At 72.3% G+C, this 115,343-nt stretch carries 84 protein-coding genes, 1 tRNA gene and 2 pseudogenes; 48 read left to right on the top strand and 39 right to left on the bottom strand.

The window, feature by feature from the left end:
- Positions 1 to 313: 313 nt before the first annotated feature.
- Complete coding sequence (locus tag ACFYTE_RS20075) at positions 314 to 1,255, bottom strand: EamA family transporter (protein ID WP_388711862.1); 942 nt, start codon at positions 1,253 to 1,255, stop codon at positions 314 to 316.
- Between the two features lie 132 nt (positions 1,256 to 1,387).
- Between ACFYTE_RS20075 and ACFYTE_RS20070 the strand changes: the two genes are divergently transcribed.
- Positions 1,388 to 1,891, top strand: coding sequence for a MarR family winged helix-turn-helix transcriptional regulator (locus ACFYTE_RS20070; RefSeq protein WP_388711859.1), 504 nt, complete (start codon positions 1,388 to 1,390; stop codon positions 1,889 to 1,891).
- A 350-nt stretch (positions 1,892 to 2,241) separates the two neighbouring features.
- Here the strand turns inward: ACFYTE_RS20070 and ACFYTE_RS20065 are convergent, their stop codons facing one another.
- The 4 genes from ACFYTE_RS20065 to ACFYTE_RS20050 form a co-directional block, all read right to left on the bottom strand.
- Positions 2,242 to 2,493 (bottom strand): hypothetical protein, encoded by a 252-nt coding sequence (locus tag ACFYTE_RS20065; protein ID WP_388712266.1) that lies wholly within the window; start codon positions 2,491 to 2,493, stop codon positions 2,242 to 2,244.
- Positions 2,494 to 2,558: 65 nt separating this feature from the next.
- On the bottom strand, positions 2,559 to 4,637 hold the full coding sequence (gene malQ, locus ACFYTE_RS20060; RefSeq protein ID WP_388711856.1) for a 4-alpha-glucanotransferase: 2,079 nt from the start codon (positions 4,635 to 4,637) through the stop codon (positions 2,559 to 2,561).
- A complete protein-coding gene (locus ACFYTE_RS20055; protein WP_388711852.1) occupies positions 4,638 to 4,883 on the bottom strand; it encodes a hypothetical protein in 246 nt (81 codons plus the stop codon).
- A 170-nt stretch (positions 4,884 to 5,053) separates the two neighbouring features.
- Positions 5,054 to 5,590: an HNH endonuclease gene (locus ACFYTE_RS20050; protein WP_388711850.1), complete on the bottom strand. Its 537-nt coding sequence runs from the start codon at positions 5,588 to 5,590 to the stop codon at positions 5,054 to 5,056.
- Positions 5,591 to 5,931: 341 nt separating this feature from the next.
- On the opposite strand from ACFYTE_RS20050, the gene ACFYTE_RS20045 reads away from it, so the two are divergent.
- From ACFYTE_RS20045 to ACFYTE_RS19975, 15 genes are all read left to right on the top strand, one after another.
- Positions 5,932 to 7,026 (top strand): mechanosensitive ion channel family protein, encoded by a 1,095-nt coding sequence (locus tag ACFYTE_RS20045; RefSeq protein WP_388712263.1) that lies wholly within the window; start codon positions 5,932 to 5,934, stop codon positions 7,024 to 7,026.
- 230 nt (positions 7,027 to 7,256) lie between these two features.
- The gene (locus ACFYTE_RS20040) at positions 7,257 to 7,793 is read left to right on the top strand and encodes a Uma2 family endonuclease (protein ID WP_388711847.1); all 537 of its coding nucleotides are present in this window, start codon (positions 7,257 to 7,259) and stop codon (positions 7,791 to 7,793) included.
- Between the two features lie 135 nt (positions 7,794 to 7,928).
- Entirely contained in the window at positions 7,929 to 9,140 is a 1,212-nt protein-coding gene (locus ACFYTE_RS20035) for an ROK family transcriptional regulator (RefSeq protein WP_388711845.1), read from the top strand.
- Positions 9,141 to 9,240: 100 nt separating this feature from the next.
- The gene (locus ACFYTE_RS20030; protein WP_388711842.1) at positions 9,241 to 10,584 is read left to right on the top strand and encodes an ABC transporter substrate-binding protein; all 1,344 of its coding nucleotides are present in this window, start codon (positions 9,241 to 9,243) and stop codon (positions 10,582 to 10,584) included.
- 17 nt (positions 10,585 to 10,601) lie between these two features.
- Positions 10,602 to 11,543 carry a carbohydrate ABC transporter permease gene (locus tag ACFYTE_RS20025; protein ID WP_388711839.1) on the top strand — a complete coding sequence of 314 codons (942 nt, stop codon included), beginning with the start codon at positions 10,602 to 10,604 and terminating at the stop codon, positions 11,541 to 11,543.
- A gap of 2 nt (positions 11,544 to 11,545) precedes the next feature.
- Positions 11,546 to 12,439 carry a carbohydrate ABC transporter permease gene (locus ACFYTE_RS20020; protein ID WP_388711836.1) on the top strand — a complete coding sequence of 298 codons (894 nt, stop codon included), beginning with the start codon at positions 11,546 to 11,548 and terminating at the stop codon, positions 12,437 to 12,439.
- Positions 12,440 to 12,443: 4 nt separating this feature from the next.
- Positions 12,444 to 13,709, top strand: coding sequence for a 6-phospho-beta-glucosidase (locus ACFYTE_RS20015; RefSeq protein ID WP_388711833.1), 1,266 nt, complete (start codon positions 12,444 to 12,446; stop codon positions 13,707 to 13,709).
- A complete protein-coding gene (locus tag ACFYTE_RS20010; protein WP_388711830.1) occupies positions 13,700 to 14,689 on the top strand; it encodes an N-acetylglucosamine kinase in 990 nt (329 codons plus the stop codon). The genes ACFYTE_RS20015 and ACFYTE_RS20010 overlap by 10 nt, the downstream gene beginning before the upstream one ends.
- 396 nt (positions 14,690 to 15,085) lie before the next feature.
- Positions 15,086 to 16,528, top strand: coding sequence for a hypothetical protein (locus ACFYTE_RS20005; RefSeq protein WP_388711828.1), 1,443 nt, complete (start codon positions 15,086 to 15,088; stop codon positions 16,526 to 16,528).
- Positions 16,529 to 16,541: 13 nt separating this feature from the next.
- The gene (locus ACFYTE_RS20000; protein ID WP_388711826.1) at positions 16,542 to 17,585 is read left to right on the top strand and encodes a glutamate ABC transporter substrate-binding protein; all 1,044 of its coding nucleotides are present in this window, start codon (positions 16,542 to 16,544) and stop codon (positions 17,583 to 17,585) included.
- A 123-nt stretch (positions 17,586 to 17,708) separates the two neighbouring features.
- On the top strand, positions 17,709 to 19,040 hold the full coding sequence (locus tag ACFYTE_RS19995) for a hypothetical protein (protein WP_388711823.1): 1,332 nt from the start codon (positions 17,709 to 17,711) through the stop codon (positions 19,038 to 19,040).
- Positions 19,037 to 21,739, top strand: coding sequence for a tetratricopeptide repeat protein (locus tag ACFYTE_RS19990; RefSeq protein WP_388711820.1), 2,703 nt, complete (start codon positions 19,037 to 19,039; stop codon positions 21,737 to 21,739). The genes ACFYTE_RS19995 and ACFYTE_RS19990 overlap by 4 nt, the downstream gene beginning before the upstream one ends.
- Positions 21,740 to 21,742: 3 nt before the next feature.
- Positions 21,743 to 23,092, top strand: coding sequence for a PP2C family serine/threonine-protein phosphatase (locus tag ACFYTE_RS19985; protein ID WP_388711815.1), 1,350 nt, complete (start codon positions 21,743 to 21,745; stop codon positions 23,090 to 23,092).
- 99 nt (positions 23,093 to 23,191) lie between these two features.
- Positions 23,192 to 24,538 (top strand): VWA domain-containing protein, encoded by a 1,347-nt coding sequence (locus ACFYTE_RS19980; RefSeq protein ID WP_388711812.1) that lies wholly within the window; start codon positions 23,192 to 23,194, stop codon positions 24,536 to 24,538.
- 48 nt (positions 24,539 to 24,586) lie between these two features.
- Positions 24,587 to 25,912 (top strand): FHA domain-containing protein, encoded by a 1,326-nt coding sequence (locus ACFYTE_RS19975; protein ID WP_388711809.1) that lies wholly within the window; start codon positions 24,587 to 24,589, stop codon positions 25,910 to 25,912.
- A 47-nt stretch (positions 25,913 to 25,959) separates the two neighbouring features.
- Here ACFYTE_RS19975 and ACFYTE_RS19970 read toward each other — a convergent pair whose 3' ends face one another.
- Positions 25,960 to 26,955, bottom strand: a complete 996-nt coding sequence (locus tag ACFYTE_RS19970) for a methyltransferase domain-containing protein (RefSeq protein ID WP_388711806.1) — start codon at positions 26,953 to 26,955, stop codon at positions 25,960 to 25,962.
- Positions 26,956 to 27,030: 75 nt separating this feature from the next.
- Here ACFYTE_RS19970 and ACFYTE_RS19965 point away from each other — a divergent pair, with 75 nt between their 5' ends.
- The 4 genes from ACFYTE_RS19965 (at position 27,031) to ACFYTE_RS19950 (ending at position 35,064) form a co-directional block, all read left to right on the top strand.
- Positions 27,031 to 27,444, top strand: a complete 414-nt coding sequence (locus tag ACFYTE_RS19965) for a globin (RefSeq protein ID WP_388711803.1) — start codon at positions 27,031 to 27,033, stop codon at positions 27,442 to 27,444.
- 454 nt (positions 27,445 to 27,898) lie between these two features.
- The gene (locus ACFYTE_RS19960) at positions 27,899 to 31,189 is read left to right on the top strand and encodes an FtsX-like permease family protein (RefSeq protein WP_388711800.1); all 3,291 of its coding nucleotides are present in this window, start codon (positions 27,899 to 27,901) and stop codon (positions 31,187 to 31,189) included.
- Between the two features lies 1 nt (position 31,190).
- Positions 31,191 to 34,073 (top strand): FtsX-like permease family protein, encoded by a 2,883-nt coding sequence (locus ACFYTE_RS19955; protein WP_388711797.1) that lies wholly within the window; start codon positions 31,191 to 31,193, stop codon positions 34,071 to 34,073.
- A gap of 34 nt (positions 34,074 to 34,107) precedes the next feature.
- Positions 34,108 to 35,064 carry an ABC transporter ATP-binding protein gene (locus ACFYTE_RS19950; RefSeq protein WP_388711794.1) on the top strand — a complete coding sequence of 319 codons (957 nt, stop codon included), beginning with the start codon at positions 34,108 to 34,110 and terminating at the stop codon, positions 35,062 to 35,064.
- Between the two features lie 121 nt (positions 35,065 to 35,185).
- On the opposite strand, the gene ACFYTE_RS19945 is transcribed toward ACFYTE_RS19950, so the two are convergent.
- The 7 genes from ACFYTE_RS19945 to ACFYTE_RS19915 form a co-directional block, all read right to left on the bottom strand.
- The gene (locus ACFYTE_RS19945) at positions 35,186 to 35,860 is read right to left on the bottom strand and encodes a hypothetical protein (protein ID WP_388711791.1); all 675 of its coding nucleotides are present in this window, start codon (positions 35,858 to 35,860) and stop codon (positions 35,186 to 35,188) included.
- Positions 35,857 to 36,315: an acyl-CoA thioesterase gene (locus ACFYTE_RS19940; protein WP_388711788.1), complete on the bottom strand. Its 459-nt coding sequence runs from the start codon at positions 36,313 to 36,315 to the stop codon at positions 35,857 to 35,859. The genes ACFYTE_RS19945 and ACFYTE_RS19940 overlap by 4 nt, the downstream gene beginning before the upstream one ends.
- Positions 36,316 to 36,317: 2 nt before the next feature.
- Positions 36,318 to 37,982: an energy-dependent translational throttle protein EttA gene (ettA, locus tag ACFYTE_RS19935; RefSeq protein WP_388711785.1), complete on the bottom strand. Its 1,665-nt coding sequence runs from the start codon at positions 37,980 to 37,982 to the stop codon at positions 36,318 to 36,320.
- Between the two features lie 325 nt (positions 37,983 to 38,307).
- On the bottom strand, positions 38,308 to 39,678 hold the full coding sequence (locus ACFYTE_RS19930; protein WP_388711781.1) for a Cys-Gln thioester bond-forming surface protein: 1,371 nt from the start codon (positions 39,676 to 39,678) through the stop codon (positions 38,308 to 38,310).
- Positions 39,679 to 40,013: 335 nt separating this feature from the next.
- Complete coding sequence (locus tag ACFYTE_RS19925) at positions 40,014 to 40,481, bottom strand: single-stranded DNA-binding protein (RefSeq protein ID WP_388712260.1); 468 nt, start codon at positions 40,479 to 40,481, stop codon at positions 40,014 to 40,016.
- A gap of 1,033 nt (positions 40,482 to 41,514) precedes the next feature.
- Complete coding sequence (locus tag ACFYTE_RS19920) at positions 41,515 to 43,701, bottom strand: GTPase (protein ID WP_388711778.1); 2,187 nt, start codon at positions 43,699 to 43,701, stop codon at positions 41,515 to 41,517.
- Between the two features lie 3 nt (positions 43,702 to 43,704).
- On the bottom strand, positions 43,705 to 45,312 hold the full coding sequence (locus ACFYTE_RS19915) for a dynamin family protein (protein ID WP_388711775.1): 1,608 nt from the start codon (positions 45,310 to 45,312) through the stop codon (positions 43,705 to 43,707).
- 320 nt (positions 45,313 to 45,632) lie between these two features.
- Here ACFYTE_RS19915 and ACFYTE_RS19910 point away from each other — a divergent pair.
- The 3 genes from ACFYTE_RS19910 to ACFYTE_RS19900 all read left to right on the top strand — a co-directional run bounded on the left by ACFYTE_RS19910 (position 45,633) and on the right by ACFYTE_RS19900 (position 48,885).
- Positions 45,633 to 45,705 (top strand) — tRNA-Arg (locus ACFYTE_RS19910).
- A gap of 482 nt (positions 45,706 to 46,187) precedes the next feature.
- Positions 46,188 to 46,454 carry a hypothetical protein gene (locus ACFYTE_RS19905; RefSeq protein WP_388711773.1) on the top strand — a complete coding sequence of 89 codons (267 nt, stop codon included), beginning with the start codon at positions 46,188 to 46,190 and terminating at the stop codon, positions 46,452 to 46,454.
- Between the two features lie 289 nt (positions 46,455 to 46,743).
- The gene (locus ACFYTE_RS19900) at positions 46,744 to 48,885 is read left to right on the top strand and encodes an ATP-binding protein (protein ID WP_388711770.1); all 2,142 of its coding nucleotides are present in this window, start codon (positions 46,744 to 46,746) and stop codon (positions 48,883 to 48,885) included.
- Here ACFYTE_RS19900 and ACFYTE_RS19895 read toward each other — a convergent pair.
- Together ACFYTE_RS19895 and ACFYTE_RS19890 are read right to left on the bottom strand one after the other, a co-directional pair.
- On the bottom strand, positions 48,795 to 49,271 hold the full coding sequence (locus ACFYTE_RS19895; RefSeq protein WP_388711767.1) for a hypothetical protein: 477 nt from the start codon (positions 49,269 to 49,271) through the stop codon (positions 48,795 to 48,797). The two genes, ACFYTE_RS19900 and ACFYTE_RS19895, sit on opposite strands and share 91 nt — an antisense overlap.
- 566 nt (positions 49,272 to 49,837) lie before the next feature.
- A complete protein-coding gene (locus ACFYTE_RS19890) occupies positions 49,838 to 51,094 on the bottom strand; it encodes a hypothetical protein (RefSeq protein WP_388711765.1) in 1,257 nt (418 codons plus the stop codon).
- 351 nt (positions 51,095 to 51,445) lie between these two features.
- Here ACFYTE_RS19890 and ACFYTE_RS19885 point away from each other — a divergent pair, with 351 nt between their 5' ends.
- The 3 genes from ACFYTE_RS19885 (at position 51,446) to ACFYTE_RS19875 (ending at position 56,764) form a co-directional block, all read left to right on the top strand.
- Positions 51,446 to 54,634: a tetratricopeptide repeat protein gene (locus ACFYTE_RS19885; protein ID WP_388711762.1), complete on the top strand. Its 3,189-nt coding sequence runs from the start codon at positions 51,446 to 51,448 to the stop codon at positions 54,632 to 54,634.
- A 549-nt stretch (positions 54,635 to 55,183) separates the two neighbouring features.
- The gene (locus tag ACFYTE_RS19880; protein WP_388711759.1) at positions 55,184 to 55,717 is read left to right on the top strand and encodes a TerD family protein; all 534 of its coding nucleotides are present in this window, start codon (positions 55,184 to 55,186) and stop codon (positions 55,715 to 55,717) included.
- An 87-nt stretch (positions 55,718 to 55,804) separates the two neighbouring features.
- Complete coding sequence (locus tag ACFYTE_RS19875; RefSeq protein WP_388711756.1) at positions 55,805 to 56,764, top strand: D-2-hydroxyacid dehydrogenase family protein; 960 nt, start codon at positions 55,805 to 55,807, stop codon at positions 56,762 to 56,764.
- Positions 56,765 to 57,297: 533 nt separating this feature from the next.
- Here the strand turns inward: ACFYTE_RS19875 and ACFYTE_RS19870 are convergent.
- Complete coding sequence (locus tag ACFYTE_RS19870) at positions 57,298 to 57,798, bottom strand: DUF5949 family protein (protein ID WP_388711753.1); 501 nt, start codon at positions 57,796 to 57,798, stop codon at positions 57,298 to 57,300.
- A 185-nt stretch (positions 57,799 to 57,983) separates the two neighbouring features.
- Positions 57,984 to 58,274: a hypothetical protein gene (locus ACFYTE_RS19865; RefSeq protein WP_388711750.1), complete on the bottom strand. Its 291-nt coding sequence runs from the start codon at positions 58,272 to 58,274 to the stop codon at positions 57,984 to 57,986.
- Positions 58,275 to 58,660: 386 nt separating this feature from the next.
- Between ACFYTE_RS19865 and ACFYTE_RS19860 the strand changes: the two genes are divergently transcribed.
- The 3 genes from ACFYTE_RS19860 to ACFYTE_RS19850 all read left to right on the top strand — a co-directional run bounded on the left by ACFYTE_RS19860 (position 58,661) and on the right by ACFYTE_RS19850 (position 62,937).
- Positions 58,661 to 60,082, top strand: a complete 1,422-nt coding sequence (locus ACFYTE_RS19860; protein ID WP_388711748.1) for a DUF2079 domain-containing protein — start codon at positions 58,661 to 58,663, stop codon at positions 60,080 to 60,082.
- 63 nt (positions 60,083 to 60,145) lie between these two features.
- Positions 60,146 to 61,282 (top strand): glycosyltransferase, encoded by a 1,137-nt coding sequence (locus ACFYTE_RS19855; protein WP_388711746.1) that lies wholly within the window; start codon positions 60,146 to 60,148, stop codon positions 61,280 to 61,282.
- Positions 61,283 to 61,923: 641 nt separating this feature from the next.
- Positions 61,924 to 62,937, top strand: a complete 1,014-nt coding sequence (locus tag ACFYTE_RS19850) for an SH3 domain-containing protein (RefSeq protein ID WP_388711743.1) — start codon at positions 61,924 to 61,926, stop codon at positions 62,935 to 62,937.
- Between the two features lie 342 nt (positions 62,938 to 63,279).
- Here ACFYTE_RS19850 and ACFYTE_RS19845 read toward each other — a convergent pair whose 3' ends face one another.
- From ACFYTE_RS19845 to ACFYTE_RS19835, 3 genes are all read right to left on the bottom strand, one after another.
- Positions 63,280 to 63,954: a chaplin gene (locus tag ACFYTE_RS19845; protein ID WP_388711740.1), complete on the bottom strand. Its 675-nt coding sequence runs from the start codon at positions 63,952 to 63,954 to the stop codon at positions 63,280 to 63,282.
- Between the two features lie 121 nt (positions 63,955 to 64,075).
- Positions 64,076 to 64,303, bottom strand: a complete 228-nt coding sequence (locus ACFYTE_RS19840) for a chaplin (RefSeq protein WP_388712257.1) — start codon at positions 64,301 to 64,303, stop codon at positions 64,076 to 64,078.
- 294 nt (positions 64,304 to 64,597) lie between these two features.
- Positions 64,598 to 65,008, bottom strand: coding sequence for a rodlin (locus tag ACFYTE_RS19835; protein ID WP_388711737.1), 411 nt, complete (start codon positions 65,006 to 65,008; stop codon positions 64,598 to 64,600).
- 263 nt (positions 65,009 to 65,271) lie between these two features.
- Here ACFYTE_RS19835 and ACFYTE_RS19830 point away from each other — a divergent pair, with 263 nt between their 5' ends.
- The 3 genes from ACFYTE_RS19830 (at position 65,272) to ACFYTE_RS19820 (ending at position 69,832) form a co-directional block, all read left to right on the top strand.
- Complete coding sequence (locus tag ACFYTE_RS19830) at positions 65,272 to 65,682, top strand: rodlin (protein WP_388711734.1); 411 nt, start codon at positions 65,272 to 65,274, stop codon at positions 65,680 to 65,682.
- 263 nt (positions 65,683 to 65,945) lie between these two features.
- The gene (locus tag ACFYTE_RS19825; RefSeq protein ID WP_388711731.1) at positions 65,946 to 66,353 is read left to right on the top strand and encodes a rodlin; all 408 of its coding nucleotides are present in this window, start codon (positions 65,946 to 65,948) and stop codon (positions 66,351 to 66,353) included.
- Positions 66,354 to 66,673: 320 nt separating this feature from the next.
- A complete protein-coding gene (locus ACFYTE_RS19820; RefSeq protein ID WP_388711729.1) occupies positions 66,674 to 69,832 on the top strand; it encodes a glycoside hydrolase family 2 TIM barrel-domain containing protein in 3,159 nt (1,052 codons plus the stop codon).
- A 19-nt stretch (positions 69,833 to 69,851) separates the two neighbouring features.
- Here ACFYTE_RS19820 and ACFYTE_RS19815 read toward each other — a convergent pair whose 3' ends face one another.
- From ACFYTE_RS19815 to iolC, 9 genes are all read right to left on the bottom strand, one after another.
- Positions 69,852 to 71,402 (bottom strand): von Willebrand factor type A domain-containing protein, encoded by a 1,551-nt coding sequence (locus ACFYTE_RS19815; protein WP_388711726.1) that lies wholly within the window; start codon positions 71,400 to 71,402, stop codon positions 69,852 to 69,854.
- A gap of 153 nt (positions 71,403 to 71,555) precedes the next feature.
- Complete coding sequence (locus tag ACFYTE_RS19810; RefSeq protein ID WP_388711724.1) at positions 71,556 to 72,419, bottom strand: ABC transporter permease; 864 nt, start codon at positions 72,417 to 72,419, stop codon at positions 71,556 to 71,558.
- Positions 72,416 to 75,334 (bottom strand): CocE/NonD family hydrolase, encoded by a 2,919-nt coding sequence (locus tag ACFYTE_RS19805; protein WP_388711721.1) that lies wholly within the window; start codon positions 75,332 to 75,334, stop codon positions 72,416 to 72,418. The genes ACFYTE_RS19810 and ACFYTE_RS19805 overlap by 4 nt, the downstream gene beginning before the upstream one ends.
- 130 nt (positions 75,335 to 75,464) lie before the next feature.
- Positions 75,465 to 76,865, bottom strand: a complete 1,401-nt coding sequence (locus ACFYTE_RS19800; protein WP_388711718.1) for an APC family permease — start codon at positions 76,863 to 76,865, stop codon at positions 75,465 to 75,467.
- Between the two features lie 310 nt (positions 76,866 to 77,175).
- A complete protein-coding gene (gene mmsA, locus ACFYTE_RS19795) occupies positions 77,176 to 78,678 on the bottom strand; it encodes a CoA-acylating methylmalonate-semialdehyde dehydrogenase (RefSeq protein ID WP_388711715.1) in 1,503 nt (500 codons plus the stop codon).
- 14 nt (positions 78,679 to 78,692) lie between these two features.
- Entirely contained in the window at positions 78,693 to 80,576 is a 1,884-nt protein-coding gene (gene iolD / locus ACFYTE_RS19790; protein WP_388711712.1) for a 3D-(3,5/4)-trihydroxycyclohexane-1,2-dione acylhydrolase (decyclizing), read from the bottom strand.
- Entirely contained in the window at positions 80,573 to 81,397 is an 825-nt protein-coding gene (gene iolB, locus ACFYTE_RS19785) for a 5-deoxy-glucuronate isomerase (protein WP_388711710.1), read from the bottom strand. The genes iolD and iolB overlap by 4 nt, the downstream gene beginning before the upstream one ends.
- A gap of 7 nt (positions 81,398 to 81,404) precedes the next feature.
- Complete coding sequence (locus ACFYTE_RS19780; RefSeq protein ID WP_388712255.1) at positions 81,405 to 82,289, bottom strand: deoxyribose-phosphate aldolase; 885 nt, start codon at positions 82,287 to 82,289, stop codon at positions 81,405 to 81,407.
- 83 nt (positions 82,290 to 82,372) lie between these two features.
- Positions 82,373 to 83,323 (bottom strand): 5-dehydro-2-deoxygluconokinase, encoded by a 951-nt coding sequence (gene iolC, locus ACFYTE_RS19775; RefSeq protein ID WP_388711707.1) that lies wholly within the window; start codon positions 83,321 to 83,323, stop codon positions 82,373 to 82,375.
- Positions 83,324 to 83,451: 128 nt separating this feature from the next.
- On the opposite strand from iolC, the gene ACFYTE_RS19770 reads away from it, so the two are divergent.
- Positions 83,452 to 84,378, top strand: coding sequence for a sugar phosphate isomerase/epimerase family protein (locus tag ACFYTE_RS19770; protein WP_388711704.1), 927 nt, complete (start codon positions 83,452 to 83,454; stop codon positions 84,376 to 84,378).
- A 301-nt stretch (positions 84,379 to 84,679) separates the two neighbouring features.
- Positions 84,680 to 84,880, top strand: coding sequence for an AlpA family transcriptional regulator (locus tag ACFYTE_RS19765; protein ID WP_121888636.1), 201 nt, complete (start codon positions 84,680 to 84,682; stop codon positions 84,878 to 84,880).
- Positions 84,881 to 84,968: 88 nt separating this feature from the next.
- On the opposite strand, the gene ACFYTE_RS19760 is transcribed toward ACFYTE_RS19765, so the two are convergent.
- Complete coding sequence (locus ACFYTE_RS19760; RefSeq protein WP_388711701.1) at positions 84,969 to 86,009, bottom strand: zinc-dependent alcohol dehydrogenase family protein; 1,041 nt, start codon at positions 86,007 to 86,009, stop codon at positions 84,969 to 84,971.
- 353 nt (positions 86,010 to 86,362) lie between these two features.
- Here ACFYTE_RS19760 and ACFYTE_RS19755 point away from each other — a divergent pair, with 353 nt between their 5' ends.
- The 3 genes from ACFYTE_RS19755 (at position 86,363) to ACFYTE_RS19745 (ending at position 89,397) form a co-directional block, all read left to right on the top strand.
- Entirely contained in the window at positions 86,363 to 86,626 is a 264-nt protein-coding gene (locus ACFYTE_RS19755; RefSeq protein ID WP_388711698.1) for a hypothetical protein, read from the top strand.
- A 116-nt stretch (positions 86,627 to 86,742) separates the two neighbouring features.
- Entirely contained in the window at positions 86,743 to 86,982 is a 240-nt protein-coding gene (locus tag ACFYTE_RS19750) for a heavy-metal-associated domain-containing protein (protein WP_388711695.1), read from the top strand.
- A gap of 114 nt (positions 86,983 to 87,096) precedes the next feature.
- Entirely contained in the window at positions 87,097 to 89,397 is a 2,301-nt protein-coding gene (locus ACFYTE_RS19745) for a heavy metal translocating P-type ATPase (RefSeq protein ID WP_388711692.1), read from the top strand.
- Between the two features lie 652 nt (positions 89,398 to 90,049).
- Here the strand turns inward: ACFYTE_RS19745 and ACFYTE_RS19740 are convergent.
- From ACFYTE_RS19740 to ACFYTE_RS19720, 5 genes and pseudogenes are all read right to left on the bottom strand, one after another.
- Complete coding sequence (locus tag ACFYTE_RS19740; protein ID WP_388711689.1) at positions 90,050 to 91,339, bottom strand: citrate synthase; 1,290 nt, start codon at positions 91,337 to 91,339, stop codon at positions 90,050 to 90,052.
- 197 nt (positions 91,340 to 91,536) lie between these two features.
- A complete protein-coding gene (locus tag ACFYTE_RS19735) occupies positions 91,537 to 93,789 on the bottom strand; it encodes an ATP-dependent RecD-like DNA helicase (protein ID WP_388711686.1) in 2,253 nt (750 codons plus the stop codon).
- A gap of 95 nt (positions 93,790 to 93,884) precedes the next feature.
- Positions 93,885 to 94,316, bottom strand: a complete 432-nt coding sequence (locus ACFYTE_RS19730) for a hypothetical protein (RefSeq protein WP_388711683.1) — start codon at positions 94,314 to 94,316, stop codon at positions 93,885 to 93,887.
- 316 nt (positions 94,317 to 94,632) lie between these two features.
- Positions 94,633 to 94,827, bottom strand: a complete 195-nt coding sequence (locus ACFYTE_RS19725) for a DUF397 domain-containing protein (RefSeq protein ID WP_388711680.1) — start codon at positions 94,825 to 94,827, stop codon at positions 94,633 to 94,635.
- A gap of 8 nt (positions 94,828 to 94,835) precedes the next feature.
- Positions 94,836 to 95,612, bottom strand: a pseudogene (locus ACFYTE_RS19720) (DUF5753 domain-containing protein); the annotation flags it as partial.
- 82 nt (positions 95,613 to 95,694) lie between these two features.
- On the opposite strand from ACFYTE_RS19720, the pseudogene ACFYTE_RS19715 reads away from it, so the two are divergent.
- From ACFYTE_RS19715 to rbsD, 7 genes and pseudogenes are all read left to right on the top strand, one after another.
- Positions 95,695 to 95,988 (top strand): annotated as a pseudogene (locus ACFYTE_RS19715) (ATP-binding protein); the annotation flags it as partial.
- A gap of 172 nt (positions 95,989 to 96,160) precedes the next feature.
- Positions 96,161 to 97,057, top strand: coding sequence for a hypothetical protein (locus tag ACFYTE_RS19710; RefSeq protein ID WP_388711678.1), 897 nt, complete (start codon positions 96,161 to 96,163; stop codon positions 97,055 to 97,057).
- Between the two features lie 1,374 nt (positions 97,058 to 98,431).
- Positions 98,432 to 99,466: a LacI family DNA-binding transcriptional regulator gene (locus ACFYTE_RS19705; RefSeq protein WP_388711674.1), complete on the top strand. Its 1,035-nt coding sequence runs from the start codon at positions 98,432 to 98,434 to the stop codon at positions 99,464 to 99,466.
- Positions 99,463 to 100,992, top strand: a complete 1,530-nt coding sequence (locus tag ACFYTE_RS19700; protein WP_388711670.1) for a sugar ABC transporter ATP-binding protein — start codon at positions 99,463 to 99,465, stop codon at positions 100,990 to 100,992. The genes ACFYTE_RS19705 and ACFYTE_RS19700 overlap by 4 nt, the downstream gene beginning before the upstream one ends.
- On the top strand, positions 100,982 to 102,934 hold the full coding sequence (locus ACFYTE_RS19695; protein ID WP_388711667.1) for a substrate-binding domain-containing protein: 1,953 nt from the start codon (positions 100,982 to 100,984) through the stop codon (positions 102,932 to 102,934). The genes ACFYTE_RS19700 and ACFYTE_RS19695 overlap by 11 nt, the downstream gene beginning before the upstream one ends.
- Positions 102,935 to 102,982: 48 nt before the next feature.
- Entirely contained in the window at positions 102,983 to 103,885 is a 903-nt protein-coding gene (locus tag ACFYTE_RS19690) for a ribokinase (protein WP_388711664.1), read from the top strand.
- The gene (gene rbsD / locus ACFYTE_RS19685; protein WP_388711661.1) at positions 103,882 to 104,271 is read left to right on the top strand and encodes a D-ribose pyranase; all 390 of its coding nucleotides are present in this window, start codon (positions 103,882 to 103,884) and stop codon (positions 104,269 to 104,271) included. Before ACFYTE_RS19690 ends, rbsD begins: the two co-directional genes overlap by 4 nt.
- 138 nt (positions 104,272 to 104,409) lie before the next feature.
- On the opposite strand, the gene ACFYTE_RS19680 is transcribed toward rbsD, so the two are convergent.
- The 3 genes from ACFYTE_RS19680 to ACFYTE_RS19670 are packed head-to-tail and all read right to left on the bottom strand — an operon-like array spanning position 104,410 to position 107,554.
- On the bottom strand, positions 104,410 to 105,258 hold the full coding sequence (locus ACFYTE_RS19680; protein ID WP_388711658.1) for a sugar phosphate isomerase/epimerase family protein: 849 nt from the start codon (positions 105,256 to 105,258) through the stop codon (positions 104,410 to 104,412).
- Positions 105,255 to 106,406, bottom strand: coding sequence for a dihydrodipicolinate synthase family protein (locus ACFYTE_RS19675; RefSeq protein WP_388711655.1), 1,152 nt, complete (start codon positions 106,404 to 106,406; stop codon positions 105,255 to 105,257). The genes ACFYTE_RS19680 and ACFYTE_RS19675 overlap by 4 nt, the downstream gene beginning before the upstream one ends.
- Positions 106,403 to 107,554, bottom strand: coding sequence for a Gfo/Idh/MocA family protein (locus tag ACFYTE_RS19670; RefSeq protein WP_388711652.1), 1,152 nt, complete (start codon positions 107,552 to 107,554; stop codon positions 106,403 to 106,405). Before ACFYTE_RS19670 ends, ACFYTE_RS19675 begins: the two co-directional genes overlap by 4 nt.
- A gap of 334 nt (positions 107,555 to 107,888) precedes the next feature.
- On the opposite strand from ACFYTE_RS19670, the gene ACFYTE_RS19665 reads away from it, so the two are divergent.
- The 4 genes from ACFYTE_RS19665 (at position 107,889) to ACFYTE_RS19650 (ending at position 113,495) form a co-directional block, all read left to right on the top strand.
- Positions 107,889 to 108,953 carry a LacI family DNA-binding transcriptional regulator gene (locus ACFYTE_RS19665; RefSeq protein ID WP_388711649.1) on the top strand — a complete coding sequence of 355 codons (1,065 nt, stop codon included), beginning with the start codon at positions 107,889 to 107,891 and terminating at the stop codon, positions 108,951 to 108,953.
- A gap of 809 nt (positions 108,954 to 109,762) precedes the next feature.
- On the top strand, positions 109,763 to 110,713 hold the full coding sequence (locus ACFYTE_RS19660) for a GNAT family N-acetyltransferase (protein WP_388711646.1): 951 nt from the start codon (positions 109,763 to 109,765) through the stop codon (positions 110,711 to 110,713).
- A gap of 18 nt (positions 110,714 to 110,731) precedes the next feature.
- Complete coding sequence (locus ACFYTE_RS19655; protein ID WP_388711643.1) at positions 110,732 to 111,529, top strand: sugar phosphate isomerase/epimerase family protein; 798 nt, start codon at positions 110,732 to 110,734, stop codon at positions 111,527 to 111,529.
- Between the two features lie 139 nt (positions 111,530 to 111,668).
- Complete coding sequence (locus ACFYTE_RS19650) at positions 111,669 to 113,495, top strand: glycoside hydrolase family 3 protein (protein ID WP_388711640.1); 1,827 nt, start codon at positions 111,669 to 111,671, stop codon at positions 113,493 to 113,495.
- 128 nt (positions 113,496 to 113,623) lie between these two features.
- On the opposite strand, the gene ACFYTE_RS19645 is transcribed toward ACFYTE_RS19650, so the two are convergent.
- Entirely contained in the window at positions 113,624 to 115,060 is a 1,437-nt protein-coding gene (locus ACFYTE_RS19645) for a S28 family serine protease (RefSeq protein ID WP_388711637.1), read from the bottom strand.
- Between the last annotated feature and the right edge of the window lie 283 nt (positions 115,061 to 115,343).

Genomic DNA, 115,343 nt, shown 5'->3' with positions numbered 1-115,343 from the left:
CGCTCCCGGCCCGGCGGTCGGGGCCGCCGACGGTTCTGACCGTGTACGTGCTCCTGCGAGGGGAGCCGGAGAAGGACACTCCGCGCGGCTCTCTCGGCCCCCGGCCGGCGCGTTCTCGGCGCTTCAGAGCCGCCCCGGCCGCGACCCGAAGGGGCCGTCCCGGGGCACCCTCCCGGGCCATGCGCGACCCGCTCCCGGCTCGCCGCCCTCCCGCTCCCGGCCCGGCGCGGCACGTCCTCGGCTGTTCTGCGGCGGTGGTTCGGGCGGGCTCGGCTGTTGAGGGAGGCCGCTCGCTCGACGGCGCCGGCCGGTCCTACCGTTGCGGTCTCGAAGCCGCCGCGTCCAGCGGGTCCCTCCGGCCGCTGCCTTCGGTGGATGCGAACGGTCGACGCCTCGGTGGGCGTGTGCCCGTCTGGCCGGCCACCGTTGCCGTGAACGCCAGGGCCATTCCCGCCAGTTGGACCGGGGTCAGGGCCTCGTCCAGGGCCGCCCAGCCGATGACCGCCGCGGTGAGGGGGGACAGCGGGCCGAGGAAGGTGACCTGGGTGGCGGTGAGCCGACCGATGCCGCGGAACCACAGCCAGTAGGCGACCGCCGTGTTGGCCAGGGCGAGGTAGACGTAGCCGCCGACCGCCGGGCCGTCGAGCGCGGGCGGCGCGCCCTCGACGAGGAGCGCGACGGGCGCGATGAGCAGTCCGCCCGCGGTGAGCTGCCAGCCGGTGAGGGCGAGCGAGCCGACGCCCTCGGGGCGGCCCCAGCGCTTGGTCAGGACGGTGCCGGTGGACATCGAGGCGGCGGAGGCGAGCGCCGCGAGCACGCCGACGGGGTCGAGGGCGCCGACCGCCCGCAGCACGACCAGGCTGACACCGACGGCGGCGGCGACCCCGGTGAGCAGCGTGCGCATGGTGGGCCGCTGCCCCAGCAGGGGTGCGGACAGGGCGACGACGAACAGCGGGCCCACGGAGCCGACGACGGCGGCAAGGCCCCCCGGCAGCCGGTAAGCCGACAGGAACAGCAGCGGGAAGAACGCGCCGATGTTGAGGGCCCCGAGTACGGCCGCCTTCCACCACCACGCGCCATGGGGTCGCACCCGGGCGAGCGCGAGCAGGAGGAGACCCGCGGGCAGCGCCCGCATCAGGCCGGTGAACAGCGGCCGGTCGGGCGGCAGGAACTCCGTGGTGACGACGTAGGTGGTACCCCAGGAGACGGGGGCGAGGGCGGTGAGCGCTATGAGCGCCGGGCGGCTGGCGGGCATGGGGTGGCACCCTTCGGGCGAGGACGGACGGCTGACGACGACACGAGTGGCTTGGCGCTAAGTAGCTTAGCTCTAAGCCACTTAGCGTCAAGCCACCTTGCGGTCGACCGGGGCCCGGCCGATAATCCCGTAATGACTGCGCAGCGCAATGACCCCGTCGACGCGATCATCGACCAGTGGGCGCGGGTGCGGCCCGACCTCGACACCGCGGGGATGGAGGTCTTCGGCCGGATCTTCCGCCTCTCCCGCGCCATGGGCGACCGGATGGAGAAGGCGTACGCGCGGTTCGGGATCTCGCGCGGCGAGTTCGACGTGCTGGCCACCCTGCGCCGCACCGGCGAGCCCTACACCCTCTCGCCCCGCCGGCTCTCGGCCACCCTCATGCTCACCACCGGCGGGATGACCGGCCGGCTGGACAAACTGGAGCGGGCCGGGCTGCTGCGCCGCTCCCCCGACCCGCACGACCGGCGTGGCCTACAGGTGACGCTCACGGACAAGGGGCTGCGGCTGATCGACGAGGCGGTCGGCGCGGGCCTGGCGGAACAGACGAACGCCCTGTCCGCCCTCGACCCCGAACGGGCCGGTCAACTGGCCGACCTACTACGCGAACTGAGCGCTCCGCTGGGAGGGCCGTGATGGTACGTCGTCAGCCGCGGCGCCGTCGTGGCTGGGCGCGCACGCGCGGCGGAGGTGCGTCGTCAGCCGCGGCGCCGTCGTGGCTGGGCGCGTCGTTCCCCGCGCCCCTTTGGGGCGCACATCAGCTGATCGCGCCTGCGTAGAGCACCCCGCTGAAAGGGCCGTGATGGTACGTCGTCGGCTGCGGCGCCGTCGTGGCTGGGCGCGCCGTTCCCCGCGCCCCTTTGGGGCGCACTTCAGCTGATCGTGCCTGCGCAGAGCGCCCCGCGGGGAGGGCCGTGATGGTGCGGCGCCGTCGTGGCTGGGCGCGCCGGTCCCCGCGCCCCTTCGGGGGCGCGGGGTGGGGTGGGTCAGGCCTTTGCCTTGGTTTTTGTTACTCGGTGCTTCGACTTGTCCAGGACCATGACCAGCCCTGCGATGACCGCGAACAGCACGAGCGGGGCCAGCACGTAGAGGCCCAGCGTCTCGATGACGCTCAGGCCCGTGCCGGGGTCATCGCCGTCGTCGCGGGCGAGCGCGAGCGCGGGGGACGACATGAGCAGCATCATCAGCGTCGTACCGGCGGCCAGGGCGCCGGCGCGCAGGGCGTTCTTCTTGTCCACGGTGTCCACGGTGCAAAAGTAGCGAACGCCCGAACATGACCCGCGCCCGGGGTGCCGTAGCCGGTTCATGCGCCGGTGCGCAGGGTCTCCAGCAGGGCGTGCAGCCGGGGTGAGGCGGTCAGTTCCTCCAGGGTCACCGGGCGGCCGTCCGCGTCCGCGATGGGTAACCGCCAGTTCGGGTACTGGTCCCAGGTGCCCGGGACGTTCTGCGGGCGGCGGTCGCCGATGCCGTCCGGGAGCCAGACGCCGACCAGGCGGGCCGGGGTGCGCAGCAGGAAGCGGTGGACCGCCTGGATCCGTGCCTCCTCGGCGGCCGGCGAGCGGTCGCCCGACGTCCCCTGGAGCAGCCCGAGGCGGGCGAGCAGGTCCAGCCACTCCCCCGTGTCCGCGGCGGCGGCCGCCCGTTCCTGCGCCGCCGGGCGGGTCAGCAGGCCGAGGCGGTCGCGGAGTGCGACGTGCTCGCCGGTGAGCCGGGCGGCCGTGGGCGGCAGATCGTGGGTGGTGGCGGTGGCCAGGCAGTCGGCGCGCCAGCGGTCGGGCGGAAGGGGACGTCCGTCGCCCGTCCAGTCCCGTTCGAACCACAGCACCGACGTGCCGAGCAGGCCGTGCCGCTGAAGCGTCTCGCGCACGCCGGGCTCCACGGTGCCCAGGTCCTCGCCGATCACCACGGCCCCGGCCCGGGACGCCTCCAGGGCGAGCAGCGCAAGCATCGCCTCGGCGTCGTGACGAACGTAGGTGCCCTGCGTCGGCGGCTCGCCCTGCGGCACCCACCACAGCCGGAACAGGCCCATCACATGGTCGATGCGGACCGCGCCCGCGTAACGGAACAGGGCGCGCAGCAGCTGACGGTAGGGGGCGTGGCCGGAGCGGGCAAGGCGGTCCGGGCGCCAGGGCGGCAGGCCCCAGTCCTGGCCGAGGGCGTTGAAGGCGTCCGGCGGGGCGCCCACCGACATCCCGTCGGCGAAGTACTCCTGCTGGGCCCAGGCGTCGGCGCCCCGGGGGTGCACGCCGACCGCGAGGTCGTGCACGATCCCGACCGGCATGCCCGCCTCGCGGGCGGCGCGCTGGGCGGCGCCGAGCTGGGTGTCGGTGAGCCAGGCCAGCCAGCAGTGGAGGTCGACGCGGTCCATCAGGTCGGTGCGGGCCCGGGCGGTGCCGGACGAACGGGGGTCGCGCAGTTCGGGCGGCCAGGTGTGCCAGTCGGAGCCGTGCACCTCGGCGAGCGCGCACCAGGTGGCGTGGTCCTCCAGGGCGCGGCCCTCCCGGGCGAGGAAGTCGGCGTAGGCGGCCCGCCGGCCCGGCGCCAGGGGCACCTCCCGGACCAGTTCCAGTGCCTCGCGTTTGAGCTGCCGGACCGCGTCCCGGTCGATGAGCGCGCCCTGGTGCAGCACGGCGGCGCGCAGCCGGGCGGCCCGGTCGAGGAGTCCGCGGACGCGGTCGCGGTCCTCGACGTACGCGAACTCGGGTACGTCCTCCACCCGCAGGTGTACCGGGTCCGGGAAGCGACGGGAGGACGGCCGGTACGGGGAGGGGTCGGTCGGGCTGCCGGGTACGGCCGCGTGCAACGGGTTGACCTGCACGAATCCTGCGCCGGCCGTGCGTCCTGCCCAGCCGGCCAGCTCGCCCAGGTCCCCGAGGTCGCCCATGCCCCAGGACCGCCGGGACAGCAGCGAGTACAGCTGGACGAGGAGTCCGTAGGACCGTCCTGCGGGGGTGGGCAGCCGGACGGGGGCGACGATCAGATGGGCCTCGGTGGTACGGCCGTCGGGGGCGGCGGCGGTCACCCGGTGGACGCCGGCCGGCAGCCGGCCGGCGGTGGTGCCGGTCTCGCCCTGCTCGGTGTCGACGCGCAGCCGGGTGCCGGGCGGCAGGGCGTCCAGGGGACTCGGCGTGCCGGCCCAGTGCACGACCGTCGGCGGCAGCAGCCGGGTGCGCAGCTCGCGCTCACGGTCGGCGAGGGCGGCCCGGACCGCCCGCCCGGTGCCGGCATCGACGTCGAGCGCGGCCAGGGCGGCGACCACGGCGGAGGCGGAGGCGGCGACCGTACGGTCCGGGGCGGGGCGGTAGGAGGTGGCGACTCCATGCAGCTCGGCGAGCCGGCACAGCTCCTCGTCGAAAGCGGCGGCCGGCCCGGGCTCGGCCATCTACCGCACCGGGCCGATCGGGTCGGCGACCGCGTCGGACTCGCTGGTCAGCGCGGCCCCGTCGGTCAGGGGCGGCTCGCTGGTCAGGGGCTCGGCGTCGGGCAGCGGTGGCTCGCTGGTCAGCGGGGTCTCGGCGTGCGCGCCCTCCGCGCTGAACACGCAGGACTGGACGGCGTCGGGCTCGGCGGACGGCCCGGGCACGGGTTTGCAGGGGGCCGGGAGCGAGAGGTGAGCCGGTGCGGGCACGGCGTTCTCCTTGTCGGCTACGACGGTTTCGGCGGACAACGCCAGCCCTACCCAGCCGACGGGACGGCACTCTCCACGGCGGGTGGAGCAGGTGCCCCGGGGGAGCCGAGGGCACGCCCGGGGCCCCGTGGCCGGTGGTCGGCCACGGGGGTATGCGAAGGCCCGGATCCTCAGGCGGAAATGCCGTCGATCCGGGCCAAGGCGTCGTCCGCGCCGTACGGCTGCAAGTAGGGCAGCCAGCGCGGGTCCCTATGGCCGGTGCCGATGATGCGCCAGGCCAGGCCGGAGGGCGGAGCCGGTTTGTGGCGCAGCCGCCAGCCGATCTCGACCAGGTGACGGTCGGCCTTCACGTGGTTGCAGCGGCGGCAGGAGGCCACCACGTTGTCCCAGACGTGCTTGCCCCCGCGGCTGCGCGGGATGACGTGGTCGACGCTGGTTGCGACGCCACCGCAGTACATGCACCGGCCCCCGTCCCGGGCGAACAGCGCCCGACGGGTCAGAGGAACGGGCCCCCGGTAGGGAACCCGCACGAATCGCTTGAGCCGGACCACGCTGGGTGCGGGGACTGTGACGGTTGCGCTGTGCATGAAGGCGCCGGACTCCTCCAGGCAGACTGCCTTGTTTTCGAGGACGAGCACGAGCGCGCGGCGGAGCGGTACGACGCCGAGCGGCTCGTACGACGCGTTGAGGACCAGGACATGCGGCACGGATGCCTCCTTGTACGCCGGCGACGCGTGGCTCGCGCCGGGACGATCTGCAGCCAGTCTCCCCTCATGCCTGGTGAAAGCGCCACCATGTGCCGGTAACGGGCTGGGAGTGTTTTCGACCACACCTGGATTCATCCCCCGGATCACGGCCTGTTCAAGCCCGCGTGAGCCCGGTCTCTCCCGCGTACGCCGCACGGCGCACACACGATGCCCCGTTAGTGTGTTGGTTCTGCCCGTCCGGTGAGCATCCCGTGATCTCGGCGGTCTCGGCGACCCGCACCGCCCGGACCGCCCCGGACCGCCGGGCCGGGGGCAGACCGCTGCACCTGGAGGTACCCGCCGTGTCCTTGTCCGCCGCCCTGACGGCCGCCGCCCCGTCGCCGTCGCCGTCTCCCTCGGAGTCGACGGCCCCGACGGTGCCCACGCTCCAGGACGCCCAGGAGAGCGCGACCAACGCCGCCAGCTGGATCGAGCAGAACTGGTCGACGTGGCTCGCCATCGGGCTCAGGGTGCTGCTGATCCTGGTGGTGGCGGCGGTGCTGCGCGTGGTGGTGCGACGCGCGATCACCAAGCTGATCGACCGCATGAGCCGGACGGTCCAGGCGGTCGACGGGACGGCGCTGAGCGGGCTGCTGGTCAACGCCGAGCGCCGCCGCCAGCGCTCGCAGGCGATCGGCTCGGTGCTCAGGTCGGTGGCGTCGTTCCTGATCCTCGGCACGGCGGCCCTGATGGTCCTTTCCACGTTCCAGATCAATCTGGCCCCGCTGCTCGCCTCGGCCGGTGTCGCGGGTGTGGCGATCGGTTTCGGCGCCCGCAACCTGGTGACGGACTTCCTCTCCGGTGTCTTCATGATCCTGGAGGACCAGTACGGGGTCGGCGACCAGATCGACGCGGGCGTCGCCACCGGTGAGGTCATCGAGGTCGGCCTGCGGGTGACCAAGCTGCGCGGCGCCGACGGCGAGATCTGGTACGTCCGCAACGGCGAGGTCAAGCGCATCGGCAACCTCTCGCAGGGCTGGGCGACGGCCGGGGTGGACGTGACGGTGCGGCCCACCGAGGACCTGGAGCGGCTGAAGGCCACGCTCGCCGAGGTCGCCGAGCGGATGGGTAAGGAGGAGCCCTGGAACGAACTGCTCTGGGGCCCGATCGAGGTGCTCGGCCTGGACAGCGTCCTGGTCGACTCGATGACGATCCGGCTCTCCGCCAAGACGATGCCGGGCAAGTCGCTGGCCGTCGAGCGTGAGCTGCGCTGGCGCATCAAGCGGGCGTTCGACGCGGCGGACATCCGGATCGTGGGCGGGGAGCCCGTGACGGCGGAGCCCGCGGCACCCGACCCGACGGCGTCCGTCGCGGCCCCGTCGGCGTTCGGCAACGCCGGGTCCCCCCAGTCCGAGGCGGCGACCCCGATCGTCCCCCCGCGCGCCCCGACGAAGTAGGCGACCGGAGGCGGATCGGTTCAGCACACTCGTTCGAGTGACGGTGCCCGCCATTCCCGCACCGCACGTCGTGCCGGCCGTGCATTGTCCTGCCGGGGCACCCGGCAGAGGCTTAGCCTGGCACCAGCGCGACAAGGAGAACCAGCGATGAGCGCCGAACCGATGATGGAGCCGGTCATGACGCAGGTGGACCCATCGACCTGTTGAGTGCGATCGAAGAGGCGTCACGGGTGCCGATTCGACCGGAGTACGTCGAGGGGACGGTCATCGTGCCGCCGCAGCCGAACGACAACCACAACCACGGCACCTTCGAGCTGTGCTATCAGCTCCGTGTGGCCGGATTCGACCTCGTGGGCATGGGCAACGGTTCTCGCGCCGCACACAAGGACGGCAGCACGATGGCACTGGTCGTTCCGGACTTCTATGTGCGCCGGCGCAAGGCATCCGAACTCGACGAGTCCTATCGCAAGGCCCACAAGGGCTGGTACCCCATGGACATGCTCGCTCTCGTCGGCGAGGTGACGTCGAGCAACCACTGGGCGGACACCAGTCCGAAGCTGCGCGCCTACGCCGCCGCGGGTGTTCCGGTCTACGTCCTGATCCACCGGGACACCGCCATGGCCCACTGCCTCAGCGGCCCGGTTCTCCCGGGCGAGAACCCGGCCAAGGCGTACTACAGCGAGGAGGACAAGGTCGACCTGGGCTCGCCCCTTCCCCTCCCGGCCCCCTACCCCGCGCTGGACACCACCCCGTTCCTCAAGGACTGACCCTCTCTTGACGCCTCCTTCCCGGGGCGCTTACGTTTCCAGCCGACAGGAAACTTTCCTAACAGTGATCTTGGGTGGACATGACACCGGGGCCGCTGGAAGGCTGGGCAGGGGGAAGGGCAGGTGTCGAGACAGATGGCAGGATCCGCCGGCACGCCGGGCACTCCGCGCGTCCTGCGCGCCATGAACGATCGCACCGCGCTGGACCTGCTGCTGGAGCACGGCCCGCTGTCCCGCACCCGGATCGGCAAGCTCACCGGCCTGTCCAAGCCGACCGCCTCGCAGCTGCTGGCCCGTCTGGAGGCGGCCGGGCTGGTGCGGGCCACCGGCACCAGCGAGGGCCGCCCGGGCCCCAACGCCCAGCTCTACGCGGTCAACCCGACCGCCGCGCACGCCGCCGGACTCGACGTCGCCCCCGGCCGCATCCGCGCCGCCGTCGCCGACATCACCGGACGCACCGTCGGCGCATACGAACTGCCCACCCCCGGCAGACGCCCGGCACAACCCGTCGTACGCCAGGTGACCGACGCGCTGGACGGCGCGGTGAAGGCCGCCGGACTGGCCCGCGCCGATCTGCACCGCCTGGTCATCGGCACGCCGGGCGCCTTCGACCCGGGCACCGGCCGGCTGCGCTACGCCTCCCACCTGCCCGGCTGGCACGCCCCGGCACTGCTGGAGGAACTGGCCGCGGCGCTGCCGATGCCGGTCGAGTACGAGAACGACGTCAACCTCGTCGCCATCGCCGAGCAGCGGCTCGGCGCGGCCCGCGGGCACGGCGACTTCGTACTCCTGTGGAACCAGGAGGGCCTGGGCGCCGCCCTGGTCCTCGGCGGCCGGCTGCACCGCGGCTGGACCGGCGGCGCCGGTGAGGTCGGCTTCCTGCCGGTGCCGGGCACGCCCCTGGTGCGCCAGGTCACCAAGGCCAACAGCGGCGGCTACCAGGAACTCGCCGGCTCCCAGGCCCTGCCCCGGCTGGCCCGGGAGCTGGGCATCACGGATGTGCCGAGCGGGCCGTACGCGGAGGTCGCCGCCCGGCTCGTGGCCCGTGCCGCCGATCACGCCGGCGGCCCCCACCGGGAGCTGCTGCGGACGTACGCCACCCGGCTCGCCACCGGTCTCGCCTCGCTCGTCGCCGTCCTCGACCCCGAACTCGTCGTCCTCAGCGGCACCTCCCTCACCTCCGGCGGCGAGGTGCTGCGCGCCCTCGTGCAGGCCGAGTTGGCGGAGCTGGCCGCGCCCCGCCCGCGCCTCGTCGTCGGCGACGTCCAGGAACACCCCGTGCTGCGCGGCGCGTTGGAGAGCGCCCTCGCCACCACCCGCGACGAGGTCTTCGACACCTCGCGCTGAGCCCCGCACCGCCCTTCCGGCCCACCGCCCTCAGCACCGCACCCGCAGCACCGCACAGCACCGCCCCTTCCCTCACCGCCCGCCCCAGGGAGACCCCGCCATGCCCCGAGCCATACCCGGAGTGGTCCGAAACACGGCTTTCGCCCTCACCGCCTCGCTGGCGCTGCTCGCCACGGCCTGTACCGGCCAGACCGGTTCGGGCGCCGACGACGACGCCTCGAAGGAGACCAGCATCAACTTCTGGCACGCCTGGAGCGCGCCGAGCGAGGTGCGTGCGGTCACCTCCCTGATCGCGGGCTTCGAGAAGGCCCACCCCACCATCCACGTCAACGTCGTCGGCAACATGACCGACGACAAGATCAACCAGGCGCTGCGCACCGGCGGCGACGAGGCGCCCGATGTGATCTCCTCCTTCACCACCAACAACGTCGGCAAGTTCTGCTCGTCCGGCGCGCTGGTCGATCTGAACCCGTTCTTCGAGAAGTCGGGCATCGACCCGGAGACGACGTTCCCGAAGGCGATGAACGAGTACACCCAGTACGACGGCAACCGCTGCACGGTGCCGCTGCTGGGCGACGCGTACGGGCTCTACTACAACAAGACCGCGTTCGAGAAGGCCGGCATCACCAGGCCGCCGAAGACCTGGACCGAGTTCCAGAAGGACGCCGAGAAGCTGACGATCCCCCGGGGCGACGGCTACCGGCAACTCGGTTTCATGCCGAACTACCACGGCTGGGAATCCACCACCGAGCACTACTTCGCGCAGTTCTCGCCGACGTACTTCGACTCCGACGGCAAGTCGAACCTCGCCGAGGACCCCGCCTTCCAGGCCGGGTTCGAGCTGCAGAAGCGGCTCGTCGACGCACTCGGCGGATTCCAGAAGCTGGAGAAGTTCCGCGCCACGCTCGGCGACGAGTGGGGTCCCAAACACCCCTTCCACACCGGCCAGGTGGCCATGCAACTCGACGGCGAGTGGCGGCTCGGCATGGCCGAGGAGGCGGATCCGGACTTCGAGATCGGCGTCGCGCCGCTGCCCGTCCCCGACGACCAGGCGGACCAGTACGGCAAGGGCTACATCACCGGCACCATCGCGGGCATCGCCGCCACCAGCGAGAAGCAGAACGCGGCCTGGGAGTTGGTGAAGTACCTGACCACCGACACGGACGCGGTGGTGGACTTCGCCAACGCCATCCACAACGTGCCCTCCACGCTGGCCGCCCTCAAGTCGCCGAAGCTGACATACGACCCGCGGTTCAAGACGTTCCTGGACATCGCGGCGAACCCGCACTCCACCACGACACCCCCCTCCGTCAACGGCGGCGTGTACCTCGTGACGATCCAGCAGTTCGGGTACGCGTACGAGAGCGGCAGGGTCACCGATCTGAAGGCGGGCCTGAGGAAGACGGCCGCGCAGATCGACACGGACATCGAGCAGGCGAAGTAGCACGGGGTTCCTCGGACATGAGCACCGTGACCCTCGCGTCCAAGCGCCGCCGTGCGGCGCTTCGCACGCTCGCTTTCATGTCGCCGTGGCTGATCGGCTTCGCGGTCTTCTTCGCGTACCCGCTGATCTCGACGGTCTACTTCTCGTTCATGCACTACGACGGTTTCCGACCGCCGACGTGGAGCGGCACGAAGAACTGGACCTATGTCTTCGAGCACTACCCGCTGTTCTGGCCCGCCCTGCGCAACACCCTGTGGCTGGTGGTCGTCATGGTCGGCCTCCGGGTGGTGTTCGGCCTCGGCGTCGGGATGCTCATCACCCGGATCAAGACGGGCACGGGCGTCTTCCGCACCCTGTTCTATCTGCCCTACCTCGCCCCGCCGGTGGCCGCGACGATGGCCTTCGCCTTTCTGCTCAACCCCGGCACCGGACCGGTCGACGCACTGCTGGAGAAGGCCGGTCTCCCGGCCCCGGGCTGGTTCAACGACCCCGCCTGGTCCAAGCCGGCGCTGACCCTGCTGGCCCTGTGGGGGGTCGGCGACCTGATGGTCATCTTCATGGCCGCGCTGCTCGACGTGCCGACGGAGCAGTACGAGGCGGCCGAGCTGGACGGGGCGTCGGCGTGGCAGCGTTTCCGGTACGTCACCCTGCCGAACATCTCCCCGATCGTGATGTTCGCCGTGGTCACGGGCGTGATCCAGACAATGCAGTACTACACGCAGCCGCTGATCGCCGGGAAGGTCGCCTCGGGCGTGATCCAGGGCGCGGGCACCCAGTTCGAACCCGGCTATCCGGAGAAGTCCACGCTCACCCTCCCCCAACTCGTCTACAACCTCGGCTTCCAGCGCTTCGACTACGGCTCCGCGTGTGTGATCGCCCTCGTCCTCTTCGCCCTGTCGATGGCGTTCACCGCGTTGCTGATGCGGCGCCGGGGCGGCCTCATCCAGGCAGGTGACTGACCATGACCCAGGTACCGGCCCCACCGCTGAAGACGCCCGCGCCCCTCTCCCCCGCCCGGCGCGCCGCGCGGCGCCGGGCGCTGCTGGAGTGGATCGGCGTCCACTGCCTCGGCGTGGCCGCCGCGCTGTTCTTCACACTGCCCTTCGTGTTCGTCCTGCTGACGTCCCTGATGAGCGACAGCCAGGCGCTGAGCCGGGACCTGATCCCGCACCCCTGGGAGTGGGGCAACTACCGAACGGTGTTCGCCACGCCCGGCTTCCTGACCTGGTGGAAGAACACGCTGGTCTACGCCGGCCTGGGCACGGTGCTGACGGTCCTCTCCTCACTCCCGGTGGCGTACGCGCTCGCCAAGTTCCGCTTCCGGGGCCGCAATCTGTCACTGATGCTGGTGATCTCGATGATGATGCTGCCACCGCAGGTCATCATCATCCCGATGTATCTGTTCTGGGCGAAGCAGCTCGATCTGTCCGGCACCCTGTGGCCGCTGATCATCCCGATGGCGTTCGGTGACGCGTTCTCCGTCTTCCTGCTGCGCCAGTTCCTGATGACCATTCCCGACGAGTATCTGGACGCGGCGAAGGTGGACGGCTGCGGCGAGCTGCGGACGCTGCTGCGGGTCGTGCTGCCGATGGCGAAGCCGGGCATCGCGGCCGTCGCCCTGTTCCAGTTCTTCTACGCCTGGAACGACTACTTCGGCCCGCAGATCTACGCGTCCGAGAACCCCGGCGCCTGGACCCTGAGCTACGGCCTTGAGTCCTTCAAGGGCGCCCACCACACCGACTGGAACCTCACCATGGCCGCGACCATCCTGGTCATGGCCCCCGTGATCCTCGTGTTCTTCTTCGCCCAGCGGGCGTTCGTCGAGGGCGTCACGCTCACCGGAGTGAAGGGTTGATGGCATGAAACTCACCGTGGTCGGCGGAGGCTCGACCTACACGCCCGAACTGATCGACGGATTCGCACGGTTGAGGGACACCTTGCCCGTCGCGGAGCTGGTCCTGGTCGACCCGGCCGCCGAACGCCTTGAGCTGGTCGGCGGGCTGGCCCGGCGTATCTTCGCCAAGCAGCGGCACCCCGGCCGGATCGTCACCACCGCCGACCTGGACGCGGGCGTCGCGGGCGCCGACGCCGTGCTGCTCCAGCTGCGCGTCGGCGGCCAGGCCGCCCGGCAGCAGGACGAGACCTGGCCCCTTGAGTGCGGCTGCGTCGGCCAGGAGACGACCGGCGCCGGCGGTCTCGCCAAGGCGCTGCGCACCGTGCCGGTCGTCCTCGACATCGCCGAACGCGTCCGCCGCACCAACCCGGACGCCTGGATCATCGACTTCACCAACCCGGTCGGCATCGTCACCCGCGCCCTGCTCCAGGCCGGGCACCGGGCGGTCGGGCTGTGCAACGTGGCGATCGGCCTCCAGCGGAAGTTCGCGGCCCTGCTCGGCACCGCCCCGCAGGACCTGCACCTCGACCATGTGGGCCTCAACCACCTCACCTGGGAGACCGGAGTACGGCTCGGCGGACCCGAGGGCGAGGACGTGCTGCCGCAGCTGCTCGCGCGGCACGGCGCCACCGTCGCCGCCGATCTGCGCCTGCCCCGGCCCCTGCTGGACCGCCTCGGCGTGGTCCCGTCGTACTACCTGCGCTACTACTACGCGCACGACGCGGTGGTACGGGAGCTGCGCACCAAGCCCTCCCGGGCGGCCGAGGTCGCCGCGATGGAACGGCAGTTGCTGGAGATGTACGGCGATCCGGCCCTGGACGAGAAGCCGGCGCTGCTCGCCAAGCGCGGCGGCGCCTACTACTCGGAGGCCGCGGTGGACCTGGCGGCGGCGCTGCTGGGCGGCGCGGGCAGCCCGTACCAGGTGGTGAACACCCACAACCGGGGCACGCTGCCCTTCCTGCCGGACGACGCGGTGATCGAGGTGCAGGCGGCGGTCGGACCGAAGGGGCCCGTGCCGCTGCCGGTGCCGCCGCTCGACCCGCTGTACGCGGGGCTGGTGGCGAACGTGACGGCGTACGAGGAGCTGGCCCTGCGGGCGGCGCTGCACGGCGGCCGTGAGCGGGTGTTCGCGGCGCTGCTGGCGCACCCCCTGATCGGCCAGTACGCGTACGCCGACGACCTCACCGACCGTCTGATCGCGCACAACCGGGAGCATCTCGCGTGGGCCTGAACGCAAGCGTCCTCGCCATCGACGCGGGCAACAGCAAGACCGACGTGGCGGTGGTGGCGGCGGACGGGACCGTCCTCGCCACCGCACGCGGCGGCGGCTTCCGGCCGCCCGCGGTGGGCGTGAGCACGGCCGTCGACACGATCGCCGACGCGGTCGCGCGGGCCTACGCCGCCGCGGGCGTCACCTCCGTCGCGCATGTCTCCGCGTGTCTGGCGAACGCCGATCTGCCCGTGGAGGAGGAGCAGTTGACCGCCGCGCTGCACGCGCGCGCGTGGGGCGGCACGGTGGCGGTGCGCAACGACACCTTCGCGATCCTGCGGGCGGGCGTGGCCGAGCCCCGCGGCGTCGCGGTGGTCTGCGGCGCGGGCATCAACTGCGTCGGCATGCGGCCCGACGGCCGCACCGCCCGCTTCCCGGCGATCGGCCGCATCTCCGGTGACTGGGGCGGTGGTTGGGCGCTCGCCGAGGAGGCGCTGTGGCACGCGGCACGCGCCGAGGACGGGCGCGGCGCGCCGACCCGGCTGGCCCGGACCCTGCCCGCCCACTTCGGCCTGGACTCCATGTACGCGCTCATCGAGGCGCTGCACCTGGAACACGTCGAGTACGGCCGCCGGCACGAGCTGACGCCGGTGATGTTCGCGACGGCGGCGGAGGGGGACACCGTCGCCCGGTCGATCGTGGACCGGCTGGCCGACGAGGTGGTGACCATGGCGACGGTGGCGCTGACCCGGCTGGACCTGCTGGACGAGGAGGTTCCGGTGCTGCTCGGCGGCGGAGTCCTCACCGCCGGCCACGCCCGGCTCGACACCGGCGTCAGGGACCGGCTGGCGGCACGCGCACCGAAGGCGGTGCCCCGGGTGGTGACGGCGAGCCCGGTACTGGGAGCGGCCCTCCTGGGCCTGGACCACCTGAACGCATCTCCCGAGGCCCAGGACCGCACAAAGGCCCACTGGCAACGCCCCCAGCTCCCGACCCCCTGATGCGGCACGCCAAGGCGGACAGCGGGGGTGGCATCCCGCCGTGGCCGACCGCGGCGCCGTCGGGCTGAGCACGCCGTTCCCCGCGCCCCTTCGGGGCGGCTGCCGGGGGCCGGACGAAGCCGCGCCGCACATGCACGGCAAGGGGCGGTGAACAGCCCTCCCTCCGGCGTCGGCGGCCCCCACCGGGAACCCTCGGCGGCTCCGGGCTCGGTGGGTGCGGGGGTGGGGAACCGAACTGGTTCCCGGGGCGTATTCATGGGCAAGGGGTGGTGAAGAACTCGGCGTCATGGCCGGAGGCAACCGCTGGGGTTCGATCAAGATCCAGTGAAGGCCGGTGCGAATGTCGGTCCCTGCGGCGATACTTGGCGGCGACGGATGACCATGGGGGAGGTCGAGGTGACACACCCGCCGGAGAACAGCGCGGCGCCACCGGGAGCGGGCCCGGCCACGGGCCTGCCCACCATGCCCGCCGTGCCACCGCGGCCGGCACCCCCCGCACCGCCCGGGAACCCCTCCGCTCCGGCCCGTCGCACCGCCTTCGCCGAGGGCGTGGACCGGCTGCGCGCCGCCGCGACCACCGAACCGGGCCGGCTGCGCCTCATCGGCGCCCTGATCGCCCTGCTGGTCGTCGCGTTCGGCGCGGTCACCGCCTGGCAGACCTACGACCGCACGGCCGCCGCGGACGACGTGCTGAACCGCAGCCAGCCGCTCAGCTCGGACGCGGCCGACATCTACCGCTCGCTCGCCGACGCCAACACGGCGGCCTCCAGCGGCTTCCTGGCGGGCGGCCAGGAGACCGCCGCCGCCGGCAGCCGGTACGAGAAGGACATCCGGACGGCGGCGGAGAAACTGGTCAAGGCCGCCGCCAACTCGGAGCCGGAGTCCCCCTCCGCGGCGGCCATAGCCAAGCTCAACCGGCTGCTGCCGGAGTACAAGGGCCTGGTCGAGCGGGCCCGCGTCTACAACCGGCAGGGCTACCCGGTGGGCGGCGCCTATCTGCGGCTCGCCAACAGCAGGATGCAGGACCAGATGCTGCCCGCGGCCGAGGAGCTGTACAAGTCGGAGAACGAGCGGCTGAAGGCCGACTACGGGGACGCGACGCCCTACCCGTGGGCGGCGATGGCCCTCGGCGTCGTCGCCCTGGGCGCGCTGGCCTGGGCCCAGCACCGTACGTACCGGCGCACGAACCGCGTCCTCAACCACGGTCTGGTGGCCGCGTCCGGCGCCGCCGTGATCGTCCTGCTCTGGCTGGTCGTGGGTCACTCCGTCGCCCGGTCGGGCCTCAACGGCTCCTACGACCACGGCGTCCGCTCGCTGAACGCGCTGCACGACGCCCGCATCGCCTCCCTGAAGGCCCGCGGCAACGAGAACCTGAGCCTGGTGGCCCGCGGCGCCGACACCGTCAAGGTCGGTGAGAAGACGTACGACAAGTACTACTACGACTTCGACCGGGACATCGCCGACCTCGGCAAGCACCTGGCCGAGGCGCAGCGGCTCGCCGACGACACCGCCGGCGGAAAGCCGGTGGCCGCGGCCGAGGCGGACATGGCGGTGTGGCGGCAGCGCCACGACTCGGTCCGCACCGAGGACGAGAACGGCAACTACCAGCAGGCCCTGGACAAGGTGATCGGCGACAAGGACGCGACCGGCGAGTGCTTCGACAGCGTGGACGACAATCTGCGGACGGCACTTGAGCACGAGCAGAAGGAGTTCAAGCAGTCGGCGCGCGACGGCCTGCACGCGATGGGCTTCCTGCCCGCCGGCGCCGCGGTCCTCGCCGTCCTGGGCGCGTCGGGCGCGGTGCTCGGCATCGGGCGCCGGCTTTCGGAGTACCGGTGAGAGGGGCGCGACGATGAACGCACGCGTGGAGCGCGGTCGCCGGGCCTCGCTGCGGGGCTGGGGCGGGGTCGGCGCGATGGCCGCCGGCTGCGCCCTGGCGCTGGCGTCCGTCCTGCTGCTGCCGCTGGCCCAGGCGCCCGACGACCCGGACGACGCGCGGCGCTCCGGCACGGGGCACGTCGCCGCCGGCAGCCAGGCGCGCGCCGACGCCTGCGAGGACCCGGAGAAGCAGACGCTGTCCCCGTCGGGCGCGGACGGTCCCACCATCGACGCCATCAAGGCCCGCGAGGGCGCCAAGCGGAAGCTGATCGTCGGCGTCGACCAGAACAGCTACCGCTGGGGCTACCGCAACCCGAACACCGAGGGCGCGGAACTGGAGGGCTTCGACATCGACCTGGCGCACCGGATCGCCGAGGACATCCTCGGCGACCGGAACGCCGTCCAGTTCAAGGCCATCCCGACCAACCAGCGCATCCCCGCCATCGAGGACGGCCGGGTCGACATGGTGGTGCGCACCATGACCATCGCCTGCGACCGGCTGTCCGAAGTGGCCTTCTCCGCCCCGTATTTCAAGACCGGCCAGCAGGTGCTGGCCCCCAAGGCGTCGTCGGTCACCGGGTACGACGATTCGCTGGCACACCGGCGGATCTGCACGGCGACCGGTTCGACGGCGTACGCCAAGCTGGCTCAGGACCGGCAGAACGGCCGGCTGCCGTCCTCCGCGGACATCTCCGTCACCGTGCCCAACCAGCTCGACTGCCTGGTACAGCTCCAACTCGGCCAGGTGGACGCCGTGGTCACCGACGGCGCGCTCGCCGCGAGCCAGGCCGCCCAGGACCCCACGGTCGAACTGAAGGGCGCCGCGTTCACCACCGAGTACTACGGCGTGGCGATGAAGAAGGACGCCGACGATCTGGTACGCCGGGTCAACCGGATCCTGGTGGACTACCGCGCGGACGGCTGGCAGAGGTCGTACGACGAGTGGCTGTCGGCGACACTGGGGAAGGACGCGGCGCCCTCGAAGCCGCCCGCGCCGCAGTATCTGCGCGGCAGCTGACCGGGCATCGGCCGGCCGATCTTTGGGCAGACCTTCGACCGAACAACCCCGAACGACCGAATACTTCGAACGACCGAACACTTCGAACAGAGACCAGGACCACACAGCAGCGAGAGGTGATCGATGGGCGTCACGGACCCCGCCGGGCCGGTGATGGACCGGGACGAGGTGGACCGTGCGCTGGCGCGGCTCGGCGCGGAGCACGAGGCAATCGAGACGTCGCTCCTCGCCCTCCAGGACCACGCGGGCCGCAGACTCCTCGAAGGCGCCGAGCTGACCGGCACGACCAGGGAGCGCTGGTCGTCCGCGGAGGCGTCGATCACGCTGCTGTGGGCCTATTTCGACGCGTACACGGCCGCCCTGCGCACCGCCCGGGAGATCCGCGCCCGGCGTCGCTGGTCCAGCCGCGAGGACCTGGTGGAGCTGACCGAACTGCTGCGCGGCGAGTCCGTCACGGTCGCCGGCAGCGCCACGGCGACCGCGAACGCGCCGACCCTGACCGGCCCCGGCCGGCTCAGCCAGAGTTTCAGCCTGGCCGGCCTCGTGGACCGGATGAACGAGCTGTACGCGTCCTCGCTGGACATGGTCGTCGCCGCCGACGCGGTCTGGTCGGCGCTGCCCGCCCGGATCGACCTGCTGGCCGCGGAACTGCAGCGCACCCGCAAGCTGGCGCACTCGGTGGGCGTGCGCCCCGGCGAGCACCCGGCGGGCGACGACCTGGAGCGCATCACCCGCACGCTGACCCGGCTGCGCGAGGAGGTCGTCTCCGACCCGCTCGCCTTCTGGGTTCCCACGCAGGGCAGTTCGGCGCCGGGCGGCGGCCGGCCGGACACCACGGTGTACGACCGGGAGGCGCGCGCCCTGGAGGACGTGCGCCGCGAGATCGACGCCGTACTGACGGTACGTCAGGACGCGGAGGCCCGGCTGATCAAGTTGCGGGATGTGCTGTCCCGCGCGGACCGCACGCTCGCCGAGGCGCGCACCGCGCGCGGCGAGGTCCTGGCGAAGATCGCGGCGACGGAGGTGCCGGTGGTCAGCGGGCCGCCGACCGTGCTTCAGGAGCAGCTGGCGACGGCCGCCGAGTACCGCAGGCAGGCCCAGTGGCACCGGCTGTCCCCGCTGCTTGAGTCGTTGGAACAGAAGGCGGAGGACGAACTGCTGCGCGCCCGCGACTCGCTCACCGCGGTCACCGCGCCGCTCGCGGTCCGCGCGGAGCTGCGCGGCCGGCTCGACGCGTACAAGGCGAAGGTCGCCCGGCACGGACTGGCCGAGGACCCGCTGCTCGTCGAGCGGTACGACGCGGCACGGCGCATGCTGTGGAGCGCGCCGTGCGATCTGCGCGTCGCCGAGGAGGCGGTGCTGCGCTACCAGCGGGCCGCCGCCGAACAGCTCGCCGCGGCGCGGGTGCCGGAGCAGGGCGGTCCGCGGGACCGGAGGGGGAACGGCCAGCCATGAGTCAGCCGGGACAGACGTGCCAACGGCCGTCCTGCGAGGGCACGTACGAGGATGTGGGCGGCGGCGAGCTGTACTGCGACACCTGCGGGCTTGCGCCGGTCGTGTCGGCGACCGGGATGGTCGGCTCGCCGCCCACCGGGATCACCGGCGGGGGCCGCGGCTCGGGCTCCTCGGGCAGCACCGGTTCCGGCGCCGGCAGCCGCAGTTCGCGAACCTCGTCGCAGTCGTCGCAGTCGTCGAAGTCGCGGCGCTCGGTGTCGGGACGGCTCTCGCGCGCCCTGTCGGGCCGGTCGGCCGGCCGCTCGGTGTCGGTGCGCAGCTCCGGCTCCGCCGCCGGTTCGTCCGGGCGCGGCCGGCTGGGCGCGGGTCTGGTGGTGGTGCCTCAGGTGCCGCGGCCCGATCCACGGGCGATGGTGCTGGACGACCCGCAGGTGCCCGAGCGCAAGCGGTTCTGCTCGCGTTCGGACTGCGGGGCGCCGGTGGGGCGGGCCCGCGGCGTGCGGCCGGGCCGCACGGAGGGTTTCTGCACCAAGTGCGGGCATCCGTATTCGTTCGTGCCCAAGCTGCGCGCGGGCGATGTCGTGCACGGCCAGTACGAGGTCGCGGGCTGTCTGGCGCACGGCGGTCTGGGCTGGATCTATCTGGCGGTGGACCGCGCGGTCTCCGACCGCTGGGTCGTCCTCAAGGGCCTGCTCGACACGGGCGACCAGGACGCGATGGAGGCGGCGATCTCCGAGCGGCGCTTCCTCGCGGAGATCGAGCACGCCAACATCGTGCGGATCTACAACTTCGTGGAGCACCTGGACCAGCGCACCGGCTCCCTCGACGGCTACATCGTCATGGAGTACGTCGGCGGCAAGTCGCTCAAGGAGATCGCCAACGCCCGCCGCACCCCGGAGGGCAGACGCGATCCGCTGCCGGTGGAGCAGGCGTGCGCCTACGGCATCGAGGCACTGGAGGCGCTCGACCATCTGCACAGCCGCAACCTGCTGTACTGCGACTTCAAGGTCGACAACGCGATCCAGACCGAGGACCAGCTCAAGCTGATAGACATGGGCGCGGTGCGCCGGGTGGACGACGACGAGTCGGCCATCTACGGCACGGTCGGCTACCAGGCGCCGGAGGTCGCGGAGGTCGGCCCCTCGGTCGCCTCCGACCTGTACACGGTCGGCCGTACGCTGGCCGTGCTGACCTTCGACTTCCAGGGCTACACGAACGTCTTCAGGGACTCCCTGCCGGATCCCGACACCATCGATGTCTTCCGGCGGTACGAGTCCTTCTACCGGCTGCTGGTGCGCGCCACCGACCCGGACCCGGCCCGCCGGTTCGCCTCCGCGCAGGAGATGGCCGAGCAGCTGACGGGCGTGCTGCGTGAGGTGGTGTCCCTCCAGACGGGCCGGGCGCGGCCCGCGCTGTCGACGCTGTTCGGCCCCGAACTGAAGGTCACAGACACGGAGTTGTTCCCGCGGCTGACCGAGGACGTGTCGCGGCTGGGGGCGCGGGTGCCGGCCGGGCGGCGGGGCCGCAGATCCGCGGCGGGCGTCCCGTCCGGCGGCGTCCCCGGGGCGTACCTCCCGTCCGCCGCAGGGACCCCGCAGGCCCTCGGCGCCGGGCCGGCGGCCCTCGGCACCACACCGGCAGCTCTCGGCACCGCCCCGGACGCCGTCGGTGCTGCCCCGGACGCCGTCGGTGCTGCCCCGGACGCCGCCGGGGCGGTCTCGGTTGCCGCCGGCGTCTCAAACGCCGCCTCCGGCATCGTCCGCCCCATCGCCGGCCCCGCCGCCGCCCTCGCCCTGCCCGTGCCGCATGTCGACCCGGCCGACCCCAACGCCGGTTTCCTGGCGGGCCTGCTGGCCTCCGCGCCGGGTGAGCTGATCACCGCGCTGGCCGCGGCGCCGCAGCAGACCGTGGAGACCCGGCTGCGCCAGGTCCGCGCCCGGCTGGAGAACGGCGACTTCGACACGGCGCTGACCGCACTGGGTGAGCTGGCGGGCGAACGGCCCGACGACTGGCGGGTGGTCTGGTACCACGGCGTGACCGCGCTGGCCACCGGCGACTTCGAAGGCGCCGCACTGGCCTTCGACGCGGTCTACGACGCCTTCCCCGGCGAGGCCGCGCCGAAGCTCGCGCTCGGCCTGTGCGCGGAGGTGCTGGGCCAGCTGGACAACGCCGCCGAGTACTACCGCCTGGTCTGGTCGACCGATCCGAGTTATGTGAGCGCCGCGTTCGGCCTGGCCCGTGTCCAGCTCGCGGCCGCGGACCGCACCGGCGCGGTACGGACCCTGGAGTCGGTGCCGGAGTCGTCCATCCACTACACGGCGGCGCGCGTGGCGGCCGTACGCGCTCGGCTGCGGCAGCGCACGGCGGGCGCCGGGGACGTACCCTTCCTGGACGACCTGACCGCAGCCGCGGGCCAGGTGGAGGCCCTGGATGCGTACGGTCTCGACCCGGCGCGCCGCGAGCAGTTGTCGGCGGAAGTACTCGGCTGCGCGCTGGACTGGATACTCTCCGGGGGCCGGGCTTCCGCCGGGCCCGCCGCCGGCGGGCGGGTGCTGCTCGGCAACGACCTGGACGAGCGGGGCCTCCGCTTCGGCCTGGAGCGCTCGTACCGCACGCTGGCCCGGCTCGCGCCCGGCGGCGAGGAGAGGATCGACCTGGTGGAACGGGCCAACCGTTACCGCCCCCGGACGTGGGTGTAGTTGATGTCGCACATGCCCCAGCAGGCCGCGCTGTCGAAGTGCCCGAACTGCGCGGAGCCGGTTGAGCCGGGTGACCGGTTCTGCGGTGCGTGCGGGTACGACCTTTCGGTGGTGCCCGCCCTGCCGCAGGACCACCCGACGCTCACCATGGACGCCTCGGGCCGGTCCGCCCCGGACGGCACGGCCTGGCCCGTCGCCCCCGGCACGGACGCCTCCGGCACGCCCGCGGCGGTCCATCTGCCGACCGATCTGCCGGGCACCGACTCGGGCGGCTCCCCGCTGCGCGCGCCGGCGCCCGCCGACGGTACTCCCGCGCCGGGGGTGCGGTTCGACCGGTCGCAGGAGCCCGAGGAATACCGGCCGCAGGAGCCCGAGGAGTACCGGCTACAGGCGCCGGATCCGCGGACGGCCGTCGAGCCCGCCACGCCCGCGGAGGCCGCACAGGTGTGCGTGGCCTGCCGTGCGGGCCGGGTCGACGACGACGGCTACTGCGAGAACTGCGGGCACGCCCAGCCACGCGAACGCGACCACATGGAACGGGAGTCGGGCCCCATCGCCGCGGTCAGCGACCGCGGACTGCGGCACCACCGCAACGAGGACGCCTTCACCGTCGGCCACACCGCGCTGCCCGACGGCTCGCCGGCGGTGCTCGCCGTCGTCTGCGACGGCGTGTCCTCGGCGACCCGCCCCGACGAGGCGTCGCTGGCCGCCTCGCAGGCGGCCGGCGAGGCGCTGCTGTCCGCCCTGCCGCGGGGCACGCATCCGCAGCAGGCGATGCACGAGGCGATCGTCGCGGCCGCACGGGCCGTCAACGCGCTGGCGGACGAGCCCGCCGGCGCCCGCGAGCACGCCCCGCACCAGAACGCCCCGGCCTGCACGATCGTCGGCGCTGTGGTCACCTCCGGGCTGCTGGTGGTCGGCTGGGTCGGCGACAGCCGCGCCTACTGGGTGCCCGTGGACCGCGGCGCGCCGTCGGCCCGGCTCACCGAGGACGACTCGTGGGCCGCGCAGATGGTCGCGGCCGGTCTGATGACCGAGGCGGAGGCGTACGCCGACGAACGCGCCCACGCGATCACCGGCTGGCTCGGCGCGGACGCCTACGAACTGGAGCCGCACACCGCGTCCTTCAAACCGGACCGGCCGGGCGTCGTGGTGGTGTGCACGGACGGCCTGTGGAACTACGCGGAAACGGCCGAGGAGATGGCCGAGGCGGTGCCCCTGGACGCCGCCGTGCGCCCCCTGCACAGCGCCCGGGTGCTGGTCGGCCACGCCCTGGACGGCGGGGGCCACGACAACGTAACAGTGGCCGTCGTACCGTTCCCCGCCCTGCCGCAGGGGGCAGGATCGGCCTGAGGGGCCGCGGACGGGGAGGCCCCGGCGGACCGTGGGGACGGTCCGCAGTCGAGTCGCCGCCCACGAGCAGCGTGGGTTCAAAGGGGGATCAGAGTAGGCATGGCCAATTTCTCGAAGTCGAACGTGCCGCAGTTCTCGGTGGACGTGTACCAGAACGAGTACCAGCCCGAGGGCGGCCGTGAGGTCAACGCGATCGTGACCGTGACCGCGACCGGCGGAGGCACCGTCGGGAGTGCGGTCACGGCTCCCCACCTGTACTCGCCCGGTCAGGGGCCGTCCGCCGCGGTGGCTTTGATGGTCGACTGCTCGGGTTCGATGGACTACCCGCCGACCAAGATGCGCAACGCCCGCGACGCCACGGCCGCCGCGATCGACACCCTGCGCGACGGCGTGCACTTCGCGGTGATCGGCGGCACGCACGTCGCCAAGGAGGTCTACCCGGGCGACGGCCGGCTCGCCGTCGCCGACGCCACCACCCGCGAGCAGGCCAAGCAGGCGCTGCGCAGGCTGAGCGCGGGCGGCGGCACGGCCATCGGCACCTGGCTGCGGCTCGCCGACCGCCTGCTGTCCTCGGTGGACGTCGCCATCCGGCACGGCATCGTGCTCACCGACGGCCGCAACGAGCACGAGTCGCCGCAGGACCTCAAGGCCGCGCTGGACGCGTGCGCCGGGCGCTTCACCTGTGACGCGCGGGGCGTAGGCACCGACTGGGAAGTGAAAGAAGTCACATCGATCGCCTCGGCCCTGCTCGGCAGCGCCGACATCGTCGCCGATCCGTCGGGCCTGGCCGCCGACTTCACGCGGATGATGGAGACGGCGATGGGCAAGGAGGTCGCGGACGTCGCCCTCAGAGTGTGGACCCCGGTCGGCACGACCATCCGGTTCGTCAAGCAAGTCGCCCCGACGGTCGAGGAGTTGACCGACCGGCGGACCGAGGCGGGCCCACGCGCCGGGGACTACCCCACCGGTTCCTGGGGCGACGAGTCCCGTGACTACCACCTCTGCGTCGAGGTGCCGGCCGCCGCCGTCGGCCAGGAGATGCTGGCCGCCCGGGTCTCCCTGGTCATCCCGCAACCCGAAGGCAGCCCACAGAACTTGGGCGCCCAGGGACTGATACGGGCGGTGTGGACCGACGACATGGCCGCGTCCACCTCGATCAACCCACAAGTCGCCCACTACACCGGCCAAGCAGAGCTGGCACAAGTCATCCAACAGGGGCTCGATCTCCGCAAAACGGGCGATATGGATGGAGCAACGGCCAAACTGGGCAGGGCGGTTCAGCTGGCCAGCGCCTCGGGGAACGCGGATACTGCGAAACTGCTTGCGAAGGTAGTGGACGTGGTCGATGCCGCGACGGGTACTGTGCGACTGAAGGCGAGGGTCGAGGAGGCCGACGAGATGACCCTCGAAACGCGGTCCACAAAGACTGTTCGTGTAAAGAAGTGACGTAACAGGACCTCAGGAAGACCCTGACAGAGAGGGGGACGTGCCGACATGCCGACCTGCCCGAACGGACACCAGTCGGGTTCCGACGACTGGTGCGAGGTCTGCGGTCACCGCATGGCCGGTGCCGTGCCTCCGCCGCCCCCGGCCGGCGGTTACGGGTTTCCGCCGCCCGCACCGGGCGCTCCCGGACGCCCGCATCTGGCCGCCGTGCCGGATCCGGGGCCGGAGCTGTGCCCGCAGTGCCGCACGCCGCGCGAGGGCGGTGCGCCGTTCTGCGAGGAGTGCCGGTGGAACTTCCTCACCAACACGGCCACCTCGTACACCCCGGCCGCCCCGCGCCCGGCCGCGCCGGCCCCCCGATTCCAGCCGCCCGCACAGTCCTACGGCGCCGGCGACTCGTACGAGTACCAGGGCTCGCGCCCGTCCCAGATGAACCGGCCGGCCGAACCGATCCCGCCGGGCCCGCCGTTCGGCGGCGAGCCGTCCGGACCGACGCCGTTCGGCGGCGAGCGGGGCGTCCCGGGTCCCGGCGCTCCGGGCCCCGGCGGTCCGGGCCCCGGCGCTCCGGGCCCCGGCGCTCCGGGGGGCTTCGGCCCCGGCCAGGGTGCCGGCGGCCCCGCGGGCTTCGGCGGCCCTCCCGGACCGCCCCCGCCGCCCGGTGCACCGGGTTTCGGCGCCGACCCCTCGCGGCCGGTCCCGCCGCCCGGCCCGACCCCGCCCGCCACTCACGGCGCCACCGCCGCACCGCAGGCCTTCCAGCAGCCCGCGCCGCCCGCCTTCCCGCAGGAGACCGGCCGCCCGCCGGCCGGCGGGCCCTCCTTCGGCGGCGGGGACGACTGGGTGATCTCCCCGCCGTCATCCACCGGCCCGCCCGGACCGGGCGCCGGCGGTCAGGGCGGCGGCTACGGCTACCCGCAGCCCGGCTCCCCGCAGGCACCGCCCGGCTTCCCGCAGCCACCGCGGCAGCCGGCGACCTGGACGGCGACCATCGGCCCGGACCGTGACTACTTCATGGCGATGATGCAGCGCTCGGGCCCCGAGGCCGCGGGCCTGAACCTGCCCGCGTACTCGCCCGAGCAGCAGCGCACCCTCGCGGGCAACCAGATCACCATCGGCCGCCGCCGCCACTCCACCGGCGACACCCCCGACATCGACCTGTCGGTGCCGCCGGAGGACCCGGGCGTCTCGCACCAGCACGCGGTCCTGGTGCAGCAGCCGGACGGCAACTGGGCGGTGGTCGACCAGAACTCGACGAACGGCACCACGGTCAACGGCTCCGAGGACCCGATCCAGCCCTTCGTACCGGTGCCGCTCCAGGACGGCGACCGGGTGCACGTGGGCGCCTGGACGACCATCACCATCCGGCGAGGCTGACGACCCGGCCCGGCGATGCCGACGGCCCCCTCCAGCGGGAGCATCGGTCAGCCCGGAAGAGGCCAGGCATAGGGCCCTGCCGGGTCGTCGAGCCAGGCCCAGGCGCGGTCACCGCTGACCGTGATGCCGTACCGCTCGCGTCCCGGCATGCCCTCGCGCCGCCACATCGCGTACGCCTCCTCGGGATCGAGGCTGCCGCGGCCGAGCGCCAGCAGGAACCGGAACAGCTCGTCGTCGCGGGCCAGGTGCGGGACCCCGCTCAGGGGCACCGGTGCCGGCTCGGGCCCGCCCGTGCCGCGCAGCGGCACGAAATAGGCGGGGGTGGCCAGGAAATGGCCCTCGGCGTGCCGGGCGTCGCGCACGGCCAACGCGATCAGGCCGCCCGCGAACGGCGTCAGGATCCGCCCGCCGGGACGGCACTGGGCGAGCCAGGCACGCGGGATCGAGGACAGCGCGCAGGTCGCGATGATCCGGTCGAAGGGGGCGCGGGCGGGGACACCGCGCGCGCCGTCGCCGGTGACCACGGCCGGACGGTGCCCGACGGCGGCCAGGTGCCGCCGGGCCGACTCGGTGATCTCCGGTTCCAGGTCGATGGTGGTGACCAGGTCGTCATCGCCGAGCCGGTGGGCGAGCAGCGCCGCGTTGTACCCGGAGCCCGTGCCGACCTCCAGGACCCGGTGGCCGGCCTCGACCCGCAGGGCGACGAGCATCGTCGCCATCAGCGAGGGCTGGCTGCTGGAGGAGATCAGCTGTCCGTCGCGCACCCGCGTGGCGAGCGGGACGTCCTCGTAGGCCCCGCGCAGCCAGCGCTCCCGGTCCCGGGGGTCCGGGCTGCCGCCCCACCGGCGCTCGTAGCCGCCGCGGACCCCGACGTAGTAGTACGGCACGAACAGGTGCCGGGGCACCGCCGCGAACGCCTCCCGCCACACCGGGTCCTCGGCCCAGGCCCCGCTCGCGTCGATCTCGCGCACCAGGTCGGCCAACGCCGCACCGGCAGGCTCGGCGATGTCCCGGTCACCCCACCCGAGTGTGTGCGCGCCCATACGTCCACTGTGCGGCGCGGGGCCGCGGGAGGCGAGGTCTTAGGACCGGAGTCCTCCGTCACCGCGTCTGAGACCATGGGGGGCGTGAATGAGATTCGGCGCGGCACGCTGCAGGAGCAGACCTTCTACGAGCAGGTCGGTGGGGAGGAGACCTTCCGCCGGCTGGTGCACCGTTTCTACGAGGGAGTCGCCGAGGACCCGCTGCTGCGGCCGATGTACCCGGAGGAGGACCTGGGCCCCGCCGAGGAACGGCTGACCCTCTTCCTCATCCAGTACTGGGGCGGCCCGACCACCTACAGCCAGAACCGCGGCCATCCCCGGCTGCGCATGCGGCACGTCCCCTTCACCGTGGACCGGGCGGCGCACGACGCCTGGCTGAGGCACATGCGGGTGGCCGTCGACGACCTGGGCCTCTCCGAGGAGCACGAGCGCACGCTGTGGAACTACCTGACATACGCAGCGGCCTCGATGGTCAACACCCCGGACTGACCACCCACCTCCCCGCGCCCCAAAGGGGCGCGGGGGAACCGCGCGACCAGCCACGACGACACCGCACCCACCCGACGACGCACGCCCGACCACACGAGTTGATCCACAGGGCGCCGTCACGGCTGAGCAGTCCACATGGCTCGGCCGAACCACAGCGGAGCGACCCGCGTGGACCAGTCCACGCGAGCCGATCCGCGTCTCATCTCCGTGAACCGATCTTCACGCGGCCGTCCTTGCCGCGCGATCCGGAGGGGTCCGGACGGGCGACCCGCTCTGTCCGTGTGCACCGGCCCCGCGTGCCGGCGCGGAGGCGCTGACGCGCGGATTCCGGTCAGCCGACACCGGAATCCGATCACAATCCGGTCAAGCCCTGTTCACAACCGCTTACCCGACCGGCTCTCCTCTGACAGCATCGCCGAAGTTGTACCGAAGGAACGGACTACACGGGGGCCGGGTGACGGGGTTCGTCGTTCTGCGTGCGCGGGCGCACCGCCTGCTGCTCGCCGCCGCTCTGCTCACCGTGGTGCTCACCACGGCGGTGCTGGCCACCCTCACCGCTTACTCCGGCGCGATCGGCGACGCCGCCCTGCGCCACTCCCTGGACGACCCGCGCACCGCCGCCGACACCACGCTGATCGTCAAGGCCGACGTGCCCGCGGACCGGCGCACCGCCGCCGACGCGACCGTGCGGAAGGCGGCCGAGAAGACCTTCGACGGGCTGCCGGTCACGGTACGAACGCTGGTCCGCTCGGGGCCGTACGCCCTGCCCCGCTCCGTGCAGTCCCCGGCCGACCGCGCCGGCGACCCGGACCTGACCTACCTCGCGGCGCTCGACCGCACCCAGGTCCGCCTGGTCTCCGGGCGGCTCCCGCGGCGGACCTCCGGTGAGATCGAGGTGGCGCTGCCCCAGTCCTCCGCCCGGCTCCTCGATCTGCGCGCCGGCGACCGGCTCACCCTCGCCGACCGGCTCGGCGGCCCGCCGGCGCACGTCCGCGTCACCGGGCTGTACCGGCCCGCGACGGCCACCGCGCCCTACTGGCAGTTGGACGACCTGCTCGGCCGCGGTGTCAGGACGTCGGCCTTCACCACGTACGGACCGCTGCTCGCCGACCCCGCCGTCCTCGACGGCCAGGCGGTGAGCGCCGGCCCGTCCGCCTGGCAGGCCACGGCCGACTTCAGCTCGCTGACGACGGACCGGATCGACGCGCTGCGCACGGCGGCGCGGGCGGGCAGCGCGGCGCTGCGCGGACCGCACGGGCTGAGCGGGGTGACGTCCTCGACCACCTCGCTCCCGGACACCCTGGACCGCATCGACCGTGCTCTGCTCGTCTCCCGGTCCACCCTGCTGATCGTCGCCCTCCAACTGGTGCTGCTCGCCGGTTACGCGCTGCTGCTCGTGGCCCGGCTGCTGAGCGCCGAACGCGCGGGCGAGACCCGGCTGCTGCGCTCGCGCGGCGGCTCGCGCCTCCGGCTCGCCGGCCTCGCCGCCGCGGAGGCCCTGCTGCTCGCGGTGCCCGCGGCGATCTGCGCACCGCTGCTGGCGGGTCCGCTCACCCGGCTGCTCGCCGGGCAGGGCGCGCTGGCCAGGATCGGGCTGCATCTGGACGCGCCCGCGGGCGGCCGGGCCGGCGTGTGGCTGGTGGCGTGCTGCGTGGCGCTGGGCTGCGCGCTTGCGGTGACGGTACCCGCGCTGACGGACGGCGGCGACGGCGCACGGACCGGCGCGGAACCCGCCGGCCGGGGCTGGGCCCGCGTCCGCCGCGGCGCGCTGCCCGGCCCGGTGCGGGCCGGTGCGGACATCGGCCTGCTGGTGGTGGCCGGGGTGGCGTACTGGCAGTTGAGCCGGCACACCTCCGGTGCCGTCGGCACCGACGCCTCCGGCGGCCTCGGCATCGACCCGCTGCTGGTCGCGGCGCCCGCCCTCGCGCTGCTGGCCGGCACGGTGCTGACGCTGCGGCTGCTGCCGCCGGTGGCCCGGCTCGCGGAACGCCGGGCGACGGCCGGGCGGGGGCTGCCGGCGGCCCTGGCGGGCTGGCAGCTCAGCCGCCGCCCGATGCGCGGCGCGGGCCCGGTGCTGCTGCTGGTCCTCGCCATCGCGCTCGGCATGCTGGCGATCGGGCAGGGCGCCTCCTGGAACCGCTCGCAGGACGACCAGGCCGACTTCCGGGCCGGCGTGCCGGTGCGGGTGCTGGGCGCCGGTGACGGCGGGCTCGGCCGCACCGAGACCTACGCGCACCTCCCCCGTGTGCGCGAGGCCGCCCCCGCCGTACGCACCGAGCAGCCGATGTCCGGCGACCGGACCGCGACCGTGCTCGCGCTGGACACGGCGCACGCGGCCGGCACCGTCCTGATGCGCGACGACCTGGCCCCCGAGCCGGTCCGGCCGCTGCTGGCCGGGCTGACGCCCGAAGGCTCCCCGGCCGGAGCCCGGATCCCCGCGGACACCACCGGACTGCGCCTGCGGGCGACCGTGGCCGGCTCCCCCGGTTCTCAGACCACGATGGATGTGACGGCCACCCTCGTGGACCAGTACGGCGTTCCCTACCGGCTCCCGTTCGGCCGGCTGCCCGCCGACGGCCGCCCGCACACCCTGGCCCTCGAACTCGACGCCGCGCCCGGCCCGATCACGCTCACCGGGCTCCAACTCGACATGGCCCAGCCCGCCGGACAGGCCGAACGGCACCGCCTGACCGTCTCCGGGCTGACCGCCGTCGGCAGTGACGGGCGGACGCGGCCGGTGTCCCTGTCGGCCGCCTGGACCGCCTCGGTGAGCATCGGAGCCACCGCCTCCACCAACGCGGCGACCCGCCCGCCCCGCCCGCGGGTGACCGGCACCGAGCCGCTGACCGTCGACTACGGCACCGGCTACACCCCTGACCGGACCCGCTGGTCGATCGCCACCGTGACGATCGGGCTCCAGGTGGCGCAGCCCAGGGTGCCCGAGGTCACCGCGCTGGCGACCGACCGCTTCCTGACGTCGGCGGGCGCCCGCGAGGGGCAGCGGGTGCAGGTGACGCTCGCCGGGCAGAGCCTGCCGGTGCGGATCGTACGGTCCGTGCGGGCGCTGCCCACCACGGCCGACCCGGCGGATTCCGCCGAGCGTGACGGGGGCGCCCTCCTGCTCGATCTGCGGTCCGTGAACCGGGCGTTGCAGGCGCGGTACGGCGAGAGCGTCACGCCCACCGAGTGGTGGCTGCGGACCGCGCCGGGCGACGCGGCCTCGGTGGCCGCCGCGGTGCGGGCACTGCCGGACGTCGACCCGGGACAGGTCGTGGTGCGCGCCGAGATCGCCGCCGAGCTGCGCGACGATCCGTTCGGGGCCGGGCCGGAGGCCGCCTTCGCGGCGGCGGCCGTGGTGGCTGCCGCGCTGGCCGCGGTCGGGTTCGCGGTGAGCGCGGCCGGGTCGCTGCAGGAGCGGGGAGCCGAGTTCGCGGTGCTGCGCGCCCTGGGGGCCCCGCGCCGGCAACTGGCCCGGACGATCGCCGCCGAGCAGAGCGTCCTGGTGGCCCTGGCCCTGGTCGTGGGCGTCGCCCTGGGCACCGTACTGACCCGGGCCGTCCTCCCGCTGATCGTCCTGACCGCCGAGGCCACCCGGCCGGTGCCGAGCCTGCTGGTCGAACTGCCCCCGGGACGCGTGGCGTTGCTGCTGGCCGCGGTCGCCGCGACGCCGCTGCTCGTCACGGCCGCGCTGGCCCTGCGCCGCGCCGACCCGGCGACCTCGCTGCGTGACCAGGGAGGTGAATGAGATGCACTCCGAACACAACTCCGAGCACGGTGCGGCCTCCGAGCATGGTGTGGCTGCTGAGCACAGTGCGGCTTCCGAGCACAGTGCGGCTGCGGGGGACGATGTGGCTCTGGGGAACAAGGAGCCCTCCGGGAGCGGCAAGGCGTCGTCCGTGGTCGCTCCTTGGGTGCGCACCCGGTTGCGGGCCGCGCCGCTCGCCGCGCTCGCGCTCGCCCTACTGGTCGCGCTGACCGCGTGCCTGGCAGCCGCCTTCCCGCGCGCGGTCGACCGGTACGAGGACGCGGGGCTGCGGCGCTCCTTGCAGCAGGCCCGCCCGGAGAGCACCAGCGTGCAGATCACCTCGCCCCAGATCGCCGGCGCACCGTCCCCCGAGGAACTGGCGGCGCCCCTGCTGCCCGGCGCCCTGCGAGAGCGGTACGAGAAGCTGTTCGACACCGTCCCCGAAGCGCTGGCCCCCGACCGCGCGCAGTCCGCGTACGGCGTGACCCTGAGCAAGAACCCGGAGGTGCCCGACCCCTGGATCCCCCGCCCGAGCGGCGTGCCCGCCCGGGTCGCCCTGGTCGCGCAGCACGGCCTCGCCGACCATGCGACCGTGCGCGAGGGCCGCCTGCCGCGCACGTCCGGCACGGTGGGCACGACAACCCCCGTGGTGGAGGCCGCCGTCACCGCCGCCACGGCCAAGAGCCTGCACATCAAGGTGGGTTCGGTCATCCATGTGCCGGCCGTGGGCCGGGCCCCGCTCGCCGTCCGGGTCACCGGCATCGTCACCCCCCGCGAGGCGGCCGGCGCCTACTGGTCGACCCGCCCCCTGCTGCGCACCCCGAGCCTGGTGGCCCTGCCCACCGGGGGCCCCGACCGCTCCTGGTACTGGCTCGGCGCGCTGCTGCTGGCTCCCGAAGCCGCCCCCGCCCTCCTGGGCACCGACGGGGACCCGCTGCTCTACTGGTCCCTGGCCCCCGACCCGCACCGCCTCCACGCCAGTGACCTCGACCGTCTGAAGTCCGCCGTCGCCACCCTGGAGTCGGGCCCCGGCCTCCAGGAGGCCCGCGCCCTCACCGGCCCCGGCACAAGCGTGACCACCGGCCTCGACGGCGTCCTGATCTCCTTCTCCCAGCTGCGCGCGGGCACCGCGCCCCTGGTCGCCGTCGCCGCCATCGGCACCGCGACGGTCGCCGCCGTGGTCCTCCTCCTGGCGGGCGCGCTCGCCGCCGACCGGCGCCGTGCCGAGGCCGCCCTGCTGCGCGCCCGCGGCGCCTCCCTGACCGGCCTCGCCGGGCGGCTGTGCGCGGAGACGGCGGCGGTCGCCGTACCGGCCGGTGCACTCGGCCTCGCCGCCGCGCTCCTCGTGGTCCCCGAGGGCCGTACCTCGTACGCGGTCGCCGCCGCCCTGGCGGTCACCGTCATCGCCTGCACCGCGCTCCCGGTGCGCGCCGCGCTCGCCCACCGCTCCGTACGCGTCGCCGGACCACGCGAGGACATGGTGACGACGCGCCCGTCCCGGCGGCGCACGGTCGCGGAACTGACGCTGCTCGTCCTGGCCGCGGCGGCGGTGGAGTCGCTGCGCAGGCGCGGGACGTCGAGTTCGTCCGCGGACGGCCCCTCCGGCGATCAACTGGTGTCGGTCGCACCGGTGCTGGTGGGGGTGATCGCGGCGCTGGTGCTGGTCCGGCTCCTGCCGTTCCTGCTGCGCCGGCTGGCCAGCCCGGCCGGACGGCTGCGCGGCGCGGTGGGCTTCCTGTCCCTGGCCCGCGCGGGCCGCACCTCGGTCTCGGCGGTGCTGCCCCTGCTGGCGCTGCTGACCGCGCTCACCACGGCGGCGTTCGGCGGCTCCGTGCTGGCGGGCGTGAACGAGGCCCGCGACCGGGTCGCCCTGCTGGCCGTCGGCGCGGACGCCCGCGTGGAGTCCGAGGGCCCGCTGCCGTCGGACCTCGCCGACCGGGTACGCGACGTGTCCGGAGTACGCGCGGTCACCGAAGCGAGCATCGGCTACCAGGCCAAACCGCACGACGAGCAGACCCCGGTACCGCTGGCAGGGGTGGATCCGACCGAATACGGGGCGCTGGCGGCCCGTACGGGCCTCGGCGCCTTCGATGCCGACCGGCTCAAGCGTCCCTCGGCCGACGGGCCGCTGCCCGCCCTGGCATCGCCGTCCGTCGCGAAGGCGTACGGCACCCGCCGCCCCTTCCCGGTACGGCTGGAGGACGGCAGCACGGTCTCCGTCCGGATCACCGTCGTCCGTAACCGCACCCCGGCCGTGACCGGCGACGGCTTCCTCGTGGTGGACCGCGCCGGGCTCAGCGCCGCCGCGGCCCGCACGACGGCCCTGCTGGTGACGGGCCACCACGTGGACGCGGGGGCACTGAACCGGACGGCGGGCCCCACGGCGGGCGTGCGCGTCCGCGCACAGGAGCGGGCACGCTACGCCGACCCGCCCCTGCAGACCGGTGCCGAGCACGTCTACACGGCGGCGGTGGCGGCCGGCGCCGGCTATGCCGTACTGGCCCTGCTCCTCGCCCTGCTGCGCGCCGCCCCGGAACGCGCCGCGCTCCTCGCACGTCTGCGCACCATGGGCCTGACCCGGGCGCAGGCCCGCCGCCTGCTCGTCCTGGAGTCCCTGCCCCAGGCCCTGCTCGCCGCGGCCGGCGGCGCGCTGACCGGCTGGGCGGCGATCCGGCTGCTGTCCCCCGGGGTCGATCTGACCGCCGTCGCCCTCCCCTCGGCCGGCACATCGGTCGGCAGGACCGAGCTGTACACGGACCCGCTGGCGCTGACCGTGCCCGCGATCATCGTGCTGGTGACGGCGGTCGGGGTGGCCGGCGTGCAGGCCTGGTGGGCCGGGAGACGCGGGTCGGTGCGGGAACTGAGGGCGGGGGATGCGCGATGAGCCGAGCCAGCCTGTCAACCGTGCGGGAGACGCGATGACCACCAACCCCACCCTCACCGAGCTGGCGAACCGGGTCACCGAGGCCCGCAACCGCCCGGCCTACGGCCACGACGCCCTGATCACCTGCGACCGGGTCGTCCGGATCTTCTCCACGGACGGCGTCGAGGTCCAGGCCCTCCAGGGCCTCGACCTGCTGGTCCGCGAGGGGGAGCTGATGGCCCTGGTCGGCGCCTCGGGCAGCGGCAAGTCCACGCTCATGAACATCCTCGCCGGCCTGGACACCCCCACCGCGGGGGCGGCCCGGGTCGCCGGCCGTGACCTGCTCACCATGACCGCCAAGGACCGCCTCGTCTACCGTCGCGACGTCGTCGGCTTCGTCTGGCAGCAGACCTCCCGCAATCTGCTGCCCTATCTGACCGCCGCCCAGAACGTCGCCCTCCCACTGAGCCTGTCCGGCACCCGTCTGCGCCGCCGCGCCCGCACGGAACGCGCCCTGGAACTACTGGAGTTGCTGGAGGTCGCCGACTGCCGCGACCGCCGTCCGCAGCAGATGTCCGGCGGCCAGCAGCAGCGCGTCGCCATCGCGGTGGCACTCGCCAACTCGCCCGCCGTCCTGCTCGCCGACGAACCCACCGGCGAACTCGACTCCCACACCGCCGCGCAGGTCTTCGACGCCTTCCGCACCGCGAACGAACGGCTGGGCACCACCATCGTCATCGTCACGCACGACCAGGCGGTGGCCGCCGAGGTCCGCCGCACGGTCGCCATCCGGGACGGCCGCACCTCCACGGAGGTCCTGCGCCGCAGCGAGATCGACTCGGCCACGGGCCATGAGACGGTGGTCGCCCGGGAGTACGCCATGCTGGACCGCGCCGGCCGCCTCCAGCTCCCCGCCGAGTACACGCAGGCCCTGGGCATGCGCGACCGGGTCGCCCTGGAACTGGAACCGGACCACATCGGCGTGTGGCCCGACGACAGCCAGGACCGCTGAGCGCTGCGCCGGAAGTACCGCGCTGTGCCGTCGCTCGTCCGCGGCACCGTCGTGGCTGGACACGCAGTTCCCCGCGCCCTTTCAGGACGCCGTCGCATCGCAACGGACTTCGCCGGAGAGGTCAGCGCACGCTGACGTCCAGCGCTCCCAGGCCCGTCTGCCGCACGGCGACCGACCCGTACGGCGTACGCAGCCTGAGCCAGGGCCCGGACGAGAACAGCCCGGCCTCCACGGCACCCCGGCGCCGCAGGAACCCGAGGGACTGCGCCGCGTGCACGGCCCGTACCGGGAGCGGGGTCCCGGCGACCGTACGGGACCAGATGTCCCGCCCGATCCGGTCCAGCTCCGCCCGGGTCCGCCGCTGCGGCGCCAGTTCCCCCGAACGGGCACGGAACTCGGCGACGGCCGCGGCGACCAGCGTGCGCAGCGCGTCCGGCGCGGGCAGGCCCGTCTCCGGGCGCCAGCCGCCGCGCGGCGGCAGCACCCCCGCCCACGGGGGTCCGGTCACCGCCGCGGGGACGGGGGCGGTGACCGCCGACTCGTCCACGGACTCCAGCAGCTCACCGGCGGACACGGTCACGTCGAGGGTGACGTCCAGCCCGTTCTCGTAGGGCTTGGCCAGCCGCACCGTGCGGATCGCCAGCACCTCGAAGGACGGCGGACGGCCGAACACGGCGAGGGCCGTCCCCGCCGCCTGCAGCCGCACCGCGGCCCCACGGTCGTAGTGGAGCAGCCGGGACAGGAAGGCCGCGAGATCCGCCGCCTCCCCGTCGTCGGCCAGGTGGAGCACCGTCATGCGGCGACGGCCTCCTCCTCGTTCTTGTCTTCGTTCGTGCCCTTGTCCTTGCCCTCGTCCTCGGCGGCGTCATCCATGTACTCCCGCAGGAACTCTCGTTCCTCGGCGGTGATCCGGCGCGGGCGCTGCGCCTCGAAGTCGTACGGCACGATCACCGTCGAGGCGCGGACGTAGATCTCCTCGCCGTCCTTCACCTCGTAGGCCAGGGTGAAGGACGCCGCCCTGGTCTCCGTGACCCACAGCTCGACGTCCACGGGCTCGTGCCGGTGGACGAGCTGCCGCTTGTAGTCGATCTCATGGCGCGCCACCACGGAACCCTGCTGGAAATCCTTGTCCGGGCGGAACAGGAAGTCGATACGGGCTTCTTCCAGGTAGCGAAGGAAGACCACGTTGTTGACGTGGCCGTACGCGTCCATGTCCGCCCAGCGCAGCGGGCAGCGGTAGATGTGCCGCAAGGTCAGCCCCGGGTCAGCTTCTTGTAGGTGGCGCGGTGCGGACGCGCGGCGTCCGGGCCGAGCCGTTCGATCTTGTTCTTCTCGTACGACTCGAAGTTGCCCTCGAACCAGAACCACTTCGACTCACCCTCGTAGGCGAGGATGTGCGTGGCGACACGGTCCAGGAACCAGCGGTCGTGGGAGACGACGACGGCGCAGCCAGGGAACTCCAGCAGGGCGTTCTCCAGGCTGGAGAGGGTCTCGACGTCGAGGTCGTTGGTGGGCTCGTCGAGGAGCAGCAGGTTGCCGCCCTGCTTGAGGGTCAGCGCCAGGTTGAGCCGGTTGCGCTCGCCGCCGGAGAGGATACCGGCCGGCTTCTGCTGGTCCGGGCCCTTGAAGCCGAACGCGGAGACATAGGCGCGGGACGGCATCTCGACCTGACCGACGTTGATGTAGTCGAGCCCGTCGGACACGACCTCCCAGAGCGACTTCTTCGGGTCGATGTTGGCGCGGCCCTGGTCGACGTAGGAGATCTTGACGGTTTCGCCGACCTTGATGTCACCGGAGTCCGGCGTCTCCAGTCCCTGGATCATCTTGAACAGGGTGGTCTTGCCGGCACCGTTGGGGCCGATGACACCGACGATGCCGTTGCGCGGGAGGGTGAAGGACAGGCCGTCGATCAGGACCTTGTCACCGAAGCCCTTGCCGAGGTCGCTGACCTCGACGACCACGTTGCCCAGGCGGGGGCCCGGCGGGATCTGGATCTCCTCGAAGTCCAGCTTCCGCATCTTCTCGGCCTCGGCGGCCATCTCCTCGTAGCGGGCCAGACGCGCCTTGGACTTGGCCTGCCGGCCCTTGGCGTTGGAGCGCACCCACTCCAGCTCGTCCTTGAGGCGCTTCTGCCGCTTGGCGTCCTTCTGGCCCTCGACCCTGAGGCGGGCGGCCTTGGTCTCCAGGTACTTGGAGTAGTTGCCCTCGTAGCCGTGCAGCCGGCCGCGGTCGACCTCGCAGATCCAGCCGGCGACGTTGTCGAGGAAGTACCGGTCGTGGGTGACGGCCACGACGGTCCCGTCGTACTTGGCCAGGTGCTGCTCCAGCCAGTTCACCGACTCGGCGTCGAGGTGGTTGGTGGGCTCGTCGAGGAGGAGCAGATCGGGGGCCTCCAGGAGGAGCTTGCAGAGCGCGACGCGGCGCTTCTCACCACCGGAGAGGTTGGTGACGGGCCAGTCACCGGGCGGGCAGCCCAGGGCGTCCATGGCCTGCTCCAGCTGGGCGTCGAGGTCCCAGGCATTGGCGTGGTCCAGCTCCTCCTGGAGCTTGCCCATCTCCTCCAGCAGCGCGTCCGAGTAGTCGGTCGCCATCAGCTCGGCGATCTCGTTGAACCGGTCGAGCTTGCCCTTGATCTCGGCGACGCCGTCCTGGACGTTCTCCAGGACCGTCTTGCTCTCGTCCAGCGGGGGTTCCTGGAGCAGGATGCCCACGGTGTATCCGGGCGAGAGGAACGCGTCGCCGTTGGACGGCTGCTCCAGTCCCGCCATGATCTTCAGCACGGTCGACTTACCGGCACCGTTCGGGCCGACGACGCCGATCTTGGCACCCGGCAGGAAGTTCAGGGTGACGTCGTCGAGGATCACCTTGTCGCCGTGCGCTTTGCGCGCCTTGCGCATGGTGTAAATGAACTCAGCCAAGAGAAACCGTCCGGCAGCTTGAAATCTGGCAGTGGGCAGATACAGCCCATCTTGCCGTACGGCCGCCCCTGGGCGGAAACGCGTATAGCCGATCCCCGCTGACCTGGTATTTCGCCGACGGCACCGGCACGGTCCCGGGACACGCGTCCCGGCTGCCCCGACGGTCCGGCCCGGCGGGGCGGGGCCCGCTTGCACAACCCGGTGGCGGTGCCGGGCCGGCGTCCGCGTCCGCGTCGGTCCTCCCAGTCGCTCTCTGTGGAGTTTTCAAGGTGCGGTGCGGCTCGTTGCGGGGCGTCTCGTGCGGGGCGGACTCGGCCCGTGGCGGTCAGTCGGCCGTCGGTGATTCTTTCCTGCGGAGCAGGACCAGGACCGCGCCGCCGATCACCACCAGGCCGATGGCCACGCCCGTGATCACTGGGGTCGCGCTGTAGCCGCCGGTCGCGGCCAGGTTCGTGGTGCCGCCGGAGGTGCCGCCCACCGTGGCCGGGCTGGGCTCGGCCACCGTCTGGGTCGAGATGCCGGCCTCGCTGCCCTGGGTCTTGCAGTCGAGGACGCCGGTGAAACGCTGCGAGAAGCCGTTCGGCCCGGTGATCGTGAAGTCGTAGGGCTGGTCCTCCTGGAGCGGGATGGTCACCGTGCGCGAGGTGCCCGCCGGGATGGTGTGCTCGCCTCCCATCAGCTCGAAGGTGAAGGGCTTGTCACCGGTGTTGGTGGCGCTGATGTCCACACCGCTCGCGGCGCAGTTCTTGCGGGCCGACAGCGCGGGTATCGGACCCTTCTCCGCCCAGGCCGCGCTCGCGGTCGCGGAGACCGTGGACTCGCTGGAGCCGGCCAGGATCTGGGTCTGGCTGCGGCTCTCGGAGGCGAAGGCGCGGCCCACGGGCACCGTGGTCGAGGCCTGGACGGTGAGCGCGGCGGTCCCGCTCGCGCCGCCCGGCGCGGGTGAGGCCGCCCCGTCGGTGGCCGCGGCGGTGTCCTCGGGGACGTCGAAGTACAGTCTGCTGCCGTTCTTCGCCGACGTGACGACCTTGCCGTTCTTGTCGACGATCCGGACGCCGCTGGTGGTGGCGTCCGCCGGCGGGATGACGGTGACGTCCCGCGCGTTGGTGCGCACCGTCACCGGGCCGAGCAGCTCGCCCGGGTGGCCGGAGACCGCGGGCGGGTCCAGGGTCAGCGAGGCCCGTGGCTCCGCCGCGTCACGGGCGCTCTTCTCCAGGTAGTCGGCGAGCTTCTCGGCCCGCACGCCGACGGCGTCGACGTCCGCGCCGTCCGAGTAGCGCCAGATGGCCACCTGGGTACCGGCCGCGGCGTCCTGCTCGGTGAGGCCGCCGACGCCCGCCCGCTTCGCCAGTGCCGCGAGGTCGTTCACCTGCGGATAGGAGTTCTGAAGGATCCAACGGATCTTGCCGGCTTTCTTGTTGGTGCCGAGCGAGGTGCTGCTCCAGGGCGTCTCCTGGTACTTGGCGTCCTTCTGGGTGGGGTTGTGCATGTCGATGCAGTACGTCTGCAGCATGCCGCCGCCCTCGACGGACATCTCGAACAGGCCCGCCGCCACCTTCAGGTCGCCGCCGTCCCCGTGGATGACGGCCTCTCCGTATGTCTTCAGGCCGTCCAGCGTGGCGGTCGCTCCGCCCTGGCCCTGTGCCTCCTCGCCGGCGGCGGCCACCCCGGCGCCCGACAGCGCGCCGGCCGCCATGAGCCCCGTCACCAGTGTCGCGGCGGCGAGCCGTGACGGGCCTCGCCGACGCGCGGGCGTGGAGGTGCCACAGAACCGAGAGAACGCAGCAAGCACAGAATTCCCTTTCGAGCAGGACCCGTTGACGTGGGGGTGTGCGGTCCCACCGGCAGAATCAACAGCCCCCTGGGGCTACGCCCGGCATCCTAGAGATCAGTCACAACCCGGTTCGCCGGTCAGATGGCCGGACGGCTGATCCGACTCGGAATCGTTATCGCCAGGACCCGCCGCGAGCAGGGCTTATCGACAAATCCACCCGGTGGTGGGGGTCTCTTCGTCCCTCGCCGTGGCTGACGTCATGTCACGGTTGCTGTCTGCGAGGGCGGTTGAGCGGGCGGCGCGTCGGACTCCTCCGGGGGTGTCTCCCAGTTGGGCTCCGGTCGCTGCGGCGCCGCCAGTTCTGGTTTGCCGGCCCGTCGGAAGGCCGACGTGCCGCGGGCCAGGTCGTGGCCGATCGCCACCGCGTCGATGTCCGCGGAGACCCGGGTCTGCTGCCCCTCGCGCACCTCCGTGCGCACCTTCAGCCGGCCCTGCACGACGACCGGCTCGCCCACGTTCAGCGAGGCCGCCGCGTTGACCGCGAGCTGGCGGTTGGCCCACACCGTGAAGAAGTTGGTGTGTCCGTCGGCCCAGGCGCTCTTGTCACGGTCCCAGTAGCGCGAGGTGACAGCCAGCCGGAACCGCGCCGACGGACCTGCCGCCGGCTCCCGGTACACCGGCTGCGTCGCCACGTTGCCCACCACGCACACCATCGTCTCGTTCATCTTGAACCCCTCCCCCGCCCGGTCGCTCACGCCCGGCGGATACGCGTACGGGCCCGTCCCGTACGGCAGCGTCCACGGCGTCGGCCGCACGCCTTCCGTGCGTCGCGATCGCCGCGGGACCCACACTGCCTCCGCCGGGCCGAGCCCGCTGGGCGCTGTGGACCACCGGCCGCCTGTGGAAAACCCCCACACCCGAACGAGTGATCAACCCACGAACGGCACCGCGCTGTGGGCTCGCGGGGGTTGGGGGCTCACGGTGCCGGGGCCCGCCGGGGGTCCGGGCCGCGGCCCGGATCCGCGGTAGTTGGGGGCTCACGGGTGCCACACGCTCCGCGGGCTCACGGTGCCCCGGGCCTACAGGCACCGCGGACCCACGGGTGCCGCGCACCCACGGGGCTCCAGGCCCACAGGTGCCCGTGCGCTTCGCGGGGCCCCAGGCATACAGTGCCGCGGGCTCGCGGGGCCCCAGGCCTGCAGGAGGTGCCGCAGGCTCACGGGGCCCCAGGACCACGATGCCGCTGCCCCACGGGTGTGCGGACGCCTGGGCGCCGCGGGCCCGCTGGTGATGCGACGCCGAGTCGGTGGCCTATCGGCGAGGCCCGATCCCCCGCACCGACCCGCGACCGCCGCCTGCCGACGCGCCGCGGCGGTCGACGGCAGGCATCGGGAGGTGTCGGCACGCGGCGGCCGATGTTGAGAGGTGTAGGCAGGCACCTGCGGGCGGCGGTGGGGGGTGACAGGCACCGGCGGCAACAGGCAGCGGCGAGCGGCCACAGGCAGAGCAGGCACCGGCGGCGGCAGGTACCGGTCGGCGGCCACTGGCAGGGGCAGGCACCGGCGCACCGGTATGCAACGGGCAGCCAGCGGGCTCGACGGGGCAGCGGGCTCGGCGGAAGGTGTCAGCAGGCACCGGTAGGCGGCGACAGGCACCGGCGGACGGCCACAGGCAGCGGCAGGCACCGGCGGGCGGCCACAGGCGGCGGCAGGCGTCGGTCGGCGGCCACAGGCCGGGGTGGGTGGTTTGCCGGTGGGGCTAGCCCGCCCCTGCCGAGGCCCGGGTCACTCGCCCGTACTGCTCGCGTACCTCCTGGTACCGCAGCAGTTCCGCGGCCAGCGCGTCCAGCACCCGGGCCCGGCCGCAGCCCGCTGCGGCCTCGCGCAATCGGCGTTCCGCCTCCTGCCCGTACCGCCGTGCGGGCCCGCGCGCCGCCATCCGGCAGCTCCACTCGACGAGCGGCCCGCCCACGATGCCGGCCACCATCAGCAGCACCGGCACCCCCAGATTCGGCGCCATGACCCCGACGATCTGCCCGACCAGCCACAGCCCGCCCACGATCTGGAGCAGGGTCATGGCCGCCTGGACCAGCACGGCCGCCGGCCACCAGCCAGGCCGCGGCGGCCTGCTCGGCGACAGCCCGGTCCGGACCGCCAGTTCGTCCAGCGCCTCGGGCAGCCCCTGGGAGCCCCGTACGGCCGCCTCACGCACCGCCTGCGCCCACGGCGCGGGCAGCCCCGCCGACGCCCGGTCCGACACCGTGCGCACCGCCTGCTCGACGCGCTGCCGCGCCGTGGCCTCCTCGTCCGCCTGGGTACGCACGAGCAGCCGCCCGGTGGGCGCGTCGAGCCGCTTCTGGTACCAGCGCCACATCCGCAGCCAGGGCGTCCCGCAGGCCCGGTTGGCGTTGCGCAGCCAGGCGCGTTCGGCGGCCTCGCCCGCCGCCGTGGCGCCCACGGCGTCCGCGAGCCGGGCGGAGAACTCCTCCCGCGCCTCCTCGGCGAGCCCGGAGCGCCGCCCGAGGGCGTACACGGGCCGCAGCCCCGCCGCGGCGGCGTCCACGTCGGCCGAGATACGACGGGCCGGCGCGCCACGTTCGGTGACGAACCGGCCGAGGACCTCGCGCAGTTCGGCGATGCCCTGGCCGGTGAGCGCGGACAGGCTGAGCACGGTCGCGCCCGGCTCGCCGTGCTCGCCCAGGGCGACCCCGTCCTCGTCCAGCAGCCGGCGCAGATCATCGAGTACCTGGTGGGCGGCCTCACCGGGGAGCCGGTCGATCTGGTTGAGGACGACGAACATGACCTCCGCGTGTCCCGCCAAGGGCCGCAGATAGCGCTCGTGCAGGACGGCGTCCGCGTACTTCTCCGGATCGACGACCCAGATCACCGCGTCCACGAGCTTGAGGATGCGGTCCACCTGCTCACGGTGCTGCACGGCCGCCGAGTCGTGGTCGGGCAGGTCGATCAGGACCAGTCCCCGTAGCTGCGCCTCGGCCTCCGGGCTCTGCAGCGGACGCCTGCGCAGCCGTCCCGGGATGCCCAGCCGGTCGATGAGGGTCGCCGCGCCGTCGCTCCAACTGCATGCGATGGGCGCGGCGGTGGTCGGCCGCCGTACCCCGGTCTCCGAGATGGTCACCCCGGCGAGGGTGTTGAACAACTGGGACTTGCCGCTGCCGGTGGCGCCCGCGATGGCGACGACGGTGTGCTGCCCGGAGAGCTTGCGCCGTGCCGCCGCCTCGTCCAGGACCCGGCCCGCCTCGGCGAGGGTGCCGCTGTCGAGCCGGGTGCGGGAGAGCCCGACCAGTTCCCGCAGGGCGTCCAGACGCGAGCGCAGCGGGCCGTCGTAGGCCAGGGCCGCCGGGGCCTGTGGGGTCGACGCGCGGGGCTCGACCAGGGAGGGCTGCTCGGCGTCGGCGGTCTCGTTCACGCGCCGCGCGATGAGCCCGTCGTCCCAGGCACCCGCGGAGTCCGCGCCCTCCGCCGACTCGGGGGAACCGCCGGGGCCCGTGGAGTCAGCCGGGCCGACGGAGCCCGCGGGGCTCATGGGGTCCGGAGAACGGGTGGCGTCCGCGCCACGGGCCGCACCCCTGACGCCTGCAGAGTCCCTGACGCCTACGGATTCCCCGGCCCCCGAGGCGGCCGTCTCGTCCGTCATGCGCGCGTGGCCCGCAGGTTCGTCGGTCATACGCACGTGCCCCCCAGGATCGTCCCTCACGCGCGCGTGCCCGGCATCGTCGCCGGCCCCGGAGTCGGCGTCCCGTCCCCGGGCCTGCTCCGGTTCGCCGCCCTCTTCGGAGGGAGCGGCCTCGGCCGCGTCCGCTCCAGGGACGGCGTTTTCGGGCTCCGCAGAAGGGGTGTTCTCGGGCTTCTCGGCGCTCGGAGCGGCCTTCCGCGAGGCCGCATCGCCGGTGTGCTCCGTGTGGTCCTGGTCAGTGACGGCGGTCACCGGTCACCTCTCCTTCTGCAGTACGGACAGGGCGGCGATGAGTTCGGCCTGGGGTTCGGGGTGGACATCGAGGACGTCGAGCGGGGCGAGACGGCGCTCGCGTTCGCTGTGCATGACCCGGTCCAGGTACTCGGCCAGCAGGTTTCCGGCGCGCTCGCGCAGCCGCGTCGCGCGGTGGGCGCCCAGGCGGTCGGCAAGGCCCTCACCGGCGGCCCGTGCCCGTCGACCGCCCAGTACGACGGTGGCGGTCAGGGCGGCGACGACCTCCGGGTCGGGCACGACGCTCCGTTCGAGCTCGCGCACCTCCTCCTCGGCGTACTCCTCGACCTCGCGCCGCCATCGCCGTACGGCGAGGCCGATCCGGTGCTCGGCGCTCTCCAGCGACGGATCGCGCTCGGCGAGCCCCGGGGCGGTCGAGGCCGGCTCACGCCGCCAGGCCTCGTCGACGCGCTCGTCGGCGGCGGTGACGGCGCACAGGAGCAGCGCGGCCAGGCTCCCCACCAGGGCGTCGAGCAGTTCAGCGGCGGTGCAGTCGAGAGGGAAGGCGCGCCAGCGTTTCAGCGCGTCCCCGGCCAGCACGGTCCCGGAGTTCAGCCGGCCACGCACGCGCGCGTGCTCGGTCTCGTACGCCCTGTCGACCGCGGTGACCAGCCGCACCGCCGCCGCGTACTGGGCGGCGGCGGCGCCGGCCAGTTCGGGCATCCGCTTCTTCAGCGAGTCGAGGACGCCGTACGCCGTGCGCGCCATGATGTGCTGCCGGGCGCCCGGGTCCTGGGCCTGGTGGGCGAGCCAGTTCCACAGGGGGGCCACCGCGGTGGCGGGCAGCAGGCCGCCGCCCCAGGCGGACTCGGGCAGTTCGGGCACCGTGAAGCGGGGTACCTCGCCGAGGCCGGCCTTGGTGAGCAGGGCGCCGTACTGCCGGGAGACCTCGGAGACGACCTGGTGGGGCACCCGGTCGAGGACGGTCACCAGGGTGGCGTCGTACTCCTTGGCGGTGCGCAGCAGGTGCCAGGGCACGGCGTCGGCGTACCGGGCGGCCGTGGTGACCATGATCCAGATGTCGGCGGCGCAGATCAGCGCGGCGGCGAGGACGCGGTTGTCGGCGACCAGGGAGTCGATGTCGGGGGCGTCGAGGAGGGCGAGCCCGCGCGGCAGGCTCTCGGCCGTCTCGATCCGCAGGACGCGCGCGGGGTCCTCGCCGGGGAGCAGCAGATCGTCCCCCGGGTCCTGCTGGGGCACCCACACGCGCGTGAGGTCGGGCAGCACCCTCATCCCGCTGAACCAGTGATGGTCCTCCGGGTGGCACACCAGGACCGGGGTCCGGGTGGTCGGCCGCAGCACGCCCGCCTCGCTGACCCGCCGCCCCACGAGGGAGTTGACCAGCGTCGACTTGCCCGCCCCGGTGGATCCGCCCACGACGGCCAGCAGGGGCGCTTCGGGGCTTCGCAACCGGGGCACCAGGTAGTCGTCGAGTTGTGCGAGCAGTTCGTCGCGGTTGGCACGCGCGCGTGGGGCCCCCGCCAGGGGCAGCGGAAAGCGTGCGGCGGCGACACGGTCGCGCAGGGCGGAGAGTGCGTCGAGCAGCTGAGGCCGTACGTCCAAGGTCACCACATGCGAAGAATGCCCAATTTTAGGGGAATTCTGAAGCATATGGCGTTGTCTGCGTGCCGACAGGACACAACGGACGGAAGGGATGACTGGGACGCGGGCCCAGCCCAGGCATAACGAGTGCACAACACCCGGTGCGCGATGCGCCAAAAGCGATGCACGATTCGCACCTGCCTGCGATTATCAGGACCGCTTCACCGAACCTCCACATCGAGCCACGGAGGCGAAGCAACAGGGGCCAGGATGCGGGAGCCCTATCCTTGTCCCCGGCAACGTCACGGATCGGGCCCGCATCGGGCACCACGAACGAGGCCACCACACCGGCCCCCGTAGCTCAGTGGATAGAGCAGGCGCCTTCTAAGCGCTTGGCCGCAGGTTCGAGTCCTGCCGGGGGCGCAAACACCTTCTGACCTCACTGTTCGGACAGAGGGTCTTTTCATGTCCAGTCCGCGCAGCGGCATCGCACCAAGCGCCTTGCCGATTCCCCGGATCGGCGTAGCGACCCCGAGCCCCTGGATCTCCCGGTGGCTTCGGCCACCCGGCCCGCTCGACCCGAGACGGCGACAACAGCACACCCGTTCGAATCATGAAAATGCGGCTGAATGTACATGAAAGAGCGGCTGGAAGGACGGGGGAACTTCGTCATGACCCACTTGGCCTCGCGGGCTTCGCTCATCGGATGTGCTCTCACCACGTCGGTTTTCTTTCTCGCCGCTTGCACGGCAGGCAGCGAAGGCGACAAGTCGGCGAGAACGGCGAGAACGGCGAAAATACAGCCCTCAACCGGGCCGAGCGCGTCTCATACGTCCGCCGGTCCGTCCGAGCAGAAGCTCACCGAGCAGGCTCAGGCAGCCCTGGCCGCCTTCCCGGACGGGAAGATGGTCGCAGCCGGCGCGGAGCGCGTCAGTGACGGCATCCACACCGAGCCCGGCCTGAGCGCGGGCAGGACCTACCGGCTCAGCCTGGTCTGCTTCGGCAGCGGCAGCGCGCGCCTCGCCGTGACACCGGAGAGCACACGGACACCGGTCCCCTGCGACCAGTCGGTGATCCAGCGGCGCATCACGGTGAACAAGCGCGTGCGCATCGACGTCAACAGCACCAACGGGTCGAGCGGCGTGATCGCCTGGCGGATCGACGCCATCTGATTCGGCCGAATCCGAGCGCTCCCCGCGCGATGCGCCATGAGCAGAAAGCGCACGGTCGGGGCCCACGCCGCCGTCGCAGCAGGCGCGGCCGGACGAGGGGGCTCGTCACCGCCACCGGGGGTGCCGCAGGAGCCGACGTACGGCCGAGACGGGATGTTCCCACATGCCTGAGGACGGTGCCTCGCTCGGCCAACCCCCGGCGCTGTTGTCCGGGCGCATGGGTATCGACTACGTGTACGGAAAGGCTCCATCCGAGGAATCGGTACTTACCGCGGCTTAGGGGGCAGCAGTGCGGGGCCATGAGCTCTCGGCACGGAACGAGTTGAGCGGCACGGTGCACGGCGCGGCCGTCCAGGCAGGTGCGGTGTACGGCGGCATTCACATCGCCGCCGAGCCGGGCGCCGCCCGGCGGACGCCCTGGCAGTTGCCGCCCTCCGCGCACATGGTCGACCGGTCAGGGGAGTTGGCGGCGCTGGAGCGGCTCCGGGTCCGTGCCGCGCGGGAGGAGCGGCCTGCGCTGACCGCGGTGAGCGGCCTTGGCGGGGTCGGGAAGACCGCCCTCGCGCTGCGCTGGCTGCACACCCTGCGCCCGCACTTTCCGGGCGGCCAGCTGCACGCGGACCTGGGCGCCCAGTCGCCGGGCGGTCCGGCGCTCCCAGAAGAGGTGCTGGGACGCTTTCTGCGGGCCCTCGGGGTCCCCGCGCAGCAGGTGCCCTCGGCGCTCGCCGAACGGACCGCGCTGTACCGGTCGTTGACCGCGGACCTGCGCCTCGTCGTGCTGCTCGACGACGCGGCGACCGCGGCCCAGGTGCGCCCCCTGCTGCCCGGAAACGGCAATGTGACGGCGGTGACCAGCCGCCACCGGCTGCCGGGACTGACCGTCGACGGCTGTTTTCCGGTCCATCTGGAGTCGCTCGCGCCCGAGGCCGCCGTGGAACTGCTCGCGGACACCCTGGCCGACGGGCGGGTGGCCGAACAGCCCGACGACGCACGCACCTTGGTCGAGCTGTGTGCCGGGCTGCCGCTGGCCGTCCGGGTCGCCGGCGCCCGGCTCGCCGCCCGGCCGGGGCGACGGATCACGACGATGGTCAGCGCCCTCACCGAGGAACACGACCGGCTGGAGGCGTTGGCCATCGACGGCGACCACGATGTGCGCGCGGCCCTGGATCTGTCGTACCGGGCCCTGTCGCGCCCGGCCGCCCGGCTGTACCGGCGCTTGGGGCTGCACCCCGCCGCGGAGTTCGGCAGTCCGGTGGCAAAGGCGGTCCTCGCCGGCGAATGGGACGCGGCGGAGCTGCTGGAGACGCTGCACGACGCGAGCCTGCTCTTCGACGCCGGAGAGGGACGCCACCGCTTCCACGATCTCGTACGTCTGCACGCCACCGCGAAAGCGCGGGAAGAGGAGACTTTGCAGGAGAGGGCGCGGATCCTGCGCCGTATCGCCGACCACTATCTGGCGAGCGCCACGCGCGCCGAGGAGATCATCGACCCCCAGCACCGCACGATGGCCCGGGACTACGGCCCCGGGCCGGTGGTCACCGCGGACGTGGGCGACCACGCCGAGGCGGCCCTGGACTGGCTGGAGCGGGAGCTGCCCAGTCTGATGGCGGTGATCCGCCGGTCCCGCTCCGCGGGCTTCCCGACCGTCGGCTGGCAGCTCGCCGACGCGATGTGGCCCCTCTTCCTGCGGCGCAAGTTCTACGACGACTGGCACGCGGCGCACGACGAGGGGCTGGCGGCGGCAGCGGAACTCGGGGACACGGCGGCGGAGTGCCGGATGCTCACCTCGGGTGGGATCGGACAGCTCGGCTCCGGGAACCACGGACGCGCCCTGGAGATGTTCGAACGCGCGGCGCGACTGTTTCTGCGGCGCGGCGACCGGCTCGGCCAGGCCCGCACCCTGAACTACCGGGGTCTCGCGCTCCAGCGGCTGGGCCGTCCTGCCGAGGCCGCCGACCTGTTCCGGCGCGCCGCCGCGGAGCTGCCGGCGTGCGGCGACCGGCGGGCCGGGGCACTGGCGCGGCTGAACCTCGCCGATGTCACGCTGTCCACGGGGCAGCCCGAAGCGGCGGTGCAGCACGCCCGTGCCGCTCACACCGCGCTCCGGGACGCGGGCGATCCGTACAACGCCGCCCGCGCGACCACGCTCCTCGGCCGCGCCCACCTCCGTCTGGACCGACTCGATCAGGCGGACGAGGAGCTGGCCGCCGCGCTGGCGACACTGCGCGGCATGGCCGCGCACTACGAGATGGCCCGTGCGGTCGCGGGGCTGGCCGAGGTCGCCGAGCGACGCGGGCAGACCCGCGCCGCACGGGACCGTTACCGTGAGGCGCTGGACCTCTACTCCTCGGTGGGCCGCGCGCAGTCGGAGGAAGCGGAGTCCGCGAGGCGCCGGCTGCGGCGGTTGGCGGGCGGCGCGTCCGAGACCTGACCACGCAGGAGGCACAGCCGGGCCGACCCGAACTCCGCGGCGGGCAGCCCGGCCACCAGCCAGGCGTGGGCCAGGGAGGCGAGCGTCCCCCATGTCTGCTCCGGCTGCCTGGACCCGGGCCCACGGGCTTCCAGTTCCAGGGCGGCTCCGTCCGGGCCGAGCCGCAGCCAGCAGCGGGGGCCGTGGTGCACCGCCACCACCAGGGCGCCGGGGTGGGACAGCGCGGTCTCGGCGGCGCTCGACGCTCCCGCGCCGGGCCCGACCAGGACGTCGCCCAGCGGCGGCCAGCGCTTGCCCGCCGGAAGGCAGACGCGCACATGCTCGTCCACGGTCATGGTCACGGGCCCGGCCTCGGTCCCGGTCCAGGAGTGCGGATTCAGCAGCACGGTACGGACCCGGAGCGGGCCCCTGCCAGAATCGCGTACCGAACCGGGAGACTCCACGCCCCAGAACACCACCGCCCGGGAGACCCCCACCTCGAACCCCACGGGACGGGAGACCCCCGTCCCGGAGCCCGCGGAACGGGAGACCCCCGTCCGGGACCCCGCCGGGTGGGAGACCCCCGCCTCGGACCCCGCGGGACGAGAGACCCCCGTCCGGGACCCCGCCGGGTGGGAAATCCCCGCCTCGGACCCCGCGGGACGAGAAACCCCCATCTCGGACCCCACCGAACGGGAGACCCCCATCCGGGACCCCGCCGGGTGGGAAACCCCCGCCTCGGACCCCCCGGAACGAGAGACCCCCGTCCGGGACCCCGCCGAACTGGAGATCCCCGTCCGGGATACGGCCGTACGGGAGATCTCGGCCCGGTGCGCCGCCGCCCCCGACGCCCCCGCCCGAGACACCACCACCCGAGACACCACCACCGCCGACACCGACGCCCGGAACACCCCCGCCTGGGACTCCGCCACCCACGACGCCCCTGCCTCGAACACCACACCCACGGGCCGTGTCATGGGGCCGCCACCCGGCCCGGCTCGTCGTAGTGCACCGTCAGCGGCAGACGGGCCGGCTCCGTGGTCGTCCGCGTGCTGGGCGCCCGCAGGCGCAGCTTGCGGTAGAGCAGGGTGCGCATCTTGCGGGAGAACCGGCCCGGTTCCGAGGAGATACGCGCCGCGACCCGCTCGTACCGATGCGAACGACCGGTCACGGCACTCCGCTTGAGCTGCGGGAGCAGCGGGCGGTCCCCGCGCAGCCGGGGCGCGAAGGACATGAGTTCCGCCAACGGCGAGCCCGGATCCACGTCGGCGTCGGGCCGTCCCGCCATGAACACGGGGACACCGGTCATGGCGCCGTAGAGGGACACCGAACCGTGGTCGCCGACGATGTAGTCGGCGGCGACGACCGCCCCGGTCCAGTCCCCGTACGGACTGACCAGGGTCAGCCCCGAGCGCGCCAGTCCGGCGAGCCAGGCACGGACCTGCCAGTCGCCGTGCGCTGTCCAGACGTGCGGATGCAGGAGCGCGGCGATCCGGAACTCCTCCCGGGGCAGCTCCGCGACCAGCCGCTCCAGGACCTCCCATCCCTGACCAAGGAGCGAGTCGGGCCCCCAGGTGGAACAGACGAGGACCAGCCGCTGCCCGGCCGTGGCGCCGAGGGCGTCCCGGTACAGCGCGCGGGAGGGCAGGCTGGCGGCGATGCGGTCGAAGCACGGATCGCCGACCACTTCCGCCACCGGCAGCGCCTCCGGGCATTCGCGGCCGAGCCTGGTCAGCTCCTCGTGATGGGCCAGTACGATCACCTCCGGCACGATCGCGCCGTCCCGTACCAGCCGCTGCCTGCTGAGGCCGTACACACCGCGCCGTGCCACCGGGCGCCCGTGACGCCCGGCCGGAGTGATCTTGTTGTGGCCGGCGCCGTGCGGGAGCACGATCACCGGCGCCTGAAGTTCGTGCAGGCTGCCGTGGCTGGCGGCCAGCGCGAGGTCGAAGCCGGTGTGCACCGCCTGGCTCCAGGGCAGCACCAGGCCCCCCAACTGGTCCAGGAACGCGGCCACTCCGTTGCTGAACACGTCGGGTGCCTGGGTGAAGAAGGTCTGCACCCGGACGTCGCCCTCCAGCACGCGTACGGCGTCGAGCAGCCGATGTCCCGCTATCACCGTGTGCACCACGACCAGGACCCTCCTGCGCGTCCGGCGGGTGGCCCAGCGCTCGACGTCCAGACGCACCGGCACATGCCGCCACTGCGGCTCGGGCACTGTCACGCTCATCGTTGTTTTCCCCCGGTTCCCCGTCATGCCTCCGTGACCGCGGCCATGCTCGGCCCGTGACGGCCGTCCGCGGCCCATGACGAGGGGGTGCCCCGGTGGCTGGACGGCGGGCTTGCAGAAATCCTGCACTCCTGTGGAACCGCCGTACCTCCCGGTCCCCCCTGGGCGAAACCCCGGCGTCCCCGCGCGGCGCAAGCCATGATCAGGGACGGTGTGCGCCTGCCGCGCTCCAGTGCGCCCCTGTCTCCACCCCGGGCAACCGCAGAACAGTGAACGGAGTACCGCACACCTCTGCGGGCACCGCCGAAGCCGGCAGGAAGAAGCACACCCATTGCACACCCACCGGGAGTGATGGTGGAACTTCTTGCTCTGGGACCTCTTGAGCTGTGGCACGGCCGACAGCAGTACCCCCTCGGATCGCTGAAGGAACGCTGCGTACTGGCCGTGCTGGTCCATGCCCGGGGCGAACCGGTCTCCGTGGACACGCTGATGGACCGCGTATGGCACGGAGATCCGCCGCCGACGGCCCTGGACACCCTGCACAGTTACCTCTCCCGGCTGCGGGGGCGGCTGCGCCGGGCGGTGGGCGAGGAGCGGGCGCGTGTGGAGCGGCCCTCGCACCGGCTGTACCAGTTGCGGGCCGATCCGCGCGCCATCGACCTGCTGCGATTCCAGCGCCTGCGGACGGACGCGGCCGCCGCGGCGGCGCGGGGCGAGCGTGCCACGGCCATCGCCCTGCTGCGCACGGCAGAGGCCCTGTGGCGCGGTGAGCCGCTCGCCGAGTTCGCCGACAACTCCTGGGCGCTGTCGACGCGTGCCCGGCTGATCGAGGACCACCGCAGGGTCCGTGAGGAGCGGATCGTCCTGGAAATGGCGGCGGGGCGGCACGCGGACCTCGTCGGCGAACTCCAGGAACTCGCCGCGCAGAATCCTTTCGCGCAGCGGGTGATCGGCACGCTCATGCTGGCCCTGTACCGCTCCGGGCGGCACGACGAAGCGCTCGCCGTCTACCGGGACGCCCGGACGAAGCTCCACGAGAGTCAGGGGATCGAGCCGGCCGCGGAACTCCAGGGACTCCACCTGCGGATGCTCGAACAGGACCACACCCTGCTGCTCCCGCCCGCGGGGCACATCCCCGCCGCTGCGGCCACGGCGACCGCCCCGGAGCCGGAAACCCGTAACTGTCTGCCGCGGGACACCCAGGACTTCACCGGCCGGGCCGCCGAGCTGCGCCTCCTGCTGGCCGCCGCCCCGGCCACCGCGGCCGGCACGGCGAACGCCCTGCCGGTCACCGTCCTGCACGGCATGCCCGGCATCGGCAAGACCGCGCTCGCCGTGCACGCGGCCCACCGGCTGTGCGCGGCCTATCCCGACGGCCAGTTCTACGTCGATCTGCGCGGCTACAGCAGCCGGCAGCCGCTGGACCCGGCCGAGGCCCTGGCCACCCTGCTGCACTCGGCGGGATGGTCGGGTGAACTGCCGGACACCCTGGACGAGCGGGCCGCCCGCTGGCGGGAGTGGACGGCGCGCCGGCGCGCGCTCGTGGTGCTGGACAACGCGCGGGACGCGGCGCAGGTAGGCCCGTTGCTGCCGGGCACCCCCAGCTGCCGGGCCATCGTGACCACCCGGAGCCGGCTGGCCGGGCTGGACAGCGCCGCGTCCCTGCCGGTGGAGGCGCTGTCCAGGGCGGAGGCGGCCACCCTCTTCACCCGGATCGTCGGCGCCTCGCGCACGTCCGCCGAGCCGGAAGCCCTGGAACGGGTCGTGGACGCGTGCGGCTGCCACCCCCTGGCCCTGCAACTGCTGGCGAGCCGTTTCCGGCACCGCGACGCATGGACCCTCCAGGACCTGCTCGACCGGCTGACCCGGGCGACCGACCCGCTCACCGAGTTCGACGAGCTGATCACGGCGGTCTTCCGGCTGTCGTACGCGGAACTGGGCCAACCGGCACGGCAGTTGTTCCGCCGTCTCGCCCTGCATCCCGGCCCCGACATCACCCTGCGGGCGGCAGCGGCACTGGCCGGTCCCGACCTCGGGCGCGAGGCGGGGCTACTGGAGCGGTGCGTCGAGGAACTGCTGGACTCCAGCCTCCTCGAAGAGCCGGTACGCGGGCGCTACCGGCTGCACGACCTGACCCGCGCCTTCGGTCTGCGGACCGGCGCCCGTACGGATCCGGACGCGGCCCGGCACACGGCGGTCGGCCGGCTGATCGCCTACCACCTCACCACCGCCCACCGGGCCGACCGCCGCGCCCGCCCGCACCGCAGGGCGGTTCCGCTGAGCGCGCAGAAGGAGTCCCGCTACGCCCCCGAGTTCTCCGACGCGGACGAGGCCCAGGTGTGGCTCACCGTGGAACACGCCAATCTGCTGGCGGTCGCGCGTACCGCCGCGGACCGGCACCCCGAGTACGCCGCGCTCTTCCCGAGCGTCCTGGCACGCTCCTTGAAACTGTGGGAGACACGGGACGTGGCGGCCGGCCTCTTCGACACGGCGGTGCCGGTGCTGCGCGTCTCGGGCGACCGGTCCGCGCTGGCCCGCACGCTGACGGACCGCGCCGATCTGCTGGCGCAGCGCAACCACGGCGAGGCGTTACGCTGCGCGGCCGAGGCCCTGTCGATCTACGAGGATCTGCACGACGCCCACGGCCGCGCCGACGCGCTCCTCCAGACGGGCCGCGCCCAACTCGCCGCCGGCCACGGCGGCACGGCCATGCGCGTCCTCGAACGGTCACTGGCGCTGTACCGGGAGGCCGGCGACCGGTCCGGGGAGGCCGAGTGCCTGAATGTGCAGGGAGCGGCGCTGTTCTACGCGGGGCAGTACGACGAAGCCCTCCACCGGGTCCAGTTGATGCAGGACATCTACGAGACGCTGCCCGATCCGTACGGGGTGGCGCAGGCCCTGAACAACCGCGGTGAACTGCACAGCCTTCAGGGACGCTACGCCGACGCCCGCGACTGCTACGAACGGTCGCTCGTCCTGATGCGCCAGCACGGCGGCAGACAGGAACTGGGCATTCTGGAAAAGAACTTGGGAGCGGTGCATCAGGCGACGGGACAGATGGACCGCGCGCTCGCCTGTTACCGCAGGGCCCTTGCCGCGCACCGGGCCGGCGGCGACGTCCTGGGCGAGGCCGACGTGCTGATCAGCATGGGCCTTGCGCACGCCGAAGCGGGGCGCAGGGGCGAGGCGCTGCTGCACCTCACGATGGCGGAACAGGTCGCGACCAGCATCGACAACAAGTACGAGATGCTTCGGGCGTTGATCGGTGTGGCGGACGTCCACCGGGAGTCGGGGCGGCTCGACACCGCGTCCAGGAACTACGAGCGGGCCCTCGACGTGGCGCGGAGCGTCGAGTTTCCCCTGGGCTCCGCCCATGCGCTCGCGGGCCTCGCCCGGACGGCCTTCCTGTCCCCGCGCGGCTTTGAACGGGCCTGGCGGTACGGCGAACAGGCGGTCTCCCTCTATCGGCGCCTGGGTGCCGACGCGGAAGCGGAGAAGCTGCTGCGACTGCTGGCCCACCACGAGCCGACCGGCTCCTGAGCCGCGGCCCGGGAGCCGGCGGCCCCTGCGGTCACCACATCCAGCGGTCCACCACCAGGACCACATAGGCGGAACCGAGGACGGGGAGCGCGACGAGGTAGTACTTCAAAAGCTTCAGCAAAACGTTTCCTTGAGCTGGTGGTACGAACACACCCGGCACACGGATGACCGTTTCGGCACGCGAGAAGGCATCCGACATACACGGAGAGTCGGTACGCATTTGCAAAATGCGAACACACATCCGGTGATCCCGACGGATCGAAGGCATAACCCGATCAAGCCCATCGACCCCAACTTTTCGAAGAGTTGGCTTCGGGCTGGCGATCCACCCGAGGCAGGACCGATCCATGTGGTCACGATTGCGAATCGATGCGCCCGGATCTCTGGACGGCCGGCCCGCGTTTCTCCGCGCGTTTCTCCCTGCGGTCGGCCCCTGTGAATGGGCCTGGCGGATCCCGTTAAGGGAGCGTCAAACGGCTGGTCAGGGACCATACTTGAGGGGCGGGGGCGGTCTCCGCATGAGGGTTTCGGCGCAGGGAGGGGCGTTCGGTGAGGCTTGCCGGGAAAGGGCTGGGGAAGGTCGAGGTACGGCTCAAATGGGACCCGAGTCCTCTGGGCGAGGCGCCCCGGCATCTCGACATCGTCGCCGCGACCTACTCCGTGGACGACCCCTACGGTCGCCCGGAGTACGTCGTGCACTACGACAGCAGGTCACCGGACGGCACCATCAACATGACCCGGCACAGCCGGACCGGCCAGGGCTTCGGGTTCGTCGAGGTGATGGTCCTGGAGGTGGAGCGGCTGGCGTCCGCCTACGGGCGAGTGGTCGTGGGCGTGGTCATCCACCAGGACCCCGTGCCGCGTACCTTCGGCGACCTGTCGAACGCCGGGGTGGTGGTGGTCGAGGGGTACCGGGAGCTGGTGGCCGACGACTTCTCCCAGGTGGCCGACTCGACCGCGACGACGGTGGTGGAGTTCGTCAGGAACGACGCCGGCGAGTGGGAGCTGTACGAGATGATCCAGGGCTCCGACAGCGATCCGACGGCCTTCATGCGGGAGATGGGCGCCGTCCGGCACGTCTGACCCCGCCCGGACGCGCCCCGCCGCCCCCGCTGCGGTGCTGACCGGCAGGTACAGTCGAGCGGCCGGGAAGCGGACAGGGAGAGACGGATGCGGCTGCGCTGTGCGGTGCTGGACGACTACCAGGGTGTGGCGGTCGAGTCGGCCGACTGGTCGGTGCTGGCGGACCGGGTGGAGATCGTCCCGCTGCGCGAGCACATCGCCGACGAGGACGCCCTCGCCGCGGCCCTCGCCGACTTCGACATCGTGGTCACCCTGCGCGAACGCGTCCCGTTCCCGGGCTCGCTGCTCGCCCGGCTGCCGCGGCTGCGGCTCCTCGTCGCCTCCGGGATGCGCAACAGCGTCATCGACTACGCCGCGGCCGAGGCGCACGGCGTCACCGTGTGCGGTACGGCCAGTTCCTCGACCCCGCCGGTCGAACTGACCTGGGCGCTGCTGCTCGGCCTCGCCCGCGGCATCGTCGAGGAGAGCCACGCCCTGCGCAACGGCGGCCCCTGGCAGTCCAGCGTCGGCGCCGACCTGCACGGCCGCACGCTCGGCCTGCTCGGACTCGGCCGCATCGGCGGCCAGGTGGCCCGGATCGGCCTCGCCTTCGGCATGCGCGTCACCGCCTGGAGCCGGCACCTCACCCGGGAGCGCGCCGCGGAGGTGGGGGTCGAACCGGCCCTCACCAAGGAGGACCTGCTGGCCGGCAGCGACTTCGTCTCCGTGCACCTGGCCCTCGGCGAGCGCACCCGCGGTCTGCTGGGACCCGCCGAACTCGCCCTCATGAAACCGACCGCCTATCTGATCAACACCTCCCGCGCGGCGATCGTCGACCAGGACGCCCTGCTGGCGGCGTTGCGCGAGGGCCGGATCGCGGGCGCCGGCGTCGATGTCTTCGACATCGAGCCGCTGCCGGCCGCCCATCCGATGCGCACCGCGCCCCGGCTGCTGGCCACGCCCCACCTCGGCTATGTCTCCCGGGCCAACTACGCGACGTACTACGGCCAGGCGATCGAGAACATCCAGGCGTACCTGACGGGCACCCCGACCCGCCGCCTGCCCTGACCCCCGCGCCCCGGAGGGCGGTACAGCGTCCAACGGCCGGACCTCGGCCCGCGTTCGCGGTCGGCACCCGTCCGAAGGCCCGGGCCGCCGGGCTGCGGGAGCGTCACATCCGGGAGCCGAAGCTGTCGGGGTTCGGCGAGGTGTGAAGGTGGCGGCGGGCCGACCGGGACGCGGGTTCGCAGGCCGGATGGGCGGCATCGGCATCCATGTGGTTCGGGCCCGCGTCGAGGGGGTCCGGTAGGGGCGCGACCGGTCCGACGCCGGGCGCGCCGCCGCTGATCGGCAGACGGGGCAGGTTCGCCGGTCGCGAGCCGTCTCTCGACGTACCGCGGGCCCTCGGGTGTCGGCCCGGCACCGGCAGTTCGGCCACCGGCATCGGCATCCGCGTGCCAAAAGACTTCTCCGCGACGTCCAGCGGCACCGGGACGGGGACCGTGCCGACCGCGGCGGCACGAGAGGGGACACCCCTGCGCGGCAAGATCAGCTGGCCCCGAAGTCTCGTCGGCGACGTCCCGCGCCGCCGGGCGTCGTGGTCAGCCGCGCAGGCTGCGGGCCGGCAGGACGACGTGCGCGGCGGCGCTCAGGGTCTCCTCGGCGCCGATGAAGGCGGCCAGTTGCCGCGGGGTCAGGGGCATGCCGGGGCGGGCCTCGGGCCAGGGGCGGGCGGTGAACACCAGGTAGGCGTAGCCGCGTTGGGCGACGGCGGCAAGCCACTCCGGCGGGGCGGGGCACTGGGCGTTCAGCTGCGGCAGGGTGACGACGGCCTGGCCGGACTGCACGAGCAGGGTGACGGGCAGGCTGGGCCTGGCGGCGCCGTCGACGAGGTCCCCGCCGATGGGCAGTCCGCTGTGCTCCAGCAGCCGCTCGACGGCGGCGGACGTCGTCGCCCCACCGCCCTCGGCGTCCCCGAGGGAGTACGCCAGCAGGTAGGGCATATCGGTTCCGTCGGTGGCCTCTCCGCTCCAGGCGAGCACGACGAGCGTGCCCAGGTCGGCCAGGCGGAAAGGGCGGGTTTCGGCTGAGGTTGAGGTCACCCGCGCGACCCTATCGACGGGCCCGCGGGCCACCCGCCGGCTTCTCACCCGACCGGCCCACGAGCCGCGGGGTGGCCACACGATCGAGGGACTCCTCCCGACTCCTCCCGACGCCTCCCGGTGCCTCGCGGTGTCCCTCGGTGATCCCCGGTGGTCCTCGAACGCCGGGCCCGAGGCCGGTCGGCTCAGCTCTGCAGCGGCAGACCGCCGAGCAGCGGGCCGTGCTGGTTCAGGGCGGCGGTCGCGCCCTTCACCGTGTTGAGCACGGAGCCCTTGTTCTCGGTGTCGAGCGCGCTCGACCGGTGCTGCAACGGCATCGCGTCCTGCACGGTGAGGGGACCCCTGGCGAGCGTGTCGACGGCGCCGTTGAGGCTGGTGGGCGTGAGGTCGGCGGTGGTGTGGGCGAACGCGGGCGCGGCGACACCGGCGAGGGCCACGGAACCGGCTACGACAGCGGCAGCCTTCAGGGACTTCATCGTGTTCCTTTCTCGGCGACTCACGTCACCTCGGGAATGTCTGACGCCGTGCCCAACGATGCCCGGGTGGGCCGGAAACCCCGTCGGCGGAAGACATATGAGATCCCCCGGAGCGATCCCCTCCAGGAGGCATAACCGGACCGAAGCATGCATTTGCCGCCATTCGGTGGATTGTCGCCGTATCCGAGTTTGGACAAGAGCGAAGAGTCACGCATTCCTGGCATCTTGAGGGGCCTCTCCACGTCGGCCCTCCGGGAGGTCCCATGCAAGCACCGTCCAGCAGCCTCAGCCCGGCCCTCCCGTCACAACAGTCATCCGCCGGCAGAAGGGCGGTCGCCGAACCGCCGCAGAAAAGCCGGTTCGACGGCGCGTGGTGGGTCTGGGCCATGGCCGCAGCGCTGTTCTTCGTGTACACGGCCGTATCGCTGCGCATCCACCACCGGATGCTCTCCAACAGCTATGACCTGGGGATCTTCGAGCAGGTCATCCGCTCGTACGCGGACGGACAGCTGCCCGTCTCCGAACTGAAGGGGCCCGACTTCCCCATCCTGGGGGATCACTTCTCGCCCGTCCTCGCTCTTGTCGCACCCTTCTACCTGCTGCACCGGTCGGCGGCGACCCTGCTCGTCGTACAGGCCGCGCTGATCGCGCTGAGCGTGGTCCCGCTGGCGCTGTGGGCGCGCAGGGCCCTGGGCTCCGTGGCGGGCGCGGTGATCGGTGCCTGCTACGGGCTTTCCTGGGGCATCGCGAGCGCCGTCGGCTTCGACTTCCATGAGGTCGCCTTCGCCGCCCCGCTGCTCGCGTTCTCCCTCGCCGCTCTCGGCAGCAACCGGCCGGCCGCCGCGGCGTGCTGGGCGCTGCCGCTGCTGCTGGTGAAGGAAGACCTCGGACTCACGGTCGGCGTGATCGGCCTGGTCATCGCCTGGCGCGGGACCCGCAGACTGGGCTTCGTGACCGCGGCGGCCGGTCTGGCCGGGACGCTGCTGGTCCTGCTGGTGGTCCTGCCGGCCTTCAACCCGAACGGTTCGTTCGCCTACTGGTTCCTGGCGGACTCTCCCACGGGCACCTCGGGTACCTCGGGCGCCGACAGCGGGCCGCTGGACCTGCTGTACCGCAGCACGGTGGGTCTCGTCACCCCGCAGGCCAAGCTGTCGACGCTCGTGCTCGTGCTGGCCCCGACCGTGTTCCTGGCCGTGCGTTCCCCGCTGCTGTGGGTCGCCGTGCCGACGCTCGTCTGGCGTCTCTTCTCGAACAACTACGTCCACTGGGGCACCGGCTACCACTATTCGCTGGTCGTGATGCCCATCGTCTTCGCCGCCTTCATCGACGCCCTGGTGCAACGGGGCACGGGGCACGGCAGCCTGCGACGGTATCTCGCCGCCTCGGCCGCGGTCACCCTCGCGATCCTGCCGAGCTTCCCCTTCTGGCAGCTCTTCAGCCCGGCCACCTGGCGATCGGATCCGCGCGTCGCCGTCGCCCACAGCCTGATGAAGAAGATCCCCGACGACGCCACGGTCCAGGCGTCCACCTATCTGGTTCCCCAGCTCACCAACCGGACGAGCGTCAGTGTCTACGGCTATCCGGTCAGTCGCCCCTTCCCCCAGTGGATCATGGTGGACACCTGGGTGGCGGCACGCTGGCGGTGGCCCCTGTCCTTCGAAGCGGAACGCGCCATGCTGAACCAGTCCCGCGCCCAGGGGTACCGCACTGTGGCCGACCGCGACGGCTTTGTCCTGCTGCATCTCACCCACCGGCCCGAACGCACACCGGTCTCCGGCGATCTGGACGCCTCCAAGCACAAAGGCTGATTCCGCCGTGGGACAGGTCCGACCCATGACCCGTATCGGGAAACGTAGGAGCGTGGTGCTGTCGTGAAGCCCTCCATCTGCCTCTGCATGATCGTCAAGAACGAAGCAGGAGTCATCGAGCGATGCCTGGCGTCCGTGCGCGACGTGGTGGACACCTGGGTGATCTCGGACACCGGATCGACGGACGGAACCCAGGAACTGATCCGCGGCGCCCTCGACGGAGTTCCGGGCGAACTCCACGAGGAACCCTGGAGGAATTTCGGGCACAACCGCACACTGAACATCCGGCACGCCCGCGGCAAGGCCGACTATCTGCTGCTCCTGGACGCGGACCACGTCCTCAGAAAGGACGGCCCGCTGCCCCGGCTCACGGCGGACGCGTACATGCTCCGGCACGAAGGTGCCATGGAGTACCGGATCAGACGCCTGGTACGGGGCGATCTCCCATGGCGGTACGAGGGTGTCACCCACGAGTTCCTCACCGCGGACGGGAACGAAACGCAGGAGAACCTCGACGCGCTGGTCGTCGAGGACCATGCGGACGGCGGCTCACGGCACGACAAGTTCGAGCGTGACGCACGCCTGCTCAGCGCCGAGATGGAACGCGACCCCAGCAACACCCGCACGGTCTTCTATCTGGCCCAGACCATGCGGGACATGGGCAACACCGCCGAGGCGATCAGGCTGTACGAACATCGGGCGTCGATGGGCGGCTGGGCCGAGGAGGTCTACTACTCCCTGCTCCAAGTCGGGGTCCTGCACGCCGATTCCGGTGATCTGCCCGCCGGTGTGGACGCGCTGACCCGGGCCTGGGAATCACGTCCGCAACGGCTCGAAGCATGTTACGAGCTGGCCTCGCGGCTGCGCGCCTTGGGTCGTCATCACATGGCTCACGCGATCGTCGTCGCCTGCCTGGACAAGGAGCAGCCGGACGACATCCTGTTCACCCAGCCCTGGGTGTACCGCTGGGGCCTGCTGTGCGAGTTCTCGATCACGGCCTATTGGGTGGGTGACTTCAAGGGTGCGCTCCAGGCCTGCGACCGCCTGCTCGCCATGCCCGACCTGCCGCCGGCCCACCGCGAACAGACCCGCGTCAACCGTGAGTTCGCCGTGCACAGACTTGCCACGATCCCGGAGCCGAGCCATGGACTCGGGGGCGGCAAGGGCAAGCGGCGGCACAAGGGCGCGAAGTCCGGCTGATCCGCCGACGGATGGTGCAGCACGGTAAGCCAACGAGGCTCCCGTACCGGCGAGTTGAGGTCTCGAACACCTCCCTCGACGGCACGGGAGCCTCGCGCGTTGCGGCCCAGGTCACCAGTCACCAGTCACCGGCCGACGGTCACCAGTCACCGGTCACCGGCCGCCGGTCGCCCGGCCCAGGGGCCGCGCCGAAACCCACCCGTGAATCCCCTGATTTCCGCCCCCACGTGCGACACACCACAGCCCGGCATTCCCCATGCCCCATTCGATACCAATAAGCCGATTAAATACAGACTCTCTGAGTGATCTATGTGCCACTTTCAGCCCATTTGATCCGAGTTGCCTGGATTTGCGAGCGTCATATGCAGTTTGCTTCTCGCACCTCATCTCCCTCAGATTTGTCACGAAAGGCACGGTGGGTTTTGGTGCATGGGGCTTTTAAGACCGGCGGCACGTCGTCGCTGGTTCTCGGAGCAGTGAGCCTCGGCCTTACCTTGGGTCTGTGCGGCCCAGCTGCGGCGCACACACCCTCTCTCGCGGGCCGGGCTCACGCTCAGACCGGCGCGCAGGCAGACCGGATCGCGCTGCGAGCCGGAGAGAAAGCAGACCACAGGAACCTTCGCGCGGCGGTCACGGGAGTCGTGACCGCGCAGACCGGAGTGAACGTCCGCCAGTTGCCGACGTCGGACTCGCCGAGCCTGGGCTCGTTCCCCTTCGGGGCGAGCATCTCCCTGCTGTGCCAGGAGGCGGGCCAGTCGGTCGACGGGAACATCTGGTGGTACAAGCTCGCCAACCAGAACGGGTGGGTGACCGCCCGTTACGTCGCCGCGTCCGGCGTGCCGCTGTGCTCGGACATCCCGGGTCCCACCGGCCCGACGGGCCCCTCGGGCCCGACGGGTCCGACCGGCCCCGTCGGCACGGGCTCCACCGGTCCCACGGGTCCGGTCGGCCCGCAGGGTCTCAACGGACCGACGGGCCCCCAGGGTGTCCAGGGCATCCAGGGCATCCAGGGCCCGCAGGGCAACACCGGAGCGACCGGGCCTGCAGGCCTCAACGGCCTCAACGGTGCCACTGGCGCGACCGGGGCCACCGGGGCGACCGGTGCCACCGGGGCCACCGGGGCCACCGGGGCGGTCGGCCCGCAGGGTGTCACCGGGGCGACGGGGCCGCAGGGCGTCCAAGGCATCCAGGGCATCCAGGGCAACACCGGCGCGACCGGCGCCACCGGAGCGACGGGGCCGCAGGGCATCCAGGGCCTGCAGGGCCTGCAGGGCAACACCGGCGCCACCGGAGCGACGGGGGCGCAGGGCACCCAGGGCACCCAAGGCGCCCAGGGCGCCCAGGGCGTCCAGGGGGTCCCGGGCGTGCCTGGCGCACAGGGCAACACCGGCCCGACCGGAGCCACCGGCCCGACCGGCCCCGGCGCACAGGTCCTCAGCTCGACCGCCCAGACCCTGGCGGCCGGCACCACCGGCACCTTCACCGGTCCCGCGTGCCCCGTGGGGACCACGGCCGTCTGGGGCGGTGTGACCCAGACCTCGGGGACGGGTCCGCTCAATGTGCAGTCGGGCATCGGGGGCGCCGCCTGGACGGTCACCGTCGTCAACGGGGGCGCGGACGCCGCGTCCTTCACCGTCCAGTCGGTCTGCCAGTAGCCCAGCTGATCCCACGAAGACCGCAGACGTCGCGGGCTCGTCCCGGTGACTGAGTGGTCCTACGACCGGTCCGTGCCGTCCGCCTCCACAGCGGACGGCACGGACCGTTTCTGTGTTCCGGCTCGTGATGCCCTGACGACTCCCGAGCCGGACGACGGGGACGGCATGACCGCCGGCCCGTCCGGAGTCCCGCCCGCGCGTCGAGGACGGCGTTCCGCAGCGATCCCGCCGTGCGGCGGCCCAGGCGGCTCGACACGCGAACCGGCCGCCCTCCCGAGCGGGAGGGCGGCCGGCCCATGCGGTGCGGGTGCCGGGCGCTCACACGTCCGGCACGCTACGGATTTACCGGACGGACACGGCTCGGCCTCGCCGGTACAGGATCACGCCGCCCGCGATCAGCGCGGCACTGAGGCCGGAGGCCGCCAGCGTGGTCGCGGCGCCGGTCTCCGCCAGTGCGGGCCGCACGGGCTGGGATTCGCCGCCCATGGGGACGAGTCCCGGCTGCCGCTCGGTGGAACCGGTGGAACTGGTGGAACCGGTGGAACCGGTGGAACTGGTGGAGGGGGAGTCGTGCGTCCCCGCCGAGGAGGGCGAGTCGGCCCGGATCTGTTCGGCGGGGGCGGGCGGCCGGGGAGCCGGGGGGCGGGCGACGGGCGGGGTGTTCACCACGCCCGGGGTGCTCACCACGCTCGTCGGGGGAGGCGTCTGCTGGGCGCCGCTGTCACTGGGACCGACCTGCCCCGGAATGCCGGGGGTGGCCTGCTCGACCCGACTCGCGCCGTTGGCGCAGGAGTTGCCGAACGCCGGATTCAGCAAGGCGACGACGTCGACGGTGTTGCCGCAGACGTTCACCGGCACATGGACCGGCGCCTGCACGGTGTTGCCGGACAGGACACCCGGGGAGTCCGAGGTGGTGCCGCCGGCTGCCGAGTCGGCGACGGCGGCGATCTCGCACAGGGACAGAACGCTCGTCGCGGCGGCGGCCACGACCATTCCCCTGCTCAGGGTCTTTCGCAATCTCGTTGTCTTCCTGCTTGAAGAAGTGGGAAGGCCGGCCCCGGAACGAAGAACCCAAGGATCAACGGTCCGGGGCCGGCCGCTGCACAGCCCGAAGGCCGGCGCGTGATGTCGGGTGACGTCAGCCGTTGGCGCAGGTGTTGCCGAACGCGGGGTTCAGCAGCCCGATGATGTTGACGGTGTTGCCGCACGCGTTCACCGGAACGTGCACGGGGAGCTGGACGACATTGCCGGACAGAACACCGGGAGAACCGACGGCAGCACCCTCGGCACCGGAGTCCGCGAAGGCCGGGGCGGCGGCGCCCAGAGCCAGGATCGCGCCTGCGACGACGGCAGCGCTCTTCTTCATGAACTTTCCCTTCTCTGCGGTCATGCCCCTATGACGGCCGAAACCGAGCGAGCACAGCTTGAACGGCTCGCACCATGACCGGCAGGTTGTAGAACGAGGGATAGACGGTCGAAGAAACTACAGAACGCGCGTCATCCCGTAATTCACTCGAACGCCTTCACAACATTGACGCATGAGAGGAAACAGTTCGGCTGAGCGATGTACTTCAGGTTGAACGGGGATTTCATGGAAAAGTCCGCCCGGGGCGGCACGGAAAACGGCGCGCGGCCCGGGCGGACTTTCCGCGGGGTCGACTCAGTGATTGCCCGTGCCGTTGCCGGACAGGGCCGAGATGTCGTCCAGGATGTGCGACAGCGGCTCGTCGCCCTTGGCCTGGGTGGAGTTCTCGACGCACTGCTGGTTCTGCGGCGACGAGAGGATGGGCACGTCCTGTACGGCGACCGGGACGGCGCCGACCACCGAGCCGGCGTTCGCCTTGGCCGGCAGGCCTACGCAGAGCTTGTTCAGCGAGCCCTGCACCAGGGTGGCCTGCGGGCTCAGATGGCCCCCGGTCACCTGGTTGCCGAACGCCTCCTGGGCGCCGGTGCCGCTCGCGGACGTGGTGCCGTTGTCGTTGCCGAGGGCAAGCGCCTGCGGGGCGAGCGCCGCCGACGCACCGACGACGGACGCGGCGACCGCCGCCACGGCCATTGCCTTCTTCAGCATTTTCGCTTTCCTTTCCTGGCCTCCTGGCCAAGACGCACGTTCCTGCCGCATCAACCCGTCACGAGCCAAATGGTTGCGGCACGTCACCCGATCGGATCGTCCGGCGGCAACGGAATTAACGCGCCACTCGGAAGGGTCACACCCATGTATTCCCGGCGGGGCGGCATGTCGGCCATCGGGGTGAATACCAGGAACCGGATGCGTTCTCTCCAGTTGAACCAGGGCACTCCGGTGGACGGGGTTTCTTCAGAAGGGAATCGCAAGTGATCAAGAAGGTTCTGACCTCCGCCGCGGTCGCCGCCTCCGTCGTCGGCGTCTCGGCCACCGCCGCCCCGCAGGCTCTGGCCATCGGCAACGACAACGGCACCACCTCGGCGAGCGGCAACGGCGCCTCGCAGGCGTACGGCAACTCCGCCACCTTCGGCAACATGAGCCCGCAGATGGCGCTCGTCCAGGGCTCGCTCAACAAGCCCTGCATCGGCCTGCCGGCCAAGGCGAACGTCGGCTCCCTCGTCGGTCTCGTCCCGGTCGCCGTACAGGACGTCCCGGTCCTCTCGTCGCCGCAGAACCAGCAGTGCGTCGAGAACTCCACCCAGGCCAAGGGCGACGAGCCGCTGTCGCACATCCTGGACGACATCTCGGCCCTGTCCGGCAACGGCACGGGCAACAACTGACCCGGGACACCTCCCACGCCCCTTCCGGGCTTTCCCAGCGGGCCGCCGGACTTCCGGCGGCCCGTCGGCCTGTTACGGGACATGACCGCGCAGGGACGTTTCTCCCTTGATCGGGCCGGGCCGGTCCCGGTTCCGGGCTGCGCTGGTCCGCTGATCGGATCGCGCTGGTCCGTTCGAGGCACAGCCCGCAACCCGGTCCGCTGCGCCGCCGTTGGCGATCACGCAACTCCGTCCCCGGAGTCCGCCTTTCGAAGGGAACGAACATGAAGAAGCTGTGGGCAACCGCGGCTGTGGCCGCCTCGGTCGCCGGCCTTGCCGGCGCGGCCGCCCCCCAGGCCCTGGCCATCGGCAACGACACCGGCACCACGTCCGCGAGCGGCGTCGGCGCCCAGTCGGAGTTCGGCAACTCGGCCACCTTCGGTGACATGAGCCCGCAGCACTCGCTGGTCCAGGGCTCGCTCAACAAGCCGTGCATCGGCCTGCCGGCCAAGGCGAACGTCGGCTCCCTCGTCGGTCTCGTCCCGGTCGCCGTACAGGACGTGCCCGTCCTCTCGTCGCCGCAGAACCAGCAGTGCGTCGAGAACTCCACCCAGGCCAAGGGCGACGAGCCGCTGTCGCACATCCTGGACGACATCTCGGCCCTGTCCGGCAACGGCACGGGCAACGGCTGAGCGGTCCGCTCCGCCGCGGCGGGTCACCGGTTCCCGGTGGCCCGCCTTCTGTGTGTCGGCACGGGCGAAGCGGGCCGCCGTGACCGGGTGCCAGACGCCCTGCTCACGGCGGCGCATGACCACGGCGGCGGCGCCCCGCGCCGCCGCTTCAGATCCTTGCGTACGCCCATGACGGCTCCCGGTCGCGGCTCGTGCCGAAGCACTGACGGTACGTCAATCTCTTTGCGCCATACGGTTCTGTGCGTCCGCCGCACCCTTGTGTGGTGCGCGGTTCCGTTCGATGCTGGCGTTTCTTGATGCCTTGCGTTCGGAGCCGCCGTATGAGTGCAGAGAGAGCCCCCCTGAACCGACCGCGCCGTCGCACCGTCCTCGCGGCGGGCGCCCTGGCCGGCTGGGCCGCCTTCGCCGCGCAGAAGCGTGCCTTCGCCGCCGACGGCGACCCGTGGGACGCGAACCCGCGGGTGTTCCAGGTCGACCGCGAGCCGGCGCGGGCCCGGCTGGTGCCGTACGCGAGCGCCGCGGACGCGCTGCGCGGACGGTTCCAGGAGTCGCCGTACCACCGCTCCCTCAACGGGGACTGGCGCTTTCGCTTGTCGCGCAACCCGGACCAGCGGCCCGTCGGGTTCCACGAGCCCGGCTACGACGACGGCGGCTGGGACCGCATCCCCGTCCCCTCGAACTGGGAGATCGAGGGGTACCCCGAGCCGATCTACCTCAACATCAAGTATCCGTGGATCGGTTACGAGACGCCCGCGCCGCCCGAGGTGCCGCACGACGTCAATCCGGTGGGCTCCTACCGCCGCGCCTTCACCGTGCCGGACGCCTGGTCGGGCCGGCGCACACTGCTGTCCTTCCAGGGCGTCAAGTCCGCGTTCTTCGTATGGGTCAACGGGCAGCGGGTCGGCTACAGCGAGGACAGCTACACCCCCGCCGAGTTCGACGTCACCCGGTATCTGCGGCCCGGCACCAACACCCTGGCCGTGGAGGTGCACCGCTGGTCCGACGGCAGCTGGCTGGAGGACCAGGACATGATCGACCTGTCCGGGATCTTCCGGGACGTGTATCTGTACTCGATCCCGCGGGTGCATGTGCAGGACCTGTTCGTGCACACCGCGCTGGACTCCGCCTACCGCGACGCCGTCCTCACCGTCGACGTCACGGTGCGCGACCGGGGCGGCGACGGCGGCGTCCCGGGCCACCGGGTGAGCGCCGAGCTGTTCGCCGCCCGCGGGCGGCGGGTGCTGGGCCTCGCGGGCGCGGCCGGTGACACAACCGTGTCCCTGAAGGGCGGGGTGCGGGCGCCCGCGCTGTGGTCCGCGGAACGGCCGAGCCTCTACACGCTGGTGGTGACGCTCTCCGACGCCCGGGGCCGGGCCGTCGACATCCACAGCACCCGTGTCGGCTTCCGCCAGGTCGAGTACGGGCCGGGGACCTTCACCCTCAACGGGAAGCCCGTCATGTTCCGCGGCACCAACCGCCACGAGAGCGACCCCGAGCGCGGCCAGGCCGTCGACGAGAAACGCATGCTGCAGGACATCCGTCTGATGAAGCAGCACAACATCAACGCCGTCCGCACCTCGCACTACCCCAACGACCCGCGCTGGCTCGAACTGTGCGACGAGTACGGGCTGTATGTGATCGACGAGACCAACCTGGAGACGCACGGCGTGCGCGACACCGTGCCTGCCTCGCTGCCGGAGTGGACCGACGCCTGCGTGGACCGGCTGCGCTCGATGGTCGAACGGGACAAGAACCATCCGAGCGTCGTCGTCTGGTCACTCGGCAACGAGGCCGGGCACGGCGACACCTTCCAGGTCATGGCCGACTGGGTGCACTCCCGGGACGCCTCCCGCCCGGTGCACTACGAGGGCATGAACGCCGTCGCCGACCTGCACAGCGAGATGTACACCAGCCCGGCGGGCGTCGAGGCCTACGGCAGGTCCGGCAACCCCACGCCGTTCCTGCTGTGCGAGTACAACCACTCGATGGGCAACAGCGGCGGCAACGTCCGGGAGTACTGGGAGGTCTTCGAGCGCTACCCGAACCTGCACGGCGGGTTCGTCTGGGACTGGGTCGACCAGGCCGTCCGGCTGCCGGTGCCGGGCGGCTCCCGGGGCACCTATCTGTCGTACGGCGGCGACTGGCGCCCCGGCTATCCGACGGACGGCAACTTCTGCTGCAACGGGCTGGTGGCCGCGGACCGCTCGGTCCACCCCGGGCTGATCGAGATCAAGAAGTGCCACCAGCCGGTGGGCCTGACCGCGGACGACCTCGCGGCCGGGACCGTGCGGGTGCGCAACAAGCAGCTGTTCAGCGGCCTGAACGGCTACGAACTGCGGTGGGCCGTGACCCGTGACGGTACGACGGTGCAGCACGGCACGCTGCCGGCGCCTGCGGTGGCGCCCGGCGCGCAGGGCGTCGTCCGCGTCCCCTACCGCAGGCCCGCCGCGCCGGAACCCGGCGCCGAGTACTTCCTCGGCCTCTCCTTCGTGCTGCGTGACGCGACCGGTTGGGCCGGCGCGGGACACGAAGTGGCCGCCGAGCAGTTCGCGTTGGACTGGTCCGCGCCCGCACCGGACGACTCCCCCGCCCCAGGCGGCCTCACCCTCACCGAGACCGATGCCGAAGTGCGGGTGCGCGGGCGGGACATGGAGGTGGTGCTGTCCAAGGCGTCCGGCACCCTCGCCTCGTACACCTGGCGGGGACGGGCGCTGCTCGTCGAGGGCCCGGTGCCCAACTTCTGGCGCGGCCCGACCGACAACGACATCGGCCGTGCCTTCCACAAGACAGCGCTGACCTGGCGGGACGCGGGCGCACGGCGGACGGTGACCGCGGTGCGGGCCGAGCAGTCCGCGCCCGGCGAGGTCGTCGTCGAGGTCTCCTGCACGCTGCCGACCGCGCCGCACACCTCCGCCTGGCACACGGTGTTCCGGGTGCGCGGGGACGGGGAGGTGCGGGTGCGGCACACGCTGGACGCCGCCGCCGGGCTGCCCGATCTGCCCATGGTGGGCGCGCTGGTGCGGGTGCCGGCGGGTGCGGAGCGGCTGGAGTGGTTCGGGCGGGGGCCGCACGAGAACTACCAGGACCGCAAGGCATCCGCGTTCGTGGGGCGCTGGCGCTCCACGGTCGACGCACAGGTCGCCCCGTACGTACGGCCGCAGCAGACGGGCAACCAGACCGATGTGCGGTGGCTGTCGCTGACCGGCCGCTCCGGTGCCGGGCTGCGGGTGGTCGCCGACCCCGCGGACGGCGAGGCGCTGCTGGAGACCAGCGCCCTGCACCACACGCCGGCCGACCTGGACGGGCCACGGCACCCGCACGAGCTGACCCGGCGCGCCGAGACGGTGCTGCTGGTCAACCACCGGCAGATGGGCGTCGGCGGCATCAACTCGTGGGGCGCCGCGCCGTTGGAGCAGTACCTGCTGCACGCCGGGCGGACATACGCCTACGGGTACCGGCTGCGGCCCGCGGACGGGTAGCCGCGCCCGGCCCCGGCGGTCAGCCGACGGAGCGGTCCGCCTGTCCGACGGCCTCGGCGAGCCGGCGGACCGCCTCGTCCTCGGTGACGCCCGCCAGATCGTGTGCGCGCGCCCGCAGAGCGGTGAGTCCGGGGGCGCCCGGCAGCCGGTCGTGGCGCTCTTCGCCGGCGCGCAGGGCGTCGGCGAAGTAGGCGGCGACCGCGGTGACCTGGAAGCGGGGGGTCGCGCTCCACACCGATTCCCGGAGGGCGCCGGTCTCCAGGGTGCCGGACCGCTCGTGCGGGTCGCGGGTGGTGGGGTCGAGCCAGCGGACGGTGGCCGTGGCGAGGTGGCCGTGGGCGCCGGGCCTGGTGCGTACGGCGTACAGGGCGGTCACGGTGTGGCCGGGACCGACCTCGCCGCCGTCCACGCGGTCGTTGCGGAAGTCGTCGTCGGCGACGCGCCGGTCGTCGTAGCCGACGAGCCGGAAGTCGGCGACCGTGTGCGGGTCGAAGGCGACCTGGGCCTTGGCGTCGCGGGCCGTCAGCTCGATGTTCCGCGGGAGCTGGTCGCAGAAGACCCGGCGGGCGTCCTCGGTGCCGGACACGTACACCGTGTGTCCGTCGCCCTTGTCGGCGAGGCGCTCCATCAGCGCGTCGCCGTAGTCGCTGCCGACGCCGACGCCGAAGAGGGTGACGCCGTGCTCGCGGCGGGCGGTGTCGATGCGTTCGAGGATGGCGTCCGGGTCGGTCTCCCCGTCGTTGGCGAGGGCGTCGGAGATGAGCACGACCCGGTTGGTCGCGCCGCGCCGCAGGCCCTCGACGGCGGTGGCGTAGCCGGTCTCGACGCCCGCGACGAGGTTGGTCGAGGACCGCGTCCGCAGTGTGTCGATCGCGTCGTGGACCGTGCCGCGGTGGCCGCCGAGGCGGGTCATCGGCAGCACCGTCTCGGCCTCCTCGCTGAAGGTGACCAGCGCGACCGAGTCGTCGTCGCCCAGCCGGTCCGTCATCGTGCCGAGGGACTGTTTGGCCAGGTCGAGGCGGCCCGGTTCCGCCATGGAGCCGGAGACGTCGAGGACGAACGTGAGCGCGGCGGGCGGGCGTTCATCGGCCGGTCCGGCGTCCCTGGTGGCGAGGCCGACCCGCACCAGGGACCAGTCGGCGGCGCCGGTGCGGGCGCCGTCGACCGTGACGGTGAAGCCGTTGCCGTCGGGCCGCCGGTAGTCCTGGCGGAAGCTGTTGACGAACTCCTCCGGCCGGATCGTCGACGGGTCGGGCCTGCTGCCGTCGGCGAGGGTGCGGCGGGCGTAGTCGTAGGACGCCGTGTCGACGTCCAGGGCGAAGGTGAAGAGGGCGTCGGCGGGGTCGGCGGACGGATCGGGCGCGAAACCCCTCTCGTCCTGGCCCCCGCCCTGGCCCCCGGTGTCCTGCCGTCGTACCGAGCCCCCGCCGTACGCCGGGGCCGGGGCGGCGTCCTTCGCGCGGTGCGCGCCGGTGTCGTCGCCCCCGCCGCACCCCGTCGCCAGCAGGCCGCCCGCCACCGCGAGGGCGAGCAGCGCGCCCCACGTCCGTCGTGTCCGGTGCCGTTCCATCGTCTGTGCCCCCTGTGCCTGTGCCGGTTGTCTTCGACATCTGTGACTGTGACGGCGGGCGGGAGCCGATGGTGCGGCACGGGGTGTTGCGGATGGATCTCGAAGCGGCCACGGAGCGGGCCCGTCGAGACCGGTGGGTGATCCTCCGGTGATCTAGCAGACGATGTCCTTGCGGGCGAACCCGCGGAAGGCCAGGGCGAACAGCACGAGCGCATACGTCATGGAAATCGCGGTGCCCTGGATCATGCCGGACCACTCGGGGCGCGGCTGCACGGCGTCGGCCCAGGCGAACTGCCAGTGTGCGGGCAGGAAGTCACGCCAGTGGCCGAGGGCGGTCACGGCGTCCAGGACGTTGCCGACGATGGTCAGACCGACCGCGCCGCCGACCGCGCCGAGCGGTGCGTCCGTCTTCGTGGACAGCCAGAACGCCAGCCCCGCGGTGACCAGTTGGGACACGAAGATGTACGCGACGACCACCACGAGGCGCTGGGCCGCCGTGCCCGGGTCCAGCGCGCCGCCGGTGGGGATCTCCAGCGGGCCCCAGCCGTAGGCCGCCGTGCCGACGGCGATGGCCATGAGCGGCAGCAGCACCATCGCGGCCAGGCTGAGCCCCAGCCCGACGGCGAGCTTGGACCACAGCAGGCGGGCCCGGGGTACGGGCGCGGCGAGCAGATAGCGCAGGGACGACCAGCTCGCCTCCGAGGCGACCGTGTCCCCGCAGAACAAGGCGACCGGGATGACGAGGAGGAAGCCCGCCGACACGAACAGGTTCACGGCGGCGAAGTTGGCGCCGGACGCGGTGGCCGTGTCCATCAGAGTGACCTGGCCGTTGCGTCCGCTCGGGTTGCCGCCGACGGCGAAGGCGACGACCAGGACGAACGGCAGGGCGGCGAGGATGCCGCCCATGACGAGCGTGCGGCGGCGCTTGAGCTGTCGCACCAGTTCCACCCGCAGCGGCAGCGTGTGCCCCGCACGGTAGCCGGAGGCCACCTCGACGGGCTCGGTGAGCGTGCTCATGCGGAACCTCCGATCAGGGTGAGGAAGGCGTCCTCCAGCCGGCGGTGGGGCCCGAGCGAGACGACGGGAACTTCGAGCCGAACCAACTCGACGAGAAGCCGCGCGGCAGCCTCCGACGAACTCCCCGCCGAGCGCCCACCACCGACCGGCTCCGGGGACGGGCCCCCGGACGGGTGCCGGGTCGGCTCCGGGGACGGGCCCCCGGACGGGTGCCGGGTCGGGTCCGGGGACGGGCCCCCGGACGAGCCCAGGGACGGAAGCCCGGGCGGGTGCCCGGCCGGGAGCACCGGCGGGCCCTCTGCCAGGAGCCCGGCCGGGTCCGCGGACGAGTCTCCGGACGGGTCCATGGCCCGAAGCCCGGACGGGGCCGGCGACGGGTGTGTGAGGGTCAGGTGGATGAGTAGGCCGCCGTCCGTGCGGGTTGCGGATGCCACTCCTGGCAGCGCCGCTACCTTTTCGACCAGCGGGTCCGTGATGTCGGTGGCCAGGCCGACGAGGAGGGTCTCGCCCGAGCCGACGATCTCGCCCACCGGGCCGGCCTGGACCAGCCTGCCCCGGTCCATCACCACCAGATGGGTGCAGGACTGTTCGACCTCGGCGAGGAGATGGCTGGAGACGATCACCGTGCGGCCCGCCGCCGCGTAGCGGATCATCACCCCGCGCATCTCGCGGATCTGCGGCGGGTCGAGACCGTTGGTCGGCTCGTCGAGGATGAGGAGGTCGGGCAGGCCGAGCATGGCCTGGGCGATGGCGAGCCGCTGGCGCATGCCCTGCGAGTAGGTGCGCACCGCGCGGGCGAGCGCGTCGCCGAGGCCCGCGATCTCCAGGGCCTCGTCCAGGTGCGCATCCTCGGCCGGACGGCCGGTCGCCCGCCAGTACAGCTCCAGGTTCTCGCGGCCGGACAGATGCGGCAGGAAGCCCGCACCCTCCACGAAGGCACCGACCCGCGACAGCACCGGCGCACCCGGCCGGATCGCATGGCCGAAGACGCGGATCTCACCGTCGTCGGGGGTGATCAGGCCCATCAGCATGCGCAGGGTCGTCGTCTTGCCCGCGCCGTTCGGCCCGAGCAGCCCCAGCACCTGGCCCTTCTCGACGCGGAAGGACAGGTCCCGCACCGCGTACCGGTCGGCCGACTTCGCGTACCGCTTGCTCAGGTCCGTGATCTGCAGCGGGACGTCGGCCAGGGCGGGATCGGGCTCGGACACCGCTGTGCGGCGGCGGGCGGTCAGCAGCAGGGCCAGCGCCAGCACGGCGGCGGCCGGTGGCAGCCACCACACCCAGGACGGCAGCGGCGCCGCCGCGGTGGTCACGCCCGGCGCCGTCGGCACGCTCAGGTCGCCCTTCAGGGAGACGGTGTAGGCGGCCGGGGCCGCCGGTGAGGCGTAGCCGAGGTCCGTGGAGGCGAGGACCAGACGGAGCCGGTGGCCCTTCTGCACCTCGTGGTCGATCGCCGGGAGGGTGACCGTGACGTCCTTGCCGGACTTCGCGCCCTCGACGCGCAGCGGGGTGACCAGTTGGGCGGGCAGCACCGGCCGGCTGCCGCCGGGTCCGACGTCGTACACCTTGCCGAACAGCACGGCGTCGTCGCGGGTCGAGGTGATGTGGACGGTGACCGTCGGGGAGCCGGTGATGCGCAGGTCGGTGGCGACCGGCGCCGACTCGAACGCGGCGTACTGGCCGGGGAAGTCGAGGGAGACCCCGACGCCGAGGGCGGACAGCCCGCCGAGCCCGCTCGCGGCGCCGAGGCCGGGCAGCGCGGAGACGCCCGGCGGGCTGGCCCCGGCCGGGTTCTCGACCCGCTGTGTGCCGCCGGTCAGCGCGAGGGAGCGGCGGCCGGCCTCCAGGCCGGGGTAGGTGTCGGCGCTCGCGCCGCGCTGCAGGGCCGTGCCGTTGGTGGAGTCGACGCCTCCGGTGCGGGTGATGCGGAACGCCGGGCCGGTGTCGGTTCCCTTGTCGTCCTTGAGGTAGCGGTCGAACCAGGCCGTGACGCGGGCCTGCACACGGTCCGTCTCCATGTCGCCGCCGTCGTGCCCGCCCGAGATCCAGTCGACGTCGACCGGGGCGCCGTTCGCCCGGATGGCCTTCTCGGCGGCGTCGGACTGGGCGAGCGTGAACAGGGAGTCCGTCTGGCCCTGCACGAGGAGCGTGGGCACCTTGATGCGGTCGGCGACGGCGGACGGCGAGCGCTGCTCCAGCAGGGTGCGGGCGGCGGCGTCCGGCCTGCCCGCCTCGGCGATCCGGTCGTACATGGCGCACAGCGTGGGTTCGAACCTGGCGCAGCCGCCGCCGGTGTTGAAGAAGATCCCCGCCCACAGCTTCTTGAACACGCCGTTCGGGAACAGGGCGTCCGCCAGGTTCCAGTACGTGATCGCCGGGGCGATGGCGTCCACCCTCTTGTCGTGTCCGGCGGCGAGCAGGGAGATCGCGCCGCCGTACGAGCCGCCGGCCATGCCGACGCGCGGGTCGCCCTGCTTGTCGAGCCGGACCTGGGGCTGCTCGGCCAGCCAGTCGATGAGCCGGGAGACGTCGGAGACCTCGTGCCGCGGGTCGTTCAGCCCGATTCTGCCGGTCGACTTCCCGAAGCCGCGCGCGGACCAGGTCAGCACCACGTACCCGTCCCGGGCCAGGTCCTGGGCCTGGGCGCGCAGGTCGTCCTTGCTGCCGCCGAAGCCGTGCGCCAGCAGGACGGCCGGGCGGCGGCCCGCGGCGGCCGAGGTGAAGTACGAGGTGTCGATGTGTGTCCCGTCGGCCATGGTCATGACCTGGTCGGTCCGGTGTACCCGGGGCGGGCCGTCGGCGGCGACGGCCGTCCACGTGCCGGCGCCGGCGAGCACCACGACGGCGGCCGCGGCGGTCCACAGCCGCCGCGGCCCCCGGAACAGCCCGCGCCGGCCGGGCAGTCGAAGATCCATGCCCCAACGGTACGGGCCGCCACCGACAACCGATGCAGCCACCGGTCGGAACCCCCGCACCTTCCCGAGGAGTACGGGCCCGCTCCGGCATACCGCAAACGCGGTACGCGCCGGGTTCCGGCCGGCGAGGTCAGGTCCTCGCGTCCTCCGGGATCGACACCAGCCAGCGTGTGTCGCGGCGCGGGCGCAGGTAGAAGGCCCAGTAGAGGGTGGCGGCGGCCACGATGCCACCGGTCCACAGCAGATAGACCGTCTCCTGCGTGCTGAGGACGTAGGCCAGGACGACGATGAGCAGGACCGGCATCGCGGGCCACAGCGGCATGCGCCATGCGGGTGTGTGCCGGTGCGGGCCGCGGCGGGCCAGCAGGGCGGCGACCGCGACCAACAGGTACATGCCGGTCACCGAGACGCCCGTGACGCCGTACAGCGTGTCCAGGTTGACGAAGCAGAGCAGCGCGCCGGGGACGCCGACGGCGAGGGTGGCGACCCAGGGGGAGCCGAAGCGGCCGAGCCGGGAGAGGACGTTGTTGACCGGTTCGGGCCAGGCCTTGTCGCGGGCGGAGGCGAACAGTACGCGGGAGTTCTGGATGACCATGACGATGCCCGCGTTGATGATGGCGAGGGCGACGCAGAGGCTGACGAAGGTGCCGACGGCCGAGTTGGACCAGGCGGTGACCATGGAGCCGATGTCGCCGCCGGTCAGCTGCTCGATGTCGGAGGCGCCCATGGTGATGGCGACGACCGGGACCAGGATGATCACGGCGGAGATGGCGAGGGTGGCCAGGACCGTGCGGGCGACGTTGCGGCGGGGGTCCTCCAGTTCCTCGGAGAGGTAGACGGCGGTCGAGAAGCCCTGGGTGACGAAGAGGGCGATGGCGAGGCCGGAGATGACCAGCATGGCGGTCACGGTGTCGGTGTGGCCGTCGGCGCCGGCCACTTGCAGGGAGGTGAGGCTGCCGAGTCCGCGGTGGCCGTGTGTGAAGCCCAGCAGGGCGACCAGGGCGGCGGCGATGACCTCAAGCACCAGGAAGATGCCGGTGATCCAGGCGTTGGCGCGCAGGTCGAGCAGGCCGGCGAGGGTGGCGAGCAGCATCACGCCGGCGCCGGTCATGGCCGGGTCGAGGTGGACGATCGGGGCGAGGTAGTCGGCCGTGCCCATCGCGATCACCGGGGGCACGATCATCACGACGAGGAGGGAGAGCACGAAGACCAGCCAGCCGGCGAGTCGTCCGGCCATCGTGGACACCATGGCGTACTCGCCGCCCGCGCTGGAGATGAGGGTGCCCAGCTCGGAGTAGCAGAACGCCACGGCGATACAGAGGAGGGAGCCGATGGCGATGGTCAGGGCGGTGGCGGTGCCGAGCGAGCCGAACAGGTCGGGGACCACGACGAACAGGGTGGAGGCGGGCGTCACGCAGGAGAGCGTCAGCAGGGTGCCGCCGACGACGCCGATGGAACGCTTGAGCTGCTGGGGACCGTCGGCCGGTGCCTGCGGGGCGCCGGTTTCGACAGGGCGGAGCGTGTCGGTCATGGAGCGGTTCCGATCGGACTCGTGCGGAGTGGTGGGGCGGGAGCGTTATCGCCTCCGGCGGCTCGCGTCGTCCATCTTTCGTGTCGCTCCCGGCGCTGATGGAATCCCAACGAAAACCAGCACGTCAATAGCCGTTCACCTACGGAATTCGCAGATCGAGAGGCCGGTTGATCGCGTAAACGGCACTATCCGGCTGTCCCCTCCGCGCGTTGCGCCCGTACGAGAATCGCAGGCACTGCGTCAAAAAAACGTCAGGCCCCGTCCTCCGCGGTTTTCACGGTGTGGGAGGGCGGGGCGCACGGCGGGTCGGTCAGTGGTTGCGCGGGAACCCGAGGTCCACGCCGGCGGGGGCGTCGGCCGGGTCCGGCCAGCGGGTGGTGACGACCTTGCCGCGGGTGTAGAAGTGCGTGCCGTCGTTGCCGTAGATGTGGTGGTCGCCGAAGAGCGAGTCCTTCCAGCCGCCGAAGCTGTGGTAACCCACGGGAACCGGGATCGGCACGTTCACACCGACCATGCCCGCCTCCACCTCCAGCTGGAAGCGGCGGGCGGCGCCGCCGTCCCGGGTGAAGATCGCGGTGCCGTTGCCGAACGGCGAGCCGTTGATGAGGGCCAGGCCCTCCTCGTACGTGTCGACGCGCAGCACGCACAGGACGGGGCCGAAGATCTCGTCCTGGTACGCCTTCGCGCCGGTCGGCACCTTGTCGAGCAGCGAGATGCCGATCCAGTGGCCGTCCTCGAAGCCCTCGACCGTGTGGCCGGTGCCGTCGAGCACGACCTCGGCGCCCTCGGCGGCGGCACCCCGTACGTACGACGCCACCTTGTCGCGGTGCGCGGCCGTGATCAGCGGGCCCATCTCGCTCGTCGGGTCGTTGCCGGGGCCGATCTTGATCCGCTCGGCGCGCTCGCGGATCTTCGCCACCAGTGTGTCGCCGATCACACCGACCGCGACGACCGCCGAGATGGCCATGCAGCGCTCGCCCGCGGAGCCGTAGGCGGCGGAGACGGCCGCGTCGGCCGCCGCGTCCAGGTCGGCGTCCGGCAGGACCAGCATGTGGTTCTTGGCGCCGCCCAGGGCCTGGACGCGCTTGCCGTTCGCGGCGGCGGTGGTGTGGATGTAGCGGGCGATCGGGGTCGAGCCGACGAAGGAGACGGCCTTGACGTCCGGGTGCTCCAGGAGCCGGTCCACGGCCACCTTGTCGCCGTGCACGATGTTGAAGACGCCGTCCGGCAGACCGGCCTCGGCCAGCAGCTCGCCGATCCTGACGGACGCCGACGGGTCCTTCTCGGACGGCTTCAGGACAAACGTGTTGCCGCACGCGATGGCGATCGGGAACATCCACATCGGGACCATCGCCGGGAAGTTGAACGGGGTGATGCCCGCGACGACGCCCAGCGGCTGCCGGATCGAGGACACGTCCACACGGCTCGCGACCTGTGTGGACAGCTCGCCCTTGAGCTGCACATTGATGCCGCACGCCAGGTCGACGATCTCCAGGCCGCGCGCGACCTCGCCGAGCGCGTCGGAGTGCACCTTGCCGTGCTCGGCGGTGATCAGGGCGGCGATCTCGTCGCGGTGGGCGTCGAGCAGCGCGCGGAAGCGGAACAGGATCTGCGTGCGCTTGGCCAGCGAGGACTGGCCCCATGTCGCGAAGGCGTCCTCGGCCGCCGCGACCGCCGCGTCCACCTCGTCGACGGTGGCGAACGCGACCTTGGTGGTGACCGCCCCGGTCGCCGGGTCCGTGATGGGCCCGTACGTCCCCGAGGCGCCTTCGACGGTCTTGCCGCCGATCCAGTGGTTGACGATCTTCGTCATTCCCGGTTACTCCTTCACAGATGGCGGCGTCGGGTCGAGACGTGCCGTTCGTACAGCTCACGCGCCTTGACCGCGGACGGTCGGGTCGCGGTCTCGGCCACAGGAACATCCCACCAGGCCTGCGCAGGAGGCGCGCCCGACACAGTGTCGGCCGTTTCGGTCTCCACATAGACACATGTGGGAGTGTCGGCGGCCCGCGCCTCGGCGAGCGCCGCGCGCAGGTCCCGCACGGTCCTGGCGCGCAGCACGCGCATGCCGAGACTGGCCGCGTTGGCGGCGAGGTCCACCGGCAGCGGGGCGCCCGTGTGGGTGCCGTCCGCGGCCGGGAAACGGTAGGCGGTGCCGAACCGCTCGCCGCCCACCGACTCCGAGAGCCCGCCGATGGACGCGTAGCCGTGGTTCTGCACCAGCAGCAGCTTGATCGCGACACCCTCCTGCACGGCCGTGACGATCTCGGTCGGCATCATCAGATACGTACCGTCGCCGACCAGCGCCCACACCGGCCGGTCGGGCGCGGCGAGCTTCACCCCGATGGCGGCGGGGATCTCGTAGCCCATGCACGAGTAGCCGTACTCCAGGTGGTACTGGTCCCGTGACCGCGCCCGCCACAGCTTGTGCAGGTCGCCGGGCAGGGAGCCGGCCGCGTTGACGACGATGTCGGACTCGTCGACGATCTCGTCGAGCGCGCCGAGCACCTGCGGCTGGGTCGGCCGGACGTCCGGCTCGTCGGCCTCGTAGCAGGCGTCGACGCGCTGCTCCCAGCGCTCCTTGTCCTCCGTGTACTCGGCGACGTAGGCGTCGGCGACCCGCCACCCGTGCTCCCCGAGGGCCCCGGTGAGCGCGCGCAGCGCGTCCCGGGCGTCGGCGACGAGCGGCAGCCCGGCCAGTTTGTGGCCGTCGAAGGCGGCGATGTTGAGATTGAGGAAGCGGACGTCCGGGTTCGCGAAGAGGGTGCCGGATGCGGTGGTGAAGTCGGTGTAGCGGGTGCCGACGCCGATCACCAGGTCGGCGGTGCGGGCCAGTTCGTCCGCGGTCGCCGTACCGGTGTGGCCGACGCCGCCCACGTCCTGCGGATGGTCCCAGCGCAACGAGCCCTTGCCGGCCTGGGTGGCGGCGACCGGGACGCGGGTGGCCTCGGCGAACGCGGCCAGCGCGGCCTCGGCCCGGCTGTGGTGGACGCCGCCGCCCGCGATGACGAGGGGCCGCCGGGCCGCGCGGACGGCCCGCACCGCCGCGGCCAGTTCGACCGGGTCCGCCTGCGGCCGACGCACCGTCCACACCCGTTCGGCGAAGAACTCCTCGGGCCAGTCGTACGCCTCCGCCTGGACGTCCTGCGGAAGGGCGAGCGTGACGGCGCCGGTCTCGACGGGATCGGTGAGGACCCGCACGGCCTGGAGCGCGGATGGCATCAGGGCCTCCGGCCGGGTGATCCGGTCGAAGTACCGGGAGACCGGGCGCAGGCTGTCGTTGACCGACACATCGCCCGCGTACGGGACTTCGAGCTGCTGGAGCACCGGGTCGGCCGGGCGGGCGGCGAACACGTCACCGGGCAGCAGCAGCACCGGCAGGTGGTTGACCGTGGCCAGCGCGGCACCGGTGACGAGGTTGGTGGCGCCCGGACCGATGGACGTCGTCACCGCGTGCGTGGACAGCCGGCCCGACTGGCGTGCGTAGCCGACCGCCGCGTGCACCATGGCCTGTTCGTTGCGGCCCTGGTGGTACGGCATGTCGGCGGCGTACTCGACGAGCGCCTGACCGATACCGGCGACATTGCCGTGCCCGAAGATGCCCCAGGTGGCGCTGATGAGCCGGTGCCGTTCGCCGTCCCGCTCCGTGTACTGGGCTGACAGGAAGCGGACGAGCGCCTGCGCGACCGTGAGCCTCGTGGTTGAGGTCATCGGTACCCCTCTGTGCTCTCTACGTGGTCTGGATGGAAGCAGATCCGCCACTCCCGCGTCCGGCCCGGACCCGCCATGACGTTGAGGTAGTACATGTCGTGGCCGGGCTGGGCGATGGAGGGGCCGTGCCATCCGTCGGGTACGAGGACGGCGTCGCCGGTGCGGACCTCCGCGAGGACGTCGGATCCGCCCTCACGGGAGGGGAATACGCGCTGATAGCCCAGACCGTTCGGACCGGCGATCTCGAAGTAGTAGATCTCCTCCAGTTCGCACTCCTCACCCGGCCGGTGCTCGTCGTGCTTGTGCGGCGGGTACGAGGACCAGTTGCCGCCGGGGGTGATCACCTCGACGGCGATCAGCCGGTCGCAGTCGAACGCGTCGGCGGCGGCGAAGTTGCGCACCAGGCGGGAGCAGGTGCCGCTGCCGCGGTGTTCGACGGGGACCTCCGGCGCGGGGCCGTAGCGGGCGGGGAGTCGTCGCTCGCACTTCGCTCCTGCCAGGGCGAAGCGGCCTCCCGCACCGGAGGCGATCTGGACCCGGGCGTCCCGGGGCGCGTACACGAAGTCGGAGACGGAGGCGAACACGCTCTCCCGGCCCCGGATTTGGAACTCTTCGTCCTCCACCTGCACGGTACAACCGCCGCTGAGCGGAAGCACGATCCACTCACTGTTACCGGTGGTGAACATATGGGTGGCGCCCGGGGTCAGTTCGACGACGCGCAGGCTGCTGTGCGCCCAACCGGCCCGCTCGGGGCCGATGTCGACGGTGTACTGGGCGCCCGCGGTAGAGCCCTGGGGCAGATACAGGTCCTTGCTGGTCATGCCGTCCTCACAGCAGTCCTACGGCGGTGTCCACGGCGGCGGCCACATCACCGTCCGCCGGGTACAGCAGCGAGCGGCCGACCACCAGGCCGCGCACGGTGGGCAGGCGCAGGGCACCGCGCCACTTCTCGTACGCCGCCTCCTGGTCCTCGTGGGTGCCGCCGATCTCCCCGCCGAGCAGCACGGCGGGCAGCGTGGAGGTCGCCATGACCTCGGCCATGTCGTCCGGGTGCTCGGTGACCGGCACCTTCAACCAGGTGTAGGCGGACGTACCGCCGAGGCCCGAGGCGATGGCGATGGAGCGGGTGACGGCCTCCGCGGACAGGTCGTTGCGCAGCCGGCCCTCGGGCGTGCGGCGGCTGATGAACGGCTCGACGAACACCGGCAGCCGGCGCTCGGCCATCGCGTCGATGACGCGCGCGGTGGACTCCAGGGTGGTCAGCGAGCCCGGGTCGGTGTAGTCGATGCGCAGCAGCAGCTTGCCCGCGTCGAAGCCGAGCCGCTCGATGTCCTCGGGGCGGTGGCCGGTGAAGCGGTCGTCGAGTTCGAAGGAGGCGCCCTGGAGTCCGCCGCGGTTCATGGAACCCATGACGATCTTGTGGTCGAGGACGCCGAGCAGCAGCAGATCGTCGAGGATGTCGGCGGTCGCGAGGACCCCGTCCACACCGGGACGGGACAGCGCCAGGCACAGCCGCTCCAGCAGGTCGGCACGGTTGGCCATGGCGAGCCTGCGGCCGCCGATGCCGAGGGCGCCGCGGGCCGGGTGGTCGGCGGCGACGATCATCAGCCGGCCGTTCTCGCCCAGCAAGGGGCGGCGCGGGCGGCGGGCCGCCGCCTCGGCCACCGCCTCGGGGTGGCGGGTGCGGGTGCGCACCAGCGCGGAGACGTCCACGCGCGCGTGTCCGCCGCCGTCCGTACGGAGGTGCCCGCCGCCGTCCGCGCCCTCCGGGTGGGCGCCGGTGACCCGGCCGGCCCTCACAGCACCGCTCCGGCCGCGAGCGCGGCGGCCACCTCGTCCGGGGTGGGCATCGCCGAGGAGCACTCCAGGCGGGAGGCGACGATGGCGCCGGCCGCGTTGGCGTGCCGCATGATCGTCTCCAGGTCCCAGCCGGCCAGCAGGCCGTGGCACAGGGAACCGCCGAAGGCGTCACCGGCGCCCAGTCCGTTCAGGACGGTGACCGGCAGCGGCGGCACTTCGGCCCGCTCGCCGCTCCCGCTGACCGCGAGGACGCCCTTGGGTCCCTGCTTGACGACGGCGATCTCGACGCCCGCGTCGAGGAGCGCGCGGGCCGCGGCGTGCGGCTCGCGGACCCCGGTGGCCACCTCCACCTCGTCGAGGTTGCCGACGGCGACGGTGGTGTGGCGCAGCGCCTCCGCGTAGAACGGACGAGCCGCGCCCGGATCGGACCAGAACATGGGGCGCCAGTCCAGGTCGAAGACCGTCGTGCCGGACTTGGCGCGGTGCGCGAGGGCCGCCAGGGTCGCCGTGCGGCTGGGCTCCTCGCTCAGGCCGGTGCCGGTGACCCAGAAGACGCGGGCCTCCCGGACGGCGTCGAGGTCCAGGTCGTGGGCGTCGATCTCCAGGTCGGGCGCCTTGGGCTGCCGGTAGAAGTAGAGCGGGAAGTCGTCCGGCGGGAAGACCTCGCAGAAGGTGACCGGGGTGGGCAGCCCGGGGACCGCGGTGACCCAGCGGTCGTCGACACCGAAGCCGCGCAGGGCCTCGTGCAGATAGGCGCCGAAGGGGTCGTCACCGGTCCGGGTGATCACGGCGGTGCTCCGGCCGAGCCGGGCCGCGGCGACCGCGACGTTCGTCGCCGACCCGCCGAGGAACTTGCCGAAGGAGGACACCTGGGCGAGCGGCACGCCCGTCTGCAACGGATACAGATCCACTCCGATCCGCCCCATGGTGATCAGGTCGTACGCCATCGGCTTCCCTTCTTCGGCACACGGCTCTCCCCGGTTTGTAGTCCCGCACCGGGAACCCTGTCAATGTTTTGTCCAGACATTCGGACGAGAGCTTGACACCCCCTTCCGCGACCCTCACCCTGGCGGCCATGACGCAGTTGTCACCTCAGTCTCCCGTCCCCGGCCTCTCCCGCATCCGGGTCGGATCGGCCCCCGACTCCTGGGGCGTGTGGTTCCCGGACGACCCCCGGCAGGTGCCCTGGCGGCGCTTCCTCGACGAGGTCGCCGCATCCGGCTACGAGTGGATCGAACTGGGCCCCTACGGCTATCTGCCGACCGATCCGGCCGTCCTCACCGAGGAGACCGCCCGGCGTGGCCTGAAGGTGTCGGCCGGCACCGTCTTCACCGCCTTGCACCACGGCCCGGCGGTCTGGGACCGCACCTGGGCGCACGTCTCCGACATCGCGGCCCTCACCCAGGCCATGGGCGCCCGGCACCTGGTCGTCATCCCGTCGTTCTGGCGCGACGACAAGACCGGTGAGGTGCTGGAGCCGGACACACTGACCCCCGAGCAGTGGCGGAATCTCACCTCGCTGACCGAACGGCTCGGCCGCGAGGTGCGCGAACGCTACGGCCTGGAGATCGTCGTCCACCCGCACGCCGACACCCACATCGACAGCGAGGAGAACGTCGTCCGCTTCCTCGACGGCACCGACTCCTCCCTGGTGTCGCTGTGCCTGGACACCGGGCACTACGCGTACTGCGGCGGGGACAGCGTCAAGCTGATCGAGACCTACGGCGAGCGCATCGGCTATCTGCACCTCAAGCAGGTGGACCCGCAGATCCTCGCCGAGGTACGGGCGGACGGTATCCCGTTCGGGCCCGCGGTCGCCAAGGGCGTCATGTGCGAACCGCCGTCCGGCGTGCCCGCGCTCGGCCCGGTCCTGGAGGCGGCGGCGAGGCTGGACGTCGATCTGTTCGCGATCGTCGAGCAGGACATGTACCCCTGCGAACCGGACCGGCCGCTGCCGATCGCCCGGCGAACCCGGGCCTTCCTGAGGTCCTGCGGAGCATAGCGGCCCTGGCGGGATGCGATACGGGACCGTCGGACCGACGCGGCCCGCCCCTGCACCGGCCTGCGCCTTCGTGTCCACCTGAACCGGCGACGCCTTTGCATCGACCGTGTCACAAACGCCTTGGCCGTGTCACACATGTCGCGTATACGCGGGCTCTCGGTCACATCCGGTCGACAGCCCCTTCCCCGCGCTCACTGTGCGTCGTTGACCGGACACAGGCGTGGTGATCGCCAGTGCAGCGCCCGGCTCCCCCGACGGCCGCCCCGGTCGCCGCCGCGGCGCGCGCAGGGAGGTGCGACTCATGACCGACCGAAGGCTCTGGTCCTACAAGGAGATCGCGGCACACATCAAGGTGCAGCCGGACACCGTACGGTCCTATCGAAAACACGGGCTGCTACCGCCGCCCGACCATGTGGAGGGCGGTAAGCCCTACTGGTACGCGGACACCGTCCGCGCCTGGGTGGCCTCCCGTCCCGGCAACCGCGGCAGACGCCAGAACTGAACCGCCGCCCTCCGCTGTGCCCCGCCTCCGGGCGGGGCACGGTGCGTCGAGGAACCGGGGGTGCTGCCCGGCTGCGCGTGGGCGGACCTCAGGACCATGGCTCGATGACCGTCACCCCCGATCCCGGTGCCGTGCCCATCGCCGCCAGCGCGGACGGTGCCGCCTCCAGCGGGATAGCCGCCGTCACCAGCCGGTCGGGGCGCAGCATCCCCGCCCGGACCAGCTCCAGCATCGCCGGGTAGGCGTGCGCGGCCATGCCGTGGCTGCCGAGGATCTCCAGTTCCAGGGCGATGACACGGGCCATGGGGACCGGGGTGGTGCCCTCCGCGGAGGGCAGCAGGCCCACCTGGACGTGCCGGCCGCGGCGGCGCAGCCCGGCCACCGAGGCGGCACAGGTGGCCGGGGAGCCGAGGGCGTCCAGGGAGAGATGGGCACCGCCGGTCAGCTCGCGCACGGCCGCCGCCGGGTCCGCCGTGCCCGCCGCGTCCACGCACGCCGCGGCGCCGAACGCCCGCGCCAGCTCCAGGGCCCGGGGCGACACGTCCACGGCGACCACCCGGGCGCCCGACGCCGCCGCGATCATCACCGCCGACAGGCCCACGCCTCCGCATCCGTGCACCGCGACCCACTCCCCCGCCGCCACCCGGCCCTGCTGCACCACCGCGCGGAAGGCGGTCGCGAAGCGGCACCCGAGGGACGCGGCGGTGGCGAAGGACATCCCGTCGGGGATCCGGACCAGGTTCACATCGGCGTGGTCGAGCGCCACGTACTCGGCGAAGGAACCCCAGTGGTGGAACCCGGGCTGGGTCTGCCGCTCGCACACCTGCTGGTCGCCCGCCGCGCAGGCCGGGCAGGTCCCGCAGGCGCAGACGAAGGGCACGGTGACCCGGTCGCCCGGACGCCAGCCGGTGACACGGGCGCCCACCGTCTCGACGGTCCCGGCGAGTTCGTGACCGGGTACATGCGGCAGGGTGATGTCCGGGTCATGGCCCATCCAGCCGTGCCAGTCGCTGCGGCACAGGCCGGTCGCCGCTACGCGCACCACCACGCCGTGCTCCGCCGGCTCCGGGTCCGCCACCTCCTTGATCTCGGCGGGCTCTCCGTACCGCTCGAACACCACAGCCCGCATGTGTCTCTCCTTCTGACCGGCTCATCCGCGGTTCCGCTCCGCTTGGGTGGGACCCATGATGCGGCGTCGGTTGACTGCGGCGGGGTGGGGGCTGAGCGCGCAGTTCCCCGCGCCCCCTTCGGGGCGCTCGCCTTCGGGGCGCTGGCACCGTGGCCGCTCTCTGGGCGCCGGTGAACGTGATGCGGCGTCGGGCGGCTGCAGCAGCGTGGGGGCTGAGCGCGCAGTTCCCCGCGCCCCCTTCGGGGCGCTCGCCTTCAGGGCGCTGGCACCGTGGCCCGCTCTGTGGGGGTCGGACTGCGGGGTGAGGGGGCTCTGCATAGGGTGCGGGTAGATCGCCTCCGAGGGGACCTGCCGTGACCCACGCCCCGCCGCCCGGGCCACCCCGGGCCCGCATCCCCGGCCCGCGGCGGTCCCCGCCGCCCCGCCGCCGGGTCCGCGGGGGCCGGTGGCGGCGCCGGTTGTGGGGCACGCCCGCCCTGCTGGTGCCGGCCGCCCTGATCGGTTACGCGGCACAGAAGGCCGCCTCGCTGCCCACGCTGCTGCTGCTCGGCGGCTCCCTGGTGTGCGCCGCCCTGGCGTTGCACGCGCCCAACGGGCAGGGCCGCGACCGGATGTGAGCGCGACCGAGGGGTTCCCACACCCTTGAAAGTACCCCCTAGGGGTATACTCTGGGTGACGCAGGCCCCACTGTGGGACTCATCGGCCCCATCTGCCACGGACGAGGAGCAATGCCATGACCGCCCAGACCGACAACCCGGACTCCGTCACGACCGTCTACCAGGTGAGCGGCATGAGCTGCGGACACTGTGAGGGTGCCGTCTCCGGCGAGATCTCGGAGATCCCCGGCGTCAGCTCGGTGAAGGCCGTCGCGTCGAGCGGCGAGGTCACCGTCGTCTCCGCCGCACCGCTCGACGAGGAGGCCGTCCGCGCCGCCGTCGACGAGGCCGGCTTCGAACTGGTCGGCGCGGTCTGAGCCGGCACGGCCCGAGCACTCGAACGCAGAGCTGAGACACCCCTCCCCGTCCGGGCCGTACCGACCAGCCGACACTGGATCCGTACGGCCCGGTCCGTTGTCTGGAGTCCGGACATGACCAGCACCACCACGGGACCCACCGCGGCGACGACCACGACCCCCAAAGCCCCCGCTCCCTCCGAAGCCCCCGCGACCCGCGAGCCCTCGGCCGTCCGCGAGGTCGACCTGCTCATCGGGGGCATGACCTGTGCCTCCTGCGCCGCCCGGGTCGAGAAGAAGCTCAACCGCATGGACGGCGTCACCGCCACCGTGAACTTCGCGACGGAGAAGGCGAAGGTCAGCTGTGCCGACGGCATCCAGGTCGCCGATCTGATCGCCACCGTGGAGAAGACGGGGTACACCGCCGAGGAACCCCCGCCGCCGCAGCCGCCCGAGACGGCCGCACCGCGGCAGACCACCGCGGACCCCGAGCTGACGGCGCTGCGTCAACGGCTGCTCGGCTCCGCCCTGCTGGCGGTGCCCGTGGTCCTGCTCGCCATGGTCCCGGCGCTCCAGTTCGACAACTGGCAGTGGCTCTCGCTGACCCTGGCCGCTCCGGTCGTCGTCTGGGGCGGACTGCCGTTCCACCGGGCCGCCTGGACGAACGCCCGGCACGGCGCGGCCACCATGGACACCCTGGTCTCGGTCGGCACATTGGCCGCGTTCGGCTGGTCGCTGTGGGCGCTGTTCCTCGGCGACGCGGGCATGCCGGGCATGCACGACGAGTTCCGGTTCACCGTCGAGCGGATGGACCCCGCCGCCACCATCTATCTGGAGGTGGCCGCGGGCGTCGTCACCCTGATCCTGCTGGGCCGCTTCCTGGAGGCCCGTGCCAAGCGACGGGCGGGCGCCGCCCTGCGGGCGCTGATGGAGCTGGGCGCCAAGGACGTGGCCGTGCTGCGGGAGGGGCGCGAGGTGCGCGTGCCGGTGGCGCAGCTGCGGGTCGGCGACCGCTTCGTCGTGCGCCCCGGCGAGAAGGTCGCCACCGACGGCACCGTGGTCGAGGGGGTCTCCGCGATCGACCAGTCCCTGCTGACCGGTGAGTCGGTGCCGCTGGACGTGGGTGTCGGCGACGCCGTCACCGGTGCCACGGTCAACGCGGGCGGCCGGCTGGTCGTCGAGGCCACCCGGGTCGGCACGGACACCCGGCTGGCCCGGATGGCGAAGCTGGTGGAGGACGCCCAGAACGGCAAGGCCGAGGTGCAGCGGCTCGCCGACCGGATCTCCGCGGTGTTCGTCCCGGCGGTCATCCTGATCGCCGCCGCCACGTTCGGGGTCTGGCTCGGTGTCACGGGCGACACGGCCGCCGCCTTCACGGCGGCCGTCGCGGTGCTGATCATCGCCTGCCCGTGTGCACTGGGCCTGGCCACGCCCACCGCGCTGATGGTCGGCACCGGCCGGGGCGCGCAGCTCGGCATCCTCATCAAGGGCCCGGAGGTCCTGGAGTCCACGCGCCGCGTCGACACCGTCGTCCTGGACAAGACCGGCACGGTCACCACCGGCCGGATGACCCTCCAGGAGGTGTACGTCGCCGAGGGGACCGACGAGAAGGAGCTGCTGCGGCTCGCGGGCGCCCTGGAGCACGCCTCCGAGCATCCGGTGGCCCGAGCGGTCGCGGCCGGCGCCGGGGAGCGGGTCGGGACGCTGCCGCCGGCCGAGCACTTCGAGAACGTCCCGGGGCGTGGCGTACGCGGGCGTGTCGAGGGACATGAGGTGGCCGTGGGGCGGCTCTTCGACGAACTGCCGCCGCAGCTGGTCCAGGCGGTAGCGGAGGCCGAGAGGAACGGTCGCACGGCCGTCGTGGCCGGCTGGGACGGCGCTGCACGCGGGGTCCTCGCCGTCGCCGACGCGGTCAGGGAGACCAGCGCCGAGGCCATACGGGAGCTGCGCGCGCTGGGCCTCAGGCCGGTGCTGCTGACCGGGGACAACCGGACGGTGGCACAGTCCGTCGCCAAGGCCGTGGGGATCGACGAGGTGATCGCCGAGGTGCTGCCCGAGGACAAGGTCGACGTCGTACGGCGGCTGCGGGATGAGGGGCGGATCGTGGCCATGGTGGGCGACGGCGTCAACGACGCGGCGGCGCTCGCCACCGCCGATCTGGGTCTCGCGATGGGCACCGGCACGGACGCGGCGATCGAGGCGGGCGATCTGACGCTGGTGCGCGGGGATCTGCGGGTGGCCGCGGACGCCATCCGGCTGTCCCGGCGTACGCTGGCCACGATCAAGGGCAATCTGGTGTGGGCCTTCGGCTACAACGTGGCCGCGCTGCCGCTGGCGGCGGCCGGGCTGCTGAACCCGATGATCGCCGGGGCGGCGATGGCCTTCTCGTCGGTGTTCGTGGTGACGAACAGCCTGCGTCTGCGGCGGTTTCGGTGAGTCCTGCCGAAGTTACCGACAGTAGGCCGGGGTCGATGTAAGAGTGCCCCTAGAGTCCGGCGCGAGCCTCACATAAGCTCTTCACAAGGCTCGCGCATCATCCTTACGCTGGAGCCCCGATCACCATATTGGGGCTCTTGCGTATTTTAGGGACATATGCAAGAGACGCAGATCACAGTGATGTGAACGTAACCATCGAAGGGGTTCGACGGTCTAAGTTGGCGATGTCAGTCGGCGTCTTGGGGGGCGCCGGCCGGCATCTGAGGATGTCTTGGGGGACTTCCTCAGAGATGCGTTGCCGGGGCACGTGCAGCGGGGAGCTTTGAGCGGCCACCCCGACCCGTGCGGGTCCCGGCAGATCGCACCACATCACTGGAGTGCGACGGGTTTTGCTCGTTGTGCTCACGCAGCGATTCAGGCGCTGCTTTCGCAAGCGCCCGGCCGGATCCCGTGGGGGGAATCCGCACCGGGACACGGGAAGGCGCCCTGGCCGTCGGCCCGTGGGGGGACCGGCGTACCAGGGCGCCTTCTGCTTTTCCTCAGGGCTCGGTTCGCCTCGGGCGCGCCGGCGCCGTCACGCGGAACCGTCACCTCCGCGGGCAGAGCTGTGCCGCGGCCCCCAGAGCCGCGGCGCCCCTTACGCCGGCAGGTGTCAGCGCCCCTCGACCGGCACGAAGTCGCGCTCGACGACGCCCGTGTAGATCTGACGCGGGCGGCCGATGCGGGACCCCGGCTCCTTGATCATTTCCTGCCACTGGGCGATCCAGCCCGGCAGCCGGCCGAGAGCGAACAGAACGGTGAACATCTCCGACGGGAAGCCCATGGCCCGGTAGATCAGGCCGGTGTAGAAGTCCACGTTCGGGTAGAGCTTGCGCTCGACGAAGTAGCTGTCGGAGAGGGCGTGCTCCTCCAGCTTGAGGGCGATGTCGAGCAGCTCGTCCTCCTTGCCGAGGGCCGAGAGCACGTCGTGCGCGGCGGCCTTGATGATCTTGGCGCGCGGGTCGAAGTTCTTGTAGACCCGGTGGCCGAAGCCCATCAGGCGGACGCCGTCGTCCTTGTTCTTCACCTTGCGGATGAAGGTGTCGACGTCGGCGCCGGAGTCGCGGATGCCCTCCAGCATCTCCAGGACGGACTGGTTGGCGCCGCCGTGCAGCGGACCCCACAGCGCGTTGATGCCCGCGGAGATCGACGCGAACATGTTGGCCTGGGAGGAGCCGACCAGGCGGACCGTGGAGGTCGAACAGTTCTGTTCGTGGTCTGCATGCAGGATCAGCAGCTTGTCGAGGGCGGAGGCGACCACCGGGTCCGGCTGGTACTCGTCCGCCGGCACCGAGAAGGTCATGCGCAGGAAGTTCTCGACGTAGCCGAGGTCGTTGCGCGGGTAGACGAACGGGTGACCGATCGACTTCTTGTAGGCGTACGCCGCGATCGTCGGGAGCTTGGCGAGCAGACGGATGGTGGAGAGGTTGCGCTGCTTCTCGTCGAACGGGTTGTGGCTGTCCTGGTAGAAGGTGGACAGCGCCGAGACGACCGAGGACAGCATCGCCATCGGGTGGGCGTCGCGCGGGAAGCCCGTGTAGAAGTTCTTGACGTCCTCGTGCAGCAGCGTGTGCTGGGTGACGTCGTTCTTGAACGTGGTCAGCTCGTCGACGGTCGGCAGCTCACCGTTGATCAGCAGGTACGCCACCTCCAGGAACGTGGAGCGCTCGGCCAGCTGCTCGATCGGGTAACCGCGGTAGCGCAGGATGCCCGCCTCGCCGTCGAGGTAGGTGATGGCGGATTTATAGGCAGCCGTGTTGCCGTAACCGCTGTCCAGAGTCACCAGACCGGTCTGGGCGCGGAGCTTCCCGATGTCGAAGCCCTTGTCGCCGACGGTGCTGTCGATCACCGGGTAGGTGTACTCGCCGTCGCCGTACCGCAGTACTACAGAGTTGTCGCTCACGTCTTCCCTCACCGACGTAGTGCCTCATCTTCGAGGTGCCCTGACTGTCTCTACCATCCCCCATTTGGCTCAGGAGAGTGCACTCGGGGTCGACCATTGGGCTTATCGACGGCACTCAGTGCCGCCAACCTGCTCATCCTGCCCCGTTGTCAGCCCATCTGGAAGGGCTCTGTGACCTTCCCGACTCAACTGATCGATCATTTTCGGTGCTCCAGCCGGAAGTCGAGGGCCGTGCACCGCCGGCCGGCCGACACGGTGCGCACCGCCTGGCCGATCGCCTTGCGCGAACCGACGAGGACGACCAGCCGCTTGGCCCGGGTGACCGCCGTGTACAGCAGATTGCGCTGGAGCATCATCCAGGCGCCCGTGGTGACCGGGATGACCACCGCCGGGTACTCGCTGCCCTGTGAGCGGTGGATGGTCACCGCGTACGCGTGCGCCAGCTCGTCCAGTTCGTCGAACTCGTACGGCACCTCCTCGTCCTCGTCCGTCAGCACCGTCAGCCGCTGGTCGACCGGATCCAGCGAGGTGACCACGCCCACGGTGCCGTTGAAGACGCCGTTCTCGCCTTTCTCGTAATTGTTGCGAATCTGGGTCACCTTGTCGCCGACACGGAAGACCCGGCCGCCGAACCGCTTCTCGGGCAGGTCCGGACGGCCCGGTGTGACGGCCTGCTGAAGCAGCCCGTTGAGGGTGCCGGCGCCGGCCGGACCGCGGTGCATCGGCGCGAGCACCTGCACATCCCGGCGCGGGTCGAGGCCGAACCGGGCCGGGATGCGGCGCGCCGCCACGTCCACGGTGAGGCGTCCGGCCGCCTCCGTGTCCTCCTCGACGAACAGGAAGAAGTCCTTCATGCCGTCGGTGACCGGGTGCCGGCCGGAGTTGATGCGGTGCGCGTTGGTCACCACGCCGGACTGCTGGGCCTGCCGGAAGACCCGGGTGAGACGGACGGCCGGGATCGGGCTGCCGTCGGCCAGCAGATCCCGCAGCACCTCGCCGGCCCCGACGCTGGGCAGCTGGTCCACATCCCCGACGAAGAGCAGATGGGCGCCCGGCGGCACCGCCTTGACCAGCTTGTTGGCGAGCAGCAGGTCCAGCATGGACGCCTCGTCCACGACGATCAGGTCGGCCTGGAGCGGGCGGTCCTTGTCGTACGCCGCGTCGCCGCCCGGCTTCAGCTCCAGCAGCCGGTGCACGGTGGACGCCTCGGCGCCGGTCAGCTCGGCCAGCCGCTTGGCGGCGCGACCGGTGGGAGCGGCCAGCACGACCCTGGCCTGCTTGGCGCGGGCCAGCTCCACGATGGAGCGGACCGTGAAGGACTTGCCGCAGCCGGGGCCGCCGGTGAGGACGGCGACCCTCTCGGTCAGCGCCAGCCGCACGGCCGCCTCCTGCTCGGGCGCGAGGTCGGTGCCGGTGCGCTCCTTGAGCCAGCCCAGGGCCTTGTCCCAGGCCACGTCCCGGAAGGACGGCATCCGGTCCTCGTCGGTGCGCAGCAGGCGCACCAGCTGGGCGGCGAGGGAGAGTTCGGCGCGGTGGAAGGGGACGAGGTAGACCGCGGTGACGGGCTCGCCGTCGTCGGGTCCGGGCACCTTCTCCCGTACGACGCCCGGGTCGGACCCGTCCTGCGGCGGCTCGGCCAGCTCGGCGAGGCACTCGATGACCAGGCCGGTGTCGACCTGGAGCAGCTTCACCGCGTCCGCGATGAGCCGCTCCTCGGGCAGGAAGCAGTGGCCCTGGTCGGTGGACTGGGACAGCGCGTACTGGAGGCCCGCCTTGACGCGCTCCGGGCTGTCGTGCGGGATGCCCACGGACTGGGCGATCTTGTCGGCGGTCAGGAAACCGATGCCCCACACGTCCGCCGCCAGCCGGTACGGCTGGTTCTTCACGACGGAGATCGAGGCGTCGCCGTACTTCTTGTAGATGCGCACCGCGATGGAGGTGGAGACCTCGACGGTCTGGAGGAAGAGCATGACCTCCTTGATCGCCTTCTGCTCCTCCCAGGCGTCGGCGATCTTCTTGGTGCGCTTGGGGCCAAGACCGGGCACCTCGATCAGCCGCTTGGGCTCCTCCTCGATGATCCGCAGCGTGTCCAGGCCGAAGTGCTGCGTGATGCGGTCGGCGAACACCGGGCCGATGCCCTTGACCAGGCCCGAGCCGAGATAGCGGCGGATGCCCTGGACGGTGGCCGGCAGCACGGTCGTGTAGTTCTCCACGGTGAACTGCTTGCCGTACTGCGGGTGGGAACCCCAGCGGCCCTCCATCCGCAGCGACTCGCCCACCTGCGCGCCGAGCAGCGCACCGACCACGGTGAGCAGGTCGCCGGCGCCTCTGCCGGTGTCGACGCGCGCGACCGTGTAGCCGTTGTCCTCGTTGGCGTACGTGATCCGCTCCAGTACGCCTTCGAGTACGGCGAGCTTCCGCTCGGTGGGGTTCCCCGCCTGCTGCACCATGCCCCCGACCGTACCGCCGGGCTGTGACAGCGCCGTTCGCGGAGGTGGATGTGTGAGGGGGCGGTGGGGAGGGCGGGGCGTCGGGGCTTTCGGGTCTAATCCTCGAAGTCCTGGGCCAGTTCCTGCCAGGGGACGGTGCGCAGGGCCGGGTGCGGGTTGTCGTCCGACGGGATGTCGGTGGTGGGCTGGAACCAGACGATGATCAGAGCCGAGAAGTACCAGCCCGAGTCGTGGGCGGGGTCGGTCTCCGTCGAGTCGAAGGCGCCGATGCACGCGACGACGGGCAGCACTTCGACGGGCTCCGACCGGTGCGCGGGCGCCTCGGGGCAGGTGCGCTCGGGGGGTATGAGGTGGACCGGCCGGCCGGGGTAGGCGTCCCGCGCCGCGCGCAGCCGTGAGGCGACGTCGAAGTCGTTGACGCGCTTGGAGGGGCGGCCCTCGATCAGCCCGCCGTAGGTCGAGGAGAGCCGCAGCTCGGCGAGCGCGATGGAGCGGCCGGACGCGAGGGTGATGCGGCTCAGGGGCATGGGCGAACCCTAGGTCCTTCTCGTGCCGTTGGGTGTGCGGTCCTGATACGCCGACGGAGGGTGCGGTCGTGGAGCGGGTCGTACGAGACGGCTCCTTGTGACGCGGGCAGCCACGGCCGGACAATGGACGGGCGCCCGGCCGACTGGGGGTATGTGGCGCGGAAGGGGTGGGCGGACATGTCACGGAAACGGAAGATCGCGGTGCTCGGACTGACGGCGGGAGTGGCCGCGGTGGGTCTGTGCTGGCTCTATGGGCCGACGTGGTTCCTGCGCTGGGCGGACGATCCCGGCGACTAGTTGTCAGCGGGGGGGGTGTTCAGGGGCGGGGGTGCTCCTTGAGGGCTTGCAGGAAGGTCGTGAAGACGGGGGTGGGGAAGGTGAGGGGGCCGTGGGCGCGGTCCTTGGAGTCGCGGATGCCCACTCGGGTGCGGTGGTGTGCGATTTCCACGCAGGAGTCACCGTCGCCGGGGCCCGAGTAGGACGACTTGCGCCAGTTGTCGAGGGTGTCCATGGGGTGCCTCACAGCTCTTTGATCAACCTGTGGATGAAGTCGCGTGACCGTTCAACGTCAAGTGACGCGGCCTCCACTTTACGGAAGAGCGTTCGAAAGGCGCTGAGCTGGGCTTCGGAATCAACGAACGCGGCGCCGTGGGGCGCATCGCGAACGACCGTATCCAGCTTGGGTACGGAACCACCTGCGTACGTCATGGCACTCGCGGCGCCGGCAAAGCCCTCCAGGTCGAAGGGGATGACGCGGACAGTGATGTGATCGGCTTCGGCGAGTTCGACAAGACGGGTGAGCTGGGATCGGGTGGCACCGCGGTCACTCACCATGATGCGCAACGCCGCCTCGTGCACGACGGCTTCGTACGGCGTGCGGCGCGGGTCTTCGAGGATGACCTTGCGCTGCATCCGGTGTCTGACGCGCAACTCAAGCTCCTCGCCCGGAAGTCCGGGGACCCGAGAGGCATAGACGGCACGGGCATAATCCTCCGTCTGAAGCAGACCGGGAATGTACAGGAACTGAGCCTCGCGCAAGAACGTGGCATGGTGCTCCAGTTCAGCGAGGTCGAGGAAGGGCGTGGGCAAGGCTCCGCGGTACTCCTCCCACCAACCCTGAGTCCGATCGGCGGCCATGGCGATCAGGGCATTGATGAATGTCTCATCCGTGCATACGTAGTGGGCCGCAAGACGGCGCAGCCGCTTCTCACTCACACCGGCGTGCGCGGATTCGATGTGGCTGATCTGGGCGGAGCCCACTCCGAGCAGCCCTGCCGCCTCACGTGCGTGCGCTCCTCACCGCGCCTCGCCCGCGAGGAGGGCGAGGCGGTGGGCGGTGCGACCACTCCTCGACTCAACGCGCCTATGAGCGGGCGATCTGGTCGATGTCGCGGAGTTGCTGGCGACGGAACTGGTCTCCAACGCCGTACGGCATACGAAGGGGCCGGCCGCTCTGCGTGTGCGCTGATCGGCGGGCGTGCTGCGGCTCGGGGCGTGGGGCGCGGACCCTCAACCTCCTGAGCCACCACGGCCGTTGGACCAGGTCACCGAACTGGAGGACGGCCGCGGGCTCGCGCTGATCCGGGCCTGCGCCGACGTGTGGGGTTGGCAGCCACTGACCAGGCACGGCAACCGGGGCACATACGTGTGGTGCGAACTCACGGCGGCCTGAGGAGGGGCGGCGAGAGCCCGATGCGGTGGGGCAAAGCGCCGCGAGGGGGCGCGGGGGCGCGGCGGGGGGCGCGGCAAGGTCGGCCGCGACACACGAAGACGATCTACGGCGCGTCCGGCCGTGCCGACGCTGCGCCGGACTCGTTGATCTCGTCGTACGGAAAGGAGAGCTGATGGTCGGCTCGTCGCATGAGGCGCTGCACCGGATCTTCCAGAAGGACCCGGCCCTGCTGACCCGGGCGCTACAGCGGGTGCTGCACGTGCCCTTCCCCGAGCCCCGGGAGATCGCCGCGCTGAACGTGGACCTCACGGAGATCGAACCGGTCGAGCGGCGCGTGGACACACTGCTGCGGGCAGAAACGGACGAGGGGACCTTCCTCCTCGTGGTCGAGTCGCAGGGGAAGGCGGACGACCGGAAGCGGGGCAGCTGGCCCTACTACTTGTCGTACTTGTATGAGAAGTATCGCTGTGAGCCCGTGCTCATCGTCATCACCCAGAACAGCGCCACGGCCAAGTGGGCGTCGAAACCTATCCGGTTGGGCTTCCCCGGCTGGGAGTCGCTGACCGTACGGCCACTGGTGCTGGGGCCGGACAACGTGCCGGTGATCGCGGACGAGCGGCAGGCCGAGCGAGACGTACCCCTTGCGGTGCTGTCGGCGATGACACACGGGCGGGGACCGCAGGCCGCCGTCATACTGGAATCCCTGGCAGCCGCCCTGCGGACCGTCGACGCCGACAGTGCCGCGGTCTTCGTGCAGTTCGTCGACTCATGCCTGGCCGATCCCCAGGCGAAGCAGATGTGGAGGGACTTGATGACGGCGATCCAGTACTTCTGGCGACACCCGCTGGCCGAACAGGTACGTGAAGAAGGACGTGAAGAAGGACGCGTGGAGGGGCACGTCCAAAGGTCCCGTGCGATGGTCCTGAGCATGCTCGAATGGCGCGGAATCCCGGTATCCCAAGCCGTCCGCGATCGGGTCAACGCCTGCGCCGACCTGGACCAGCTTGAGGTATGGGCCCAGCGAGCCATGCACGCCACGGACGCAGCCGAACTCTTCACCGAGGACTGAGCACGTGAACCGCCGAGCCACTCGCGTCACGGGCGGCCCGCATCGTCAACCACCAAGCACACGTCGGGGGACTTGAGAATGGCAATCCAGTACTTCTGGCGACACCCGCTCGCCGAACAGGTACGTGAAGAAGGACGCAAAGAAGGCCGTGTCCAAGCGGTGCGTGAGACGATCCTGTTCATCTTGAGATGTCGCGGAATCGCGGTACCCCGAGCCGCCCTTGAACGGATCAACTCCTGCACAGACCCCGACCAACTTGACACCTGGGGCCGACGAGCCGTCCACGCCACGGACGTCGGCGAACTGTTCGTTCAGGACTGAGCCGAGGGAATCTCGGGCCGCCCGCTTCATTGCCAGTGTCGTGCTTCCGCGGGCCGAGTAAAGGGCGCGGGCGGCCCGGGGTGGGCGGTGGCCGGGTTGGGAGCCCCCGGGTGAGTTACGGCGTGGGCCGGGGTCGGGGGCGCGGTCGCGTCTCACCCGCACGCCGGGTGAGATCGGCGGCTCACCGCCGGCGGGCTACCTGACCACACGTCAGCAAAACGGCGCACGCCGGGGAAATCGGCGACTCACCGCAGGTGGGACAGCGGACAGCGCGTCAGCAGGCCGCGCACGCCGGGTGTGGTCGGCGGCTCACCGCCCGTGGGTGGCTGGGCAGCGCGCGGCAAAGGGGGCGTGCGCCGGGGCGGCTCGCAACTCGCGGGCGTGTGGTGGTGGCTGCGGCGGCGGGTGCGGGTGATTGGCGCGTGTGTCCCAGGGGTGGGCTGCGAAGGGCCAGGAGGGAAGGGCGGTGCGTGGGACAAACCCACCCAACCGGCGGCGGTCGTGGGCCTTCTGCCGAGCAGACCCTGCTCCTCCCGACCGGCGCAGCCTCCGACCCGGCATGCCTCCCAACCGCCCCCTCACGCCCGACACCCCCCAACCGCCTGCCTCGCGCCCGGTGCGCCCTCCCAACTGGCCCCCTCCCGCCCGACGCACCCCTCACATCGCCCTCGCCTCACGACCGGTGCGCCCCTCAGGTCGCCTTCGCCTCACACCCGGTGCGCTCTCCCAGCCGGCCCCCTCACGCCGGCGCACCCTCCCAACCCCACACCCCTCACCCCCCGACGCACCCCTCAGGTCGCCCTCGCCTCGCGACCGCCGCGCCCCAACCGACGCCGACTTGACCCCGGCCCTCCCACGGAGCGAAGCGAGATGCGGGCCGGCCGTGTAGGTGACGGGCGCGGCTACGGGGCCCTCCGCGCCCAGGCGGCCCAGGTCACGATTGGGTTTCGGGGTGGGGTCAGGGGTTGCGCGTAGCTCGTGTAATCGATTCCAATCCTCCGTACATGTCGATGTAATCGATTCCATGCATGTCCACAAGGAGGTGGAACGGCGATGGCGAGCATCAAGGACGTCGCCGCCGCGGCGGGGGTTTCCGTCGCCACGGTCTCGCGCGTCCTGAACGATCACCCGTCGGTCAGCGCGGACGCACGCACGCGCGTGCTGGCCGCCGTCGACGGCCTCGGCTACCGGCCCAACGCCGTCGCCCGTTCCCTGCGCACCGACCAGACGCACACCCTCGGCCTGGTCATCAGCGACGTACTGAACCCGTACTTCACCGAACTGGCCCGCTCCGTCGAGGAGGAGGCCCGCGCGCTCGGCTACAGCGTCATCATCGGCAACGCCGACGAGCGGCCCGACCTCCAGGACCACCATGTGCGGACCCTGCGGGACCGGCGGATCGACGGGCTGCTCGTCTCGCCGACCGACGGCGGTTCGCCGCTGATGCTGGACGCCGTCCGCGCGGGCACGCCGATGGTGTTCGTCGATCGGTGGATCCCGGGAGTGGACGTGCCGGTCGTCAGGGCCGACGGGCGCGCGGCGATCCGGGATCTGGTCGCCCATCTGCAGGGGCTGGGGCACCGGCGGCTCGCGATCATCGCGGGGCCCGCGGCCACCACGACCGGCAGCGAGCGCGTCCAGGCGTTCCGGACCGCCATGGCCGAGTACGGAATGCCCCTCCCGGACGCCTACATAGGCCAGGGCGACTTCCAGGCCGAGAGCGGACGGCGGGTCACCGAGGGCTTCCTCGACCTGCCCGAGCCGCCCGAGGTCGTCTTCGCCGCCGACAACCTGATGGCGCTGGGCGCGCTGGACGCCGTCCGCGCGCGCGGGCTGCGCGTTCCGGACGACCTCGCGCTGGCCGCGTTCGACGACATCCCGTGGTTCGTGCACACCGACCCGCCGATCACCGCGGTCGCCCAGCCCACGGGCGACCTCGGCCGGGCCGCCGTACGGGCCCTGGTCGACCGCATCGAGGGCCGGCCCCCCGAGTCCGTGACCCTCGCGGCCCGGCTCGTCGTGCGCCGCTCGTGCGGCGAGCCCGCTGTCCAGGAGCCGTCCCCCGCAACGAACAGGAGCCAGCCGTGAGCAACCCGGACGAGTTGCTGCGCATCGAGGGCATTCGCAAGACCTTCCCGGGCGTGGTCGCGCTGGACGGCGTCGACTTCGACCTGCGGCGCGGCGAGGTGCATGTGCTGCTCGGTGAGAACGGCGCGGGCAAGAGCACGCTGATCAAGATGCTCTCCGGCGCCTACCGCCCCGACGCCGGCCGGATCCTGGTCGGCGGCGAGGAGGTGCGCATCCACAGTGCGCAGGACTCCGAACGCCTCGGCATCGCCACCATCTACCAGGAGTTCAACCTGGTACCCGATCTGACGGTCGCCGAGAACATCTTCCTGGGCCGCCAGCCGCGCCGCTTCGGGATGATCGACCGCAGGACGATGGAGGCGGACGCCGAAGTGCTCCTCGCGCGCGTGGGCGTGAACGTCTCGCCACGCGCGCGTGTCCGCGAACTCGGCATCGCACGGCTGCAGATGGTCGAGATCGCCAAGGCGCTCAGCCTGGACGCGCGCGTGCTGATCATGGACGAGCCGACCGCGGTGCTCACCTCGGAGGAGGTCGACACGCTCTTCGGTATCGTGCGCTCGCTGCGCGAGGACGGCGTCGGCGTGGTCTTCATCACCCACCACCTGGAGGAGATCTCCGCCCTCGGCGACCGGGTGACCGTCATCCGTGACGGCAGGAGCGTCGGTCAGGTCCCGGCCACGACGCCCGAGGACGAGCTGGTGCGGCTCATGGTGGGCCGCACCATCGAGCAGCAGTACCCGCGCGAGCGCGCCGACACCGGGGCCGCGTTGCTCACCGTCGACGGACTCACCCGCGGCGGCGTCTTCCACGATGTGAGCTTCCAGGTGCACGCCGGCGAGGTCGTGGGCATCGCGGGGCTCGTCGGCGCCGGCCGCACCGAGGTCGTCCGTGCCGTGTTCGGCGCCGACCCCTACGACAAGGGGGACGTGCGGGTCGCCGGTGCGCCGCTGCGGCGGCACGACGTCAACGCGGCGATGGCGGCCGGGATCGGGCTCGTGCCCGAGGACCGCAAGGGCCAGGGCCTGGTGCTCGACGCGTCCGTCGAGGAGAACCTCGGCCTGGTGACCATGCGGTCCGCGACCCGTGCCGGGCTCGTCGACCGGAAGGCCCAGCACCGGGCGGCCGAGCGGATCGCCGGGCAGCTGGGCGTGCGGATGGCGGGCCTCGGGCAGCAGGTGCGCACGCTCTCCGGCGGCAACCAGCAGAAGGTCGTCATCGGCAAGTGGCTGCTCGCCGACACCAAGGTGCTCATCCTCGACGAGCCGACGCGCGGCATCGACGTCGGCGCCAAGGTCGAGATCTACCAGCTCATCAACGAACTGACCGCGCAGGGCGCCGCCGTCCTGATGATCTCCAGCGATCTGCCGGAGGTACTGGGCATGAGCGACCGGGTGCTGGTGATGGCCCAGGGCCGGATCGCGGGCGAACTCGCGGCGGGCGAGGCCACCCAGGACGCCGTGATGGCGCTCGCCGTCAGTACCCCCACCGCTCCCACGACCGAAACGGAGGCCGCTCGTGGCCACTGACACGCTCAACAGCAAGACGGGCGCGAGTGGCGCCCCGGGCGGCCTGCGCCGCCTCCTGCTCGACAACGGCGCGCTCACCGCGCTCATCGTCCTCGTCATCGCCCTGTCGGCGCTGTCCGGTGACTTCCTGACGACCGACAACCTGCTCAACATCGGCGTCCAGGCGGCCGTGACCGCGATCCTCGCCTTCGGCGTCACCTTCGTGATCGTCTCGGCGGGCATCGACCTTTCGGTCGGCTCGGTCGCCGCGCTGTCGGCCACGGTCCTCGCCTGGAGCGCCACCCAGCACGGGGTGCCGGTCGTCCTCGCCGTGCTCCTCGCGATCGCCACCGGCATCGCGTGCGGCCTGGTCAACGGCTTCCTGATCGCGTACGGCAAACTGCCGCCGTTCATCGCGACGCTCGCCATGCTGTCGGTGGGCCGCGGCCTGTCCCTGGTGATCTCACAGGGCTCCCCCATCCCCTTCCCCGACTCCGTCTCGCACCTCGGTGACACGCTGGGCGGCTGGCTGCCGGTGCCCGTGCTGGTCATGGTGGTCATGGGGCTGATCGCGGCGCTCGTGCTCGGCCGTACGTACATCGGCCGCTCCATGTACGCGATCGGCGGCAACGAGGAGGCCGCGCGCCTGTCGGGGCTGCGCGTCAAGAAGCAGAAGCTCGCGATCTACGCCCTTTCGGGTGTCTTCGCCGCCGCCGCGGGCGTCGTGCTCGCCTCCCGGCTGTCCTCCGCGCAGCCGCAGGCCGCCGACGGCTACGAACTGGACGCGATCGCCGCGGTCGTCATCGGCGGTGCCTCGCTCGCGGGCGGCACCGGCAAGGCGTCCGGCACGCTGATCGGTGCGCTGATCCTGGCGGTGCTGCGCAACGGCCTCAACCTGCTGTCCGTGTCGGCCTTCTGGCAGCAGGTCGTGATCGGCGTGGTCATCGCGCTGGCCGTGCTGCTCGACACCGTGCGCCGCAAGGCGGGGGCGACCCCGCAGGCCGCGGGCACGGACGGCGGCAACAGGGGCAGGCAGGCGGCGACGTACACGCTCGCGGCCGTGGTCACCGTGGCGATCGTCGGCGCGACGTCCTTCCTGCACAACGGGTCCGCAGGCGGCGGCAACCCGAAGGTGGGCCTGTCGCTGTCCACCCTCAACAACCCCTTCTTCGTGCAGATCCGGGCGGGCGCCCAGGCCGAGGCGAAGCGCCTCGGGGTGGACCTGACGGTCACGGACGCCCAGAACGACGCCTCGCAGCAGGCCAACCAGCTGCAGAACTTCACCAGTTCGCGGCTCGGCGCGATCATCGTCAACCCGGTGGACTCGGACGCGGCAAGCAACTCCGTGAAGGCGGCCGACCGGGCGAAGATACCCGTGATCGCCGTCGACCGCGGCGTCAACAACGCCCGCACCGACGCCCTGGTCGCCTCCGACAACGTCGCCGGTGGTGAACTCGCCGCCAAGACGATCGCCGAGAAGCTCGGCGGCAACGGGAAGATCGTGATCCTCCAGGGCCAGGCCGGCACCTCCGCCGCGCGCGAGCGCGCCGCCGGGTTCGCCGCGGGACTCAAGGCCTACCCGGGCATCCAGGTCGTGGCCCAGCAGCCCGCCGACTTCGACCGCACCAAGGGCCTCGACGTGATGTCGAACCTGCTCCAGGCCCACCCCGACGTGCAGGGCGTCATCGCCGCCAACGACGAGATGGCCCTCGGCGCGATCAAGGCCCTGGGCGCCAAGGCCGGCCGGTCCGTCTCGGTCGTCGGCTTCGACGGCACCCCGGACGGGCTGACGGCCGTGAAGAACGGCACGCTGTACGCGTCCGTGGCCCAACAGCCCACCCAGTTGGGGAAGATCGCGGTCGACAACGCGCTCAAGGCGCTCCAGGGCAAGAAGATCGACGAGACCGTGAAGGTACCGGTGAAGGTCGTCACCGAGCAGAACGTGAACGGGTTCACCGGCTGACACCGCGCCTCGACCACGCCTCACCCCACCGCACAGGGAGCCAATCTGATGTACGACTACGACCTCCTGGTCGTGGGATCGGCCAACGCCGACCTGGTGATCTCCGTCGAGCGCCGCCCGGATGCCGGCGAGACCGTGCTGGGCTCCGACCTGGCCGTCCACCCCGGCGGCAAGGGCGGCAACCAGGCGGTCGCCGCCGCCCGGCTCGGGGCCCGTACGGCGCTGCTCGCCCGGGTCGGCGACGACGCGTACGGGCGGCTGCTGCTCGACTCCCAGCGGGCGGCCGGTGTGGACACGGTGGGCGTCCTGGTGGGCGGCGCGCCTACCGGGGTCGCGCTGATCACCGTGGACCCGTCCGGCGACAACAGCATCGTGGTCTCGCTGGGCGCGAACGGCCGGCTGACCCCGACGGACGTACGGGCCGCCGGCAGCCTCTTCCACGCCTCCAAGGTGGTCTCGACGCAGTTGGAGATCCCGCTGGAGACGGTCGTGGAGGTGGTGCGGAACCTGGCCCCGGAGAGCCGTTTCGTGCTCAATCCGTCCCCGCCGCGTCCGCTGCCGCAGGAGGTGCTGGCCGCCTGCGACCCGCTGATCGTCAACGAGCACGAGGCGCGGGTGATCCTGGGCGAGGGCCGGGTGGGCGAGCGGCCCGAGGACTGGGCGCGGATCCTGCTGGCGAAGGGCCCTCGGTCGGTGGTGGTGACCCTGGGCGCCGAGGGCGCGCTGGTCGCCGACGCCGCCGGGGTCGTCCGGGTGCCGGCGGTGCGGGTGGCCGCCGTGGACACCACGGGCGCCGGGGACGCGTTCACGGCGGCCCTGGCCTGGCGGCTCGGGGCGGGCGCCACGCTGGCCGAGGCCGCCGGGTACGCGGCCCGGGTCGGGGCGGTGGCCGTCACCCGGCGGGGTGCCCAGGAGTCGTTCCCGACCGCGGGGGAGGTCGACGCGCTGTGAAGAAGGCGGGCATTCTCAACCGGCAACTGTCCGGTGCGATAGCCGAGTTGGGACACGGGGACGGGGTACTGGTGTGCGACGCCGGGCTGCCGACACCCCGCGGTCCACGGGTCGTGGACCTGGCCTTCCGGGCCGGCGTGCCGTCGTTCGCCGAGGTGCTGGACGGGCTGCTCGACGAGCTGGTGGTGGAGGGCGCGACGGCGGCCGACGAGGTGCGTGCGGCCAACCCGGCCGCCTTCGCCCTGCTCCACGGGCGCTTTCCCGAGCTGACCCTGGTCTCGCACGAGCGGCTCAAGCGGCTCTCCGAGGACGCCCGCCTGATCGTCCGCACCGGCGAGGCCCGCCCGTACGCAAACGTGCTGCTGCACTGCGGAGTGTTCTTCTAACGGCCGTACGGCACCTGGTGCTACGGCGGTGCCGAGAGCGCCCGAAGGGGCGCGGGGAACTGCGCGACCAGCCACGACGCCGCCGCAGCCGACCGACGGCACATCGTGGCACTGTCAAGGCCGCGCAGCTCTACGCCGTCAGCGCAGCACATGCTCCAAGAACAACGCGGCCGTCTCAGTCAGCACCGCGCCCCCGTCCCGTGCCCACAGCCGCTCGTTGAAGAGTTCGACCTCGATGGGCCCGGTGTACCCGGCCGCCGTCACGTATCCCAGCCACTCGCGCATGTCGATCGCGCCGTCCCCGATCTGTCCGCGTCCGTTGAGCACGCCCTCGGGCAACGGGGTGGTCCAGTCGGCGAGTTGGAAGGTGTGGATGCGGCCGCCCGCGCCGGCCCTGGCGATCTGCTCGGGCGCGGTGTCGTCCCACCAGATGTGGTACGTGTCCACGGTGACGCCGACCTGGTCGGCCGGGAAGCGTTCGGCCAGGTCCAGGGCCTGGGCGAGGGTGGAGACCACACAGCGGTCGGCGGCGTACATCGGGTGCAGCGCCTCGATGGCCAGCCGTACGCCGTGGGCCTTGGCGTACGGGCCCAGTTCGGCCAGCGCGTCCGCGATCCGCTCGCGGGCGCCGCGCAGGTCCCGGGAGCCGGCCGGCAGGCCGCCGCAGACCAGCACGAGCGTGTCCGTGCCCAGGGCGGCGGCCTCGTCGACGGCCCGGCGGTTGTCGGCGAGGGCCGCCGCCCGCACGTCCGCATCGATCGCCGTGAGGAAGCCGCCGCGGCACAGGGTGGTCACGGTCAGCCCGGCGTCGCGCACCAGCTTGGCGGTGGCCTCGACGCCGTACGCCTGGACCGGCTCGCGCCACAGGCCGACGTGGGTGACCCCCGACACGCCGCATGCCTCGGCCAGTTCGGGCAGCGACAGCTGTTTGACGGTCATCTGGTTGATGGAGAAACGCGCGAGGTCCGCGCGGTTCGTGCCGCTCATCGGTGCACCCCGTAGAGCGCGAGCAGGTCCTTCATCCGCTCCTCGGCCAGCTTGGGGTCCGGAAACAGGCCCAGGCCGTCGGCGAGTTCGTAGGCGCGGGCCAGATGCGGCAGGGAACGGGCCGACTGGAGGCCGCCGACCATCGTGAAGTGCCTCTGGTGGCCGGCCAGCCAGGCCAGCAGGACCACGCCCGTCTTGTAGAAGCGGGTCGGCGGTTGGAAGAGGTGACGGGACAGTTCGACGGTCGGGTCGAGAAGGGCGCGGAAGCCCGCCGTGTCCCCCGTGTCGAGGGCCCGGACCGCCTGGGCCGCGAGCGGGCCCAGCGGATCGAAGATGCCGAGCAGCGCGTGGCTGAAGCCCCGTTCGTCGCCCGCGATCAGCTCGGGGTAGTGGAAGTCGTCGCCGGTGTAGCAGCGCACGCCCTGCGGGAGCCTGCGGCGCAGCTCGACCTCGCGCCGCGCCTCCAGCAGGGAGACCTTGATGCCGTCGACCTTGTCGGGGTGGGCGGCGATGACCTCCAGGAAGGTGTCGGTGGCCGCGTCCAGGTCGGCCGAGCCCCAGTAGCCGTCGAGGGCGGGATCGAACATGGGGCCCAGCCAGTGCAGGATCACCGGCTCGGTGGCCTGGCGCAGCAGATGGCCGTAGACGTCCAGGTAGTCCTCGGGTCCGGCGGCGGTTCGGGCCAGCGCCCGCGAGGCCATCAGGATGGCCTGCGCGCCCGACTCCTCGACGACGGCGAGCTGTTCCTCGTAGGCGGCGCGGATCTCGGCGAGTGAGCCGCCGCTGAGCTGGTCGGTGCCGACGCCGCAGGCGATCCGGCCGCCGACGGCCTTCGCCTCGGCCGCGGACCGCCGGACGAGTTCGGCGGCGCCCGCCCAGTCCAGGCCCATGCCGCGCTGGGCGGTGTCCATCGCCTCGGCGACGCCCAGACCGTGCGACCACAGGTGGCGGCGGAAGGCGAGGGTGGCGTCCCAGTCGACGGCGGCCGGCGAGTCGGGGGACTCATCGGCGTACGGGTCGGCGACGACATGCGCCGCCGAGAAGACCGTACGGGAGGTGAAGGGGGTGCCGGGGGTCGGCGCGAGCGGCTCGGTGCGCGGCTCGTAGGTGCGCAACGCGCCGTGTGCGTCCGGGAGTCGGATGGTCACAGCGAGATCTCCGGTACGTCGATGCGGCGGCCCTGCGCCGAGGACTTCAGGCCCAGTTCGGCGAGTTGGACGCCGCGGGCACCGGCCAGCAGGTCCCAGTGGTAGGGGGCGTCGGCGTAGACGTGCTTGAGGAACAGCTCCCACTGGGCCTTGAAGCCGTTGTCGAACTCCCCGTTGTCGGGGACCTCCTGCCACTGGTCGCGGAAGTCCTCGGTGGCGGGGATGTCCGGGTTCCAGACCGGCTTGGGGGTCGCGGAGCGGTGCTGCGCGCGGCACTTGCGCAGGCCGGCGACGGCCGAGCCCTCGGTGCCGTCGACCTGGAACTCGACGAGTTCGTCGCGGTTGACGCGCACCGCCCAGGAGGAGTTGATCTGGGCTACGGCGCCGCCCTCCAGTTCGAAGATGCCGTACGCGGCGTCGTCCGCCGTGGCGTCGTAGGGCTTGCCGCGCTCGTCCCAGCGCTGCGGGATGTGGGTGGCGGCGAGGGCCTGGACGGAGGTGACCCGGCCGAACAGCTCGTGCAGGACGTACTCCCAGTGCGGGAACATGTCGACGACGATGCCGCCGCCGTCCTCGGCGCGGTAGTTCCAGGAGGGGCGCTGGGCGGGCTGCCAGTCGCCCTCGAAGACCCAGTAGCCGAACTCGCCGCGCACGGAGAGGATACGGCCGAAGAAGCCGCCGTCGATCAGCCGCTTCAGCTTGAGCAGGCCGGGGAGGAAGATCTTGTCCTGGACGACGCCGTGCCTGATGCCCTTCCGCTGGGCGAGGCGGGCGAGTTCCAGGGCGCCGTCGAGGCCGGTGGCGGTGGGCTTCTCGGTGTAGATGTGCTTGCCGGCCGCGACCGCCTTCTTGATCGCCTCTTCGCGGGCCGACGTCACCTGGGCGTCGAAGTAGATGTCGACGCTCGGGTCGGCGAGGACGGCGTCCAGGTCGGTGGCGACGTCGTCGAGGCCGTGCCGCTCGGCGATCGCCCTGAGGGCGGGCTCGCGGCGGCCGACGAGGATCGGCTCGGGCCACAGCACGGTGCCGTCGCCGAGGTCGAGTCCGCCCTGCTCGCGCAGGGCGAGGATCGACCGGACGAGGTGCTGGCGGTAGCCCATGCGCCCGGTCACGCCGTTCATGGCGATACGCACCGTCTTGCGTGTCACGTCAGTCCCTTCATGTAGCAAGCGCTTTCTATCCTGAGAAGCTAGCCTCTGACCAGGGGTCCGTACAAGGGGGTCCGTACAAGGGTGTGTCCGCGTCGAGTGGCTGGAGGGGGCGAACGGCGGGTCTGTTGGCCGTATGGTCTGCTCGGGGGCCGACGTGCTGGGCGGGGACGGGCCCGCGCGGGGCGGACCCGCTCGGGACGGACCGCACTGGGTGGACCGCACGGGGATGGACCGCCCGGGGGCACGGGCGCACCGCACCCGCACGGGGGCGTCGGCACAGGGCGCACCGCACCCCTCTTGACGACGACATGCACGACCGGAGGACGACGAGATGACGGTGACCCTGGCGGACGTGGCGGCCCGCGCCCAGGTCTCGCCCGCGACGGTGTCGCGCGTGCTGAACGGCAACTACCCGGTGGCCGCCGCCACCCGGGAGCGGGTGCTGCGCGCCGTGGACGAGCTGGACTACGTCCTCAACGGGCCGGCGAGCGCGCTGGCCGCGGCCACCTCCGACCTGGTCGGCATCCTCGTCAACGACATCGCCGACCCCTTCTTCGGCATCATGGCGAGCGCCATCCAGAACGAGATCGGCGGGCCGGGCGGGCGCGCCGGCGGCGAACGGCTGGCCGTCGTCTGCAACACCGGCGGGTCGCCGGAGCGCGAACTGACGTACCTGACGCTGTTGCAGCGGCAGCGCGCCGCGGCGGTGGTGCTCACCGGCGGCGCCGTCGAGGACGCCACACACGGGGCGGCGGCCACGGCGAAGCTGCGCAAGCTGAGCGCCGCGGGCACCCGGGTGGTGCTGTGCGGGCGCCCGCCGGCCCCGGACACCGAGGCCGTCGCCCTGACCTTCGACAACCGCGGCGGCGGCCGGGAACTGACCGAGCACCTCATCGGCCTGGGCCACCGCCGCCTCGGCTACATCGCGGGCCCGCAGGAGCGTACGACCACCCGGCACCGGCTGGAGGGCCACCGCGCGGCGCTGTCCGCGGCCGGTGTCGACGCGGACCCGGGCTGGACGGTGCACGGCCGCTACGACCGGCGCGCCGGCTACGAGGCGACGCTGGAACTGCTGCGCCGGGACCCCTCGCTGACGGCGGTGGTGGCCGCGAACGACTCCGTCGCGCTCGGCGCGTGCGCGGCGCTGCGCGAGTCCGGTCTGCGCATCCCCGAGGACGTCTCGGTGGCCGGCTTCGACGACCTGCCGTTCAGCATCGACGCGGTGCCCGCGCTGACGACGGTCCGCCTGCCGCTCGCCGAGGCCGGCGCACGCGCGGGCCGCGTCGCGATGGGCCGCGAGGAGCCGCCCCCCGGCGGAATCGCCATGATCCGGGGCGAACTGATGGTCCGGGGCTCCACGGCCACACCACGCCACGACCGCCTACCACCAACCTGAACGCACGCCTGCGGCGGGCTCGGCGGGGGTGGGGTGTGTGATCGGCGGACGCGCAAAGTGTGGCGGACGGCAATCCCAGCAGGCGCCTGCGGCGGACCCGACGAAAGACGAGCGTGTGATCAGCGAACGCGGAGGGTGCGGCGGACGGCAATCCCGACGGGCGCCTGTGGCGGGAGACGGGCGCGTGATCAGCGAACGCGGAAAGTGTGGCGGACGGCAGTTCCGACCGGCGCCTGCGGCGGGCCCGTGGGGAGGCGCGTCTGTGATCGTCTAGGGCGGCAAGCACCACGGGTGGCGGGCACGGAAAGGGACCCACATCCCGCCGACCACCCCCAGCCGGCACAGGTGGACGGCAGGCCCAGCGGGCGCCTGCCGCGGGCCCGGCGGGAGACGGGCGTCTGGTCAGCGAACGCGGAGGGTGTGGCGGACGACAGGCCCGGCAGGCGCCTGCGGCGGGCCCGTGGGGAAACGCGTCTGTGATCGTCTAGGGCCGCAAGCACCACGGGTGGCGGGCACGGAAAGGGACCCACACCCCGCCGACCATGCCCCGCGGGCACAGCAAATGTCGTGGATGGCAGGCCCGGCGGGTGGTGCGTGTGTGATCGGTGGACGCGGCAAGCGCCTTGCGTGGCGGGCGCGGTGAGAAACGCCCCGTCGGCCGTGCCCAGTGCCGCGGCATTCGCCAGGGACGGCGGTTGGGCGTGGACGGGGGTGAGGCGGTGGTCTAGCCTCGGGGGAGGTCATCTCTGACTGAGTCAACTATCGGATCCTTCGGAGCCACCCGAAGATCGGACCACCGGGGCCGCATCATGACCGTCCAGGACATCCGCGCCTTCAACCGCTTCTACACGAACCTCATCGGCGCCCTCGACTACGGCCGCCACCTGTACGCCCCCTACACCCTCACCGAGTCCCGCGTCCTGTACGAACTCGCGCACTCCTCCCGCACGGACGCCGCCGACCTGCGCGGCGAGCTGTCCCTGGACGCGGGGTACCTGAGCCGGATCCTGAACAAGTTCGAGCAGGACGGGCTGATCGAGCGCGCCCCGTCCGAGAAGGACCCCCGGCGCCGGCGGGTCAGCCTCACCCCGCGGGGCCGGCAGGCCGCGGACCTGCTGGACGAGCGGGCGCGGGAAAGCGTCGGCTCCCTGCTCGGCTCCGTCGACCCCGGCGACCGGCCCCGGCTCGCGGAGGCGATGCGCACCATCCGGGGCATCCTGGGCCCGGACGGCCGCGCCCCCGGCCACCCCACCGGCCGCGAGGACATCACGCTGCGCGAGCCCCGGCCGGGCGACCTCGGCTGGATCGTGCAGCGCAACGCCGCGCTGTACGCCGCCGAGTACGGCTGGAACTCCGACTACGAGGGGCTGGTCGCCCGCATCGTCGCCGACTTCGCGGAGGACCACGACCCGCATCTGGAGCGGGTGTGGATCGCCGAGGACGGCGGCGGGCGGCCCCTCGGCTGCGTCATGTGCGTACGGGACGAGGCGCCCGCCACCGCCCGGCTGCGGCTGCTCCTCGTCGAACCGGAGGCGCGCGGCCTCGGGGTCGGGGACCGCCTGGTGGGGGCCGTCGTCGGCTTCGCGCGCGAGGTCGGCTACCGGGACGTGGTGCTGTGGACCAACGACGTACTCGCCGCCGCCCGGCGCATCTACCAGCGCCACGGCTTCGTGCTCGTCGCCGAGAAGCCGCACCGCTCCTTCGGCCGCGACCTGAACGGGCAGGACTGGCGGCTGGATCTGCGCGGAACCGGAACGTGACCAGTAAGGTCCGTGGTCATGAAGTTCGCCTTCTCCACCCTCGGCGTTCCCGGGCTGCCCCTGTCCGAGGTGCTGGCCCTCGCGACCGCGCACGGCTACCACGGCATCGAACTGCGCGCCCATCCGGAGGAACCCGTGCATCCGGGCCTCGGACCCGCCGAACGGGCGGAGACGGCCGCCGCGTTCAAGGCGGCCGGGGTCGAGGTGCTGGGCCTCGCGGGGTACGCGCGGGTCGCCGCGCCCGGTGCCGACGAGCCCGTGCTCGCCGAGATCCGGCGGCTGCTCGAACTCGCCCACGACCTGGGCGCGCCGTTCGTACGGGTCTTCCCCGGCGGGGGCGACCGGCCCGCGTCGGACGCCGACGCGGCCGCCGTCCGACGGCTCGCCGCTGCCGCCGAGCAGGCCGCGGCCCTCGACGTCCGCATCCTGCTGGAGACCCATGACTCGCACCGCACCGGGGCCGCCGTGAGCCGCGTGCTCGGCGCGGTCGGGCATCCGCAGGTCGGTGCGCTGTGGGACGTGATGCACACCTGGCTGGGCGGCGAGCAGCCCGCGGAGACCTACCGGGCGCTCGCCCCGTACCTCGGCTACGTCCAGGTCAAGGACATCGCCTCCGCCGATGACACCACTCCGCTGCCGCTCGGCGCCGGGGTGCTGCCGCTGACCGAGTGCGTGGACGTGCTGTGCCGGTACGGCTGGGACGGCTGGCTGTGCTGGGAGTACGAGAAGCGCTGGTACGAGTCGGTCGCGCCGCTTCCGGGCCTGCTGGGCGCGGGCCGCGCGCACCTGGCGCGGCTGCTGAGCGAGGCGGCGTAGCGGCACGTCCGTGATCCCGGTGGGTGCTGTGCGTTCCCTTGACTGGCAGAAACTTCCCGGATATTGGTGAATCCCCGGAAGTTTCCTTCAGTGGTCCACCCCCCGCATCTCCACGGATCCCCCTCCGGAAGGAGCGCACGTGCACGACACGAGCACGGGAAACACCGCTCAGCCCGCCAGACGCACGGTCCTCGCCGCGACCGCGGGCATCACCGCCGCCCTCGCCGCGGGCGGCACCGCGCACGCCGACGCCGCACGCGGCGACAAACGGCTCCGCGCCCTCATCTCCCGCATGACCCTGGAGGAGAAGGTCGGCCAGCTCTTCGTCATGCGGGTGTACGGTCACTCGGCCACCGCCCCCGACCAGAGCGACATCGACGCCAACCTGAGCGAGATCGGCGTACGGACCGCCGCCGAGCTGATCGCCGAGTACCGCGTCGGCGGGATCATCTACTTCACCTGGGCGCACAACACCAAGGACCCCCGCCAGATCGCCGAGTTGTCCAACGGCATCCAGCGGGCCTCCCTCGACCGCCCCCGCGGGCTGCCCGTCCTCATCGCCACCGACCAGGAGCACGGCATCGTCTGCCGGGTCGGCAGGCCCGCCACCCTCTTCCCTGGCGCCATGGCCGTCGGCGCGGGCGGCTCCCGCTCCGACGCCCGGACCCTGGGCCGCGTCTCGGGCGCGGAACTGCGCGCGATGGGCATCAACCAGGACTACTCCCCCGACGCCGATGTGAACGTCAACCCGGCCAACCCGGTCATCGGCGTACGGTCGTTCGGGGCCGACCCGGACGCCGTGGCCGCTCTGGTGGCGGCCGAGGTGACGGGATATCAGTCGTCCGGGGTCGCGGCGACCGCCAAACACTTCCCCGGGCACGGCGACACCGCCGTCGACAGCCACTACGGCTTCCCCGTGATCACCCACAGCCGGGACCAGTGGGAGTCACTGGACGCGGCGCCCTTCCGCGCCGCGATCAAGGCCGGCATCGACTCGGTCATGACCGCGCACATCCAGTTCCCGGCACTGGACGACTCCGGCGACCCGGCGACCCTGTCCCGTCCCGTCCTCACCGGCATCCTGCGCGGGGAACTGGGCTACGACGGCGTCGTGGTGACCGACTCCCTCGGCATGGAGGGCGTACGGACCAAGTACGGCGACGACCGGGTGCCGGTGCTCGCGCTGAAGGCGGGCGTCGACCAGTTGCTCAACCCGCCGAACCTCGACGTGGCCTGGAACGCCGTACTGGAGGCCGTGCGCGGCGGCGAACTCACGGAGGCGCGGCTCGACGCATCGATCCTGCGCATCCTGCGTCTCAAGGCCCGGCTCGGCCTGTTCGACCACCCCTACGCCGACCACGACCGGGTCGGCCGCGCCGTCGGTACGCCCGCGCATCTGGCCGCCGCCGACCGGATCGCCGAGCGCACCACGACCCTGCTCGTCAACGAGGGCGGCGTCCTCCCGCTGTCCCGCCGCACGCACCGCAAGCTCCTGGTGGTGGGCGCCGATCCGGCCTCCCCGTCCGGCACCACCGGCCCGCCCACCGGCGTCCTGGCCGCCGCCCTCACCGAGCTGGGCTTCACGGCCACCGCGCTGTCCACCGGCACGGCACCCTCCGCTGCCACCATCGCCAGGGCGGTGACCGCTGCGCGGGACGCGGACGCGGTGGTCGTCGGGACGTACAACGTCTCGGCGGCCGGGTCGCAGAAGTCCCTCGTCGAACAGCTTCTCGCCACCGGGAAGCCGGTCGTGGCCGTCGCCGTGCGCAACCCGTACGACGTCGCGCACCTTCCGTCCGTACCGGGCTACCTGGCGACGTACTCGTGGACCGACGTGGAACTGCGCGCCGCCGCCCGGGTGATCGCCGGACGCGTCGCGCCGCGGGGCAGGCTGCCCGTGCCGGTGCAGCGGGCGGACGCCCCGGGCCGGGTGCTGTACCCGATCGGGCACGGGCTGTCGTACTAGGCGCTCCGCTGGATGTGCCGCTTTGTGCCGTCGGTCGTCTGCGTGCCGTCGGTCATGTGCGGCGCCGTCGGTCATGTGCGGCGCCGTCGGTCATGTGCGGCGCCGTCGGTCATGTGCGGCGCCGTCGGTCATGTGCGGCGCCGTCGTGGCTGGTCGCGCAGTTCCCCGCGCCCCTTTGGGGCGCTGTAGTGGGCCAGCGGCCTGGCCGCCGACGGGTCCGCCGCGACCGCCGGGGAGGCGACGCCGGCCCAGTCCAGGATGCGGGCGGTGGCGAGCGCCTTCTCGTCGGCCACCAGACCGGCCACGTTCGCACCGTGGTTCATGCCGGGCGCGGTCACCACGTACGAGTCCCGCGCGCCGTGGCCGAGACGGAACCGCTCGGAGCCCCACGGGTCGTTCTGGCCGTAGACGAAGAGCATGCGCGTGGCGTGGTGGCGGACCCAGGTGTCCACGTCGCGCATCGCGTTCGGCTGGAACTTCATCGGGATGGACCGGGGCACGAAGTTCCGGGGCGGCTGGTAGCCGTACTTGATGTACTTCTTCTCGATGTACGGGAAGTGGATCGTCGGCGCGCCCAGCTGCGTGCCCGCCTGGTAGTAGTACGGCGTGTACTGCTCCAGGCCCTGGTCGGTGTAGGCGGAGAACCCGGAGATGGCGTCGACGGAGTCCCAGATCTCCTGGTCGCCGGCGTGCTCGGCGTCCGCCGGGACGGTGTCGCAGGCGGACAGCCCGCTGTACTGCCAAAAGCCCCAGACGTAGTCGAGGACGACGGCCTCGTAGGCGCGGTCCAGGCCGCCGATGGTGTCGAAGGTGTAGCCGTTGTCGGCGGCGTACGCCGCGTACGTCTTCTCCAGCGCCTGACGGCGCACCAGCGCCTCCCGCTGGACCCCGTTCAGCCGGTCCCGGCACTCCTTGGTGCCGACGGTCGCGAAGAACCGGTCGTAGGCCGAGTCCTCTTTGTCGACCACGTCGTTGGGGGCCACGTACGCCACCACGCCGTCCATGTCGCGCGGGTAGAAACGCTCGTAGTAGGTGGCGGTCATGCCGCCCTTGGAACCGCCCGTCGCAAGCCAGTTGGCGGGGTAGATCTTCTTCAGTGCCGTGAAGACACGGTGCTGGTCGCTCGCCGCCTGCCAGATGTCGAGCTTGGACCAGTCGGCCGGGGACGGGCGGGACGGCGTGAAGAAGCGGTACTCCATGGAGACCTGGTTGCCGTCCACGATCTGGGTCGGCTCGCGGCGGCCGGGGCTGGTGGAGACGTTGTAGCCCCCGGTGTAGAAGACCGTCGGGCGGGAGACGTCCTTGTGCAGCACGGTGATCCGCTGCTGGAACGTGCCCTTGGACGGGTGCCGGTGGTCGACCGGCTGGGTGTAGGTGAGGACGAAGAAGCGATAGCCCGGGTAGGGCTTCTCCTCGACGAGACTCATGCCCGGTACGGCGAGGAGCCGTTCCTTGATGTCCGTGCCGTCGGTGGTGGCCGACGGGGCGGCGGTGGCCGCGCCCGCCGTGCTCAGCGTGCCTATGAACACCGTGAGCGCGAGCAGCCATCTGAGCGCCTTGCGCATGCACCCTCCCTGTGAAACAGATGTGCGCCGGAAGCTATCGGAGCAACTCGCTTCACACCAGGGGGGGTTCGGCTCAGCAACCGGTCGGGGCGCGCGGGGGCGACCCCGGGGAACCGGCTGTCGCGACAGTCCGCCCACGCGTCGCGGGCGGCGCGTGCTCAGGGTTCGCTTCCGCTGCGGGGACGGGTGGGGGTGCCTCTATGTCGTTCGTCAAGGCGCCTATGTCGGGTTTGAGGCGGTTCGGGGTTTCTGGGTTATGCGGCGAGCTCGATGTTCTTCGGCG

This window comes from Streptomyces sp. NPDC004629 (assembly GCF_042873595.1).
Lineage (GTDB): Bacteria > Actinomycetota > Actinomycetes > Streptomycetales > Streptomycetaceae > Streptomyces.
The sequence above is the reverse complement of the archived record's forward strand: the minus strand, read 5'-3'. Positions and strand labels throughout refer to the sequence as shown.

What these genes read in the sequence shown, in the direction of transcription:
- ACFYTE_RS19985 (WP_388711815.1), top strand. Translation starts at nt 21,743, where the DNA reads ATGTCGCACATGCCCCAGCAGGCCGCGCTGTCGAAGTGCCCGAACTGC.
- ACFYTE_RS19975 (WP_388711809.1), top strand. Translation starts at nt 24,587, where the DNA reads ATGCCGACCTGCCCGAACGGACACCAGTCGGGTTCCGACGACTGGTGC.
- ACFYTE_RS20000 (WP_388711826.1), top strand. Translation starts at nt 16,542, where the DNA reads ATGAACGCACGCGTGGAGCGCGGTCGCCGGGCCTCGCTGCGGGGCTGG.
- ACFYTE_RS19925 (WP_388712260.1), bottom strand. Translation starts at nt 40,481, where the DNA reads ATGAACGAGACGATGGTGTGCGTGGTGGGCAACGTGGCGACGCAGCCG.
- ACFYTE_RS19905 (WP_388711773.1), top strand. Translation starts at nt 46,188, where the DNA reads ATGGTCGCAGCCGGCGCGGAGCGCGTCAGTGACGGCATCCACACCGAG.
- ACFYTE_RS19955 (WP_388711797.1), top strand. Translation starts at nt 31,191, where the DNA reads ATGCACTCCGAACACAACTCCGAGCACGGTGCGGCCTCCGAGCATGGT.
- ACFYTE_RS19840 (WP_388712257.1), bottom strand. Translation starts at nt 64,303, where the DNA reads ATGAAGAAGAGCGCTGCCGTCGTCGCAGGCGCGATCCTGGCTCTGGGC.
- ACFYTE_RS19645 (WP_388711637.1), bottom strand. Translation starts at nt 115,060, where the DNA reads ATGCGCAAGGCGCTCAGATGGCTGCTCGCGCTCACGGTGTTCATAGGC.
- ACFYTE_RS19710 (WP_388711678.1), top strand. Translation starts at nt 96,161, where the DNA reads ATGGTCGGCTCGTCGCATGAGGCGCTGCACCGGATCTTCCAGAAGGAC.
- ACFYTE_RS20015 (WP_388711833.1), top strand. Translation starts at nt 12,444, where the DNA reads ATGAAACTCACCGTGGTCGGCGGAGGCTCGACCTACACGCCCGAACTG.
- ACFYTE_RS20035 (WP_388711845.1), top strand. Translation starts at nt 7,929, where the DNA reads ATGGCAGGATCCGCCGGCACGCCGGGCACTCCGCGCGTCCTGCGCGCC.
- iolC (WP_388711707.1), bottom strand. Translation starts at nt 83,323, where the DNA reads ATGGCGTACGACCTGATCACCATGGGGCGGATCGGAGTGGATCTGTAT.
- ACFYTE_RS19680 (WP_388711658.1), bottom strand. Translation starts at nt 105,258, where the DNA reads ATGAGCGGCACGAACCGCGCGGACCTCGCGCGTTTCTCCATCAACCAG.
- ACFYTE_RS19815 (WP_388711726.1), bottom strand. Translation starts at nt 71,402, where the DNA reads ATGGAACGGCACCGGACACGACGGACGTGGGGCGCGCTGCTCGCCCTC.
- ACFYTE_RS19980 (WP_388711812.1), top strand. Translation starts at nt 23,192, where the DNA reads ATGGCCAATTTCTCGAAGTCGAACGTGCCGCAGTTCTCGGTGGACGTG.
- ACFYTE_RS20075 (WP_388711862.1), bottom strand. Translation starts at nt 1,255, where the DNA reads ATGCCCGCCAGCCGCCCGGCGCTCATAGCGCTCACCGCCCTCGCCCCC.
- ACFYTE_RS19705 (WP_388711674.1), top strand. Translation starts at nt 98,432, where the DNA reads ATGGCGAGCATCAAGGACGTCGCCGCCGCGGCGGGGGTTTCCGTCGCC.
- ACFYTE_RS19690 (WP_388711664.1), top strand. Translation starts at nt 102,983, where the DNA reads ATGTACGACTACGACCTCCTGGTCGTGGGATCGGCCAACGCCGACCTG.
- iolD (WP_388711712.1), bottom strand. Translation starts at nt 80,576, where the DNA reads ATGACCTCAACCACGAGGCTCACGGTCGCGCAGGCGCTCGTCCGCTTC.
- ACFYTE_RS19990 (WP_388711820.1), top strand. Translation starts at nt 19,037, where the DNA reads ATGAGTCAGCCGGGACAGACGTGCCAACGGCCGTCCTGCGAGGGCACG.
- ACFYTE_RS19750 (WP_388711695.1), top strand. Translation starts at nt 86,743, where the DNA reads ATGACCGCCCAGACCGACAACCCGGACTCCGTCACGACCGTCTACCAG.
- ACFYTE_RS19800 (WP_388711718.1), bottom strand. Translation starts at nt 76,865, where the DNA reads ATGACCGACACGCTCCGCCCTGTCGAAACCGGCGCCCCGCAGGCACCG.
- ACFYTE_RS19860 (WP_388711748.1), top strand. Translation starts at nt 58,661, where the DNA reads ATGGCCGCAGCGCTGTTCTTCGTGTACACGGCCGTATCGCTGCGCATC.
- ACFYTE_RS19805 (WP_388711721.1), bottom strand. Translation starts at nt 75,334, where the DNA reads ATGGATCTTCGACTGCCCGGCCGGCGCGGGCTGTTCCGGGGGCCGCGG.
- ACFYTE_RS19820 (WP_388711729.1), top strand. Translation starts at nt 66,674, where the DNA reads ATGAGTGCAGAGAGAGCCCCCCTGAACCGACCGCGCCGTCGCACCGTC.
- ACFYTE_RS19735 (WP_388711686.1), bottom strand. Translation starts at nt 93,789, where the DNA reads ATGGTGCAGCAGGCGGGGAACCCCACCGAGCGGAAGCTCGCCGTACTC.
- ACFYTE_RS19765 (WP_121888636.1), top strand. Translation starts at nt 84,680, where the DNA reads ATGACCGACCGAAGGCTCTGGTCCTACAAGGAGATCGCGGCACACATC.
- ACFYTE_RS19890 (WP_388711765.1), bottom strand. Translation starts at nt 51,094, where the DNA reads ATGAGCGTGACAGTGCCCGAGCCGCAGTGGCGGCATGTGCCGGTGCGT.
- ACFYTE_RS19945 (WP_388711791.1), bottom strand. Translation starts at nt 35,860, where the DNA reads ATGACGGTGCTCCACCTGGCCGACGACGGGGAGGCGGCGGATCTCGCG.
- ACFYTE_RS19995 (WP_388711823.1), top strand. Translation starts at nt 17,709, where the DNA reads ATGGGCGTCACGGACCCCGCCGGGCCGGTGATGGACCGGGACGAGGTG.
- ACFYTE_RS19760 (WP_388711701.1), bottom strand. Translation starts at nt 86,009, where the DNA reads ATGCGGGCTGTGGTGTTCGAGCGGTACGGAGAGCCCGCCGAGATCAAG.
- ACFYTE_RS19875 (WP_388711756.1), top strand. Translation starts at nt 55,805, where the DNA reads ATGCGGCTGCGCTGTGCGGTGCTGGACGACTACCAGGGTGTGGCGGTC.
- ACFYTE_RS20025 (WP_388711839.1), top strand. Translation starts at nt 10,602, where the DNA reads ATGAGCACCGTGACCCTCGCGTCCAAGCGCCGCCGTGCGGCGCTTCGC.
- malQ (WP_388711856.1), bottom strand. Translation starts at nt 4,637, where the DNA reads ATGGCCGAGCCCGGGCCGGCCGCCGCTTTCGACGAGGAGCTGTGCCGG.
- ACFYTE_RS19660 (WP_388711646.1), top strand. Translation starts at nt 109,763, where the DNA reads ATGACCGTCCAGGACATCCGCGCCTTCAACCGCTTCTACACGAACCTC.
- ACFYTE_RS19655 (WP_388711643.1), top strand. Translation starts at nt 110,732, where the DNA reads ATGAAGTTCGCCTTCTCCACCCTCGGCGTTCCCGGGCTGCCCCTGTCC.
- ACFYTE_RS19965 (WP_388711803.1), top strand. Translation starts at nt 27,031, where the DNA reads ATGGGGGGCGTGAATGAGATTCGGCGCGGCACGCTGCAGGAGCAGACC.
- ACFYTE_RS19725 (WP_388711680.1), bottom strand. Translation starts at nt 94,827, where the DNA reads ATGGACACCCTCGACAACTGGCGCAAGTCGTCCTACTCGGGCCCCGGC.
- ACFYTE_RS19665 (WP_388711649.1), top strand. Translation starts at nt 107,889, where the DNA reads ATGACGGTGACCCTGGCGGACGTGGCGGCCCGCGCCCAGGTCTCGCCC.
- ACFYTE_RS19770 (WP_388711704.1), top strand. Translation starts at nt 83,452, where the DNA reads ATGACGCAGTTGTCACCTCAGTCTCCCGTCCCCGGCCTCTCCCGCATC.
- ACFYTE_RS19950 (WP_388711794.1), top strand. Translation starts at nt 34,108, where the DNA reads ATGACCACCAACCCCACCCTCACCGAGCTGGCGAACCGGGTCACCGAG.
- ACFYTE_RS19730 (WP_388711683.1), bottom strand. Translation starts at nt 94,316, where the DNA reads ATGCCCCTGAGCCGCATCACCCTCGCGTCCGGCCGCTCCATCGCGCTC.
- ACFYTE_RS19810 (WP_388711724.1), bottom strand. Translation starts at nt 72,419, where the DNA reads ATGAGCACGCTCACCGAGCCCGTCGAGGTGGCCTCCGGCTACCGTGCG.
- ACFYTE_RS19745 (WP_388711692.1), top strand. Translation starts at nt 87,097, where the DNA reads ATGACCAGCACCACCACGGGACCCACCGCGGCGACGACCACGACCCCC.
- ACFYTE_RS19930 (WP_388711781.1), bottom strand. Translation starts at nt 39,678, where the DNA reads ATGGCGGCCGGCGCGCTGTCGGGCGCCGGGGTGGCCGCCGCCGGCGAG.
- mmsA (WP_388711715.1), bottom strand. Translation starts at nt 78,678, where the DNA reads ATGACGAAGATCGTCAACCACTGGATCGGCGGCAAGACCGTCGAAGGC.
- ACFYTE_RS19825 (WP_388711731.1), top strand. Translation starts at nt 65,946, where the DNA reads ATGAAGAAGCTGTGGGCAACCGCGGCTGTGGCCGCCTCGGTCGCCGGC.
- ACFYTE_RS20020 (WP_388711836.1), top strand. Translation starts at nt 11,546, where the DNA reads ATGACCCAGGTACCGGCCCCACCGCTGAAGACGCCCGCGCCCCTCTCC.
- ACFYTE_RS20070 (WP_388711859.1), top strand. Translation starts at nt 1,388, where the DNA reads ATGACTGCGCAGCGCAATGACCCCGTCGACGCGATCATCGACCAGTGG.
- iolB (WP_388711710.1), bottom strand. Translation starts at nt 81,397, where the DNA reads ATGACCAGCAAGGACCTGTATCTGCCCCAGGGCTCTACCGCGGGCGCC.
- ACFYTE_RS19885 (WP_388711762.1), top strand. Translation starts at nt 51,446, where the DNA reads ATGGTGGAACTTCTTGCTCTGGGACCTCTTGAGCTGTGGCACGGCCGA.
- ACFYTE_RS19865 (WP_388711750.1), bottom strand. Translation starts at nt 58,274, where the DNA reads ATGAAGTCCCTGAAGGCTGCCGCTGTCGTAGCCGGTTCCGTGGCCCTC.
- ACFYTE_RS19970 (WP_388711806.1), bottom strand. Translation starts at nt 26,955, where the DNA reads ATGGGCGCGCACACACTCGGGTGGGGTGACCGGGACATCGCCGAGCCT.
- ACFYTE_RS20030 (WP_388711842.1), top strand. Translation starts at nt 9,241, where the DNA reads ATGCCCCGAGCCATACCCGGAGTGGTCCGAAACACGGCTTTCGCCCTC.
- ACFYTE_RS19835 (WP_388711737.1), bottom strand. Translation starts at nt 65,008, where the DNA reads ATGCTGAAGAAGGCAATGGCCGTGGCGGCGGTCGCCGCGTCCGTCGTC.